General features: G+C 63.6%; 111 protein-coding genes, 1 tRNA gene and 1 pseudogene (2 of these 113 only partly in view). 58 read left to right on the forward strand and 55 right to left on the reverse strand.

What is annotated here, in order from left to right:
- From ASD12_RS24915 to ASD12_RS24940, 6 genes are all read left to right on the forward strand, one after another.
- On the forward strand, positions 1 to 295 hold the 3' portion of the coding sequence (locus ASD12_RS24915; protein WP_056592660.1) for an N-acetylmuramic acid 6-phosphate etherase. It extends 656 nt beyond the left edge of the window; 295 of the gene's 951 nt are visible here — the last part of the coding sequence; its start codon lies off the left edge, out of view; its stop codon occupies positions 293 to 295.
- 118 nt (positions 296 to 413) lie between these two features.
- Complete coding sequence (locus ASD12_RS24920; protein ID WP_056592663.1) at positions 414 to 1673, forward strand: ABC transporter substrate-binding protein; 1260 nt, start codon at positions 414 to 416, stop codon at positions 1671 to 1673.
- Positions 1674 to 1927: 254 nt separating this feature from the next.
- Positions 1928 to 2857 (forward strand): sugar ABC transporter permease, encoded by a 930-nt coding sequence (locus ASD12_RS24925; RefSeq protein WP_056592666.1) that lies wholly within the window; start codon positions 1928 to 1930, stop codon positions 2855 to 2857.
- Positions 2858 to 2867: 10 nt separating this feature from the next.
- Positions 2868 to 3707: a carbohydrate ABC transporter permease gene (locus ASD12_RS24930; RefSeq protein WP_056592669.1), complete on the forward strand. Its 840-nt coding sequence runs from the start codon at positions 2868 to 2870 to the stop codon at positions 3705 to 3707.
- A complete protein-coding gene (locus tag ASD12_RS24935) occupies positions 3704 to 4765 on the forward strand; it encodes a Gfo/Idh/MocA family oxidoreductase (protein WP_056592672.1) in 1062 nt (353 codons plus the stop codon). Before ASD12_RS24930 ends, ASD12_RS24935 begins: the two co-directional genes overlap by 4 nt.
- 15 nt (positions 4766 to 4780) lie before the next feature.
- The gene (locus ASD12_RS24940; RefSeq protein WP_056592675.1) at positions 4781 to 5779 is read left to right on the forward strand and encodes an ABC transporter ATP-binding protein; all 999 of its coding nucleotides are present in this window, start codon (positions 4781 to 4783) and stop codon (positions 5777 to 5779) included.
- 57 nt (positions 5780 to 5836) lie between these two features.
- Here the strand turns inward: ASD12_RS24940 and ASD12_RS24945 are convergent, their stop codons facing one another.
- The 5 genes from ASD12_RS24945 to ASD12_RS24965 form a co-directional block, all read right to left on the reverse strand.
- Positions 5837 to 6682, reverse strand: coding sequence for a fumarylacetoacetate hydrolase family protein (locus ASD12_RS24945; RefSeq protein WP_056592678.1), 846 nt, complete (start codon positions 6680 to 6682; stop codon positions 5837 to 5839).
- A gap of 26 nt (positions 6683 to 6708) precedes the next feature.
- Entirely contained in the window at positions 6709 to 7440 is a 732-nt protein-coding gene (locus tag ASD12_RS24950) for an SDR family oxidoreductase (protein WP_056592681.1), read from the reverse strand.
- A 278-nt stretch (positions 7441 to 7718) separates the two neighbouring features.
- The gene (locus ASD12_RS24955; protein ID WP_056592684.1) at positions 7719 to 10091 is read right to left on the reverse strand and encodes an aldehyde dehydrogenase family protein; all 2373 of its coding nucleotides are present in this window, start codon (positions 10089 to 10091) and stop codon (positions 7719 to 7721) included.
- 64 nt (positions 10092 to 10155) lie between these two features.
- Complete coding sequence (gene deoC, locus ASD12_RS24960; protein ID WP_056593384.1) at positions 10156 to 11205, reverse strand: deoxyribose-phosphate aldolase; 1050 nt, start codon at positions 11203 to 11205, stop codon at positions 10156 to 10158.
- 213 nt (positions 11206 to 11418) lie between these two features.
- Positions 11419 to 12246, reverse strand: a complete 828-nt coding sequence (locus ASD12_RS24965; RefSeq protein WP_056593386.1) for a ferredoxin--NADP reductase — start codon at positions 12244 to 12246, stop codon at positions 11419 to 11421.
- A 219-nt stretch (positions 12247 to 12465) separates the two neighbouring features.
- Here ASD12_RS24965 and ASD12_RS24970 point away from each other — a divergent pair, with 219 nt between their 5' ends.
- The 4 genes and pseudogenes from ASD12_RS24970 to ASD12_RS24985 form a co-directional block, all read left to right on the forward strand.
- A complete protein-coding gene (locus ASD12_RS24970; RefSeq protein ID WP_056592687.1) occupies positions 12466 to 14550 on the forward strand; it encodes a hydantoinase/oxoprolinase family protein in 2085 nt (694 codons plus the stop codon).
- Between the two features lies 1 nt (position 14551).
- Entirely contained in the window at positions 14552 to 16234 is a 1683-nt protein-coding gene (locus tag ASD12_RS24975) for a hydantoinase B/oxoprolinase family protein (RefSeq protein ID WP_056592691.1), read from the forward strand.
- A complete protein-coding gene (locus ASD12_RS24980; protein ID WP_056592694.1) occupies positions 16231 to 16602 on the forward strand; it encodes a hypothetical protein in 372 nt (123 codons plus the stop codon). The genes ASD12_RS24975 and ASD12_RS24980 overlap by 4 nt, the downstream gene beginning before the upstream one ends.
- A 99-nt stretch (positions 16603 to 16701) precedes the next feature.
- A pseudogene (locus tag ASD12_RS24985) lies at positions 16702 to 17106 on the forward strand (transporter substrate-binding domain-containing protein); the annotation flags it as partial.
- Positions 17107 to 17345: 239 nt separating this feature from the next.
- Here the strand turns inward: ASD12_RS24985 and ASD12_RS24990 are convergent.
- The 3 genes from ASD12_RS24990 to ASD12_RS25000 all read right to left on the reverse strand — a co-directional run bounded on the left by ASD12_RS24990 (position 17346) and on the right by ASD12_RS25000 (position 20035).
- Positions 17346 to 18005, reverse strand: a complete 660-nt coding sequence (locus tag ASD12_RS24990) for a methionine ABC transporter permease (protein WP_056592697.1) — start codon at positions 18003 to 18005, stop codon at positions 17346 to 17348.
- Positions 17986 to 19083 (reverse strand): methionine ABC transporter ATP-binding protein, encoded by a 1098-nt coding sequence (locus tag ASD12_RS24995; protein ID WP_056592701.1) that lies wholly within the window; start codon positions 19081 to 19083, stop codon positions 17986 to 17988. The genes ASD12_RS24990 and ASD12_RS24995 overlap by 20 nt, the downstream gene beginning before the upstream one ends.
- A gap of 97 nt (positions 19084 to 19180) precedes the next feature.
- On the reverse strand, positions 19181 to 20035 hold the full coding sequence (locus tag ASD12_RS25000; RefSeq protein ID WP_056592705.1) for a MetQ/NlpA family lipoprotein: 855 nt from the start codon (positions 20033 to 20035) through the stop codon (positions 19181 to 19183).
- A gap of 481 nt (positions 20036 to 20516) precedes the next feature.
- On the opposite strand from ASD12_RS25000, the gene hpaR reads away from it, so the two are divergent.
- The 8 genes from hpaR to ASD12_RS25040 all read left to right on the forward strand — a co-directional run bounded on the left by hpaR (position 20517) and on the right by ASD12_RS25040 (position 29013).
- Entirely contained in the window at positions 20517 to 20939 is a 423-nt protein-coding gene (gene hpaR / locus ASD12_RS25005; RefSeq protein WP_244482982.1) for a homoprotocatechuate degradation operon regulator HpaR, read from the forward strand.
- 119 nt (positions 20940 to 21058) lie between these two features.
- Positions 21059 to 22153 carry a transporter substrate-binding protein gene (locus ASD12_RS25010; protein ID WP_056592711.1) on the forward strand — a complete coding sequence of 365 codons (1095 nt, stop codon included), beginning with the start codon at positions 21059 to 21061 and terminating at the stop codon, positions 22151 to 22153.
- Positions 22150 to 22767, forward strand: a complete 618-nt coding sequence (locus ASD12_RS25015; RefSeq protein ID WP_056592714.1) for an ANTAR domain-containing protein — start codon at positions 22150 to 22152, stop codon at positions 22765 to 22767. Before ASD12_RS25010 ends, ASD12_RS25015 begins: the two co-directional genes overlap by 4 nt.
- A 19-nt stretch (positions 22768 to 22786) precedes the next feature.
- On the forward strand, positions 22787 to 23653 hold the full coding sequence (locus ASD12_RS25020) for an ABC transporter permease (protein ID WP_200950961.1): 867 nt from the start codon (positions 22787 to 22789) through the stop codon (positions 23651 to 23653).
- Positions 23650 to 24570 (forward strand): ABC transporter permease, encoded by a 921-nt coding sequence (locus ASD12_RS25025; protein ID WP_056592721.1) that lies wholly within the window; start codon positions 23650 to 23652, stop codon positions 24568 to 24570. Before ASD12_RS25020 ends, ASD12_RS25025 begins: the two co-directional genes overlap by 4 nt.
- A gap of 66 nt (positions 24571 to 24636) precedes the next feature.
- Positions 24637 to 26280, forward strand: coding sequence for an ABC transporter substrate-binding protein (locus ASD12_RS25030; protein ID WP_056592724.1), 1644 nt, complete (start codon positions 24637 to 24639; stop codon positions 26278 to 26280).
- Entirely contained in the window at positions 26270 to 27214 is a 945-nt protein-coding gene (locus ASD12_RS25035) for an acetamidase/formamidase family protein (protein ID WP_056592727.1), read from the forward strand. Before ASD12_RS25030 ends, ASD12_RS25035 begins: the two co-directional genes overlap by 11 nt.
- Positions 27211 to 29013, forward strand: coding sequence for an ABC transporter ATP-binding protein (locus ASD12_RS25040; protein ID WP_082525670.1), 1803 nt, complete (start codon positions 27211 to 27213; stop codon positions 29011 to 29013). The genes ASD12_RS25035 and ASD12_RS25040 overlap by 4 nt, the downstream gene beginning before the upstream one ends.
- A gap of 28 nt (positions 29014 to 29041) precedes the next feature.
- On the opposite strand, the gene ASD12_RS25045 is transcribed toward ASD12_RS25040, so the two are convergent.
- Positions 29042 to 29800 (reverse strand): response regulator transcription factor, encoded by a 759-nt coding sequence (locus ASD12_RS25045; RefSeq protein ID WP_056592730.1) that lies wholly within the window; start codon positions 29798 to 29800, stop codon positions 29042 to 29044.
- 427 nt (positions 29801 to 30227) lie between these two features.
- Here ASD12_RS25045 and ASD12_RS25050 point away from each other — a divergent pair, with 427 nt between their 5' ends.
- From ASD12_RS25050 to ASD12_RS25075, 6 genes are all read left to right on the forward strand, one after another.
- A complete protein-coding gene (locus ASD12_RS25050) occupies positions 30228 to 31436 on the forward strand; it encodes an ABC transporter substrate-binding protein (RefSeq protein WP_056592733.1) in 1209 nt (402 codons plus the stop codon).
- A 12-nt stretch (positions 31437 to 31448) separates the two neighbouring features.
- Positions 31449 to 32228, forward strand: a complete 780-nt coding sequence (locus ASD12_RS25055; RefSeq protein WP_056592736.1) for an ABC transporter ATP-binding protein — start codon at positions 31449 to 31451, stop codon at positions 32226 to 32228.
- On the forward strand, positions 32221 to 32931 hold the full coding sequence (locus ASD12_RS25060; protein WP_056592739.1) for an ABC transporter ATP-binding protein: 711 nt from the start codon (positions 32221 to 32223) through the stop codon (positions 32929 to 32931). The genes ASD12_RS25055 and ASD12_RS25060 overlap by 8 nt, the downstream gene beginning before the upstream one ends.
- A gap of 7 nt (positions 32932 to 32938) precedes the next feature.
- Positions 32939 to 33826 (forward strand): branched-chain amino acid ABC transporter permease, encoded by an 888-nt coding sequence (locus tag ASD12_RS25065; RefSeq protein WP_056593393.1) that lies wholly within the window; start codon positions 32939 to 32941, stop codon positions 33824 to 33826.
- A gap of 22 nt (positions 33827 to 33848) precedes the next feature.
- Complete coding sequence (locus ASD12_RS25070; RefSeq protein WP_056592742.1) at positions 33849 to 34820, forward strand: branched-chain amino acid ABC transporter permease; 972 nt, start codon at positions 33849 to 33851, stop codon at positions 34818 to 34820.
- A gap of 168 nt (positions 34821 to 34988) precedes the next feature.
- Positions 34989 to 36047, forward strand: coding sequence for an aminopeptidase (locus ASD12_RS25075; protein ID WP_056592744.1), 1059 nt, complete (start codon positions 34989 to 34991; stop codon positions 36045 to 36047).
- A gap of 56 nt (positions 36048 to 36103) precedes the next feature.
- Here the strand turns inward: ASD12_RS25075 and ASD12_RS25080 are convergent, their stop codons facing one another.
- The 10 genes from ASD12_RS25080 to ASD12_RS25125 all read right to left on the reverse strand — a co-directional run bounded on the left by ASD12_RS25080 (position 36104) and on the right by ASD12_RS25125 (position 45495).
- Positions 36104 to 37090, reverse strand: a complete 987-nt coding sequence (locus tag ASD12_RS25080) for a methyltransferase (protein WP_056592747.1) — start codon at positions 37088 to 37090, stop codon at positions 36104 to 36106.
- A 215-nt stretch (positions 37091 to 37305) separates the two neighbouring features.
- Entirely contained in the window at positions 37306 to 37539 is a 234-nt protein-coding gene (locus ASD12_RS25085; RefSeq protein ID WP_056592750.1) for a hypothetical protein, read from the reverse strand.
- Between the two features lie 99 nt (positions 37540 to 37638).
- Positions 37639 to 38022, reverse strand: coding sequence for a VOC family protein (locus ASD12_RS25090; protein WP_082525692.1), 384 nt, complete (start codon positions 38020 to 38022; stop codon positions 37639 to 37641).
- A 77-nt stretch (positions 38023 to 38099) separates the two neighbouring features.
- Positions 38100 to 39080, reverse strand: a complete 981-nt coding sequence (locus tag ASD12_RS25095) for a 2-dehydropantoate 2-reductase (protein ID WP_056592752.1) — start codon at positions 39078 to 39080, stop codon at positions 38100 to 38102.
- A 2-nt stretch (positions 39081 to 39082) separates the two neighbouring features.
- Entirely contained in the window at positions 39083 to 40609 is a 1527-nt protein-coding gene (locus ASD12_RS25100) for an acyl--CoA ligase (protein WP_056592754.1), read from the reverse strand.
- Positions 40610 to 40716: 107 nt separating this feature from the next.
- A complete protein-coding gene (ggt, locus tag ASD12_RS25105) occupies positions 40717 to 42303 on the reverse strand; it encodes a gamma-glutamyltransferase (protein ID WP_056592757.1) in 1587 nt (528 codons plus the stop codon).
- 130 nt (positions 42304 to 42433) lie between these two features.
- On the reverse strand, positions 42434 to 43126 hold the full coding sequence (locus tag ASD12_RS25110; RefSeq protein WP_056592760.1) for an ABC transporter permease: 693 nt from the start codon (positions 43124 to 43126) through the stop codon (positions 42434 to 42436).
- Positions 43123 to 43836, reverse strand: coding sequence for an ABC transporter permease subunit (locus ASD12_RS25115; protein ID WP_056592763.1), 714 nt, complete (start codon positions 43834 to 43836; stop codon positions 43123 to 43125). Before ASD12_RS25115 ends, ASD12_RS25110 begins: the two co-directional genes overlap by 4 nt.
- Positions 43837 to 43911: 75 nt before the next feature.
- Positions 43912 to 44763 (reverse strand): transporter substrate-binding domain-containing protein, encoded by an 852-nt coding sequence (locus ASD12_RS25120; protein WP_056592765.1) that lies wholly within the window; start codon positions 44761 to 44763, stop codon positions 43912 to 43914.
- A gap of 90 nt (positions 44764 to 44853) precedes the next feature.
- The gene (locus ASD12_RS25125; RefSeq protein ID WP_244482967.1) at positions 44854 to 45495 is read right to left on the reverse strand and encodes a GntR family transcriptional regulator; all 642 of its coding nucleotides are present in this window, start codon (positions 45493 to 45495) and stop codon (positions 44854 to 44856) included.
- Positions 45496 to 45716: 221 nt separating this feature from the next.
- On the opposite strand from ASD12_RS25125, the gene ASD12_RS25130 reads away from it, so the two are divergent.
- Positions 45717 to 46463 carry a GntR family transcriptional regulator gene (locus ASD12_RS25130; RefSeq protein WP_056592770.1) on the forward strand — a complete coding sequence of 249 codons (747 nt, stop codon included), beginning with the start codon at positions 45717 to 45719 and terminating at the stop codon, positions 46461 to 46463.
- Between the two features lie 64 nt (positions 46464 to 46527).
- On the opposite strand, the gene ASD12_RS25135 is transcribed toward ASD12_RS25130, so the two are convergent.
- Positions 46528 to 47292, reverse strand: a complete 765-nt coding sequence (locus tag ASD12_RS25135) for an SDR family NAD(P)-dependent oxidoreductase (RefSeq protein ID WP_244482969.1) — start codon at positions 47290 to 47292, stop codon at positions 46528 to 46530.
- A 620-nt stretch (positions 47293 to 47912) separates the two neighbouring features.
- Here ASD12_RS25135 and ASD12_RS25140 point away from each other — a divergent pair.
- Positions 47913 to 49658: an adenylate/guanylate cyclase domain-containing protein gene (locus tag ASD12_RS25140; protein WP_056593402.1), complete on the forward strand. Its 1746-nt coding sequence runs from the start codon at positions 47913 to 47915 to the stop codon at positions 49656 to 49658.
- Between the two features lie 322 nt (positions 49659 to 49980).
- Here ASD12_RS25140 and ASD12_RS25145 read toward each other — a convergent pair.
- Both ASD12_RS25145 and ASD12_RS25150 read right to left on the reverse strand, forming a co-directional pair.
- A tRNA-Arg gene (locus ASD12_RS25145) sits at positions 49981 to 50057 on the reverse strand.
- A 278-nt stretch (positions 50058 to 50335) separates the two neighbouring features.
- Positions 50336 to 51826, reverse strand: coding sequence for a HAMP domain-containing sensor histidine kinase (locus ASD12_RS25150; protein WP_056592773.1), 1491 nt, complete (start codon positions 51824 to 51826; stop codon positions 50336 to 50338).
- Positions 51827 to 52104: 278 nt separating this feature from the next.
- Between ASD12_RS25150 and rpmH the strand changes: the two genes are divergently transcribed.
- The 4 genes from rpmH (at position 52105) to ASD12_RS25165 (ending at position 55179) form a co-directional block, all read left to right on the forward strand.
- Complete coding sequence (gene rpmH, locus ASD12_RS33625) at positions 52105 to 52239, forward strand: 50S ribosomal protein L34 (protein ID WP_008833937.1); 135 nt, start codon at positions 52105 to 52107, stop codon at positions 52237 to 52239.
- 16 nt (positions 52240 to 52255) lie between these two features.
- Positions 52256 to 52609, forward strand: coding sequence for a ribonuclease P protein component (gene rnpA, locus ASD12_RS25155; RefSeq protein WP_056592775.1), 354 nt, complete (start codon positions 52256 to 52258; stop codon positions 52607 to 52609).
- A gap of 14 nt (positions 52610 to 52623) precedes the next feature.
- Entirely contained in the window at positions 52624 to 54438 is a 1815-nt protein-coding gene (gene yidC / locus ASD12_RS25160; protein WP_056592777.1) for a membrane protein insertase YidC, read from the forward strand.
- A 180-nt stretch (positions 54439 to 54618) separates the two neighbouring features.
- Positions 54619 to 55179 (forward strand): fasciclin domain-containing protein, encoded by a 561-nt coding sequence (locus ASD12_RS25165; protein WP_056592780.1) that lies wholly within the window; start codon positions 54619 to 54621, stop codon positions 55177 to 55179.
- Positions 55180 to 55386: 207 nt separating this feature from the next.
- On the opposite strand, the gene ASD12_RS25170 is transcribed toward ASD12_RS25165, so the two are convergent.
- Genes ASD12_RS25170 through ASD12_RS25180 form a run of 3 tightly spaced genes read right to left on the reverse strand, consistent with a single transcriptional unit; the run spans position 55387 to position 58674 of the window.
- Positions 55387 to 56928 carry a DHA2 family efflux MFS transporter permease subunit gene (locus tag ASD12_RS25170; RefSeq protein WP_056592783.1) on the reverse strand — a complete coding sequence of 514 codons (1542 nt, stop codon included), beginning with the start codon at positions 56926 to 56928 and terminating at the stop codon, positions 55387 to 55389.
- Positions 56925 to 58217, reverse strand: coding sequence for an HlyD family secretion protein (locus ASD12_RS25175; RefSeq protein ID WP_082525671.1), 1293 nt, complete (start codon positions 58215 to 58217; stop codon positions 56925 to 56927). The genes ASD12_RS25170 and ASD12_RS25175 overlap by 4 nt, the downstream gene beginning before the upstream one ends.
- Complete coding sequence (locus ASD12_RS25180) at positions 58210 to 58674, reverse strand: MarR family transcriptional regulator (protein WP_056592785.1); 465 nt, start codon at positions 58672 to 58674, stop codon at positions 58210 to 58212. The genes ASD12_RS25175 and ASD12_RS25180 overlap by 8 nt, the downstream gene beginning before the upstream one ends.
- 179 nt (positions 58675 to 58853) lie before the next feature.
- On the opposite strand from ASD12_RS25180, the gene ASD12_RS25185 reads away from it, so the two are divergent.
- From ASD12_RS25185 to yihA, 3 genes are all read left to right on the forward strand, one after another.
- The gene (locus ASD12_RS25185) at positions 58854 to 59168 is read left to right on the forward strand and encodes a hypothetical protein (protein WP_056593408.1); all 315 of its coding nucleotides are present in this window, start codon (positions 58854 to 58856) and stop codon (positions 59166 to 59168) included.
- A 141-nt stretch (positions 59169 to 59309) separates the two neighbouring features.
- A complete protein-coding gene (locus tag ASD12_RS25190) occupies positions 59310 to 59948 on the forward strand; it encodes a CatB-related O-acetyltransferase (RefSeq protein WP_056593411.1) in 639 nt (212 codons plus the stop codon).
- Positions 59945 to 60604 (forward strand): ribosome biogenesis GTP-binding protein YihA/YsxC, encoded by a 660-nt coding sequence (yihA, locus tag ASD12_RS25195; RefSeq protein ID WP_056592788.1) that lies wholly within the window; start codon positions 59945 to 59947, stop codon positions 60602 to 60604. The genes ASD12_RS25190 and yihA overlap by 4 nt, the downstream gene beginning before the upstream one ends.
- A 23-nt stretch (positions 60605 to 60627) precedes the next feature.
- Here yihA and ASD12_RS25200 read toward each other — a convergent pair whose 3' ends face one another.
- Complete coding sequence (locus ASD12_RS25200; protein WP_056592791.1) at positions 60628 to 61362, reverse strand: TetR/AcrR family transcriptional regulator; 735 nt, start codon at positions 61360 to 61362, stop codon at positions 60628 to 60630.
- Positions 61363 to 61494: 132 nt separating this feature from the next.
- On the opposite strand from ASD12_RS25200, the gene ASD12_RS25205 reads away from it, so the two are divergent.
- Together ASD12_RS25205 and ASD12_RS25210 are read left to right on the forward strand one after the other, a co-directional pair.
- Positions 61495 to 62697 (forward strand): HlyD family secretion protein, encoded by a 1203-nt coding sequence (locus ASD12_RS25205; RefSeq protein WP_056592794.1) that lies wholly within the window; start codon positions 61495 to 61497, stop codon positions 62695 to 62697.
- 22 nt (positions 62698 to 62719) lie between these two features.
- Positions 62720 to 64312, forward strand: coding sequence for a DHA2 family efflux MFS transporter permease subunit (locus tag ASD12_RS25210; protein ID WP_056592797.1), 1593 nt, complete (start codon positions 62720 to 62722; stop codon positions 64310 to 64312).
- Positions 64313 to 64488: 176 nt separating this feature from the next.
- Here the strand turns inward: ASD12_RS25210 and msrB are convergent, their stop codons facing one another.
- The 4 genes from msrB to ASD12_RS25230 form a co-directional block, all read right to left on the reverse strand.
- Positions 64489 to 64992, reverse strand: coding sequence for a peptide-methionine (R)-S-oxide reductase MsrB (gene msrB / locus ASD12_RS25215; protein ID WP_056592801.1), 504 nt, complete (start codon positions 64990 to 64992; stop codon positions 64489 to 64491).
- A gap of 231 nt (positions 64993 to 65223) precedes the next feature.
- Complete coding sequence (locus ASD12_RS25220) at positions 65224 to 65781, reverse strand: fasciclin domain-containing protein (protein ID WP_056592803.1); 558 nt, start codon at positions 65779 to 65781, stop codon at positions 65224 to 65226.
- Positions 65782 to 66005: 224 nt separating this feature from the next.
- Complete coding sequence (locus ASD12_RS25225; RefSeq protein WP_082525672.1) at positions 66006 to 66731, reverse strand: anti-sigma factor; 726 nt, start codon at positions 66729 to 66731, stop codon at positions 66006 to 66008.
- On the reverse strand, positions 66728 to 67267 hold the full coding sequence (locus ASD12_RS25230; protein ID WP_056592812.1) for a sigma-70 family RNA polymerase sigma factor: 540 nt from the start codon (positions 67265 to 67267) through the stop codon (positions 66728 to 66730). The genes ASD12_RS25225 and ASD12_RS25230 overlap by 4 nt, the downstream gene beginning before the upstream one ends.
- 154 nt (positions 67268 to 67421) lie before the next feature.
- Here ASD12_RS25230 and ASD12_RS25235 point away from each other — a divergent pair, with 154 nt between their 5' ends.
- Positions 67422 to 68918, forward strand: coding sequence for an amidase (locus tag ASD12_RS25235; protein WP_056592815.1), 1497 nt, complete (start codon positions 67422 to 67424; stop codon positions 68916 to 68918).
- Positions 68919 to 69024: 106 nt separating this feature from the next.
- On the forward strand, positions 69025 to 69918 hold the full coding sequence (argB, locus tag ASD12_RS25240) for an acetylglutamate kinase (RefSeq protein WP_013528489.1): 894 nt from the start codon (positions 69025 to 69027) through the stop codon (positions 69916 to 69918).
- A gap of 8 nt (positions 69919 to 69926) precedes the next feature.
- Here argB and bchE read toward each other — a convergent pair whose 3' ends face one another.
- A complete protein-coding gene (gene bchE / locus ASD12_RS25245; RefSeq protein ID WP_056592819.1) occupies positions 69927 to 71495 on the reverse strand; it encodes a magnesium-protoporphyrin IX monomethyl ester anaerobic oxidative cyclase in 1569 nt (522 codons plus the stop codon).
- Positions 71496 to 71610: 115 nt separating this feature from the next.
- Complete coding sequence (locus ASD12_RS25250) at positions 71611 to 72087, reverse strand: Lrp/AsnC family transcriptional regulator (RefSeq protein WP_056592822.1); 477 nt, start codon at positions 72085 to 72087, stop codon at positions 71611 to 71613.
- A gap of 140 nt (positions 72088 to 72227) precedes the next feature.
- Between ASD12_RS25250 and phhA the strand changes: the two genes are divergently transcribed.
- Positions 72228 to 73064 (forward strand): phenylalanine 4-monooxygenase, encoded by an 837-nt coding sequence (phhA, locus tag ASD12_RS25255; RefSeq protein ID WP_056592825.1) that lies wholly within the window; start codon positions 72228 to 72230, stop codon positions 73062 to 73064.
- A gap of 58 nt (positions 73065 to 73122) precedes the next feature.
- Here phhA and ASD12_RS25260 read toward each other — a convergent pair whose 3' ends face one another.
- Positions 73123 to 73458: a MarR family transcriptional regulator gene (locus tag ASD12_RS25260; RefSeq protein ID WP_082525673.1), complete on the reverse strand. Its 336-nt coding sequence runs from the start codon at positions 73456 to 73458 to the stop codon at positions 73123 to 73125.
- A gap of 30 nt (positions 73459 to 73488) precedes the next feature.
- On the opposite strand from ASD12_RS25260, the gene ASD12_RS34945 reads away from it, so the two are divergent.
- Positions 73489 to 73656, forward strand: a complete 168-nt coding sequence (locus tag ASD12_RS34945; protein ID WP_164482266.1) for a hypothetical protein — start codon at positions 73489 to 73491, stop codon at positions 73654 to 73656.
- Positions 73657 to 73740: 84 nt separating this feature from the next.
- Here ASD12_RS34945 and ASD12_RS25265 read toward each other — a convergent pair whose 3' ends face one another.
- The 3 genes from ASD12_RS25265 to ASD12_RS25275 all read right to left on the reverse strand — a co-directional run bounded on the left by ASD12_RS25265 (position 73741) and on the right by ASD12_RS25275 (position 76326).
- The gene (locus ASD12_RS25265) at positions 73741 to 75180 is read right to left on the reverse strand and encodes a GMC family oxidoreductase (RefSeq protein ID WP_056592828.1); all 1440 of its coding nucleotides are present in this window, start codon (positions 75178 to 75180) and stop codon (positions 73741 to 73743) included.
- Positions 75177 to 75371 (reverse strand): hypothetical protein, encoded by a 195-nt coding sequence (locus ASD12_RS25270; RefSeq protein ID WP_056592832.1) that lies wholly within the window; start codon positions 75369 to 75371, stop codon positions 75177 to 75179. The genes ASD12_RS25265 and ASD12_RS25270 overlap by 4 nt, the downstream gene beginning before the upstream one ends.
- A 193-nt stretch (positions 75372 to 75564) precedes the next feature.
- Positions 75565 to 76326, reverse strand: coding sequence for a GGDEF domain-containing protein (locus tag ASD12_RS25275; RefSeq protein ID WP_056592837.1), 762 nt, complete (start codon positions 76324 to 76326; stop codon positions 75565 to 75567).
- A gap of 161 nt (positions 76327 to 76487) precedes the next feature.
- On the opposite strand from ASD12_RS25275, the gene ASD12_RS25280 reads away from it, so the two are divergent.
- Complete coding sequence (locus ASD12_RS25280) at positions 76488 to 77192, forward strand: pyrimidine 5'-nucleotidase (RefSeq protein ID WP_056592840.1); 705 nt, start codon at positions 76488 to 76490, stop codon at positions 77190 to 77192.
- A gap of 76 nt (positions 77193 to 77268) precedes the next feature.
- On the opposite strand, the gene ASD12_RS25285 is transcribed toward ASD12_RS25280, so the two are convergent.
- On the reverse strand, positions 77269 to 78114 hold the full coding sequence (locus ASD12_RS25285; protein WP_082525674.1) for an LOG family protein: 846 nt from the start codon (positions 78112 to 78114) through the stop codon (positions 77269 to 77271).
- A gap of 212 nt (positions 78115 to 78326) precedes the next feature.
- On the opposite strand from ASD12_RS25285, the gene dapD reads away from it, so the two are divergent.
- The 4 genes from dapD (at position 78327) to ASD12_RS25305 (ending at position 80777) form a co-directional block, all read left to right on the forward strand.
- Positions 78327 to 79181 carry a 2,3,4,5-tetrahydropyridine-2,6-dicarboxylate N-succinyltransferase gene (gene dapD / locus ASD12_RS25290; RefSeq protein ID WP_056592846.1) on the forward strand — a complete coding sequence of 285 codons (855 nt, stop codon included), beginning with the start codon at positions 78327 to 78329 and terminating at the stop codon, positions 79179 to 79181.
- Between the two features lie 73 nt (positions 79182 to 79254).
- The gene (locus ASD12_RS25295; protein ID WP_056592849.1) at positions 79255 to 79617 is read left to right on the forward strand and encodes a DUF805 domain-containing protein; all 363 of its coding nucleotides are present in this window, start codon (positions 79255 to 79257) and stop codon (positions 79615 to 79617) included.
- Positions 79610 to 79987, forward strand: coding sequence for a DUF805 domain-containing protein (locus tag ASD12_RS25300; protein ID WP_056593418.1), 378 nt, complete (start codon positions 79610 to 79612; stop codon positions 79985 to 79987). The genes ASD12_RS25295 and ASD12_RS25300 overlap by 8 nt, the downstream gene beginning before the upstream one ends.
- A 13-nt stretch (positions 79988 to 80000) precedes the next feature.
- Complete coding sequence (locus ASD12_RS25305; RefSeq protein ID WP_056592853.1) at positions 80001 to 80777, forward strand: hypothetical protein; 777 nt, start codon at positions 80001 to 80003, stop codon at positions 80775 to 80777.
- On the opposite strand, the gene ASD12_RS25310 is transcribed toward ASD12_RS25305, so the two are convergent.
- The gene (locus tag ASD12_RS25310; RefSeq protein ID WP_056593421.1) at positions 80677 to 81720 is read right to left on the reverse strand and encodes a 2-dehydropantoate 2-reductase; all 1044 of its coding nucleotides are present in this window, start codon (positions 81718 to 81720) and stop codon (positions 80677 to 80679) included. The two genes, ASD12_RS25305 and ASD12_RS25310, sit on opposite strands and share 101 nt — an antisense overlap.
- Positions 81721 to 81848: 128 nt before the next feature.
- Here ASD12_RS25310 and dapE point away from each other — a divergent pair, with 128 nt between their 5' ends.
- Together dapE and ASD12_RS25320 are read left to right on the forward strand one after the other, a co-directional pair.
- Positions 81849 to 83042: a succinyl-diaminopimelate desuccinylase gene (dapE, locus tag ASD12_RS25315; RefSeq protein ID WP_056592855.1), complete on the forward strand. Its 1194-nt coding sequence runs from the start codon at positions 81849 to 81851 to the stop codon at positions 83040 to 83042.
- 5 nt (positions 83043 to 83047) lie between these two features.
- Positions 83048 to 83680, forward strand: a complete 633-nt coding sequence (locus ASD12_RS25320) for a hypothetical protein (RefSeq protein ID WP_056592859.1) — start codon at positions 83048 to 83050, stop codon at positions 83678 to 83680.
- 48 nt (positions 83681 to 83728) lie between these two features.
- Here ASD12_RS25320 and truA read toward each other — a convergent pair whose 3' ends face one another.
- The 4 genes from truA to def are packed head-to-tail and all read right to left on the reverse strand — an operon-like array spanning position 83729 to position 86515.
- Entirely contained in the window at positions 83729 to 84499 is a 771-nt protein-coding gene (gene truA / locus ASD12_RS25325) for a tRNA pseudouridine(38-40) synthase TruA (RefSeq protein ID WP_056592863.1), read from the reverse strand.
- 23 nt (positions 84500 to 84522) lie between these two features.
- On the reverse strand, positions 84523 to 85029 hold the full coding sequence (locus ASD12_RS25330; RefSeq protein WP_056592866.1) for an N-acetyltransferase: 507 nt from the start codon (positions 85027 to 85029) through the stop codon (positions 84523 to 84525).
- Complete coding sequence (fmt, locus tag ASD12_RS25335; RefSeq protein WP_056592869.1) at positions 85026 to 85979, reverse strand: methionyl-tRNA formyltransferase; 954 nt, start codon at positions 85977 to 85979, stop codon at positions 85026 to 85028. Before fmt ends, ASD12_RS25330 begins: the two co-directional genes overlap by 4 nt.
- A gap of 5 nt (positions 85980 to 85984) precedes the next feature.
- Positions 85985 to 86515 (reverse strand): peptide deformylase, encoded by a 531-nt coding sequence (gene def, locus ASD12_RS25340; RefSeq protein WP_056592872.1) that lies wholly within the window; start codon positions 86513 to 86515, stop codon positions 85985 to 85987.
- 103 nt (positions 86516 to 86618) lie between these two features.
- On the opposite strand from def, the gene ASD12_RS25345 reads away from it, so the two are divergent.
- A complete protein-coding gene (locus tag ASD12_RS25345; RefSeq protein ID WP_056592875.1) occupies positions 86619 to 87890 on the forward strand; it encodes a DNA recombination protein RmuC in 1272 nt (423 codons plus the stop codon).
- Between the two features lie 6 nt (positions 87891 to 87896).
- Here the strand turns inward: ASD12_RS25345 and ASD12_RS25350 are convergent, their stop codons facing one another.
- The 3 genes from ASD12_RS25350 to ASD12_RS25360 all read right to left on the reverse strand — a co-directional run bounded on the left by ASD12_RS25350 (position 87897) and on the right by ASD12_RS25360 (position 90283).
- Positions 87897 to 88301, reverse strand: coding sequence for a GFA family protein (locus tag ASD12_RS25350; RefSeq protein WP_056592879.1), 405 nt, complete (start codon positions 88299 to 88301; stop codon positions 87897 to 87899).
- Positions 88302 to 88367: 66 nt separating this feature from the next.
- Positions 88368 to 89333 (reverse strand): cation diffusion facilitator family transporter, encoded by a 966-nt coding sequence (locus tag ASD12_RS25355; protein ID WP_056592882.1) that lies wholly within the window; start codon positions 89331 to 89333, stop codon positions 88368 to 88370.
- Between the two features lie 140 nt (positions 89334 to 89473).
- Entirely contained in the window at positions 89474 to 90283 is an 810-nt protein-coding gene (locus ASD12_RS25360) for a transglutaminase family protein (RefSeq protein WP_056592885.1), read from the reverse strand.
- Positions 90284 to 90494: 211 nt separating this feature from the next.
- On the opposite strand from ASD12_RS25360, the gene ASD12_RS35810 reads away from it, so the two are divergent.
- Both ASD12_RS35810 and sugE read left to right on the forward strand, forming a co-directional pair.
- Positions 90495 to 90620: a hypothetical protein gene (locus tag ASD12_RS35810; protein ID WP_082525676.1), complete on the forward strand. Its 126-nt coding sequence runs from the start codon at positions 90495 to 90497 to the stop codon at positions 90618 to 90620.
- A gap of 208 nt (positions 90621 to 90828) precedes the next feature.
- Positions 90829 to 91143 carry a quaternary ammonium compound efflux SMR transporter SugE gene (gene sugE / locus ASD12_RS25365; protein ID WP_056593424.1) on the forward strand — a complete coding sequence of 105 codons (315 nt, stop codon included), beginning with the start codon at positions 90829 to 90831 and terminating at the stop codon, positions 91141 to 91143.
- Positions 91144 to 91223: 80 nt separating this feature from the next.
- Here the strand turns inward: sugE and ASD12_RS25370 are convergent, their stop codons facing one another.
- Positions 91224 to 91652: a DUF6481 family protein gene (locus ASD12_RS25370; protein WP_023761392.1), complete on the reverse strand. Its 429-nt coding sequence runs from the start codon at positions 91650 to 91652 to the stop codon at positions 91224 to 91226.
- A 220-nt stretch (positions 91653 to 91872) separates the two neighbouring features.
- Here ASD12_RS25370 and ASD12_RS25375 point away from each other — a divergent pair, with 220 nt between their 5' ends.
- The 4 genes from ASD12_RS25375 to ASD12_RS25390 all read left to right on the forward strand — a co-directional run bounded on the left by ASD12_RS25375 (position 91873) and on the right by ASD12_RS25390 (position 96172).
- On the forward strand, positions 91873 to 92934 hold the full coding sequence (locus tag ASD12_RS25375) for an LLM class flavin-dependent oxidoreductase (protein ID WP_056592888.1): 1062 nt from the start codon (positions 91873 to 91875) through the stop codon (positions 92932 to 92934).
- 115 nt (positions 92935 to 93049) lie between these two features.
- Complete coding sequence (locus ASD12_RS25380) at positions 93050 to 94219, forward strand: AI-2E family transporter (protein WP_056593427.1); 1170 nt, start codon at positions 93050 to 93052, stop codon at positions 94217 to 94219.
- 68 nt (positions 94220 to 94287) lie between these two features.
- Complete coding sequence (locus ASD12_RS25385; protein WP_056592891.1) at positions 94288 to 95289, forward strand: LLM class flavin-dependent oxidoreductase; 1002 nt, start codon at positions 94288 to 94290, stop codon at positions 95287 to 95289.
- 88 nt (positions 95290 to 95377) lie between these two features.
- Positions 95378 to 96172, forward strand: coding sequence for an inositol monophosphatase family protein (locus ASD12_RS25390; RefSeq protein WP_056592895.1), 795 nt, complete (start codon positions 95378 to 95380; stop codon positions 96170 to 96172).
- Between the two features lie 11 nt (positions 96173 to 96183).
- Here ASD12_RS25390 and ASD12_RS25395 read toward each other — a convergent pair whose 3' ends face one another.
- On the reverse strand, positions 96184 to 97203 hold the full coding sequence (locus ASD12_RS25395) for a LacI family DNA-binding transcriptional regulator (protein ID WP_056592899.1): 1020 nt from the start codon (positions 97201 to 97203) through the stop codon (positions 96184 to 96186).
- Between the two features lie 220 nt (positions 97204 to 97423).
- On the opposite strand from ASD12_RS25395, the gene ASD12_RS25400 reads away from it, so the two are divergent.
- Genes ASD12_RS25400 through ASD12_RS25410 form a run of 3 tightly spaced genes read left to right on the forward strand, consistent with a single transcriptional unit; the run spans position 97424 to position 101284 of the window.
- The gene (locus tag ASD12_RS25400; protein ID WP_056592902.1) at positions 97424 to 99007 is read left to right on the forward strand and encodes a sugar ABC transporter ATP-binding protein; all 1584 of its coding nucleotides are present in this window, start codon (positions 97424 to 97426) and stop codon (positions 99005 to 99007) included.
- On the forward strand, positions 99004 to 100329 hold the full coding sequence (locus ASD12_RS25405) for an ABC transporter permease (protein ID WP_056592906.1): 1326 nt from the start codon (positions 99004 to 99006) through the stop codon (positions 100327 to 100329). The genes ASD12_RS25400 and ASD12_RS25405 overlap by 4 nt, the downstream gene beginning before the upstream one ends.
- Positions 100316 to 101284, forward strand: coding sequence for a substrate-binding domain-containing protein (locus ASD12_RS25410; RefSeq protein WP_056592910.1), 969 nt, complete (start codon positions 100316 to 100318; stop codon positions 101282 to 101284). Before ASD12_RS25405 ends, ASD12_RS25410 begins: the two co-directional genes overlap by 14 nt.
- A gap of 45 nt (positions 101285 to 101329) precedes the next feature.
- Here ASD12_RS25410 and ASD12_RS25415 read toward each other — a convergent pair whose 3' ends face one another.
- The 6 genes from ASD12_RS25415 to ASD12_RS25440 are packed head-to-tail and all read right to left on the reverse strand — an operon-like array spanning position 101330 to position 108457.
- Positions 101330 to 101791, reverse strand: coding sequence for a MarR family transcriptional regulator (locus ASD12_RS25415; protein WP_056592912.1), 462 nt, complete (start codon positions 101789 to 101791; stop codon positions 101330 to 101332).
- Complete coding sequence (locus tag ASD12_RS25420) at positions 101788 to 102372, reverse strand: amino acid synthesis family protein (protein ID WP_056592915.1); 585 nt, start codon at positions 102370 to 102372, stop codon at positions 101788 to 101790. The genes ASD12_RS25415 and ASD12_RS25420 overlap by 4 nt, the downstream gene beginning before the upstream one ends.
- Complete coding sequence (locus ASD12_RS25425; RefSeq protein WP_056592917.1) at positions 102365 to 103249, reverse strand: thiamine biosynthesis protein ApbE; 885 nt, start codon at positions 103247 to 103249, stop codon at positions 102365 to 102367. Before ASD12_RS25425 ends, ASD12_RS25420 begins: the two co-directional genes overlap by 8 nt.
- Entirely contained in the window at positions 103249 to 104790 is a 1542-nt protein-coding gene (locus tag ASD12_RS25430; RefSeq protein ID WP_056592920.1) for a hypothetical protein, read from the reverse strand. Before ASD12_RS25430 ends, ASD12_RS25425 begins: the two co-directional genes overlap by 1 nt.
- Positions 104787 to 107582 carry a molybdopterin-dependent oxidoreductase gene (locus ASD12_RS25435; protein WP_056592922.1) on the reverse strand — a complete coding sequence of 932 codons (2796 nt, stop codon included), beginning with the start codon at positions 107580 to 107582 and terminating at the stop codon, positions 104787 to 104789. Before ASD12_RS25435 ends, ASD12_RS25430 begins: the two co-directional genes overlap by 4 nt.
- Positions 107583 to 107599: 17 nt before the next feature.
- Complete coding sequence (locus tag ASD12_RS25440) at positions 107600 to 108457, reverse strand: xanthine dehydrogenase family protein subunit M (protein ID WP_056592926.1); 858 nt, start codon at positions 108455 to 108457, stop codon at positions 107600 to 107602.
- A 264-nt stretch (positions 108458 to 108721) separates the two neighbouring features.
- Here ASD12_RS25440 and pncA point away from each other — a divergent pair, with 264 nt between their 5' ends.
- Positions 108722 to 109336, forward strand: a complete 615-nt coding sequence (pncA, locus tag ASD12_RS25445) for a bifunctional nicotinamidase/pyrazinamidase (protein WP_056592929.1) — start codon at positions 108722 to 108724, stop codon at positions 109334 to 109336.
- 76 nt (positions 109337 to 109412) lie between these two features.
- On the forward strand, positions 109413 to 110795 hold the full coding sequence (locus ASD12_RS25450) for a sodium:proton antiporter (protein ID WP_082525677.1): 1383 nt from the start codon (positions 109413 to 109415) through the stop codon (positions 110793 to 110795).
- Here the strand turns inward: ASD12_RS25450 and ASD12_RS25455 are convergent, their stop codons facing one another.
- Both ASD12_RS25455 and ASD12_RS25460 read right to left on the reverse strand, forming a co-directional pair.
- Positions 110796 to 111515 (reverse strand): ABC transporter ATP-binding protein, encoded by a 720-nt coding sequence (locus ASD12_RS25455; RefSeq protein ID WP_056592932.1) that lies wholly within the window; start codon positions 111513 to 111515, stop codon positions 110796 to 110798.
- Positions 111512 to 112131 carry the 3' portion of an ABC transporter ATP-binding protein gene (locus tag ASD12_RS25460; RefSeq protein ID WP_056593433.1) on the reverse strand. The gene runs 106 nt beyond the window's last position, so 620 of the gene's 726 nt are visible here — the last part of the coding sequence; its start codon lies beyond the right edge, outside the window — the gene reads right to left on this strand; the stop codon is at positions 111512 to 111514. The genes ASD12_RS25455 and ASD12_RS25460 overlap by 4 nt, the downstream gene beginning before the upstream one ends.

Consider the following 112131-nt stretch of genomic DNA (forward strand, 5'->3'; position numbering starts at 1 on the left):
CGGCTACATGGTCAATTTGATGGCCGACAACATCAAGCTGCGCGACCGCGCGGCGCGCATCGTCGCCGCCGTCAGCGGGCGCGGCACGGACGAAGCCGCCCGCCTGCTCGAAAAGAGCGGCGGCGCGGTCAAGACCGCCATTCTGCTTGCCGCCGGCGCCGACAGCGCCGACGCGGCGCAGAAGATACTGGAAGAGGCCGGCCAGAAGCTGCGGCCGGCCCTTTCCGCGCTGGGGCATGATCCCGAAAAGTGGAAACCGGTTTTTGGGAAAGATCATGCCCGAACAAAGAAATAGAGCCATGTTTCATCCCGATTTCCATCGGGGGAAACAGGGCTTGCGAGGGGAGCAAGGCGTCAAAAGCCTCTGTTCTCATCAAAACCGAACCTGAAAAAGGTCAACAGGGAGACTGAGCATGACAACGAAACTACTGACGGCACTGCTTCTGGGCACCAGCATTCTCGGCTCGGCCGGGGTTGCCTATGCCGCAGACGTAACGCTCAACATCGAAAGCTGGCGCGGTGACGACCTTGCCATCTGGAAGGACAAGCTGATCCCGGCTTTCGAAGCCAAGAACCCGGGCATCAAGGTGGTGTTCGCGCCGTCGGCTCCAACTGAATATGACGCGGCGCTGGGCGCCAAGCTCGCCGCCGGCTCGGCGGGCGACCTGATCACCTGCCGCCCGTTCGACAAGTCGCTTGAACTGTTCAAGAAGGGCAACCTTGCCGACCTCTCGGCGCTGCCCGGCATGGAAAATTTCTCGCCGGTGGCCAAGTCCGCCTGGCAGACCGACGACGGCAAGTCGAGCTTCTGCGTGCCGATGGCCTCGGTCATCCACGGCTTCATCTACAACAAGGACGCCTTCGACAAGCTCGGCATCAAGGTGCCGGAGACCCGCGACGAGTTCTTCGCCGCGCTCGATAAGATCAAGGCTGACGGCACCTACATCCCGATGGCGATGGGCACCAAGGATCTCTGGGAAGCCGCGACCATGGGCTACCAGAACATCGGCCCCAACTACTGGAAGGGCGAGGACGGCCGCGCGGCGCTGATCAAGGGCGATCAGAAGCTGACCGACAAGGACTGGGTCGCGCCGTATGAGGAACTGGCCAAGTGGAAGCCTTATCTTGGCGACGGCTTCGAGGCCCAGACCTATCCGGACAGCCAGAACCTGTTCACGCTCGGTCGCGCCGCCATCTACCCGGCCGGATCGTGGGAAATCGGCCTGTTCAACACCCAGGCCCAGTTCAAGATGGGCGCGTTCCCGCCGCCGGTCGAGAAGGCCGGCGACACCTGCTACATCTCCGACCATACCGATATCGGCATGGGCCTGAATGCGGCTTCGAAGAACGCCGACGCGGCCAAGACCTTCCTGTCCTGGGTGGCCTCGCCGGATTTCGCCACCATCTACGCCAACGCGCTGCCGGGCTTCTTCAGCCTGAACTCCGCGCCGGTGAAGATGGAAGACCCGCTTGCGCAGGAATTCGTCTCCTGGCGCGGCAAGTGCAAGTCGACGATCCGCTCGACCTATCAGATCCTGTCGCGTGGCACGCCGAACCTCGAGAACGAGACGTGGGTTGAATCGGCCAACGTAATAAACGGCACCGACACCCCGGAAGCTGCGGCCAAGAAGCTGCAGACCGGTCTCGACAGCTGGTACAAGCCGGCCAAGTAAGGGCTCAGGCAACGGGACCGGCCGGGCGCATGCCTGGCCGGTTTCGGACCAGCCTGATCATTCAGAGTGCGTCCATTCAGAATGCGATTGTTGGCACCGCCTCTCGGCCTTACCCTCCCTTTGTGGGGAAAGGCTAGCTGATCAGTCGCAGGCCTTTGTTCTTGCCGCATCGGGCAAGAATGTTCGGGCCGTGCATCGAGGCATCAACTAGCATCGATACCCTTTGGAACCGAGAGACGGCGGGGACCGAACTCATGGCCGCAGATATCAGACCGAAAAGACCGTTCCGCTGGCACATCGGCATCTTCCTGGCGCCGGCCGTGCTTGTCTACACGGCGATCATGATCCTGCCTTTGGCCGGTACGCTGCAGCTCTCGCTGTTCCGCAACATCGAGCAGCACCAGGTCTTCGTCGGGCTGCAAAACTTCCGCATGCTGTTCGGCGATCCCAACTGGTCGGTGGGTTTCTGGAACGCGCTCAGGAACAACACCTGGTTCTTCATCATCCACATGGTCGTGCAGAATCCGATCGGCGTCATGCTGGCGGCCCTGCTGTCCAGCCCAAGACTGAGATTTGCGGCCTTCTACCGCACGGCGATCTTCGTGCCGACCATCCTGTCCTTCGTCATCGTCGGCTTCGCCTGGAAGCTGATCCTGTCGCCGCTATGGGGCGTGGCGCCGCATCTGATGGATCTTGTCGGGCTGAAAAGCCTGTTCACGCCATGGCTGGGCAAGGAACAATATGCGCTGACCGCGCTCAGCCTGATCTCGGTGTGGCAGTTCGTCGGCATTCCGATGATGCTGATCTACGCCGCCCTGCTGTCGATTCCCGAAGAGGTGATCGAGGCGGCTGAATGCGACGGCATCACCGGCCTGTCGCAGTTCTGGAAGATCAAGCTGCCGCTGATCCTGCCGTCGATCGGCATCATCTCGATCCTGACCTTCGTCGGCAATTTCAACGCCTTCGACCTGATCTACACCGCGCAAGGGGCGCTGGCCGGACCGAACTATTCCACCGACATTCTCGGCACCTTCCTCTACCGCGCCTTCTTCGGCTTCCAGCTGCAAACCGGCGACCCCAACATGGGTGCGGCGATCGCCACGATGATGTTCCTGATCATCCTTGGCGGCGTCTGCGTCTACCTCTTCCTCGTGCAGACGCGCCTGCGTCGCTACCAGTTCTGAGGGGCAAGAGATGAGCACCGCCACCCGTTCGCTGCCCCGCACCATCGGCGCCCACGCGATCCTGTTGACCTACACGGTGATCGCGCTGTTTCCGGTGATCCTCGTCATCATGAACTCGTTCAAGTCGCGTGCCGGCATCTTTGGCGCGCCGCTGACGCCGCCGACGCCAAAGACCTTCGACCTGATCGGCTACACCACCGTTATCGGCCAGGGCGACTTCATCCACTATTTCCAGAACAGCCTCGTTGTCACCGTCGCATCGCTGTTCTTCGTGCTTCTGTTCGGCGCCATGGCTGCGTTTGCGCTGTCGGAATACCGCTTTCGCGGCAATTCGCTGATGGGCCTCTATCTGGCGCTCGGCATCATGATCCCGATCCGCCTCGGCACTGTCGCCATCCTGCAATTGATGGTGGCGAGCGGACTGGTCAACACGCTGACGGCGCTGATCCTGGTCTACACCGCGCAAGGCCTGCCGCTCGCCGTCTTCATCCTGTCGGAATTCATGAAGCAGGTGTCCGACGATCTGAAGAATGCCGGCCGCATCGACGGCCTGTCCGAATACACCATCTTCTTCCGGCTGGTGCTGCCACTGGTCAGACCGTCGATGGCGACGGTCGCCGTCTTCACCATGATCCCGATCTGGAACGATCTGTGGTTCCCGCTGATCCTGGCGCCGTCGGAAGAAACCAAGACGGTGACGCTCGGCGCGCAGCTCTTCCTCGGCCAGTTCGTCACCAACTGGAACGCCATCCTGGCCGCGCTGTCGCTGGCGATCATGCCGGTGCTGATCCTCTACGTCATCTTCTCGCGGCAGCTGATCCGCGGCATTACCTCCGGAGCCGTCAAGTGAGTTCGCAAACACCCCTGCGCGTCGTTGTCGCCGGCCTCGGCAATATGGGCCGCAGCCATGCGCTGGCCTTTCACACCAATCCTGGCTTCCAGATCGCCGCACTGATCAACCGCTCCGACGTGCCGCTGCCGGAAGGACTGTCGGGCTATGGCATCAGGCGCTCCTTCGACGAGGCGCTGCGCGAGGAAAAGCCGGATGTCGCCTGCATCGCCACCTATTCCGACAGCCATGCCGACTATGCGGTGAAGGCCTTCGAGGCCGGCTGCCATGTCTTCGTCGAAAAGCCGCTGGCAACGACCGTGGCCGATGCCAAGCGTGTCGTCGCGGCGGCCAAGGCCAACGGCAGAAAACTGGTGATCGGCTACATCCTGCGCCATCACCCGTCCTGGATCAGGCTGATCGCCGAGGCGCGCAAGCTCGGCGGCCCCTACGTCTTCCGCATGAACCTCAACCAGCAATCCTCGGGCCATACCTGGGAGACGCACAAGCAGTTGATGCAGACGACGTCGCCGATCGTCGACTGCGGCGTGCACTATCTCGACGTCATGCTGCAGATCACCGATGCGAAGCCGATCGAGGTGCGCGGCATGGGGGTGCGGCTGACCGAGGAGGTGGCGCCCTCGATGTACAATTATGGCCACCTGCAGGTCCTGTTCGATGACGGTTCCGTCGGCTGGTATGAAGCCGGCTGGGGGCCGATGATCTCGGAAACGGCGTTCTTCGTGAAGGACGTCATTTCGCCGAATGGCTGCGTGTCGATCGTCATGAAGGAGGGCGTCAAGTCCGATGACATCGACACCCACACTAAGACCTCGACCATCCGCCTGCACAGTTCCGCGACCGGCGCGGACGGCAGATTCGTCAAAGCCGACGAAATGCTGTCGATGGAAGGCGAACCCGGCCACCAGGACCTCTGCGACCTCGAACAGGCCTTCGTGCTGAAGGCGATCCGCGAGGATCTCGATCTCACCAAACACATGGACGACGCGGTCAAATCGCTCGCCGTCTGCCTTGCCGCCGACGAGAGCGTGCGCAGCGGCGCCGCCGTGAAACTCTAGAACAGGGACGAAGCCGTGGGCTCGCTGAACATCGAGAACGTGAAGAAGGCCTTCGGGCCGGTCGAGGTGCTGAAGGGCATCAACCTCGAAGTGAATGATGGCGAATTCGTCGTCTTCGTCGGCCCGTCCGGCTGCGGCAAGTCGACCTTGCTCAGGGTCATTGCCGGACTGGAGGATTCGACCTCGGGCCGCGTCGTCATCGACGGCGAGGATGTCTCGGCCACGCCGCCGGCCAAGCGCGGCATCGCCATGGTGTTCCAGACCTATGCGCTCTACCCGCATCTGACGGTGAAGAACAATATGGGCCTCGGCCTCAAGCAGGCCGGCACGCCCGCGGCCGAGATCGAGCGCCGCATCGGCATCGCCTCGTCGATGCTGTCCCTGGAACCCTATCTAGAGCGGCGGCCGGCCGAACTCTCCGGCGGCCAGCGCCAGCGCGTCGCCATCGGCCGCGCCGTGGTGCGCGAGCCCAAGCTTTTTCTGTTCGACGAACCGTTGTCGAACCTCGACGCGGCGCTGCGCGTCAACACGCGTCTGGAAATCGCGCAGTTGCACCGCCGGTTGAAGGCAACGATGATCTACGTCACCCACGACCAGGTCGAGGCGATGACGCTGGCCGACAAGATCGTCGTGCTCAATGCCGGCCGTATCGAGCAGATCGGCGGCCCAATGGAACTCTACAATTCGCCGGCAAATGAGTTCGTCGCCGGCTTCATCGGCTCACCGAAGATGAATTTCGTGGACGGCGCTCGCCTCGGCGAAACGGCCAAGACCATCGGCGTGCGGCCGGAACACCTGACCGTCGATCCGACATCCGGCGCCTGGAAGGGAACGGTGGTGCACGCCGAGCACCTCGGCGCCGACACCAATCTCTATCTCGACTGCGAGAAGGCCGGGCTGATCACCGTGCGCATTTTCGGCGTCTACGATGCCGAACCGGGCGCGACGCTGTACGCGACGCCGGATCCGGCGAAGACCTATCGGTTTGGAGCGGATGGGAAGGTGTTGAAGTAATCTGGTGCGCCGACGCTTCTTCCCTTCTCCCACAAGGAGAGAAGGGAAGAGCTGCGCCTACACGTCAGCCTTGAACGTCTGCTTCTGCTGGCCGAGTCCTTCAATGCCCAGCTCCACCACATCACCCGCCTTCAAGAACACCGGAGGCTTCATGCCGAGGCCAACGCCGGGCGGCGTGCCGGTGGAGATGATGTCGCCGGGGTGCAGCGACATGAACTGGCTGAGATAGGACACCAGATACTTGACGCCATAGACCATGGTCTTGGTCGAGCCGTTCTGCATCGTCTTGCCGTTGACCGTCAGCCACATCTTGATGTTCTGCGGATCGGCGACCTCGTCCTTGGTCACCAGCCACGGGCCGGTCGGACCGAACGTGTCGCAGCTCTTGCCTTTGGTCCATTGGCCTTGCCGCTCGGCCTGGAAGGCGCGTTCGGAGACATCGTGGGCAACGCAGTAGCCGGCGACGTAGTCGAGCGCGTCGGCTTCGTTGACATATTTCGCCGTCTTGCCGATGACCACGGCCAGTTCGACTTCCCAGTCGGTCTTCACCGACCCGCGCGGGATCAGCACGTCGTCATTCGGCCCGACAATGGCCGAACTTGCCTTCATGAAGATGATCGGCTCCGGCGGCACGGTGGCGCCGGTTTCGGCGGCATGGTCGGAATAGTTGAGGCCGATGCAGATGAACTTGCCGGTGCCCGCAACGCAGGCGCCGAGGCGCGGGCTGCCGGAAACCGCCGGCAGCGATTTCGGATCGAGCTTGGCCAATGCCGCCAGCGATGCCGGATCGAGTGCCTTGCCACCGATGTCGGCGACGTGGCCAGTGAGATCGCGGATCGTTCCATCCGCATCGAGCAGGCCGGGGCGTTCGCTCCCGACCTCGCCATAGCGCAGCAGCTTCATGTCATGCTCTCCTCAGTCAGATTGGTTCAGATCGACCAGCCGCCGTCGATATTGTAGGCCTGTCCGGACGTATAGGTGGCGCCGGCCAGGTAGACGGCGAGATCGGCGATTTCCTCCGGCGTGCCGAGCCGGCCCATTGGCTGGCGGGCGATGAAGGCAGCGCGGGCGGCATCGTAGTCGCCTTGCGCGTGCATGCGGTCCTGCAGCGACGGGCTCTCGACCGTGCCGGGGCAGATGGCGTTGCAGCGTATGCCCTTGCCGACATAGTCGGCGGCAATGGCCTTGGTCAGGCCGATGACGGCCGCCTTGGTGACGCCATAGGCGAAGCGGTTCGGCACGCCCTTGCCGGCGCCGGCAACCGACGACATGTTGATGATCGACCCGTCGCCGCGTTCCAGCATGCCGGGCAGCACCGCCCGCACCGTGCGGATCATGGCGCGGACATTGAGGTTGAAGGCGAAATCGAGATCGGCGTCCTTCATCTCGAGGATCGAGCCGGAATGGACGAAGCCGGCGCAGTTGAACAGCACGTCGACGACACCGATCTCGGCAAACGCGGCGTTGACCGCCTCGTCGTTGAGCACGTCCAGCTTGCGGGTCTTGATCCCTGGCGTCTTGGCGAACTCCGCCAGCAGCGCCTCGTTGATGTCGGTGGCGTAGACGGTGGCGCCAGCTTTTGCGAAGGCCAGCGCGCTCGCCTTGCCGATGCCTTGCGCCGCCGCCGTGACGACAACGATCTTGCCTGCCAGATCCGCCATGCTGTTCTCCTTCTGGGATCGTCCGGGTCTATCGGCAGTCGGCCACGGCGTCATGGGCCAGTCGGACGCCACTATGCGGCCTGCGCGCCTGTCAGCCCACAGATAAAGATGTTTTTTCTGGTTAAAGAACATGCGTCCGGGCGTCAAGCCCGAACGCGTGACCTTCGCGACGGCAGATGTAATGCACATCGCCAGTCCTGATGCAACGGCTTGTATGACAACCGGGCAACTTGTTGCGCTGCCTTGGTTCGTCCAATCGCAACGCGCCTTAGCGACGTTCAGTCGCCGTAAGGCACCCAGACGTTCTTGACCTCGACGGCACGGCGCAGCAGGGCATCGCCGGCAACCTCGTCGGATGCCCAGTCGAGGCTGCGGCCATTGCCGGTCCAGACGCGCTTGAGATTGCCGACGGAGTCGGCCTCCGCCTTGGCGCAGGTGTCGGCATCGGCAAACAGCCAGAGCCCGTCGACATCGTCGTGCTTGGCCAGAACGCCTGCAAGTTCCGCGGTGCGGCCGGTGACGATGTTGATGGCGCCGGCCGGAACGTCGGAATACTCGATGACCTGATAGAGATCGGTGGCCAGCAGCGGATAGCGCTCGGACGGCACGGCGACCACCGTGTTGCCCATCGCGAGTGCGGGTGCGATCAGCGAGATCAGGCCAAGCAGCGGCGAGCTATCCGGCGCGACGATGCCGACGACCCCGACCGGTTCATGCAGGGCCAGCGTCACGGCTCGCGCCGGCGGCTGGTGCACGCGGCCCTCGAACTTGTCGGCAAGGCCGGCATAGAGGAACAGCCGCTCGATAGTTTGGTCAACTTCTTCCCGCGCGGCCTTGGGCGTAGCGCCGGTTAGCTCGATGAGGCGAGCGGCAAACTCGCCGGCGCGGCCGGAAAGGTTCTCGGCAAGATAGTAAAGCACCTGGGACCTGTTATAGGCGGTCGCCTCGGGCCAGCTCTTGCAGGCGCGGGCTGCGGAGACGGCATCGCGGATATCCTTGCGGCTGCCGAGCCCGACCTCGCCGGCAAGCTTGCCTTTGGCGGTGGCGATGGTCAGCGAATAATTGCCGTCCGGCCGCACCTGTTTGCCGCCGATGAACAGCTTTGCCGTGCGGTCGATCGTGTCGCCGTCCGGCTGCTCGGCAGGCTTCGCCGAGATCGTCGCCGGCTTGATGACCGGGCCGAGCGGCAGTTTCGCCGTGAGATATTCGAACATGCCTTCACGCCCGCCTTCGCGGCCGAATCCGCTTTCACGGTAACCGCCGAAGCCGCAGGCGGCGTCGAACATGTTGGTACCGTTGACCCAGACGACGCCGGCCTTCAGCTGCGGCGCGACATGCAGGGCAAGGTTGACGTTCTCGCTCCACACCGAGGCGGCGAGCCCGTAGCGCGTGTTGTTGGCAAGCTCGATCGCTTCCTCGGTGTTGCGGAAGGTCATGGTGGCCAGAACCGGGCCGAACACCTCTTCCTGCGCCAAGATATTAGCCGGCGAAACACTAGTGGCGAGCGTCGGCAGATGGTAGTAACCGGAGGCAGGCAGCGCCGCATCCGGCTGCCAGCAGACAGCGCCTTGCCTGGCGCCTTCGGCGACCAGACCCTTGACGCGGTCGAGTTGTGTCAAGTCCACCAGCGGGCCGATGTCGGTGTTCTTGTCCAGCGGGCTGCCGACGCGCAGCCGGCTCATTCGTGTCTTGACCTTGGCGATCAAAGCGTCGGCGATGCCTTCCTGCACCAGAAGCCGCGAGCCGGCGCAGCAGACCTGGCCCTGGTTGAACCAGATGCCGTCGACCAGTCCCTCGACGGCGCTGTCGAGATCGGCGTCTTCGAAGACGGTGAAGGCAGATTTGCCGCCGAGTTCCAGCGACAACTTTTTCCCTGACCCGGCGGTGGCCTTGCGGATGATCTTGCCGACCTCGGAAGAGCCGGTGAAGGCGATCTTCTGGATGCCGGGATGGTTGACGATGGCCACGCCCGCCTCAGGCCCGCCCTGGACGATGTTGACGACGCCTTTCGGCACGCCTGCTCGCTCGCATATCTCGGCGAACAGAATGGCGGTCAGCGGTGTGAATTCGGCTGGCTTCAGCACCACGGTGCAGCCAGCGGCGAGCGCCGGCGCGATCTTCCATGCCAGCATCAACAGCGGAAAATTCCACGGGATGATCTGGCCGACGACACCGACGCCTTTGTGGCCGGGAAAATCCCTGTCCAGCGCCTGCGCCCAGCCGGCATGGTGGATGAAATGGCGGATCGCCAGCGGCACGTCGATGTCGCGGCTTTCGCGGATCGGTTTGCCATTGTCGATGGTCTCCAGCACCGCGAACAGGCGCTGGTGCCGCTGCATGGCGCGGCCGATGGCATAAAGTACCTTGGCGCGCTGATAGCCTGAGGCTGCCGACCACTTCGGCAGCGCCTTGGTGGCGGCCGCAACCGCCGCATCGATATCGGCGGCACTGGCGTCGGACACTTTCGCCAGCAGCTTGCCGGATGACGGCTCGCTGGTCTCGAAAGTCTTGCCGCCGGAAGCGGCTTTCCAGTCGCCGCCGATGAACAGCGCCTTGGAAAAGTCGCGTGCGGCAAGCCATGCGTCGGCCTCGTTGCGGGCTTCCGGCGCCGGGCCGTACTCCATGGCGTGATAGCGATCGAGGATATTCATCAGGTGCCTCCTTCACCCTCCCGCCTGGGAGGGTCGATCGGCAAAGCCGATCGGGGTGGTGCGTTCAAGCCATCGCGTGGCGATGATTGGCCGAATAGTGTCCGGTCAGATGGTGCTCGAGCTGGCGCTCGATGTCGGTCAGCAGGCTCGAGGCGCCGAAGCGGAACAGCTCGGGCTCCAGCCATGGCCGGCCGAGTTCTTCCTTCATCAGCACCAGCCAGTCGAGCGAGGCCTTTGCCGTCGAAATGCCGCCGGCCGGCTTGAAGCCGATGAGATAGCCGGTTTCCTCGAAATAGGCCCTGATGGCGCGCACCATGGCGAGGCCGACGGGCAGCGTCGCGTTGATGCTTTCCTTGCCGGTCGACGTCTTGATGAAGTCGGCGCCGGCCATCATCGCCACCATCGAGGCCAGCATGACATTGCGCAGCGTGGCGAGGTCGCCGGTGCCGAGGATAACCTTCAGATGCGCGTCACCACAGGCGGCGCGCATCGAGACGATCTCGTTGTAAAGCTCCCGCCACTTGGCGCCGAACACCAGGCCGCGCGGAATGACGACGTCGATCTCGTCGGCACCGTCGCGAACCGAGGCCTCGATTTCCTGCAGGCGGGTCGACAGCGGCGCAAGGCCATGCGGGAAGGCGGTGGAGACGGCGGCGACATGAATGCCGGTGCCGCGCACGGCATCGACGGCGGTGGCGACGAAGGGATGGTAGACGCAGACCGCGGCCGGGCGGATGGTTTCGCCCGATATGCCGAGGCCCTCGACAATGTCGCGGCGGAACGGATTGATCGCCTTGGCGCAGAGCCGGCGCACGCGCTCCTCGGTGTCGTTGGAATTCAGCGTCGTCAGATCCATGCAGGCGACGGCGCGCAGCAGCCAGGCCGCCTGGTTGTCGGCCTTGATCGAGCGCCGCTTGGTCAGGCTGGCGACGCGCCGTTCCAGCGCCGAGCGATTGACGCTGCGCACCGATTCCATGAAGCCGAGGTCGAGCTTCATGCCTGGATTGCGCGCGATACGATGGTCGTGCGGAACAGCTGTGTTGGCGGCGGCACGCGCGGGCAGCGGCGTCACCTTGGACGAGCCGACATCGGCTTCGCGGATTGTGCTGCTCATCTCCTGCCCTTTCATTCAGCGACGTGCGCCTATGTCTTGGTGCGCATCGTCTTCCCAAAACCGCTCGACACTTTTGGGCGACACGCACGAAGATAGACCGTGAATTAACGCTTCACGAGTCCTTAGGGCGCTCATAGCTGAAAAAGGCTGCGAAAGCAGCTAGTTTTTGACCGAAAGGTCAAAATGCGGATATGAGAGTGTTGACGCCCGGCTCTAGCCGACGAAGGCGCGCTCGACCACGAAAGTCGCCGGATGGCTCAGCGAGCCTTCCACGAAACCGAGGCTTTCGGCCAGTTCCTTGACGTCCTTCAGCATATGCATCGAGCCGCAGATCATGATGCGGTCGGTTTCCGGGTTGAGCTTGTCGATGCCGAGATCGCTGTAGAACTTGCCGGAGCCGATCAGCGCGGTGATGCGGCCCATGCAGGCCGACTCTTCGCGGGTCGTCGAATTGTAGAGCGTGACGCGGCCGGCGGTCAGTTCGCCGATCAGCGGGTCGCTTTCCAGCGCCGCCACCAGTTCCTGGCCGTAGGTCAACTCGGCATTGTCGCGGCAGGTATGGGTCAGGATCAGCTGATCGAATTTTTCGTAGGTGTCGGGGTCGCGCAACAGGCTGGCGAAGGGCGCGATGCCGGTGCCGGTCGAGATCATAAACAGCCGCTTGGCCGGCGTCAGCGCGTCGACCACCAGGGTGCCGGTAGACTTCTGGCGCATGATGACCGTGTCGCCGACCTGAATCTTCTGCAGCTCCGAGGTCAGCGGGCCATCCGGCACCTTGATCGAGAAGAATTCCAGCTCCGCGTCCCAGGCCGGGCTCGCCACCGAATAGGCGCGGTACACCGGCTTCTCGGCATTGGGCAGGCCGATCATGACGAACTCGCCGGAGCGGAAGCGCAGCGACTGCGGACGGGTGATGCGGAACGAGAACAGCCGGTCGGTATAGTGCTTCACCGAGACGACGGTCTCGGCATAGACGTTGGCCGGAATCGGGAATTGCAGCGGGCGGGCGCCGGCGGTGTTGAGAGCGGATGTGGTGTTCATCAAATCCAACCTTCTGGGCCAACTGCGGACGCGGGCGCCAAACCTTCACCTGCACGACCGAACCATTCAGGTTCCGGCGTGCTGTTCGCACACTCCAAAGCGGTAGCTCTTGTGTAGGGAATTTATTAGTATACAAACGATATTTGCGTCAAGGTGCTGCCGTAAAACACCTTTCCAAACTGACACATATCCGTAGTCCGGGCATTTCGGGTTTCGACGATGAAAGAGAATATTTCGGCGCAAGCGCGCGATTCCCGGGGAAATGTCGTCGCCGGTATCGATGTCGGCGGCACCTTCACCGACCTGCTGCTGATCGACGGACGCGACGGCGGCAGGGTGCATATCGCCAAGACTCCGACCACGGTCGACAACCAGGCTTTCGGCGTCGTTTCGGCACTTGGTGCGACCGGATTTCCGATCGACGGCATCGACCTGATCGTGCATGGCACGACCACCACCACCAATGCGGTGCTCGAACGGCGGCTGGCGAAAACCGGCATGATCACCACGCGCGGCTTTCGCGACGTGATCGAGCTTGGCCGGCGCACGCGGCCGCAGGCCTATGGCATGACCGGCAGCTTCGTGCCGATCATCCCGCGCAATCTGAGGCTCGAAGTGTCGGAGCGCGTCGAGGCGTCGGGCGCGATACGCACGCCGCTCGATGAAGCCGAAATGCGCGAGGCGGTGAAGACGCTGATCGCGGCCGGTTGCGAATCCCTCGTCATCCATTTCCTGCATTCCTACGCCAACCCGGCGCATGAGCGGCGCGCCGCCGAAATCGCCGCCGAGTTCTGGCCGAACGGCTACGTCACGGCAGGCCACGCACTGCTGTCGGAAGCGCGCGAGTTCGAGCGCGGCGTCACCGCTTCGGTCAATGCCTCCGTGCAGCCGATCCTCGAGCGCTATGTCGAGCGGCTGCGCAAGGAGCTGGCTGCAAAAGGCTATGCCCGCGACTTTCTGATCATGAACGGCAATGGCGGCATGATCTCGGCCCGCTTCGTCACACGTGAATCGGCCAAGACTGTCATGTCCGGTCCGGCCTCGGGCGTCATCGCCGCCGCCTACACCGGAAAGCGCGCAGGCTTTGAAAACCTCGTCACCTACGACATGGGCGGCACCTCGACCGACGTGGCGCTGATCCGCAATGCCGAGCCGGCTGTTTCGAACGAGATCGAGATCGAATATGCCATGCCGATCCATGTGCCGATGGTGGCGGTGCACACGGTCGGCGCCGGCGGCGGCTCGATCGCGCGTGTCGATGCGGCCGGCCTGATCCAGATCGGCCCGGAAAGTGCCGGCGCCAATCCCGGTCCGATCTGCTACGGGCGCGGCGGCGTGGAGCCGACCATCACCGACGCCAATCTGGTGCTTGGCCGGCTGGCGCCGAAGAAGCTGCTGGCGGTCGAAAACCCGGTCACATCAGAGCGCGTCACCGGCATCTTCGAGGAGAAGATCGGCAAGGCGACCGGCCTGTCCGGCGTCGAGGCGGCCGGGGCCGTGCTGCGGCTGGGCAACATGAAGATGGCGGGCGCGATCCGCATGGTCTCGGTGTCGCGCGGCCATGATCCGCGCGATTTCGCGCTGTTTGCCTTTGGCGGCGCCGGGCCGCTGCATGCGACCGCGCTGGCGCGCGAACTCGGCCTGCCCCGGGTGCTGGTGCCGGCGCGTCCAGGCATCACCAACGCGCTCGGCTGCGTCGTCGCCGATCTGCGCCACGACTTCGTCAACACCATCAACCAGCCAGTGGCGGTGCTCGACGAAACGCAGCTCCACGCTGTATTGGAACGGCACCGAAACGAAGGTGAAGAGCTGATCGGCAAGGAAGCGGTGAAGCCGGAGACGATCCGCGTCACCCACTCCGCCGACATGCAGTTCGTCGGCCAGACCCACATCATCAACGTGGCGTTGCCGTCGTCGTCGGTGACGCGGGCAACGCTGCAGCAGCTTTTCGAAAAAGCCTATTTCGCCCGCTTCAAGGTCCAGCTGCCGGAAATCCGCGCCAACCTCGTCAATCTCAACACCTCGGTCACCGGCGTGCGTCCCGCGATCGATCTTTCCCGATTGATCGACCCGGCGGGGCGCGCAACAACACTCGACGAGGCGAGGCGCGAAATTCGGCCGGTCTGGTACAGCGGACGCTGGCACGACACGCCAGTATACGCACGCGAAAAACTGCCGCTCGACGCCGTCATCGAAGGGCCGGCGATCCTCGAACAGATGGATGCCACCGCCGTGCTCGAACCCGGCGACCGCGCACGCTGCGACGCCGACGGCAACATCATCATCGACATTGGCGAGGCCTGATATGAAGCTCGACGCCATCACCCTCTCGGTCCTCCAGGCGGCGTTGCAGCAGGTCTGCGACGAGATGGACCTGACTTTTTCGCGCGCCGCCTTCTCGCCTGTGATCGCCGAGGCCAACGACCGCTCCGACGGCATCTATTCGGCGCTCGACGGTTCGCTGATCGCGCAAGGCAGCCAGGGCCTGCCAGTGTTCGTCGGCGTCATGCAGTATTCGACCAGAACGGTGATCGAGATGATCGCCGATGGCCGCTGCTTGGCCCCAGAGCCGGGCGACATCTACATCGTCAACGATCCCTATCTCGGCGGCACCCATCTGATGGATGTGCGCTTTGCCATGCCGGTCTACCGGGACGGCAGGATTTTCTGCTGGCTGTCCAACACCGGCCACTGGCCCGACATTGGCGGTTCGGTGCCTGGCGGTTTTTCAGCCTCGGCGACTGCCGTCGAGCAGGAAGGCCTGCGGCTGCCTCCGGTCAAACTGTTCAAGAAGGGCGTGCTCGATCCAGAGATCTACGCCATCATCTGCTCCAACATCCGCGTCGCCGACCAGCGCATCGGCGACATCAGGGCCCAGGCCGCCGCATTGCTGATCGGACAGGACAGGCTCATTGGAATCCTGGATCGTTACGGTGACGAAACTGTTGTCGAGGCAATCGCCGAACTGCGCCGCCGCGCCGCCGAGCAGATGCGCGCCAACATAGCGGCCATCCCCAACGGCACTTACCATTCCAAGGCCTTTGTTGATTCCGACGGAGTGGTCAACGAGCCGCTGACCATCGCGCTCGCCGTCGAGAAACAGGGCGACACGCTGACCTTCGATTTCACCGGCTCGTCGAAGCCTTGCGCCGGGCCGATGAACAGCGTGCTGGCGACCACCTTGTCCTCGGTCTATCTCGCCATGCGCCACATCTTCCCCGACGTGCCGATCAGCGCCGGCGCGTTCGAGCCATTGATCATCAAGCGGCCGGAAGGCACCTTCCTCGACGCCAAATATCCGCGCCCCGTATCGGGCTGCGCCGCCGAAGTGTCGCAGCGCATCGCCGAGGCGGTGTTCGCGGCGATGGTGCAGGCATTGCCGGAGAAGGTGACGGCGGCGCCCGCAGGCTCCAGCGGCAATTTCGCGCTCGGAGGCAACGATCCGGCGCGCGACCGCGATTACGTCATGTACCAGATCTCCGGCGGCGGCTACGGCGGCAACTCAGGCCATGACGGGCTGACCAATGGCTGCTCGACCATCGGTATCTCCAAATCGCCGCCGGTCGAGATCATGGAACAGGCATTCCCGGTGCTCTATCGCCACTATGCCTTGCGCGAAGGCTCGGGCGGCGCCGGCAAGCATCGTGGCGGTTTCGGGCTCGCTTATGAGGTCGAGATCCTGCGCGGCGACGCCCGTGCCTCCTTCGTCATGGATCACGGCCGTTTCGGTCCGCAGGGCGCGCTTGGCGGCAAGGACGGCGCGGTCAACACGGTGACCGTCTTCCGCAACGGTGAGGAGCATGTACCGCCGCACCTGTCCAAGGAGCAGGATATCGCGCTCAAGGCCGGCGACCGCGTCAGGGTCGGCACGCCCGGCGGCGGCGGCTATGGCGATCCGCGTGAGCGCGATCCAAAACTGGTCGCTCGGGACGTCAGTCTTGGCTACTATACGGCAGAGCAAGCCAAGGACCTGTTCGGGGTCGCATGAACTCAGAAGACAAATTCAAATGTCGTGTCTGTGGCCTTGATCAGTCCCCGGACATGCCGTGGGGCGAGAGCGGCCGAGAGCCCAGCCATGACATTTGCTCGTGCTGTGGTGTCGAGTTCGGTTACGAAGACGACAGTCTTGAAAACTGCCTGTCGATCCGCCGGAACTGGGCGCAAGTTGAACGATGCAAATGGTTCTCTCCGAAGGACCGGCCACTCGGCTGGGATATGGCCGCTCAGATCAGGGGCATTCCGCTACCGTACAAGGGCGCTGAAGACGAGCAACTGATCCAGGCGTTTCTCCAAGCCGGCGAGCCGCCTGCACAAGGTTTGGCCGCTTTGAGCGCGGTGGAGAAGCCGAGCCGTTAGCACGCTATAGCGCCGTGATCGCCGCAGCGCATGTCGCTTCCGTCTCCGCCGGGGACACGAAAGCCCGTAGACTTCTCGCGCTCAACGGAGATCTCGAACATGCGTCTTTTCGGTCGTTTCGTGCTTGCCGCTTCCGTCGCCCTTACCCTTGCCGCCGGCGCTGCGTCCGCCCAGGACAAGAAGCTCAGGATCGGCACCGAAGGCGCCTATCCGCCCTTCAACTACGCCAGTGCCGACGGCACGCTGGGCGGCTTCGACATCGACCTCGGCAAGGCGCTGTGCGCTGGGATGAAGGCCGAGTGCGAGTTCAGCGTGCAGGATTTCGATGGTTCCATACCGGCGCTGCAGGCCGGCAAGTTCGACGCGATCATCAACATCACCATCACGCCCGAGCGGGCCGAGAAGGTCGAGTTCACCCACAAATACTACCAGACGCCGCCGCCCATCGCGGTGCCGAAGGATTCGACCATATCAGGCACTTCGCCGGACGATCTGAGGGGCAAGGCGTAGCGGAAACGCCCACCGCTTCGTCATCCACGGGCGGAGCCAGGAGCGAAGCGACGCAGTGCAGACCCGAGGATCCATTCCGCGACTCCAACGCGTCACGACGGTGCCGAATTCTGCTCCGCTGCACGCCACGACTAAGGTCGCGGCATCGATCCTCGGGTCTCCGCGACGCCGCATCGCGGCCCGTGGATGACGAAGTTGAGGAAACCTCGGCCAATTCCAAATGTTCAGCCGGCTTATCGCCCCCTTCGATCCAGCCTCGCCACCAGCCTGTCTCCTGCCCACTGGATACCGCAGACCAGGATGATCAGCACGATGACCACCGCGATCATCACGGATGTCTCAAAACGCTGATAGCCATAGCGGATGGCGAGGTCGCCGAGTCCGCCGGCACCGATCGCGCCGGCCATGGCCGAGGCGCCGATCAGCGTCACCAGCGTCACGGTGAAGCCGGCAACGATGCCGGGCAAGGCTTCGGGCACCAGGACCTCGCGGATGATCGTCCAGCGGTTGCCGCCCATGGCTCGCGCCGCCTCGATCAGCCCGTGGTCGACCTCGCGCAGCGACACTTCGGCGATGCGCGCATAGTAGGGTGTGGCAGCGATCGACAGCGGCACGATGGCTGCCCATGTGCCGATCGAGGTGCCGACGATCAGCCGCGTCACCGGAATCAGCGCCACCAAAAGGATGATGAAAGGCACCGAGCGGAAGCCGTTGATGACGGCGCCGAGCACCCGGTTCACCCACAGGCTCTCGGCAATGCCGCCGCGTTCGGTGGCGATCAAGGCCAGACCGAGCGGCAGGCCGAACACCAGCGAGATGAGGCCGGAGGCGGCCGTCATCAGCACCGTTTCCCAGATCGAACGCAGCAGAAGTTCAAACAGGATGGGCGACATGGCCAAGCACCTCCACCCGCGCCTGGCGGGCCTTCAGGAATGTGATGATGTGAGCGAGATGATTTGCATCGCTGCCCGGGACAGACAGGAACAGCGTGCCGACGGGCTGCTGCTGGATATGGTCGATGCCGCCATGGACAAGGCGGAAGGCGCCCGGAACAGCAATGGCAAGGTCGGACAGCAGCGGGCTGCTTGCCGCCTCGCCGGCCACATCCACGCGCAGGATCGTCTCCGCTCCGGCCGCCGGCAGCAGCCGGGCTGCCAGTTCGGCTGGCAGCTGCGGCCGGATGGCGCCGAGCAGGCTACGTGTGATCTCGGAGCGCGGGTTGGCAAACACCGACCACACCGGTCCTTGCTCGACGATGCGTCCGGCATCGATCACCGCAACGCGGTCGGCGATCGAGCGGATCACCTCCATTTCATGGGTGATCAGCAGGATGGTCAGCCCAAGCTGCCGGTTGATGTCTTTCAGTAGGGCAAGGATCGACCGCGTCGTTTCCGGATCGAGCGCCGAAGTGGCTTCGTCCGACAAAAGCAGCGCCGGCCGTGCTGCCAGCGCCCGGGCGATGCCGACGCGCTGCTTCTGGCCGCCCGACAATGACACGGGATAGGCTTTTGCTTTTTCCGAGAGCCCGACGAGATCGAGCAGTTCGGCGGCGCGTTGCAAGCGCTCGGCTTTCGGGCGCCTCTCGATCTTGAGCGGCAGCGCCACATTGTCCTCGACGGTCTTGGCCGACAGCAGGTTGAAATGCTGGAAGATCATGCCGATGCGTCGCCGCAACGGCTGCAGGTCGCGCTCGCCGAGCCGGCCGATCTCGCGGCCCTCGATGAACACCTCGCCCGAATCGGGCCGCTCCAGCCCGTTCAGGCAGCGGATCAGCGTCGATTTGCCGGCGCCGCTGCGACCGATGATGCCGAGGATCTCACCCTTGCGCACCGTCAGCGAGATGCCATCGAGCGCCGCCGTGACGCCGAAGCGGCGCTTCAGGTCGACAAGGCGCACGACGTCCTGAGGCGCGTCGGGCCGGGCGTGGGTCGGATCGGCGGCGTCCCCGGGTGCCGAGATATGCTGGTTCATGAATGTTCCTGTTCTCGTATCCGAAAACGCAATCGCGGCCCGCGACTGAGCGCGGACCGCTGTTGCTCTCGAACCGGGCTTCCGGCCGAGGATCGGATCAATAGGCGCTGAGGCCGGTGCCCTTGTAGACCTTGTCGAACTCGGCCTTTACCGCCTCGTTCTGATAGGAGGCGACCAGCGTCTTCACCCAGGCCTCATTCTCGTTGCCGGCCTTCACGGCGATGAAGTTGCGGTACGGGTTGTCGGCGATCGGCTCCTGCGCGATACGGTTTTCCGGCGTCAGGCCGCTTTTCAGCGCCCAGTCGGTGTTGACCACGGCTGCGTCGAGATCCTCGACCGAGCGGCCGACAATGCCGGCGTCGAGCTCCTTGATCACCACCTTCTTCGCATTCTCGGCGATGTCTGCGGTGGTGGCCAGAATGCCGGTGCCGTCCTTCAGTTTGATCACGCCCTCGTTCTGCAGCACGCGCAGCGCCCGGCCTTCGTTGGAAGGGTCGTTCGGCACGCCGATGACCGCGCCCTCGGGCAGGTCGGCAACCTTCGTGTACTTCTTCGAGTAGAGGCCGATCGGCCAGACGCCGGTATAGCCGACGCGCACGATATGGTAGCCTTGAGTCTTGATCTGGTTGTCGAGATAGGGCTGGTGCTGGAAGGCGTTGGCGTCGATTTCGCCGCGCTCCAGCGCCTCGTTGGGCTGGGTGTAGTCGTTGAACACCACGGTCTCGATGGCGAGGCCCTTTTCGGCCGCCTGGGCGACGACGACCCGCCAGACATCCTCGTCCTCGCCGCTGATGATACCGACCTTGATCGCCTTCTTGTCTTCGGCGAACGACGCGCTGGGGGCCATCAGGCTGCCGATCGCGACGGCCGATGCGAACAGCAGAGCAAGGCCACTGCGCCGGTTGACGGTTGACGAAAGGGAAGATGGCAAAGTGTTTTTGAAGTCGGACATGATTGATCTCTGCGGTTGTGAAGTCATGGCAGCCAGGCGGATTGCCCAGCCTTGGCCACATCCTCAGAAATTCTATCGATTATATCAAAGAACGCGTTTCGCCGTTGTCGTCAAAACCGGGAATATTCTCTCAAAATTGTCATTCAAGAGAGAACAGGACGACGGCGGTCGACCGCAGCGAGGCTGAGCGGCGATCCCGCGCGCCTCGGGAGGGAGGTCAGATTTGTTGGCACCGAGGTCTGCCGAGGACTCACGGGAAAGGCAATTTCGCGGCTCGTTCGCAACTATTGTCTTAGTTTAGTTAACGAGTTAATTTAGCAATGACGTCGATTCTGGCATTGAACCCGGCCCGACGACACCGGGGTATCAAGAACAGATTTCGGCAAGCAGGTCAGGCCGAGGTCAAAGCCTGTTTTCGATCGCAAGCGAGCGTTGGAGGACCTCTCACGTGCTGCCTGAAAACACCCGTCGTTCCCTGCCAATGGCGCTGCTTCATGCCCGCGAGGCCGTGATGGTGCGGTTTCGCCCCATGCTCGCCGCGCATGACGTAACCGAGCAGCAATGGCGCGTGCTGCGTGTGCTCAGCGAAGCCGGCCCGGTCGAAGCGACGGAGCTTGCCGGTCGCGCCTCGGTGCTGCCGCCCAGCCTGACGCGCATCATCAAGGCGCTCGAGAGACGCAAATTCATCACCCGCAACAAGGCGAAAGGCGACGGCCGCCGCGTCGTGCTGACCCTCGCCCCGGCCGGCTCCGCTTTGATCGATGCGCTTTCGCCAGAGCGTCGCGTCATTTATGACGACATCGAACAGCGCCTTGGCCACGAGAAGCTTCAGCAGTTGCTCGATCTCCTGGAGAGCTTGAAAGCAGTTGCAGCAAGGTTGAGCTGCACTTTCCCGCTTGACTGACCCGCCGGACCGAATACGCTAGCGCAAAATACCGGCTCTGATCGCCGGGCGGCAAGAATGCCTCGTATGCCTCGCCTCTCCGGCGCTGGCTGCGGGGCATTGTCATTTTGGAGATCTGTTTGAAACGGCGCATCGAGATCGGCATCCTGTATTCCCGCTCGGGGAGCTATCAGCTCGTGTCCGATGCGTGCCGCATGGGCGCCATGCGCGCGATCGCCGACATCAACGCCGACCGCAGCTCAGGCATCGAGCTGGTGCCGGTCGAGCGCGATCCGCAAAGCAATGCGGACCGCTACGCGACGCTTTGCGAGGACATCTTCAAGACCAGCAGCGCGCGCCATGTCGTCGGCTGCGTCACCTCCTGGAGCCGCAAGGAGACGATCCCGGTTTTGGAGAAAGCCGGCGGCATGCTCTGGTACGCCTGCCCCTATGAGGGCTTCGAGGCCAACGAGCACGTCGTCTACATGCACGCTTGCCCCAACCAGCATCTGGTGCCGCTGATGGCCCATGTCGTGCCGCGCTTCGGTGCCAACGGCTTCCTGCTCGGCTCGAACTACATCTGGGGCTGGGAGATGAACCGCGTCGCCCGCGACCTGATCGCCGATGCCGGCGGCAAGGTTCTGGGCGAACGCTATCTACGCATCGGCGAAACCGACGTGTCGCGTCTGATCGGGGAGATCCGGGCCACGCGGCCGAACTTCATCCTCAACAATCTGATCGGCACCTCGTCCTACGCCTTCCTGGCGGCCTATCGCGACTTGGGCGACGAGGATCCGGCCTTCAGCCCTGAAATCTGTCCCGTCATCTCCTGCAACCTCACCGAGGGCGAGTTGCCGGCGATCGGTGAATCCGGGAAAGGGCATTTGTCGGTGGGGCCGTATTTCGCACCGCGCCCGGCCGCCTTCGCCTCGTCCTTCGAGGCCTCCGCTTATGCCTCCGTGCAAGTGATGGCCGACGTGCTCTCGCGCGATGCCGACGCCGGTCCGGCGGAATTTTCCAAAGCCTTCGCCGAGCGGCGCTTCTCCACCCGGCTCGGGCCGATCGCCATCGACGCCCGCTCCCAGCACGCGACGCTGCCGGTGATCATCGGGCGCATCGCGGACGGTTTCTTCGAGGTCGTCAGCCGCGAGGACGAGGTCGCGCCGGACCCGTATCTGTCGCGCTATGACCCTGCAAAAGCATTCGGCCGGCCGCGCCTGAGGGTGGTGTCGTGACCAGAACACCGCGCATCCCAAACCTCGGTGGCGCCAAGGCCTTCATCCTGCATCGGCCGCATCCGACGGTGCAGGCGATCACCAGGCAATTGTCGGCGATCGGCCTGATCACCCTAGACTGCTGGCCCGAACTGCCGCCCGAGGCGCTGGCGGCCGATTTCGTCTTCTTCGACGCCGATCTCGGCTTTGACGAGCAGTTCCCCTGGGAGCCGGGCGAAGCGCCGATGCCGCTGGTGGCGCTGATCGGTTCGGAGGCGCCGGGCCGCATTGAATGGGCGCTGTCGCACAAGGCCGACGCGCAGCTGCTGAAGCCGGTCGGCAATGCCGGCGTCTACAGCGCGCTGCTGATCGCGCGGCAGAGTTTCGAGGCACGCAAACACCTGGCCAGCGAGATCGCCTCGCTTCGTCAGCGCGTCGCCGAGCGCCAGACCATCGTGCGTGCGGTGGCGGCATTGTCGAAGGGCACTGACGACGACCGCGCCTATGCGCAGCTGCGCTCGCTGGCGATGAGCTGGCAGATCAGCGTCGAGGATGCCGCACGCCGGATCGTGGCGATGACAAGCGAGGAAGTAACGGGGGAAGAAGGCGGCGATGACCAGTCCCATCACGCCTGATCTCACCGCGCCAGGGCGTATGCCGGTCAAGCCGCGCGCCGGCGTCTGGCGCCGGCTGATCAAGCGCCGTCTGGCATTGCTCGGCCTGGTGATCGTCGCCATTGTCGTTGCCGGCGCTGTATTGGCGCCATGGCTGACCGGCTACGACCCCAACGAGCAGATGTTCGACGGCCTGACCATCGAGGGCTCGCCCTTGCCGCCGGATGCAAAATTCTGGCTGGGCACCGACCTGCTTGGCCGTGATCTGTTGACCCGCATCCTCTACGGCGCCCGCACCTCGCTGATCATTGGCATCGTCGCCAATGGCGTGGCCCTTTTGATCGGCACGCTGGTTGGCGTTGTTGCCGGCTATTTCCGCGGCTGGGTCGGAAGCGCGTTGATGCGCTTCACCGACCTGATGATGGCGTTTCCGGCATTGCTGCTCGCCATTTGCCTGGCGGCGGTATTCGAGCCCAGCCTGTGGATCGTTGCCATGGTCATCGCGCTGGTCAACTGGGTGCAGACCGCGCGCGTCATCTACACCGAGACCAGCTCATTGGCCGAACGCGAGTTCATCGATGCCGAGCGCACCATTGGCGCCAGCGCACCGCGCATCCTGTTTCGCCACATCCTGCCGCATCTGCTGCCGACCATCATCGTCTGGGGCACGCTCGGCATTTCCACCACCGTGCTGCTCGAGGCGACGCTCTCCTTCCTCGGCATCGGCGTGCAGCCGCCGACGGCGTCCTGGGGCAACATCATCTTCGAGAACCAGACCTACTTCCAGGCCGCACCCTGGCTGGTGTTCTTCCCCGGTGCGGCGATCCTGGCGCTGGCACTGGCCTTCAACCTGATCGGCGACGCGTTGCGCGACATCCTCGATCCGACGCAAAGAGGCCGCGCATGATCGCCTATCTCGGCCGCCGCCTCATCCAGTCGCTGCTGATCCTGCTCGGCGTCTCGCTGATCACCTTCGCGCTGCTCTATCTCTTGCCGGCCGACCCGGTGCGCCAGATCGCTGGCCGCAGCGCCACGCCGCAGACGGTCGAGAACATCCGCCAGCAGCTCGGCCTCGACCAGCCCTTCGCCGTCCAGTACTGGCGCTATCTGGTGAAGCTCATCAGCGGCGATCTCGGCCGCTCCTACATCCAGCGCTCCGAGGTCACCGAGCTGATCGTCTCGCGGTTGCCCGCCAGCCTGCTTTTGATGGTCGGCGCCATCCTGTGCGAGCTGTTGCTCGGCCTCAGCATGGGCCTGATCGCCGCGGTCAGGCGCGGCACGGCCACCGACCAGACATTGATGGTCGCCTCCTTCGTCGGCGTCTCGGCACCGCAATTCGTCGTCGGCCTGCTGCTGCTCTACGTCTTTGCCGTGCGGCTCGGCTGGTTTCCGATCGGCGGCTACGGCACCTGGCGCCATCTCGTGCTGCCGTCGCTGACCATGGGCATCCTCGGCGCAGGCTGGTACGCCCGCATGATGCGCTCGTCGATGATCGACGTGCTGCGCCAGGATTACGTGCGCACCGCCCGTGCCAAAGGCCTGGCACGCCGCGCCATCATCTTCCGCCATGCCTTGCCCAACGCCATCCTGCCGGTCATCGCCATGATCGGCATCGACATCGGCATCTTCATGGGCGGCATCGTCGTCGTCGAAAGCGTGTTCGGCTGGCCCGGCATCGGCCAGCTCGCCTGGCAGGCCATCCAGCGCGTCGACATTCCGATCATCATGGGGGTCACGCTGGTGTCGGCCTTCGCCATCGTGCTGGGCAATCTGCTTGCCGACATCATCGCGCCCTTCATCGACCCCCGCATCAAGCTCAGATGACAACCCAGACCTGAGCGAAGAACAACGTGACATGACTGAAACCAAACAGAGAAAGGGAACATAAAAATGAAAAAGTTTCTCACATCCACGGTGGCGGCATCGGCGCTGGCGCTGATGCTCGGCATGACAAGCGTTCGCGCCGAGGAGGCCGTCGATCCGAACGCCAAGCAGGGCGGCGCCATCACCATCACCTACAAGGACGATGTCGCCACCCTCGATCCGGCGATCGGCTATGACTGGCAGAACTGGTCGATGATCAAGAGCCTGTTCGACGGGCTGATGGACTACGAGCCGGGCACCACAAACCTGAAGCCCGACCTCGCCGAAAGCTACGAAATCTCGCCCGACGGCAAGACCTTCACGTTCAAGCTGCGCCATGGCGTGAAATTCCACAATGGCCGCGAGATGACCGCCGACGACGTGAAATATTCGCTCGACCGCGTCACCAATCCGAAGACCCAAAGTCCCGGCGCCGGCTTCTTCGGTTCGATCAAGGGCTATGACGATGTCGCCGCCGGCAAGGCGGAAAGCCTCTCCGGCGTCACCGTCGTCGATCCCTACACCGTCAAGTTCGAGTTGACCCGGCCCGACGCCACCTTCCTGCATGTCATGGCCATCAACTTCTCGCATGTCGTGCCGAAGGAAGAGGTCGAGAAATACGGCGCCGATTTCGGCAAGCATCCGGTCGGCACCGGCGCCTTCAAGCTCACTGAGTGGACGCTCGGCCAGCGCATCGTCTTCGAGCGCAACCCGGACTACTGGCACAAGGGCCTGCCGCATTTGGACAAGATCACCTTCGAGATCGGCCAGGAGCCGATCGTGGCGCTGTTGCGCCTGCAGAAGGGTGAGATTGATGTGCCCGGCGACGGCATCCCGCCGGCAAAATTCCAGGAGGTGATGGCCGATCCCGAGCAGAAGGCGCGCGTCGTCGAAGGCGGCCAGCTGCACACCGGCTACGTCACCATGAACACCACCATGGCGCCCTTCGACAATGTGAAGGTCAGGCAAGCCGTCAACATGGCGATCAACAAGGCGCGCATCATCCAGATCATCAACGGCCGCGCCGTGCCGGCCAACCAGCCGCTGCCGCCATCGATGCCGGGCTATGACAAGGAATACAAGGGCTACCCCTATGACGTCGCCAAGGCCAAGGCGCTGCTCGCCGAGGCCGGCCATCCCGATGGCTTCGACACGCAATTGTTCGCCATGAACACCGATCCCAACCCGCGCATCGCCCAGGCGATCCAGCAGGATCTGGCGGCGATCGGCATCAAGGCCGGCATCCAGTCGCTCGCCCAGGCCAATGTCATCGCCGCCGGCGGCGACAAGGCCGGCGCACCGATGATCTGGTCCGGGGGCATGGCCTGGATCGCCGATTTCCCCGATCCGTCGAACTTCTACGGCCCGATCCTCGGCTGCGCCGGAGCGGTGCCGGGCGGCTGGAACTGGTCGTGGTATTGCAACAAGGATCTCGACGCCAAGGCGGCCGAGGCAGACTCGGTGGTCGATCCGGCCAAGGCAGGCGAACGCAACAAGATGTGGAGCGCTATCTACGACAAGGTGATGGAAGACGCGCCCTGGGCGCCGGTCTTCAACGAGCAGCGTTTCACCATGAAATCGGCGCGCATGGGCGGCGCCGACAACCTCTATGTCGACCCGGTCCATATCCCGATCAACTATGACAATGTGTACGTAAAAGATGTGCAATAACTGCGACTACACCATCCACGGCCGCCATCATCATTTCGGCTGGGACAATTCGTTTGCCCCGGCCGAGCGGGTGGCGCCCGGCTCGACCATCGAGTTCCAGTGCCTCGATGCCGGCGGCGGCCAGTTGAAGCCCGACAGCACCGTTGCTGACATCGCCAAGCTCGATTTCGGCCAGATCAACCCGGTGACCGGGCCGATCTTCGTCGAGGGTGCGGAGCCGGGCGACGCGCTGAAGGTGACGATCGAGATGTTCAAACCGTCCGGCTTCGGCTGGACGGCGAACATTCCGGGTTTCGGCCTGCTCGCCGACGACTTCAAGGAGCCGGCGCTGAACATCTGGAAATACGACGCCGCCTCGCTCGAGCCGGCGCTGTTTGGCAAGAACGCCCGCGTGCCGCTAAAGCCGTTTGCCGGCACCATCGGCAATGCGCCGGCGGAGAAAGGTCACCATTCGGTGGTGCCGCCACGGCGGGTCGGCGGCAACCTCGACATCCGCGATCTCGCCGCCGGCACCACGCTCTATCTGCCGGTGGAAGTGGCCGGCGCGCTGTTTTCGATCGGCGACACCCATGCCGCGCAAGGTGACGGCGAGGTCTGCGGCACGGCGATCGAAAGCCCGATGGATGTCGTGCTCAAGCTCGACCTGGTCAAGGATGCCAGGCTGAAGACGCCGCGTTTCACCACGTCGGGCCCCGTGACGCGCCATCTCGACGCCAAGGGCTATGAGGTGACGACCGGCATCGGTCCGGACCTGATGGCCGGCGCTAGGGTAGCGGTCGCCCAGATGGTCGACCTGCTCGCCGGCCGTTACAAGATCGATCCGGTCGAGGCCTATATGCTGGCCTCGGTGTGCGGCGATCTCCGCATCAGCGAGATCGTCGACATGCCGAACTGGGTGGTGTCGTTCTACTTCCCGCGCTGCGTGTTTGAATGAACGCACGTCCGGGCAAAAAGCGGGCCGGGGCTGCCGCTCCGGTGACGACGGGACCGGTGCTCGAGATCGCCGGCCTGTCGGTCAGCGTGCGCGGCGAGGACGGTGAGCGCGAGGTCGTCTCTAACCTATCGTTGACGCTTTCGCGTGGCGAAACGCTCTGCATCGCCGGCGAATCCGGCTCCGGCAAGTCGATGACGGCGCTGGCCATCATGCAATTGCTGCCGCAGCCGGCGGCGCGCATATCCGCTGGCAAAATTCGTCTCGGCGATACTGATCTGGCTGGTCTCGACGAGCGCCGGATGCGCCGCATTCGCGGCGACCGCATCGCCATGATCTTCCAGGAGCCGATGACCTCGCTCAACCCGGTGCTGTCGATCGGCCGGCAGCTGACCGAATCCATCGAGGCGCATACCAGCCTGTCACAGGGCGAGGCCCGCCAGCGCGCCATCGAAGCGTTGAAGGCGGTGCGCATTTCCGAAGCTGAAAGCCGGCTAAAACAGTTTCCGCACGAGCTGTCCGGCGGCATGCGCCAGCGGGTCATGATCGCCATGGCGTTGGCGCTCGAGCCCGACGTGCTGATTGCCGACGAGCCGACGACGGCGCTCGACGTCACCGTGCAAGGCGAGGTGCTGGAGTTGCTGCGCGACCTGCAGCGCCAGCATGGTACCAGCGTCATCCTCATCACGCACGATATGGGCGTCGTCGCCGAAATGGCCGACCGCGTCATCATCATGCGGCACGGCCGCATGGTCGAAGAGGGGAGAACATCAGACATTTTTGCCGCGCCCCAAGCGGACTACACGCGCGAGCTGCTTGCCGCGGTGCCGCGCATCGGCAGCGGTGTCGGCCGCCAGAAATCCAGGGATGCCGAGACGGCAACGCCGGCCAATGTCGCCGAGGTCAAAGACCTGCATGTCCGCTTCGACCTGCATGGCGGCTTCTTCGGTCGGGTCACCCGTCGTGTTCACGCCGTCGAAGGCGTCAGCTTCTCGATCGCACCCAACGAGACGCTGGCGCTGGTCGGCGAGTCCGGCTGCGGCAAGTCGACCACCGCCAAGGCGCTCGCCGGGCTGGTGCCCTACAGCGGCGACATCGTCATTGGCGGACGCAATCTGTCCGGCCTCGGCCGCGACGAGCGCAAGGCGGTGCGCCGCGACGTGCAGATGATTTTTCAGGACCCCTTCGCCTCGCTCGATCCACGCATGCGCGTCGGCGATCTCGTCGCCGAGCCGCTCGTCATCCACGGCATCGCCTCGAAGGAAGAGCGCAGCGAGCGTGTGGCCGCACTGTTCGAGCGCGTCGGCCTGTCGGCCGACCAGATGGAGCTCTATCCGCATGAATTCTCGGGCGGCCAGCGCCAGCGCGTCTGCATCGCGCGCGCTCTTGCGCTGCGGCCGAAGCTGATCATCGCCGACGAAAGCGTCTCGGCGCTCGATGTCTCGGTTCAGGCGCGCGTGCTCGATCTGTTGAAGGAGTTGCAGCGCGAATTCGGCGTCGCCTATCTCTTCATCTCGCACGACATGGCCGTGGTCGAGAACATCTCCGACCGCGTGGCCGTCATGTATCTCGGCCAGATCGTCGAGATGGGCACCCGCGACCAGGTCTTTTCCAACCCGCGCCACCCCTACACCAAACGGCTGATCGAAGCCGTTCCGGTGCCCGATCCGGGCAAGCGAAGAAGCCGCTTCGCCCGCCTCGACCAGGAGATCCCAAGCGCCACCCGCAGGATCGGCGAGGCGCCGTTGAAACTGGCGCTGAGCGACGTCGGTGGCGGACATCTTGTTGCTGGTGGAGGCTGAGATCGGTGAGGGAAGCGGCTGTCGTCGATCAATTCCTGATGAGTCCCTCATACGGCGGTGTATTCAAGATGTAAGCCACCTCGGTCCGATTCCGGGCGCGAAGTTTTTTCATGATATTGCGAACATGCACCTTGACCGTGCTCTCACACATATTGAGCTCGTAGGCGATGATCTTGTTCGCTTTTCCTCGACGCAGCGCTTCGATGACCGAGATCTGGCGTGACGTAAAAACATTGTCGTCCTGCACCTTAATCGTTTGATGGCCGTCCTTGGCGTTTTGCGCTGATTGGAAAAGGATACTCGGTGGGATGAAAATTCCCCCTGCCGCGACGAGATGAATGGCCTTGGCTGCAACTTGCAAGCTGACGCTCGTCGGAACATAACCGCGTGCGCCGTTTTCGATCGCCTTGTGAACATCGTCAAAATTTTCGATATCGGCCAGGATGATGGCACTCACCCAAGGTTTGGTCGCTTTGAGATGGGCGATCCGGGCGAGATGGTGGTCTGCATCGGCGTTTGACCACATAGCGCACATCAAGACAGTCGAGATATTTTGCGTCTCCTCCAGATCTGCCGCGTCGAAGGCTTCGATGCTCGAGAAATGCTGGAGACGAAATGCTGGCTCGATGACCGCGAGACCTCTTGCCAGGCAGTCGCACATCAGTGATCGATCATCGATAATCGCGATCTCAATATCCGCCGCCATGAACGCGGGGGGACTATCAGGGTCGATATCAAAAGCGCACAGGTTTTGCTGGGCCGCCTCAAATGGTTGAATCGCTGTCATAGCTCTTCCCTCCTACCGCATCTCGAACGCATTTGAGACATGGCCACCACTCCACTGTTTCTAGCTCATCCTTAGTAAGCCGAGGATTCGAGGCAGATGTATGTGAAACAAAGCACACGACGGGGAGAAGTCGATGTCCGCAACGGCCATCTCGTCGCCGCCGAGGGTTGAGGCGTTTATTGACCCGGCGGAGAGCACACCGCAGCCGCGCCGGGACTCCGGCAGCTCAAGACGACCGCCGTGCCGCCGGAGCGGTTCACATGTTTGTGTTCCATCAGGGCGGGCGCTATGCCGCCAAAGCGCGTCGCTTCGAATATGAATCCGTAATGGCCTCTTGCCGTTCATCCTCATCTTCCGCATGTTCGTCTTGCCGATGATCGATCGTGGAGGGCCGGTCGGCTTCATCGTGATGGGAGGAAGTTAGACAATGAAGCTATCTTATTTCGTTTCGGCCGCTTTTCTTGCCGCGGCTGCAGTTCCCGCCTCAGCCGCAGAAATTTCCGATGGCAAGGTCAAGATCGGCATCCTCAATGATCAGTCGGGCGTCTATGCCGATTTCGGCGGCAAGTGGTCGGTCGAGGCGGCCAAGATGGCGGTCGAGGATTTCGGCGGCAAGGTGCAGGGAGCGCCGATCGAGGTCATCAGCGCCGACCACCAGAACAAGCCGGACATTGCCTCCAACATTGCCCGGCAGTGGTACGACACCGAACAGGTCGATGCCATCATGGAGCTGACCACCTCTTCGGTGGCGCTCGCCGTCCAGGGGATTTCCAAGGAAAAGAAGAAGATCGATATCGTTACCGGTGCGGCGACCACGGAGCTGACCGGCAAACAGTGCTCGCCCTATGGCTTCCACTGGGCCTATGACACCCACTCGCAGGCGGTGGGAACCGGCGGCTCTCTCGTGCAGCAGGGCGGTGACAGCTGGTTCTTTGTCACCGTCGACTATGCATTCGGCTATTCGCTGAAGGAGCAGACCGCCAAGTTCGTCGAGAGCCACGGTGGCAAGGTACTGGGCGAAGTGCGTTATCCCTTGGGAGCGACCGATTATTCGTCCTTCCTGCTGCAGGCGCAATCGTCCGGCGCCAAGGTCATCGGCCTGGCGAATGCCGGCCTCGATACCTCCAACTCCATCAAACAGGCGGCCGAATTCGGCATTGTCCAGGGCGGCCAGCGTCTTGCAGCGCTTCTCTTCACGCTGGCCGAGGTGCATGGACTGGGCCTTCAGGCGGCGCAGGGCGTCGTGCTGACCGAGGGCTTTTACTGGGATCGCGATGACAAGAGCCGCGAATTCGGCCAGCGCTTCTTCAAGCGCACCAACCGCATGCCGAACATGATCCAGGTCGCCACCTACTCGGCGGTCACGCAATACCTGAAAGCGATCGACAAGGCTGGCACCGACGAGACCGAAGCCGTCGCCAAGCAATTGCATTCGATGCCGGTGAACGACGTCTTTACGGCCAACGGCAAGGTGCAGGCGGACGGCAACATGGTCCACGACATGTATCTTTATCAGGTCAAATCGCCAGCCGAGAGCACCAAGGAGTGGGACTACTACAAATACCTCGCCACCATTCCCGGCAACGAGGCATTCCTCAGCGAGAAGGAAAGCGGCTGTCCGACGGCCGGCCAGTGATCGGCGCGGCCGATGGCGCCTACTGACCTGGACAAGAACGAGCCGCGGGTGGTGCTTTCCGCTCGCGGGTTGCGGCGCGACTTTGCCGGCTTCGTCGCCGTCAAAAGTGTCGATCTCGATGTCAGCCATGGCAACATCCACGCCCTGATCGGACCCAACGGCGCCGGCAAGACGACCGTCTTCAATCTGCTCACCAAGTTCCTGGCGCCGACCAGCGGCAGGATCGAGCTGCTTGGCCACGACATCACCCGAACGTCGCCGGCCAGGGTCGCGCGGATGGGTCTGGTGCGCTCGTTCCAGATATCGGCGATTTTTCCGCACCTCAGCGTGCTCGACAATGTGCGCGTCGCGCTGCAGCGGCCGAGTGGTCTTGCCGTTCAATTCTGGCGTTCCCTGGCGGCGCTCGATCGGCTGACGCCGCGCGCCGAGGAACTGCTGCGGTCGGTCGGTCTCGACGATGCCAGGAACAGGCTTGCCGGCGATCTTTCCTATGGCAGGAAACGCGTGCTCGAGATCGCCACGACCCTGGCGCTCGATCCGAAAGTGCTGCTGCTGGACGAGCCGATGGCCGGCATGGGGCACGAGGATGTGGCCACCGTTTCCGACCTCATCCGCTCGGTGGCCAAGGATCGCGCCGTGCTGATGGTCGAGCACAATCTGACGGTCGTGGCCGATCTTTGCGACTGGATAACGGTCATGCAGCGCGGCGAGGTCCTTGCCGCCGGCGACTACGCCACGGTCAGCCGCGACGAACGCGTGAAGGTCGCCTACATGGGCACCGCCGATGAGTAGTGCCGCACCTCTCCTTGCGGTCGGTGGTCTCAACGCCTGGTATGGCGAGAGCCATGCGCTGCACGGCGTCGATCTGGAGGTGTTTGCCGGCGAGACGGTCACGCTGCTGGGCCGCAACGGCGTCGGCAAGACCACGACGCTGCGCTCCATCATGGGGCTTATCCGCAAGCGAACCGGCCGGATCGCTTTCGACGGCCAGGACCTGATGCGGCTGCCGCTACACCGCACCGCCCATCAAGGCATCGGCTTCGTGCCGGAGGAACGCGGCATCTTCGCGACGCTGACCGTCGACGAGAATCTGGTGCTGCCACCGGTCGTGGCGGAAGGCGGCATGAGCGTCGAGGAAATATTCGATCTCTTCCCCAATCTGAAGGAGCGGCGCAACAGTCCCGGCACGAGGCTGTCGGGCGGCGAACAGCAGATGCTGGCGATCGCACGCATGTTGAGAACCGGCGTGAAAATGCTGCTCCTCGACGAGCCGACGGAGGGTCTCGCTCCCGTCATCGTGCAGCGCATCGGCGAGTTGCTGGCGACGTTGAAGAAGCGCGGCATGACGATCCTGCTGGTCGAGCAGAATTTCCGCTTCGCCAGTCGTGTCGCCGATCGTTTCTATCTGATGGAGCACGGCAAGGTGGTGGCAGGGTTTCCGGTCGGCGAACTGCCGGACCGCATGACGCTGCTGCACGAAGTCCTGGGTGTATGATGGCGTCATGACGATGATCTTCGGAATCCCCGTTCAGGCTTTCCTCGGCCAGTTGCTGGTCGGCCTGATCAACGGATCTTTCTACGCCATGCTGAGCCTGGGCCTGGCCGTCATATTCGGCCTGCTGCGCGTCATCAATTTCGCCCATGGCGCCCAGTATATGCTCGGCGCCTTCGTCGGTTATCTGCTTCTCACATATCTCGGCATCGGCTACTGGCCCGCTTTGATCCTCGCGCCGCTGATCGTCGGTGTCTTCGGCATCGTTGTCGAGCGCCTGGCGCTGTCGAGACTGTACGATCTCGATCCGCTCTACGGCCTGCTCTTCACCTTCGGCCTCGCGCTCGTGCTCGAAGGCATCTTCCGCTATTATTACGGCGTCTCGGGAAACCCTTACGCCGTGCCGCCGCTGCTTGCCGGCGGCACCAATCTCGGCTTCATGTTTCTGCCCAACTATCGCGGCTGGGTGGTGGTCGCCTCGCTGATCGTCTGCTTCGGGACCTGGGCGCTGATCGAGAAGACCAGGCTGGGGTCCTATCTGCGCGCGGCAACCGAAAACCCCCATCTCGTACAGGCTTTCGGCGTCAACGTGCCGTTGCTGCTCACCCTGACCTACGGTCTCGGCTCCGCCCTTGCGGGGCTTGCCGGAATTCTGGCCGCGCCGATCTATCAGGTGAGTCCGCTGATGGGATCGGATCTCATCATCGTTGTCTTCGCGGTCGTCGTGGTCGGGGGCATGGGATCGATCCTTGGCGCGATCGTCACCGGCTACACGCTTGGCCTTGCCGAAGGCCTGACCAAGGTCTTCTACCCCGAGGCTTCCAACCTGGTGGTCTTCGTCATCATGGCCATCGTGCTTTTGGTCCGGCCGGCCGGCCTGTTCGGGAGGGACGCCTGACATGTCGGAAGGGACATCTGACATGGTCGAACTGACGCTTCGCGAGACGCAAGCCAAGACCTCGGCACGGCTTGAATGGACGCTGGTCGGGCTCGGCATCCTGGCGCTGCTGGTGGCGCCCTTCCTGGTCTATCCGATCTTCCTGATGAAGATGCTGTGTTTCGCGCTGTTTGCCTGCGCGTTCAATCTTCTGCTTGGCTATACTGGGCTATTGTCGTTCGGCCATGCCACCTTCTTTGGCGGCGCCGCCTATTTCACCGCGCATGCCGTCAAGGTCTGGGGCTGGCCGCCGGAAGCCGGCATCCTGCTCGGAGTGGCGGGTGCGGCCCTGCTCGGCCTTGTCATGGGCTTTTTCGCCATTCGCCGGCAAGGCATCTATTTCGCCATGATCACACTGGCGCTGTCGCAGATGTTCTTCTTCTTCTGCGTGCAGTCGCCCTTCACCGAAGGCGAGGATGGCATTCAGGGCGTGCCGCGCGGCATGCTGGTTGGCGTCCTCGACCTGAACCGGTCGCTGAACATGTATTATTTCGTGCTGGCGGTGTTCCTGATCGGCGTCTTCGCCATCTGGCGCATCGTCAATTCGCCGTTCGGCATGATCCTGCGCTCGATTCGGGAAAACGAGAACCGCGCCATTTCGCTCGGCTATTCCGTCGCCAACTACAAGCTGGGCGCCTTCGTCATGTCGGCGGCGCTGGCCGGGCTGGCGGGCTCGCTCAAGGCGATCGTGTTCCAGTTCGCCACGCTCACCGACGTCACCTGGCAGATGTCGGGCGAGGTGATCCTGATGACGCTTCTCGGCGGCATCGGCACCATGGTCGGGCCGATCATCGGCGCCAGCCTGGTCATCGGACTGGAAAACACGCTTGCCACCTCCGGCTTTCCGGTGTCCATCGCCACCGGGCTGATCTTCATGGTGTGCGTGCTGATCTTCCGGCGCGGCATTGTCGGCGAATTTTATGCACGGCTTCTCAAGCGGGTGGGGAAGGATTGAGCAGCTCCAGATCGACCGGACGCGGTTTGTGCTAAGGAGTCCGAATATTCTGTCCGGATTCTTTAGAAAGCTATAGATCTCGATCAATTAATGCGACTGCTAGAGACTGGGGGCAATCGCGACGATCACCCTATCTGAACGGGCGAGCACTGCTTTGGGCAAATCGTGATGCGCGCATTCTTTCGATTGGTTGCCGTTGTAATCGCGGTGTCCGGCGTGACCGGTTGCACCGGTATTTCCTACTACGCGCAATCCGTGAAGGGTCATCTGCAGATCATGACGGCGCGTCAGGATGTCGAGAAACTGATCGAGGATCCTGCGACGCCGAAAGTATTGCGCGCCCGAATGGCATCGGCGAGCGCCATACGGCAGTTTGCAACAGATGAACTGGCGCTGCCCGACAACAACAGCTACCGCAGCTATGTCGATATCGGTCGGGATGCGGTGACATGGGCCGTCTTCGCCGCGCCAGAATTCTCGCTGACGCCACGAACATGGTGTTTTCCCGTTTTCGGCTGCGTGCCCTATCGGGGATATTTCTCCAGGAAGTCTGCGACTGAAACCGCTGTCGAACTACAAAGACAGGGCATGGACGTCTATGTGACGGGCATCACTGCATATTCCACGCTTGGCTGGTCAAGTGACCCGCTGCTGAGCACCATGCTCAGCCAGGATGAAACCTATCTTGCAGGGCTGGTTTTCCATGAACTGGCCCACCAGCGCGTCTACGTGCACGACGATACCGCGTTCAACGAGTCGTTCGCTGTCGCCGTTGAGACGACCGGCGTGAGAAAATGGCTGCGCGCGGCTGGCGATACCGCCGCATTGCGCCGTTACGAAGCCGCCCGGAGGCGCAAAGCTGAATTTCTGGCGCTGGTGTCGCAGACCCGAGACGAATTAACGCAGGTCTACTCCAACTCCGGCACCTCGGAGCAGAAGCTGGCCGCAAAGACGGCTGCGATTGAACGGCTGCGGATGCGCTACCGACACATGCGCGAGAGGCGCTGGGGCCGATATCGGGGATACGATGCCTGGTTCGCTTCCCCAATCAACAACGCAAAGCTCGCCGCGACTTCGGTTTATAGCGACCGGGTGACCGCGTTTCTCCGCCTGTTCGACTTGTGTTCGGGCGACTATGTCAGGTTCTATGCGTCGGTTCGACGGATTGGCGCACTGGACAAAGCTCACCGTCCCGAAGCACTTGCGGCGGCAGATAGCTGTTATTGAGCCGGTCAAATGTGAAGGCCGAAGCACCCGCGTCCGAAACCACCATTCAGCCGTGATCACCCCGTGAGGCGCGCACGAAACAAGGTGCAGCCGTCCGCCAGGCGCGACCTGGAGATATCCCGGAATCCAGCCTCGGTCATCCACGCGCGATACTGACCTTCAGTGTACGATTCGCCGTGGCGATAGAGGTTCAGGAAGGTGAGATTCAAAAAGACACCTTCAGGCGGGCCGAGGCGGTCGTCATCGACGACACCCCATCCAGCAATTGCGATCTCGCCTCCTTGTGTGAGGCAACGCGCCGAGTTCAGGATCGCATTGCGCGCCTGGTCCGGCGGAAGCACTTGGACGACGGCCTTCAGGATAGCCAGATCGTGCCGGCCGGTCGATGGCGCGACCGTTATGTCCCCCTCTTCGACAACCACGTCGTCGGCACCGTATTCCGACAGGATAGCTGGCGCGACCGCCGCGACCGTTGGCAGTTCCATCAACGTGGCCGTCATCCGTGGCCACCGCTCGCGAAGTCCCACGAGTATGGTCCCGGCGCCCCCGCCGATGTCGATCACCGAACCGGTCGCCGAGAGGTCCATCTCCCGGGCCAGATTCCGGCCGAAAATCACCCCACCCGGTGCGAGCATGCGGCTGAAGGCCGCCGCCGACTCAGGTCCCGCTTCGGAAAAGTCATGCAGCGCAGCCGGCCGGTTCTGTCGCAGCGACTCCGCGGTCAAAAGGTCAGCTCCCCACAGCTCGCGCAGGAGCGCATGATCGCCGCCGCGATAGCTCGGCTTCGACGCGTCGAGGAACTCCGACGCTTCGGCTCCGTTGCGAAATTGACCATCCTCGACTTCGAGGAGACCGATGCTGGCGAGTGCGTAGAGGAGCCGCGACAGACGATCGGGCTCGACTTGGAGCGCGGCCCCAAGGCTGTCAGCAGTCGCAGCATCGCCACCGAGCCGGGTGAAGATGCCAAGGTCCAACCCGGCGCGAAGCGCCAAGGCGGGGGGCACCGCTGCGATCAGCTTGTCGATCCGATCAGAATCCACCATGTCACGTCCCCTCCGCGATCCAGGACAAGTCATTATTTCGAGCGACCGACACGATGACGTAACGGATATTCCTGGCAAAGCTGAACGAACGTCGGCTTCTGAGAATGTCTACCGCCGCCTCGAACGTCCGACATGCGGCGCAGTCCCGACGTTCAGATGGTGACGGACCGGCCGAGAACTCCCAATGGCGCGGTTGAGATTGCCCGCGCGCGGTTCTATTGGTCCGAAAACCTCACGCTCACGCCGCGCTGCCGAAAATAAGCCTGCATCAACTTGCGTCCCGAGCGGTTGCTCTGCGCCAACTTGGTCGGATCGAACACCGCCTGTTCTATCCCCTCTCGTGCCAGCGCTGCCTTGAGCGTCGCGATATGTGCGTCGATGTCGGCATTGTCCGCCCGGAGCGAGGTATAGATGCTTTCAGTTGCCTGGGCCACGGTCAGTTCGCTCATTGGTATCGTCCTTTGGTTGGTTGTGCGGCGCTTAGCACAGATTCGCGGCTCCGCCGATACCGTCAGTGCACAGCGCCCGTCGCGAAAGCGAACCGTTCCTTATGGGGCTTCGTAGAGTTCCAGCGGCAATCCATCTGGGTCTCTGAAAAAGGTAAATCGTTGGTCTGTATATGGGTCGATCCGGATTGGCTCAACGGCAACGCCTGCGGCTTCCAGGCGTATAATTACGGGATCAAGATTCGCCACGGCAAATGCCAGATGTCTTAGGCCCGTCGCCTCTGGATGGGACGGCCGCATCGCTGGTGCAGGGAAGGAGAACAATTCCAGTTGGACCGACCCGATTCGCAGATCCGCCTTCCATGACTGCCGCTCCTCCCGATAGACCTCCTGGATCAGATCGAGGCCGAGCAGTTCGACGTAGAACCGTCGCGACCGGTCGTAGTCGGTGCAGATGAGCGCGACGTGGTGAATGGCGTTCAGCATGCTGCTAATTCCAGCCAAGCTGGGATTTGAGGCCAAGGTGCTCATGCCACGGCTCTGATTTACCCCGTTGCTCAACTTCACCCATAACACCCGCGTTCCACCGCCAGCCGTCGCACCAGCGCCAGCACGGCATCGATGGTCGGCGTCGGCTTGTTCGTCAGGCGGCCGAGTTCCTGGACCGCGCTCACCAGCGCGTCGATCTCCATCGGCCGGCCGCGCTCTAGGTCCTGCAGCATCGAGGTCTTGTGCTCGCCGACATCGCCGGCGCCCTTGATGCGGCGGTCGACGGCTATCGGGAATCGCACGCCGAGGCTTTCGCCGATCGCCTGCGCCTCCAGCATCATGGTGCGGGCAAGCGTGCGGGTGCCCTCGTCGGCGACGATTCCCGCCAGCGTGCTGCCGGTCAGTGCAGAGATCGGGTTGAAGGAGAGATTGCCCCACAGTTTTACCCAGATCTCGCTGCGGATGTCGTCGCGCACCGGCACCTGCAAGCCGGCCTTGACCATCTCCTCGGCCAGAACCGTGACCCGTTCGCTGCGCTCGCCCGAGGGTTCGCCGAGCGAGAAGCGCTTGCCCTCGACATGGCGGATGAGGCCGGGCGCATCGACCTCGACGGCGGGATAGACGACCGAGCCGATGACGCGCTCCGGGCCGATCCGCTGCCAGATGGCGCCGCCGGGATCGACCGCGCTCAGCCTTGTGCCTTCGAGCGGTCCGCCAACGCCATGGAAATACCACCACGGCACGCCGTTCTGCATGGTGACGACTGATGTGTGAGCCCCAAGCAGCGGCGCGATCTGGTCAAGGGCCGGGGTGAGGGAATGGGCCTTCAGCGCCAGCACGACATAGTCCTGGACGCCAAGCTCCTCGGCCTTTGCAGCGGCCCGGACGGGGACCGAAACTTCCTGGCCGTCCTCGATCAGGCGCAGGCCATTTGCCCTGATCTGGTCCAGATGCGCGCCGCGCGCGACGATCGAAAGATCGGTCCGCCCAGTGATCGCCAGCTTGGCGGCGAGATAGCCGCCGATCGCGCCGGCGCCGAAGATGGCGATCTTCATCGTCAAAGCCCAAGTTTGGCGGCAAGACCGATGCGTTGCAATTTGCCGGTCGCGCCCTTGGGGATCTCGTCCAGGATCAGGATCTTGCGCGGCACCTTGAAGTCGGCAAGCCGCGTCGCTGCATAGAGGCGGATGTCGCCCTCGGTGGCGCTGATGCCTTCGCGCAGCACAACCGCCGCCGCCACCTCCTCGCCAAGCTTGTCATGCGGCATGGCAAAGGTGACGACCTGCGCCACCGCCGGATGATCCATCAGCACATCGTCGACCTCGAGCGGCGATATCTTTTCGCCGCCGCGGTTGATGATCTCCTTGAGTCGTCCGGTGACCCTGAGATAGCCGTCCTCGTCCAGCACGCCCTGGTCGCCGGTGTGGAACCAGCCATGCGCGAAAGCCGTGGCGTTGGCATCCGGGTTCTTCTCGTAGCCCACCGTGACGTTGGGTCCGCGAATGACGATCTCGCCGGTCTCGCCGGCTGCGAGCAGCCGCCCGTCGGGCGCCATCACAGCCAAGTCCGGCCCGGCGGAGGCACCGACGCTGCCCGGCTTGCGCTGACCCGGCGGCAGCCGGTTCGATGCCATCTGGTGCGCCGCCTCGGTCATCCCGTAGGATTCGATCACCGGGCAGCCGAAGGTCGCTTCCAGTTCAGCCATCACTTGCGCCGGCAGCGACGCCGAAGACGAGCGGATGAAGCGCAGGCGCGCCGCCGCCAGCGCCTCGGTGTTGCGCGCCGCCCTGGGCAGGATCGCCTGATGCATGGTCGGCACCGCGGTGTACCAGCTTGGCCGTGCCTCGCTCAGCCATTGGAAGAAGCGCAGCGCGTTGAAGCCGGGCGTGCAGTAGATGCTGCCGCCTGATGCCAGCGACGACAGCACGGCCGCGATCAGGCCGTGAATGTGGAACAGCGGCATGATGTTGAGGCAGCGGTCATCGGCCGTCAGGCCGAGCGTCGCGCCGATATGGGCGGCCGACGCGGCGAGATTGGCATGGCTGAGCGGCACCAGTTTTGGCCGCGATGTCGTGCCGGAGGTGTGCAGCAACAGCGCGATGTCACCGTCCCGCGCCATGTCGGGGGCTGCCGGCGCACCGACCGCCGCGCCTTCGATCGTGAAGCTGCCGGCGGGTGTGTCCCGCTGCACGACAAGCCTGAGCACGCCGATGCCGAGGCGCTCGGCCACCGTCACCGCTGGTCCGGTCTCGCCCTCCGCGACAAGGATCGCCTTGGCGCCGATGTCGGTCAGGTAGAAATCGAGCTCGTCGGCCCGGTAGGCGGGATTGAGCGGCGCCGTCGAGGCGGCGGCCGCCACGGCGACAAAAGCGGTGGCCATCTCGGGTCCGTTCGGAAGCACGATCGCCACCCTGTCGCCCCGACCGATGCCGCGCGCATGCAAAGCGGCAGCCGTGGCGGCGATCAGGCTGCGCAATCCGCCATGGGTGAGCGTCGCCCTGTCGGGCGCCAGGATGGCAGGCGCGTTGTCGGCGCCGGCGGCGAGACGGCGGGAGAGGTCTGCGTGGGTTTCAGTTTGGGTCATGGTCACCGGCTATGTTCAAGTGCAGAAGTCTAGCATGGGGTTTCGGTCCCAAGGTAATCGCTTCAGGCCAATTGTCGACCTTGGCGCCGCCCCTGCGGCCGGTCACCTCAATACCCAAGCGCCAAACCATCCTTGCGCGGATCGGAGGCGCCGGTCAGCGTTCCCTTCTCCCAGTCGATCAGCACTGCCTGCCCGCCGCCCAGCGGATGATGCGGCTCGGCTGTGCGATGGCCGCGCCGTCGCAAGCCCTCGATCGCCTCGGCGGGAATGCCACGCTCGGCCTCCACGGCGTCGTCATTGTAAAACACCCTGGGTGCATCCAGCGCCTGCTGCGGATCCATGCCGAAGTCGATCATGTTGGTGAGCAGATGGACATGCCCGAACGGCTGGTAGCCGCCACCCATGACGCCGAAGGGCATAACGACGCGGCCGTTCCTGGTTGCCATGCCCGGCATGATCGTGTGCATCGGCCGCTTGCCGGGTGCGATCGCGTTCGGGTGCGCCGGGTCGAGGCGGAAGCTGGAGCCGCGGTTCTGGAGCACGACGCCGGTCTTGGGGCCGACCACGCCGCTGCCGAACGAATAATAGGTCGAGTTGATGAAAGAGACCGCGTTGCGGTCGCGGTCGACGATGGAGATGTAGACCGTATCGCTGCCGGGCAGGTCCACGCGCGGCAGATGCGTCATGGCGTGGTCGCGGTCGATCTCGGCGCGCAGCCGGTCGGCATAGGCGCCGGACAGGAGCTGCTTGACCGGCACCCGAACATGATCCTGGTCGGCGACATAGCGGTCGCGGTCGCTGTAAGCCAGCCGCCCGGCCTCGATCTCCAGATGCAGGCGCTCGGCGCCATTCGGGTCGAGCCCGCCAAGCTTGAAGCCCGACAGCACGTTCAGCATCAAAAGCGCCGTCAGGCCCTGATTGTTCGGCGGCATCTGATGGATCTCATGGCCGCCATAGGCGGTGCTGACCGGCGCCACATAGTCGCCTTTGGTCGCGGCAAAATCCTCGGCCGAATGAAGCCCACCCAGTTCGTTGAGCCGGCTAATGATATCGTCGGCGACAGCGCCTTCGTAGAATCCAGCCCTGCCTTGTTTAGCGATGATCCGCAAGGTGGCGGCGAGTTCCGGCTGACGGTGGAGGTCACCGGCCATCGGCGCCTTGCCGCCGGGCAGGAAGATGCGCGCGGCATGCTCGTCGGCCGACAGGTCGGTTTCCGGTTCGGCCCAGTCGAAGGCGACGCGGTCATGCACGACATAACCGTTTTCGGCATAATGGATGGCCGGCGCCAGCGCCTCGGCAAGGCCCTTGCGGCCATGGTCTTCGAGCAGTCGGCTCCAGGCGTCGACGGCACCCGGCACGGTGACCGCATGCGGGCCCTGCAGCGGGATGCGGTCGAAGCCTTTTTCCAGATACCAGTCGACCGTCGCCCTGGCCGGCGCCCGCCCCGAGCCGTTGAATGCCAGCACATTGCCTTGTCCTGCCGGGCTGTAGAGCACGAAGCAGTCGCCGCCGATGCCGGTCGATTGCGGTTCGACCACGCCCTGCACGGCGGCGGCGCAGACCGCTGCATCCATGGCGTTGCCGCCTGAGCGCAGCATCTCGATGGCGGCAAGGGTTGCAAGCGGATGCGATGTGGCTGCCATCGCTTCCGTGGCACGAACCGGCGAGCGGCCGGGAAACTGGAAATCACGCATTCTGTCTTTGTATCCCTTGGTCTGATGGATGCGACATTGCCGCCATGGCGTAACACGACACTGCAACGGATCGCTTCGACTTCTCGACACTGCGCATTTTGCCAATTCTACTCGTTATGCCAGACGCGTATCAGGCTCGGACCCGATAGGGCGTTAGCCAGGTTTCCAGCGTGTTCAGTGCCGAGATGATCGTGAAATTGATTGTGAGATAGATCGCGCCCGCGGCCACGAAAACCTCTACGGCGCGATAGGTCTGCGAAATGAGCCCCTGGGCGATGCCCGTCACTTCCATCAGGGTGACGATCGATGCAAGCGACGTGCCCTTTACCATGAGGATGATCTCGTTGCTGTAGCTCGGTATGGCTTGGCGCAGCGCCAAAGGCAGAACGACGAGGCGCAGGGTCTGGAGCCGTGTCATGCCGAAGGCAGAGGCCGCCTCGACAAGGCCGCGCGGCACACCCTGTATCGCACCCCGCAGGATTTCGCTGCCATAGGCGGCGGTATTGAGACTGAGCGCGATGATGGCGCACCAATAGGGCTCGCGAAACAGCCACCAGAGCCCAACTGCCTGAAGTGTGGGGCGGAACTGGCCGAGGCCGTAATAGATGAGGAATATCTGGACGAGCAATGGCGTGCCGCGAAAGACGGCAACGAAGGAGCGTATGGGCCAGACCAGCATCCGATGGTTTCCCTGCTGCGCCAGTGCGAGCAACAGGGCCAAGGCAAAGCCTATTCCGATCGACAACCCCGCAAGTTGCAAGGTTAACGGCAAGCCGGAGAGAAGGGTGGGAATGATCTCTACAAAGAAGGCGAAGTCGATCATGCGTGGACCATGCCTCGCCACGCCCGTGCCTCGCCGTAGCGGAAGACCGATCCGGTCACGGTAGCGATGAGGAAATACAGCGTCGCGGCTGCTATATAGAAGACGAAGGGCTCCCGCATCGATCCCGCGCCGATCTGAGATTGCCGCATCAATTCCACCAAGCCGATCACGGAGATCAAGGCCGAGTCCTTGAGCACAAGCTGCCAGACATTTCCGAGACCCGGCAGCGCGTGCCGCATCAGTTGAGGCACGATGACGAGGCGCAGCGATTGGAACCGGGACAAGCCGAGCGCCTTGCTAGCCTCAAACTGGCCGAGATCGACGGCGAGATACGCTCCGCGATAGACCTCGGCTTGATAGGCGCCCGAAATGATGCCGATCGCCAGGACGCCAGTCGCAAATGTCGGCAGCCCGACGAAGCCTGCGCTGCCGAAGAATTTGCCGATCTCAGTCAATGCTATGCTGCCGCCGTAGTAAAGCAGGTAGATCGTCAACAGATCGGGCACACCCCTGAACACCGTGCCATAGCCCTTGGCGACCCATGACGGCAAAGCTCTCGTGGAGAGCCGGCCTCCTGCTGCAACCGCGCCGAAGAGAGCGCCGAGCAGGAAGCCGAGGACTGACAGCGCAAATGTCACGCCAGCTGCCAGCAGCAGGGCTCCGCCCCAGCCACCCTTGCCCACGGAAAGGATATGGAGTGTGTCCGTCATGTGAAACCTGATCTTTCAGCACGGCACCCGGCCGATCGGTTGATACCAACCGGCCCGACAGAACACACAACATGGCTACTTGACCGGTGTCACGTCCGTTTTCACCCATTTTTCCGAGATGCGTTTAATGGTCCCGTCGGCAATGGCGGCGCTGATCGCGTCGTTCAGCATTTCCTTGAGCTTGGCGTCTTCCTTCCTGAGTCCCGCACCCGTTCCGGCGCCGAACAAGCCGCCGACAAAGCCCGGACCTGCAACCGTGAAGCCCGAGAATTCGGGTTTTGCGAGCGTCGCGGCGAGCGCTGTCTTCTGAGCGAATATTGCATCGATGCGGCCTGCGGCCAGATCGAGATCGTGCTGCTCGGTCGTCTTGTATTCGCGAATCTCCACCGTGTCGCCGAAGTATTTCTTGAGGAATTCGAGCATGGCCGTGGCCGCCTGGACACCGACTACCTTGCCCTTCAGCAAGGGCTTCAACTTGTCGACCGCGGCCTTGGAAGCAGCCTCATCGTCCAGTTTGAATTTCTCGGTCGAAGCGCCGAGCTTCCCCAGATCGCTATCCTTGGCGGCTGCGAACCCGCCCGGGTCGATCGCATAAGGCTGGGTGAAGTCGATGGTCTCGAGGCGTTTCGGCGTGATGAACATGCTGGCCATGATCACATCGAACTTGCCTACCTTCAGCGAAGGAATAAGTCCGTCCCAGTCCTGAGCGATGATGGTGCATTTGACCTTCATCCGCTCGCAAAGATTGTTGGCGAGTTCGATCTCCAGTCCGTCGAGCTTGCCGTCTGCATTGGTGAAGTTCCACGGAGCGTAGGCGCCCTCCGTGGCGATGGTTATGGCCTTGGGCGCGTCCTCGGCCAATGCGGTGTGCATGAAGCCGAACATGCTGAGTGCGGCCGCAACTGCGGCCAAACGACAAACTTTCATGTGGTTCCCCTTTTTTGATAGGCTGATCGATCTGTTCCTACGTCCGGCCGCATTGTCGGTTCGAGGCCATTCTTGTCCGGCCGGCGTTCGTCACCGGCTCGGACTCACGAACTCGGCCAGCATCGGTGCTGTGCTGAGAATATGATCCTGCATCACCTTTTCCGCGTGAAGTTCGTCGCCTGAACGCAAGGCCGCGATCACGGCGGCATGCTCCTCGCGCGCAGAATGCGGCTTGTCACAGTCGTCGAACCAGATGCGCATGTAGGGCTCTATCACCACATGCAGCGCCGATATCTGGTGAATAAGCTTGGGCCTCCGGCTTAGCGCACAGATACGGCCATGGAATTCCTGGTGGCGGACCACCCAGTCGCTGCTGCCGCTCTGGCCCGCGCGTTCCATGCGCTCGAGCAGGCGCTCGAGGTCCTCGAACTCCTCCTCATCGGTCCGGGGCATCGCGAGCCTTACGGCCAGTCCCTCCAGAACCGAGCGAATTTCGAAAATCTCGTAAAGCTCATCGACCGTCAGGCCTGCGACCACGCATCCACGATTGGGCCGCAGAACCACCAGCCCGTCGGAGGCCAGGCGCCGAAAGGCTTCCCGCACCGGCATGCGACTCATGCCGATCTCGGCGGCAATCTCCTCCGGAATAAGCCTGTCGCCCGGTTTGTAGCGGCCGAGGCGAAGGGCTCTCTGAACGTGCCTGTACGCTTCTTCCTCAGCAGTGGCGGACATCTGTGGCTCTGCCGGAAAGGCCGCTGACATGGGGCACCTAAAAGTATTTTTGTATCCACGTATTATCAAATCCGCATTTTATTTCATCGTCAATACCCCGGGGACACGTTCTGAAGCCGATACCGGTGCAGTGCACCGCCGGCACGATCTATTTCGGGCCGGGCGAGTCTTTGGGATGGTGCCGCCCTGGGCGTGGCAAATCAGACGGGCTACGACTACAAATGGGACGACAACTGGCTAAGCGCGAACCTGGAAACCAATCTGGGGCCAAGCAAACCAAAAATGCGCTGCGCGACTCGGTCTACTCCGCGCTCAAGGCGATGACGATTGTGACCGGCCAGATTCCGCCGGGCTCGCGCGTCACCGAAAACGACATCGCCGCGAAGCTGACTGTCAGCCGCACTCCGGTGCGCGAGGCCTTCAACCGCCTCGAGCGCGACGGCCTGGTCACCGGCCGGCCGCGCCAGGGCTATGTCGTCACCGAGTTCGACATCAACATGTTCCGCGAGGCCTTCGAGATCCGCGAGCTGCTCGACGGCCATGCGACGGAACTGGTGGCAGCGGCGGCGACGGACCAGGACAAGGCACGGCTGCGCGCCATGCTGGCCGAATGCGAGCGGCTGGCCGCCATTCCGGAGCGTACCGCCAGGGAAAAATTCCAGGAGCTGGAAGTCGGCATCGACCTGCACCGCGTCATCGCTGAGATCAGCGGCAATGTCATGCTGCATGGCATGCAGTGCGGCATCCTCGACAAGTGCCAGCATTATGTGTGGACCGAGCTGCTCTGGCTGGACGAATGGAAGATCGCCCGCGACGAGCATGCCGAAATCGTCGACGCCATCTGTGCCGGCGATGCCAGCCGTGCCGGCACGCTGGCGCGTGCCCATGTGCGGGGATCGCGTGACAATGTTTTGCGCCTGCTGCAGGCCAAGTCGGACTATCGGAATTTCCTCGCCAACGCGTCCTGAGGGGCGAGGAGTTTGGGCGAGGCGTGCCCGCCGACTGAACCGACGACAAACGCCAACTGAGCCTTCAGCCCTTGCGCTCCTGAAGGCTGTTGCCGCCGTCGACCACCAGCAGGGCGCCGTTGACATAGCTGGCGCCTTCCGAGACCAGGAACACCACCGCCGCGGCCACCTCGTCCGGCCGCCCGGCCCGCGCCGGCGGCGTATGCAGGGCGGCCTGCCGCTCCATCTCGCTCGTCGCCCCCGTTTCGATCCAGCCGGGGGCCACGGCGTTGGCCGTGATGCCGCTTTTCGCCACTTCGAGCGCCAGCGTGCGCGTCAGGCCGACCATGCCGGCCTTGGCGGCGGAATAGGCTGATGTGCCTTCGAAGGACACCAGCGGTCCGGTGACCGACGCCACATTGACGATGCGCCCGTAGCCCGCTTCGATCATCGCCGGCAGAAACGCCTTCGTAACGAGGAATGCCGTCTTCAGGCTGACGTCGATCCCCCGATCCCAGTCGGCCTCGGTCATGGCGAGGAACGCCTTGTCGACCGATGGCGATGCCAGCGAGCCCATGCCGGCATTGTTGACCAGTATATCGACCGCGCCGACATCCGCCCGCAGCCGCGCGACAGCAGCTGCGATGGTGAGATTGGCGACCACGGCTTTGGCATCGATGCCTTCGGCACAAAGCTCAACGGCGCGATCGAGTACACGCGCGCTGGCACCGGTGAGGAAGACGGCATGGCCGGCGTGGCCAAGCTGCCGGGCAATGGCAAAGCCGATGCCGTCTGCCGCACCGGCCCCGGTGATGAGTGCGCGGCGGATGCTGGTAGGGGATATGGTCAAACTAGGCTCCGCTGGTTTCCGCCTGTCCGGCGAGTGGACAGCAGCGGCCGCAATCAACGAACCATAGCCTATGGATGGTTCTGGCGCGCCCGACAGGATGAACTGGGCACTCGTATGTCATCGTTTACGCTATCTAATTTCTGTAGCCGCGGTCCGCTTTGGATGGAAACTTGCCATTTCCTTCGTCAATATCAAGGGGCAAGGAGCTCCAGTTTCCGACCTCAGCACCTCTAAGCGTGAACGTCTGGTGTGATGCCCGATGCGCGCGTTCGTAGTGTATCTCGCTGTTACATCGCGGCGACAAAAGCACCGCCACGGTGGCGTCAACCGGTTACCAACGGCAGCAAATATCTCCGGCCTTCTGGGACTGGCGTGTCAGCGTTCCCAGAGGCTGCGTGGGCGTGTCGCCGGTTGGCTGTTAGCGCGACGACTGGATCGCTCCACGCCTCGCAAGCGGGATAGCGAAATCTCGTGAAGACAAGGTCAAGCTGCGTTCTCCGTTCTGAATCGGCGACGGGCGGCAGCTGGGAGAGATGGATGCCATGCATGTTGGGCGTCTGGAAGTTGGCGGGGCATGGGCGCGAGGCAGTCCGCGTGCACGCGCCTGGCAGGGCGGTGCAATGACCGCGCAGCGCCGCCTCGCAGCGATCCTGGCTTGCGACGTGGTCGGCTATTCGCGCCTGATGGAGCGCGACGAGCGCGGCACGCTCGAGCGGCTCAAGACATACCGCAAGGACCTCCTCGAACCGCTGGTCTCCGAGCATCAGGGCCGGATCGTCAAGCTCACCGGCGACGGCATGCTGTGCGAGTTCGCGAGCGTCGTCAACGCGGTGACCTCGGCGATGGCGATCCAGCAGGCTTTGGCAGAACACGAGGCGGAGACGCCCGAGGAGGAGCGGATTCGCTTCCGCATCGGCGTCAATCTCGGCGACGTGGTCTGCGAGGAGGACGGCGACATCTACGGCGACGGTGTCAACATCGCCGCCCGCCTCGAAAACATCGCCGATCCCGGGGCCGTGGTCGTCTCGGGCACCGCCTACGACCACCTTCAGGGCAAGCTCGACTGCGGCTTCACGCCGCTCGGCGAACTGCGCCTCAAGAACATCGAGCGGCCTGTGCGCGCCTATCGCGTCGAGACCGACGCCACAGCCTCGGTGGCTGCACCGCCTCCCCTGCCTGCGAAACCCTCGATCGCGGTTCTGCCTTTCACCAACATGAGCGGCGACCCCGACCAGGAATACTTCGCCGACGGACTGGTGGAGGACATCATCACGGGATTGAGCCGGGTGAACTCCTTCTTCGTGATCGCCCGCAACTCGTCCTTCACCTACAAGGGCCGAGCGGTGGACCTGCGCCAGGTCGGGCGCGAGCTGGGCGTCCGCTACGTGCTCGAAGGGAGCATCCGCAGAGCAGGATCGCGGGTGCGTATCAGCGGGCAGCTGGTGGACGCGATCAGTGGGCACCATGTCTGGACCGACCGCTTCGAGGGCGACGTGAGCGACATCTTCGACCTGCAGGACAAGGTGACCGAGAGCGTCGTCGGTGCGGTCGAGCCGAGCATCCGGCTGGAGGAGATCAAGCAGGCGCGCATGAAGCCTACCGACTACATCGGTGCCTACGACCTCTACCTTCGTGCGCTGCCGCGCTTCTACAGCATGACGCGCGAAGGCTTCGCCGACGTGCGCCGGCTCACCAACGAGGCGCTCAGCATCGACCCAGGCTTCACCCTGGCGAAGGCACTCGGTGCCTATATCCGCAGCCTGTCCGTGAGTCAGTGCTGGCACGAGCCCGACGATATCCGCGTCGCCGTGCGCATGGCCCGCGAGGTATTGGCGGACGCGCGAGACGACCCGACAAGCTTGCGTTTTGCCGCGCAGGTGATCGCCTACAGCGCCAAGGATTACGAGACGGCGCTGCACACGATCGAACGGTCCCTGCTCCTCAACCCCAATTCGGCGCAGGGCTATACGGGCAGCGGCTGGGTGAACGCCCATTCCGGCCGCTCCCTCGTCGCGATCGAGCACTTCCACAGGGCAATGCGGCTGAGCCCGGTCGACCCCGAGAAGGGCATCGCGCTCTCCGGCATCGGGATGAGCTACCTGATGCTCGAACGCTACGAGGAAGCGCTGGCTTGGGGAGAACGAGCGCTGCGCGAGATGCCGAATTACGGCTCCTCGCACCGGGTGGTGATCATGGCGCTGGTCAAACTCAATCGGCCGGACGAAGCGCAGGCGGCGGCGCGGCGGCTGATGGAGGCGTTCCCGACCTACACGCTCGGCCTGCAGACGCAGATCAACCCGTGGCGGGACAAGGTGTTCGCCGAGCGCTACGTCGAGGCGCTGGGTATTGCCGGCGTGCCGGCGTGATCGTCGCGTTTGCAAAGACGCCCTCTCCTGCGCATCACGTCCGGCCAGGCGACGCCCCTTGATCCCGCGTCGCTTCTGGAAGGATAGTTCTCTGGCCGGCTTTGTCCGAGGACTGAGCGCGTAGAGCAGCTGTGAACAGCCGGCGAGCTCTCTGTTGGGTTTGCGTCGACTTCCGGTTTCCACCCTGACGAGACCTACCGACGGTCCAGACAAATGTCGCCTTCGGGTCATTGTCGCAAGTTCAGCCGAGGACGGGCGAGTTTCTGCTTGGAATCGGAACGCCGACCCCAGTACCCGGTTTTGTTCTGGAATGGCGGAAATTTGGCGCGCCCGAAGAGATTCGAACTCCTGACCCCCAGATTCGTAGTCTGGTGCTCTATCCAGCTGAGCTACGGGCGCGCAACAGGCCATGCTTTCCATGACCCCGCGATCCGATCGTGAACGACCGGCCGCGACGAGACGTGTTCCCTAGCGACTGAATTTCCGAAAAGCAAGCCGATCCGGCAAAAGTTTTGTCACAAGTGCCCAGGCCGGCGACTGCGGGCCGGATTCCGGTGCTTCGAGACGACCAGGAAGTCGGCCCTGTTCGGGGGGAGGGAAAGCGCCGGGCCTGGAAAGCAGCGGAAGAATACGGAACCTTGGAGGCAAGAGCGTCGGGCAATACAGCGCCCGAACCATCATGCCGGGCGGCGCAGGCCGTTGCGGGCCTGGTCGAGCCGGACCGGCTGGTCGGGGATGGTAACGGCGAATGTGGTGCGCCCGCCAATGCTCTCGACCAGTTCGACCGTGCCGCCATGCGCGCGGATCAATTCGTGCGCGATCGCCAGCCCAAGGCCGGTGCCGCCGCTGCGGGCCGAGCCGCGAAAGGCCGCGAACAGGTTTTCGCGCGCTTTCGGCGGCAGGCCGGGACCGGTGTCGCTGACGGCAATGCGGCTGACGCTGCCCAGGCGCACGGCCGACACCGCCAGGCGGCGCACCAAGGCGCTTTCACTGTCGGCCGCCATCGCCTGCACCGAGTTGCGGCACAGATTGGTCAGCACGCGGAACAGCTGATCGGAATCGGCCTCCACCTCGAAGGCCGGCTCGACGGAATTGACGAACTCGATGCCCTGCTCGATGTCGAGCAGGCCGTGCACGTCCTCGACCAGCTGGCGCAGCCTCAAGCGTCGGCGCGCCGGTGGCGGCTCCTGGGTGCGGCCATAGGCCAGCACGCCTTCGGAATAGGACACGGCACGGTCGAGCGCGCGCAGCAGTTTCGGCGCGAAGGCTTGCACGGTCGGGTCCTTCACCTGGCGCAAGCGGTCCGACATCAGCTGCGCCGAGGCCAGGATGTTGCGCATGTCATGGTTGATCTTGGAGACCGCAAGGCCGAGATCGGCAAGGTGCTTCTGCTCGGACAGCATCTTCTGCAGCCGCTCCTGCATCTGCGACAGCTCGCGCTCGGCGACGCCGATCTCGTCGGCGCGGGCGGCCGGATGGATGATGCGCCCGGGATCGTCGGGCGCTTCAGAGAAGGACAGCATCGAGCGCGTCATCGTCCGGATCGGCCCGATCATGATCAGGTCGATCGCGGCATAGACCAGCATGGCGGTGAACAGCGAGATCAGCAGTGAAACAAAGGCGACATTGCGGGAATATCGCAGCATCGCGTTGCGCAGGCTGTTGTCGGGCATGATCAGTTCGAACTCCTTGTCCGAGTCGCCGACCGGGCCGAAAACGCGCAGCATTCGGTCGCCGCCGAAAAACAGCGTGTCAAGCGCGCCGGTCATGCCCTTGATCATGCCGATCGAGGCGATATCGATGTGTTCGTCGACCTTCGGCGGCATTTCGGCCACCACCAGCAGCCGCGAGACGCCGCCGTCGCGCACCGCGATCGCCTTGGCGCCTATTGCCATCAGCACGTCGTTCTGGGCCGTACGTGACAGCGAGGTGGGTTCCCCTTGCACCAGCACGATCGACACCGCCGCTGCCGTGCTCAGCCGCTCCTTCAGCCAGTTCAGCCGGTAGCTGGCGATCCAGGGCAGGAAGATGAGCACTTCGGCCAGCAGCACGAAAACAATGGTGAGCAGCAGCAGCTTGGTCGACAGGCCGCGCGACAGCGGCACCGTGCGCACGATGGCTGGCGCTGCCGTGCCGATCCCTTCCTGCGCTTGTATGGTTTCGCTCATACGGTCCATGTCTTCACAATCACTTGATCAACGCAGATTAGGCGATTACGGCTTTTTTGCCAATTTCGTCCTTGGTCGGAAACATAAACGGCCTGAACGGCGCCGGGCTTGCGCCCGACGACTCCGGATTGACTTCCAAAAGCCTTCTTTCTATAAGCCCGCACACGCTCGGGCCATTCGTCCCGGCGCGGTTTCGATCGCGCCAAAGCCGGCCCGGCAAAGCTCCTGTTACACAGTGACAGAATCAAGAAGGGCCGCACCCCGCGGTATTAAAACAAATGAAGCGTACCTACCAACCGTCTAAACTCGTCCGCAAACGTCGGCACGGCTTTCGTGCCCGCATGGCCACCAAGGGTGGTCGCGGCGTCGTCGCGGCTCGCCGCAACCGCGGTCGCAAACGGCTCAGCGCCTGAACGGAAGACGAGATCGTTGCCCGCATCCGGCAAGCCAGTGGGACCAAATCCCAAGCGGCTCCTGAAGCGCGCGGAATTCCTGGCCGTCCGTCGTGGTGAAAAGCGACGCGGGCGGCTTTTTCTCGTTGAAGTTCTCGACCGCGGCGACGGCCTGTCGCCGCGCGTCGGCTACACCGTCACCAAGAAGGTCGGCAATGCGGTTGTCCGCAACCGCGTCCGGCGGCGGCTGCGGGAGGCTGTCCGTACGCATGCGGCAAGTGACATGGCGCCTGGCAATGACTATGTCATCGTCGGGCGTGAAGACGTGCTTACCATTCCGTTCGGCCAGTTGAAGGCCGAACTCTCCCGCCGAATGCGCGGAACACGATAGGCCAAGGGCTTTCGATGGAAAACAACCGGAACTTCTTCATCACCATCGCGCTGTCGGTGCTGATCCTGGCGGTATGGCAATATTTTTATGTGTTGCCGCGCAGTGAGCAGCAGCGCGAGGCGGCCCGCGTCGAACAGCAGCGCGTCGAGGAGCAGAAGAAGGCCGCCGACGCCGCCAATCCCGGCGCCGATACCGCAACGCCCGCCGCACCTGGCGCGATTCCGAATGCACCCGGCAGCAACGCGATTGCGGCGGTCGACCGCAACCAGGCGCTGGCGGCGACGAAGCGCGTCAAGATCGATACACCAAGCCTCGAGGGTTCGATCAACCTGACCGGCGCCCGTCTCGACGACCTCAAGCTCAAGCACTACACCGAGACGGTCGACAAGAATTCGCCCGAGATCAGCCTGCTCAACCCGGCGGCACTGCCCAATGGCTACTATGCCGAGATCGGCTTCGTCGGCAACGACAAGACCGGCGCGGTGCCCGGTCCGGAGACCGTGTGGGCCGTCGACGGCAATGCGACGCTGACGCCGACAACCCCGGTCACGCTGACCTATTCGAACGACAAGGGCCTGACCTTCAAGCGCACCTTTTCCGTCGACACCAACTACATGTTCACGGTCTCCGACACGGTCCAGAATTCGGGCACCACTGCCGTCTCGCTGTCCAATTACGGCCGCGTCACCCGTTTCGACAAGCCGGCCGTTGCCAGCACCTATGTGCTGCATGAGGGCCTGATCGGCTTCACCGGCACCGAAGGCCTGCAGGAACACAAATACGCGTCCATCGAGAAGGACAAGCAGTTCACGCCGGGCAAGTCGACCGACGGCTGGCTTGGCATCACCGACAAATACTGGGCGGTGACGCTGGTGCCGACCGAGAAGCAGCCGTTCCAGCCGCGCTACGCTTATTTCGAGGACGGCCGCCCTCGCTACCAGTCCGACTTCCTGACCGACCCGATCACCGTCGCTGCCGGTCAGTCGGCGACGGTGGAGAGCGAAATCTTCGCCGGCGCCAAGGAGGTCGGCAAGATCAACGCCTATGCGGAAGACCGCCACATCAAGCGCTTCGACCTGTTGATCGACTGGGGCTGGTTCCACTTCATCACCAAGCCGATGTTCTGGCTGATCGACACGCTCTACAAATTCTTCGGCAATTTCGGCCTGGCGATCCTCGCCACCACCGTCATCGTCAAGGCCATCTTCTTCCCGCTCGCCAACAAGTCCTACGCGTCGATGGCGAACATGAAGAAGGTGCAGCCGAAAATGCTCGAGATTCGCGAGAAATACGCGGACGACAAGATGAAGCAGCAGCAGGCGATGATGGAGCTGTACAAGACCGAGAAGATCAATCCGCTTGCCGGCTGCTGGCCGGTGGCGCTGCAGATCCCGGTCTTCTTCTCGCTCTACAAGGTGCTCTACATCACCATCGAGATGCGGCATGCGCCGTTCTTCGGCTGGATCCAGGATCTGGCGGCACCCGATCCGACGTCGATCTTCAATCTGTTCGGCCTCGTTCCGGTCACCTTGCCGCACATGCTGATGATCGGTGTCTGGCCGCTGATCATGGGCGTCACCATGTTCCTGCAGATGCGCATGAACCCGACGCCGCCGGATCCGACGCAGGCCGCGATCTTCACCTGGATGCCTGTCATCTTCACCTTCATGATGGCCGGTTTCCCGGCCGGCTTGGTTATCTACTGGGCCTGGAACAACACGCTGTCGATCCTCCAGCAAGGCGTGATCATGAAGCGCCAGGGCGCCAAGATCGAGCTGTGGGACAATCTGGTCGCACTGTTCCGAAAGAAACCGTCACCGGCGGAATAGAAGGCGCCGAGCTTTCTCCAGCATTCAAAAGAGCCCCGCTTCGCGCGGGGCTTTTTTCTTGAATGGAGCCGACATCACGTTCCCGTGACCAGCGAAACTAACGCCCCGCGAGCGGCGTGACTGCGTGTGCGTTTCCAAAGGCTATCAATTCCGATCAGCCCTCACCCGGAGGACGAACACATGCGCTTGCCGTCATTCAGGACCATCGCCATTTCCGCTCTTGTCGCCAGCGTGGCGATTGCCGCTCCCGCCTATGCCAAGAACCCGAATGTCGGCGGCGCGCCGATGTACACCACCAAGAACATCGTCGAGAACGCCGTCAACTCGAAGGACCACACCACGCTGGTCGCCGCGGTCAAGGCCGCCGGCCTGGTCGATACGCTGCAGGGCGCCGGCCCATTTACGGTCTTTGCGCCGACGAACAAGGCGTTTGCGGCCCTGCCCAAGGGCACTGTCGACACGCTGCTGAAGCCGGAGAACAAGGGCCAGCTCACCAAGGTGCTGACCGCGCATGTCGTGGCCGGCAAGATCTCCGGCGCCGATATGATGAAAAAGGCCAAGGCGATGGGCGGCAAATATGAGATGAAGACCGTTTCCGGCGACACGCTGACCGCCGAAGTCAAGAACGGCAAGCTCTACATCATGGACGAGTCAGGCGGCGAAGCCAAAGTGACGATCGCCGACGTCAACCAGTCGAACGGCGTCATCCATGTCGTCAACAAGGTGCTGTTGCCGAAGTAACGGCTTCCGGCGAAGGGGATCAAGGCAGGTCCGTTGGGGCTTTCTCGGACCTGCCTCCCCGCCCCATGACGAGGTGCCATGTTTCTGGGGAAGCCGTACCGGCCGGGGTCCTGTAGTCCCTCACAGGACCCCGGTTCTTTTTGATTTACGCTTGACCAGGCAGGCTGTGTCTTACCCTGGCGTATCGGCCGGCCGGTTTGCGCCGCGTCATTCCATGACGGCGCTGTGGTCGATCTTGGCCGGTGTCGCCGGCTTGCGCAGCAAGAGGACCAGCGGAATGGCGGCAAGCGACAGGATCATCATCAGCTTGAAGTCGTTCATATAGCTGATGATCGTGGCCTGCAGCGTCACCACGCCGTCGAGCGCGGCGCGGCCGGCGGCGCTGTAGGGGTTCATCGCCTGGAAGATCGCCGGATTGCCGAATGCCTGGTTGTAGGGCGTCACATAGGTGGCGATGTTGGCGTGGTTGATCTGCACGTTCTGCGTCAGCAGCGCGGTGACCACCGAGATGCCGACGCTTGAGCCGATATTTCGCGACAGGTTGTACAGGCCAGTGCCTTCCGCGCGCCGCTCCGGCGCCAGCGTGGCGAAGGTGATGGTGGTCAGCGGAACGAACAGGAAACCGAGCCCCGCGCCCTGGATGAAGCCGGTGCTGATGATCGTCCATTGCGAGACATCAGGGGTCCAGCCGGTCATGTCGTACATCGCCCAGGCCGTGACCAGCAGGCCGGTCAACAGCAGCCAACGCGTGTCCACCTTGCCGATCAGCCTGCCGACCAGGAACATGCACGCCATGGTGCCGAGACCGCGCGGCCCCATGACGATGCCGGCCGTCACCACCGGATAGCCCATCAGCGTTTGCAGATAGGGCGTCATCAGGGCCAGCGAAGCCAGATAGGTGATGCCGATGATGAAGATGAAGATCATCCCGACGGCGAAGTTCCGGTCGAGGAAGAGCCTCGGATTCACGAACGTGTTGCGGGCGGTGAAGGTGTGGACGAGGAAGATGTAGAAGGCCGACGCGCAGATCAGCGCCTCGACGATGATCTCGGACGACGAGAACCAGTTGAGCTGCTCGCCACGATCGAGGAACATCTGCAGCGATGCGATGGTGACGCTGAGCATGCCAAAGCCCAGCCAGTCCAGCCTCGCCTTGAGGTCCGTCCTGGTTTCCTGGACGAACATCGACACGCCGGCGAAAGCCAGCGCGCCGATCGGGACGTTGATGTAGAACACCCAGCGCCAGCTGACATTCTCGGTCAGCCAGCCGCCGATGACCGGCCCGAGCACCGGCCCGACCATCACCGAAACGCCGAACAGCGCCATCGCCGAGCCGCGCTCTTCGACGCTGTAGATGTCGAGCAGGATGCTCTGCGCCAGCGGCACCAGGGCGGCGCCGAACAGGCCTTGCAGCAGGCGGAAGCCGACGATCTGCGGCAGCGACTGAGCGAAGCCGCACAGCACCGACGCGACAACGAAGCCGGTGATGGAGATCAGCAGGATGCGCTTGCGGCCGAAACGATTGGCAAGATAGCCCGAAGGCGGCGTCATGACGGCCGCCGCGACGATATAGGACGTCAGCACCCAGTTGATCTGGTCGGCGCTCGCCGAAACGCTGCCCTGGATATAAGGAAGCGCCACATTGGCGATGGTCGTGTCCAGCGCCTGCATGATCACCGCCAGGATCACGCAGGCGGTGATGGCGCCGCGATTGGCGACCACGCCACCTGTCGCGGACGCGCCGGTCATGACTCTTGCCCGAACCGGTTGATGAGATCGGTGACGAAGTCGGGCAGGCCGCGCGCATGGCCGGTATCGATGCCGACCACGGCGCTCATTCCGCCGCGCAGTGGCGGCTTGCCCTGGAGATCATCGACCGTCACGCGCAGCGGAATGCGCTGGACGACCTTGACCCAGTTGCCGGTGGTGTTCTGCGCGGGAAGCAGCGAGAAGCTCGACGACGACGCCGGGCTGATCGAGGCGACCGTCCCGTGCCAGACGGCACCCGGGTAGGCGTCGACACTGATCGTCGCCGTCTGTCCCGGCCGCACATACGTCAGTTCGGTTTCCTTCGGCTCCGCCGCGATCCACAGGTCGGTCGCCGAGACCAGGCTGAACGCCGGCTGCGAAGCCGGCAGATACCTGCCGACCTGAAGCGCGTCGACATTGGTGACGATGCCGTCGAACGGCGCCTTGACGACGGAATCGGCAAGATTGCGCTGGGCGTCGTCGACCGCCGACTGGGCCTGAAGGTAGAACGGGTTCTTCTCCACGGGCTGGCTGGCGTCGCCGCCAAGCTGGGCAAGCGTCGCCTGCGCCTGCGCCTCGGCAACGGACACTTTCTGGCGGGCGGCAACGAGATCGTGCTGGGCGCTGTCGAAGGTCGCCTTGGAGGAGGTCGAGGTCTTGAGCAGATCCTGCTGGCGCTGGAAAGCGGCCTCGTAATAGGGAATATCGGCCTGCGCCTGCTCGATCAGCGCTTGCGACTGCCGGTAGCTCGCCAGCAAGGTCAGCACCTGGTTGCGCACCGTCCCGAGTTGGGCCTGGGCGGCGGCGAGAGCGGTTTCGAAAGAGGCCGGCCGCAACCGGAAAAGCACCTGATCCTTCTTCACCGCCTCGTTCTCGTGCACGTCGATCTCAGACACTGTGCCGGAGACATCGGTGGAGACGCCGAGCGACTGCGCCTGGATGTAGGCATTGTCGGTGGTCATCACCTGGCCGCCGATGACGTAGTAATAGCCGCCGACGACCAGCGCGACCGGAAGCAGGGCAAACAGGATCGGCCGCGTCAGGCTGCGCTTCGGCTTTGCCGGCGCCGGCGGCGCTACAGCGACCGTGGCTTGCCGCGGCTCTTTGGACGGAGCCTCGAGTGCCGCCGGCTCCAGGGCGACCAGTGCATCCAGCTCGTCATCGCCGATGACGGTGTTGGCTCGCCTTTGTTCGCGTTCGCTGTCCAGCCGGATGATCTGGTCGCTCGTCCGGTTGGCGGAAGGCCCGTCTTCTTCGACAGGCTTCTTGGGTGAGTTTGATTCAGCCATGCATTCTCTCCCGGTCGACGGCAGGCTGGGTGCAAGCCTCGAGCAGATTGGATTTGATGAGGGACAGGGTTTGCAGCAGATGCAGTTGGGCATCCGCGGAAAGTCCGGTAAAGGCCTCGCCACGCGTCTTCTGGCCATTGCTGCGCATGATTTCGAGCAGCGGATGGGCTTCCGGCGTCAGGTAAAGCAGCCATGCTCTGCGATCGGCAGGATTGGGCCGGCGCTCGATGAAACCGCGGGCTTCCATCTTGTCGAGCAGCCGGGCGAGCGTGATCGGCATGATCTCGATCAGATCGGCGAGCTTGTTCTGGTGGATGCCTTCATGCAGGGACAGATAGGCCAGCACCTGCCACTGGGCGCGGGTCAGCCCCGACGCCCGCGACCGCTGCTCGAACCGCTTTCGAAGCAGGCGCGCGACATCGTGCAGCACGAAGCTGATGTTGGGTGACGACGGCATGGGAGGTACTGGGGTTTTTCGGCGCGACTTTTAGTGAGCATGCTTATTATCATCATGCACATAATCCCGCTGGACGCGGTACGCAAGACGGACTAAGCCCGCCTGGAAAAAATGCCGCATGGACTGCGACGCAACAAAGAAAGGCCCTGTGACAGGCGTTGCCGGGCGAGGATATGACGATGAATTGGCTGAAGATCGCGACCGTGGCGGCCCTCGCGGGATGGCCTGGCATTGCGCTCGCAAAGGAGGCCGTCAGCTGCGGCGGCGCCGCCATGCTGGGTGGCGCGCAGTTGAACTGCAGCCACGTCGAACCCCATGCGCCGCCTCAGTTTTGCACCTATAGCTGGGCTCTGCACACGCCCGCCGGCGACCAGAAAATCGTCGAAGGCACCTTCATGTTGCCGCCCGGCGCCTCGAATGTCACGGTCTATCAGGGCAGCGGTTTCGACCGTGCGCTGTCAGACCCGATCGTGATCTGCCGCGGCGGTAAATGATTAAAGCCGCCAAGGAAAGCTCGCTCGTCTGCCGATTGGTGCTATAGGGCGGATCACGCTATTTTGAACAGGCGCATGCGGGTTCCGGATGCGCCTGGCGGCCATTTCCTTGACGGACCCCAATTCTTAACGGACATCGACATGGACGGCCCCAACCCCAATATCAAGCACCCGATCCCGATGCATACCCGCGTCGGCTTCCTCAAGGGACTGGTGAGCGCGCCGAACATCGAGATCGGCGACTTCACCTACTATGACGATCCCGACGGGCCGGACAAATTCGCCGAAAAATGCGTCCTGCACCATTATCCCTTCATAGGCGACAAGCTCATCATCGGCAGGTTCTGCGCCATCGCCGAGGGCGCGCGCTTCATCATGAACGGTGCCAACCACGCAATGTCCGGCTTTTCGACCTATCCGTTCAATATTTTCGGTCATGGCTGGGAAAAGGGTTTTGACCCGGCGACATGGTCGAAGGAGGTTCGAGGCGACACAATCGTCGGCAACGACGTCTGGATCGGCATGGAGGCGGTGATCATGCCCGGCGTGACGATCGGCCATGGCGCCATCGTCGGTGCGAAATCACTGGTGACGCACGACGTGCCGCCCTATGCGATCGTCGCCGGCAACGCGGCCAAGGTGGTAAGGATGCGTTTCGACTACCGGACGGTCAGGCGGCTGCTGGCGGTGGCGTGGTGGAACTGGCCCGTGGACAAGGTCAGCCGCAACCTCGATGCTATCCGGGGTGCCAATATTTCTCTTCTGGAGGCAGCAGCTTGAACGCTCTGAACAGCAGCATAATCGGCACCGAACTGTTTACGCGCGGGTGGATCTTCATCCGCGGCGTGCCGGCCATGAAGTTCCTGCCGCCGGAAGGACCGCCGGAAATCGCCTTTGCCGGCCGCTCGAATGTCGGCAAGTCGTCGCTGATCAACGCGCTGGTCAACCAGAAGGGGCTGGCGCGCACCTCCAACACGCCGGGGCGCACGCAAGAGCTCAACTATTTCGTGCCGGACGGATTTTCGGGTGAGGGCGCCGACCTGCCGCCCTTGGCGCTGGTCGACATGCCTGGCTACGGCTACGCCACCGCGCCGAAGGAGAAGGTCGACGAGTGGACCAAGCTGGTCTTCGACTATCTCAAGGGCCGCGTCACACTGAAGCGGGTTTATGTGCTGATTGACGCCCGCCATGGCATCAAGGCCAAGGACGAAGAAGTGCTGTCGCTGCTCGACAAGGCGGCGGTGTCCTACCAGATCGTGCTGACCAAGACCGACAAGATCAAGGCTGCCGGCGTGCCGCGGCTGATCGAGGAGACCCTGGCAAAGATCAAGAAGCGGCCGGCGGCTTTCCCATTCGTTCTGGCGACGTCTTCGGAAAAGGCCGAGGGCCTCCAGGAATTGCAGGCTGCGATCGTGCTCGCCGCCAATGGCGGCTAAGCATCTGCACCTTAGGGCGTGGCCTAGGGCTTGGCTTCGATAGCAATCGTCTGATGGCCTTCTTCCTCCGCAAGCCTTTCGGTGCCGTAGGCTTTCATGAACATCGAGACGCCTGACCTGACGATGTGGTCGATCTCGTCCTGGGTCGGGGCTTTGGTGCGGTAGGCGAAGATGCACTGGCGGAACAGGCCTGCCAGGCACAGCTCGGTGAGCTGATAGGCGGCGAGATCGACATCGTCGATCCGCAGCAGGTCGCGCTTGATGGCGGCATCGAGAAACGCCGCGACCTTGTCGTGACCACGCTTGGGACCGCGTTCGTAAAACCTTGCGCCCATGTCGGGTATCCGGTCGGACGCGCCGATCACCGTGCGCTGCGCCTGGATCACCCTGGCCGACGTGATCTTGAGGGCCAGCACCTTGCCGAACTTCACCAGCGTCTCGCGCAGGTCGTCGGCGTTGTCCAGCACGTCATACATGTTCTTGAAGATCGTGCCGCGCTCTTCCTCGATCAGCGCTTCGAACAGCTCTTCCTTGTTGGCGAAATAGACATAGATCGTGCCCTTGGAGACACCGGCCTCACGGGTGATGTCATTCATCGAGGCGGCTTCGAACCCCTTGTCGATAAAGACACGACGGGCGCCATCGATGATCTGGCTGCGCTTGACCGGATCCTGCCCGGCCGCCGGGCGGCCACGGCGCAAGCTGTCCAGCAAGTCGCCACACGGGTCGGTTTCGACGCTGGGCGGTGTCTCGGTCATGAAAGTCACACCTCGAAAATAATTCGAACCAACCGGTTCGATTGCCCTTGATATGGTCCTCTTCACGCGCTATGTCAACGCCCGGATCGAACCGAACGGTTCAGTATCATATTATAATTTTAGAGAGATGTCATGTCCTCGAACGCGCCGACCACAGCCGAAGTCCGTCCTTTTCCCAACGCCAAGGTTGCGCCAGCGACGGAAGCACCGGGAGTGCCTGTCCAGCCCGCCGTATCATCGCCGCCGACAGAGGCTCCGGTCAAGAAGAAGCGCTCGGTGCGCTCCTTTCTGCTGCCGATCATCGGCGTTGCCTTGCTGAGTGCCGGCGCCTGGTACGGTTACGATTACTGGACCACGGGCCGCTTCATGATCTCGACGGACGACGCCTATGTCCAGGCCGACATGGCGTTCATCTCGCCCAAGATTTCCGGCTATGTCGATCAGGTCAAGGTGAGCGAGAACCAGTCGGTCAAGGCTGGTGACCCGCTGCTCGTCGTCGATGACGGCGACTACAGAATAGCCGTCGCCCAGGCCGAGGCGCAGATCGCCACCTTGAGCAAGACGCTCGACCGTATCGACGCCCAGACCGAAGCGGCACGCGCCGCGCTGCAGCAGGCACAGGCGCAGAAGGTCGCCGACCAGGCCGCGGCCGACAATGCGGGCAAGGTCGCGGCGCGCGCCTCGCAGCTGCTCAAGACGCATGTTGGCACGCAGGCCCAGCTGGACGACGCCCAGACGGCGGTGCAGCAGGCCAACGCCGCGCTTGTCGGTGCCGATGCGCAGATCGCCGCGGCGCAGGCCAATATCGGCGTGCTGCAGGCGCAGCGCGCCGAATCGGCAAGCACGCTGGCGTCCTTGCAGCTTAGCCGGGACAAGGCCCTGCGGGATCTTTCCTTCACCGTGCTCAAGGCGCCTTATGACGGCGTCGTCGGCAACCGTTCCGTCGAGCAGGGCGATCTCGTCAGCCCCGGCCAGAAGCTCGCCGTCATCGTGCCGATGGACAAGCTCTACATCGTCGCCAACTTCAAGGAGACGCAGCTGGCCCGGCTGGTTCCCGGCGAGAAGGTCAAGATCTCGGTCGATGCGACCGACGGCCGGGACTTCGAGGGAACCGTCTCGTCGCTGGCGCCGGCTTCCGGTGCCGTGTTCTCGCTGCTGCCGCCCGAAAACGCCACCGGCAACTTCACCAAGGTGGTGCAGCGCGTTCCGGTCCGCATCGACGTTCCCGCCGATGTGCTGAAGAGCGGCAAGCTGCGCGCCGGCCTGAGCGTCGTCGTCGCCGTCGACAGCCGCACCGCCCCATCCGGGTCGGCATCAGCGGCCGCGTCGAACTGAGCGGCCGCCGGGGAGCAATGCTATGGCAACCGCAACCCTGACAGCAGGAGCGCCGCCGGCCAGGCCGGCTGTGCCTGACACCATTTCGACGCGGCGCGTCATCGCCTTCCTGGCGATGGTGTTCGGCATGTTCATGGCCATCCTGGACATCCAGATCGTCTCCGCCTCGCTGGCCGAGATCCAAGCCGGCCTGAGCGCAAGCTCGGACGAGATCCCGTGGGTGCAGACCGCCTATCTGATCGCCGAGGTGGTGATGATCCCACTGTCGGGTTTCCTCAGCCGGATGCTGTCGACACGCGTGCTGTTCACGATCTCGGCGGCAGGCTTCACCGCGGCCAGTGCGTTGGCGGCGACCGCCACCAACATCGACCAGATGATCGTCTACCGCGCCGTCCAGGGCTTCATCGGCGGCGGCATGATCCCGAGCGTCTTTGCTGCCGCCTTCACCATCTTCCCACCGTCGCGCCGCGCCGTGGTGTCGCCGATGATCGGCCTGGTGGCGACTCTGGCGCCGACCATCGGCCCGACCGTCGGCGGCTATATCAGCCATGCCATGTCCTGGCATTGGCTGTTCCTGGTCAATGTCGTGCCCGGCATCCTGGTGACGACGGCGGCCTGGACGCTGATCGACTTCGACAAGCCCAACCTCAAGCTGTTCAGCAAGTTCGACTGGTGGGGCCTCGCCGGCATGGCAGCCTTCCTTGGCTGCATGGAATATGTGCTCGAGGAAGGTCCCAACAATGACTGGCTGCAGGACCAGGGCGTGTTCATCTGCGCCATTGTCATGACCATCGGCGGGGTGCTGTTCTTCTGGCGCGTGTTCACCGCCGAGGAGCCGATCGTCGACCTGAAGGCGTTCACCAACATCAACTTCGCCTTCGGTTCGCTGTTTTCCTTCGTCATAGGCATCGGCCTCTACGGCCTGACCTATCTCTACCCGGTGTTCCTCGGGCGCATCCGCGGCTACGATTCGATGATGATCGGCGAGGCGCTGTTCGTCAGCGGCCTGGCGATGTTCTTCACCGCTCCGATCTCGGGCGTCCTGTCGAACAAGATGGACCCGCGCCTGATGATGATGGTCGGCTTCTTCGGCTTCGCCACCGGAACGTGGTGGATGACGCATCTGACCGCCGACTGGGATTTTTATGAGCTGCTCATCCCGCAGATCCTGCGTGGCTGTTCGATGATGCTGTGCATGGTGCCGATCAACAACATCGCGCTCGGCACCTTGCCACCCGAGCGGCTCAAGAATGCGTCGGGCCTGTTCAACCTCACCCGCAACCTTGGCGGTGCCGTCGGCCTTGCCCTGATCAACACGGTGCTGATCGACCGCAATGCCTTCCACTACGCAAGGCTCTCCGAGCATGTGCAATGGGGCAGTGAAGCCGCGCAGACCAAGCTGCGGAACATGACGCTCAATTTCGAGCAGACCCCCGGCCTGGACGCGACAAGTGCGGCGATCTCCAAGCTGTCGGGCATGGTCCAGCAGCAGGCGGCGTTGCTGTCCTTCATGGACGTGTTCTTCATGCTGACGGTACTGTTTGCGACGCTTGGCCTGTTCACCATGCTGATCCGCAAGCCGGCCGCGGCCGGTGGTGGCGGTGGCGGGCACTGACACCAGAGCAATTCCAGGAAAAGTGTGAAGCGGTTTTCCGTCAGGAATTGCGACAAAACAAAGATACGTGGGCAGCGGTTTCGGGAAGCTCCTCCAGTCCACGCCCGAAAAGCTCTGACCGCGCAAAAAACTCCGGGCCGCAAGCCCGGAGTTTCTTGTATCCGGTTTGGAGTTTGTCAGGCCGTGGCGGGCTTGAAGGTCAGCGCGACGCCGTTGATGCAGTGGCGCAGGCCGGTCGGCGCCGGGCCGTCGTCGAAGACATGGCCAAGATGGCCGCCGCAACGGCGGCAATGCACCTCGGTGCGGGTCATGCCGAGCGACCGGTCCACGGTCTTGCCGATGCCATTGGCGATCTCCTGCCAAAAGCTCGGCCAGCCGGTGCCGGACTCGAACTTCGTCTCCGACGGGTAGACCGGCAGGTCGCAGCCGGCACAGGCAAAGATGCCCTTGCGGTGTTCGTTGAGCAGCGGGCTGGTGCCGGGATACTCCGTGCCTTCCTTGCGCAGCACGTCGAAGGCAGCCGGCGACAGGATGGCTTTCCACTCGGCGTCGGTCTTGGTGACCTCGAATTTCTCGGCGGCCTGCGCGGCCTGCGGGTTGCTCATGCGCAGCACTGTTGCCGCGGCGCCGACAACGCCGATGGCGGCGACGCCGCTCAAAAGAAAGTCGCGACGATTCATGACCAATTCCTCCTGTTGTCTCTTAGCCCAACTATACCGCCGCACGGAAATCAAAAGCCGGTGACGGTGGTCCTCGAACGAACACTCCGCGCCGTCCCACATCTGAACGTGGACGACGCGGAGTGCGCGGGTCAATTGCGGATCACGGGAGCGAGACCATGCAATCGACGGAGGGTCCTTGCTGCAAGTTCGCCGGCAGCAAGCCCCCTGTTACATCTTGGGCAAAAGAAGTTACATCTTGGGCAAAAGAACCTTGTCGATGACGTGGATGACGCCGTTGGACTGCTCGACATCGGCAATCGTCACATTGGCGACATTGCCGTTCTCGTCGGTGACGGTGACCTTGCCGCCGTCGGCCTTGAGCGACAGCTCGCAGCCGCCAACGGTCTTGACCTTGTGGGTGCCGCCATCAGCCTTGGCCATCGCGGCCACGTCCGCCCCCATCGCCTTGGCGCCGATGACATGGCAGGTCAGGATCTTGGTGAGCTTGTCCTTGTTCTCGGGCTTGAGCAGCGTCTCGACCGTGCCGGCCGGAAGTGCCGCGAAGGCGTCATTGGTCGGTGCGAACACGGTGAACGGGCCGGCGCCCTGCAGCGTTTCGACCAGGCCGGCAGCCTTCACGGCGGCGACCAGCGTCGTGTGGTCCTTCGAGTTCACGGCGTTTTCGACGATGTTCTTGTTGGCGTACATGGCGGCGCCGCCAACCATCGGGTTTTCGGCATAGGCGGCGGTGGTAAGGGCGGAAACGGCGATCGTGCCGGCGAGCAAAAGGGTGACATATCTACGCATGATGCAAACTCCTCGGGTTTTTCTCTTCCCATCTTCGGGGACGCGAGGAGATACGGAACAAAAATCCGGAAGTTTCAGAAATATTTTGATTTTTTATTTTATCAGGCGTGCCGCAGAGATTTTCCAGCGCAACCGCTTGCCGGCTAACATGCTGTCTATTGGCATGCTCAGCGAAGGATAGACTTGGGATAGGCTATTTTGAAGTTGCAGGCGCGCGAAGCCGCTCAGATGCTTTTCAGATCGCCCGCTGCGACCACCGGTCCGGTCGGCTGGCCGGTCGGCGAACCGCCCGAGGGCTCGAGGCTGACAGCAAGCACCGCGCCTTGGGCAAGCTTCTGCTGGGCCGCGGGCGAGACTACGATATGCACCGTAGCACCTGCCGGAATGACGCCCATCGAGACCGGCGGGTTCTTGCCCTCGATCATCCACAGTTCGAAGTCCTTGCCGGCGGCACGCTCGCCGGAGACATGCGACAGGCCGACCTCGTGATGCGAGGCATCATAGACGGCGAGATATTTGACATCGCTGCCCTCGGCGGCCAGCGAAGCGACGAGGCGCGGCTGCGGCTGCTCGACCGGTGGGTTGAGAATGGGCACGGCGATGTAGATCGCCAGTGCTGCAACCGCCGCCGCGGCAAGGCCACGCCAGAAGGCCAGGCTGGACCATAGGCCGCGCGATTCAGCGGGAGTCGCCACGGAAGCGGCGGACGCGAACAGGCGGCGATCGATCGCAGGCTTGACCGAAGCCGGCGGCTCGATTTCCGGATAGGCGGCGGCCAGCGCCGAAAAATTGACCTCCCAGCCGTCCACCAAGCGGGCGAAATCCGTCTCGCCGTCGATGCGGCGGGAGGCGATCTGGCGTTCGTCGGCATCCAGCACGCCGAGAACGTATTCGGCGGCGAGCAGGTCGTCGCCTCCACGTTCCGGGCCTGTGTCTTCTGCCAGCGTCATCTTTCCAGACATTCTCTGAGTTTCAACAGGCTGCGGCGCAGCCAGGTACGCATCGTGTTCAACGGCACGCCGTGGCGCTCCGCCAGTTCGGCATAGCTTTCACCCTTGAGATAGGCGCCCCGAACGGCCGCCGCCCGGTCCTTTTCCAACTCATCGAGACAATGATGGATGCGTTCGGACTCGTCGCCCGCCACCACCATCGCTTCAGGTCCCGGCGCTGGATCGGCCACGTCGAGCGCGGCATCGATATCGGCGGCAGGCTTGCGTCGCGCTCGTATGCGATCGATCGCATGATTGCGCGCTATCGCCACCAGCCAGGAGATCGGGCTCAGATCGGAGACGGCAAAACGATCCGCCTTCATCCATATCTTGACGAAGACTTCCTGTAGCGCTTCTTCAGCATCTCCCCGGTCGTTCAATACACGAAGACAGACGCCAAAAAGTTTCGCGCTGGTCTGCCGGTAGAGCAGATCGAACGCAGCCCGATCCTTCATCGAAGTCCGGACGATCAGCTTGGTGATGTCCTGCGGCGTCATCTCAGGCAAATTAGGCGATTGCAATGTATTTGCAACGACGGAAATAGTCTTGTGCACGCCCAGGTTTTGCGTGCCGCCAGCCCCGGATCGGTCCGTCGATTGCCAATGAAATCGCCACTGGCTAGCTTGCTTACCTACAGTGACGGGGGAACGCATGTCGGTTGAACGGATCCTTTGGGAAGAAGACGCAACCGGCCTCGCCGACCTGCTCCGCAAGGGCGACATTTCAGCCGTCGAACTGACCGAAGCCGCGATCGCGCGTGCCGATGCCACCCGTCCCGACATCAACGCCACGGCCGAGCCGCTCTATGATGCCGCCCGAGCTCGGGCGAAGACCGTCGACCGCTCGCTGCCGCTGGCCGGCGTTCCCTTCGCCATCAAGGATCTCGGCATCGCCATCAAGGGCGTGCCGACGCATGGCGGCAGCCGCATTCCGGCATGGCTGGCCGATGTCAATTCTGTACTCACCGACCGCTTTCTCACCGCCGGGCTCATTCCGATCGTCACCTCGACGTCGCCGGAACACGGGCTGCGGCTGATGACCGAATCCAGGGCCTTCGGCATCACCCGCAATCCCTGGAACACCGGCCACACCAGCGGCGGCTCGTCGGGTGGTGCGGCGGCACTGGTCGCCGCCGGCGTCGTGCCGGTGGCGCATGCCTCGGATGGCGGCGGCTCGATCCGCGTGCCCGCCGCCTGCACAGGCCTTGTCGGCCTGAAGACGTCGCGCGGCCGCACACCGCTGACGCCCCTGGTGAGCGAAAGCTGGTACGGCATGGTGGTCGACCATGCGCTCACCCGTTCGGTGCGCGATTGTGCGCTGCTGCTCGACCTCACCCACGGTCCCGACCTTTTGTCGCCCTATGGCGCGCCACCGCCGAAAGGCACGTTCGCGGCTGCCGCCGCGCGTGATCCCGGCAAGCTCAGGCTGGCCGTGTATCACAAATCGCCGCTCGGCCTGCCGATCTCGGATGAGACGCTCAAAGCGCTCGACACGGCGGTGGCGCTTGCCCGCGAAGGCGGTCATACCGTCGAGGAGATCGATCTGCCCTTTATCGGGCGCGATTTCTTCGCCGACTTCTGCAGGACGGTCGCCTCTGCCGTCGCCGGCACGATGCGTGCGGAAGCGCTGCGTGTCGGCCGTTCCGTTACGGGCGACATCGAGCGGGCGACGCGCGTGCTCGCCCGCTTCGGCGAAATTGTGTCGGCCGGCGAGACCTATGCCGACCTGCAGCGGCTGCATGCCGCCTCGCGGCAGCTGATCGCGGAGACCGCGCAGTATGACGCCGTGCTGATGCCAATCATTGCCCACCCGCCGCTCGCCTGCGGCGGCATGGATCCGAAAGGCGCCGACGAGCTCATCGAGAACCTGCTCGACAAGCTTCATCTGACGCCCTTGCTGAAGCTGAAGCCATTCTTCGGCCAGTTGATGGACAAGAGCCTCTGGTTTACCCATTGGCCGGCGATCCAGAATGTCAGCGGCCAGCCGTCGATCGCGCTGCCGGTTCATGTCACCGACGCCGGCCTGCCGATCGGCATCCAGGCAGCGGGCCGTCCGGGCGACGAGGAGACGCTGCTGTCGCTTGCCGCGCAGTTGGAGAAGATCTCGGGTTGGCTGGTCCGCAGGGCGCCACTGATGGTGCCGTCATGATGACGAGGTCGTGTGGCGCTCGAATATGACAGCAAAGCCATTTGCGGGCGGCGCCAATTCCCGCTAAGACGCCGCCGTCCTTACCGATCTTCAGGGAAACAAGCCGATGACGGAAATAACCGCCACCGCCGAAATGCAGGCCGCCCTGCTGTCGCGGGCGCTGCCCTACATGCAGCGCTACGAACACAAGACGGTCGTGGTGAAATATGGCGGCCACGCCATGGGCGATATCGAGCTCGGCAAGGCGTTCGCGCGCGATATCGCGCTCCTGAAGCAATCCGGCGTCAACCCGATCGTCGTCCATGGCGGCGGTCCGCAGATCGGCGCCATGCTGGCCAAGATGGGCATCGAATCCAAGTTCGAGGGCGGCCTGCGCGTCACCGACCAGAAAACGGTCGAGATCGTCGAAATGGTGCTGGCCGGTTCGATCAACAAGGAGATCGTGGCGCTGATCAACGCCGAGGGCGAATGGGCGATCGGCCTGTGCGGCAAGGACGGCAACATGGTGTTCGCCGAAAAGGCCCGCAAGACCATGATCGATCCGGACTCCAACATCGAACGCGTGCTCGATCTCGGCTTCGTCGGCGAGCCGGTCGAGGTCGACCGCACCTTGCTCGACCTTCTGGCACGCTCCGAAATGATCCCGGTGCTGGCGCCGGTGGCGCCCGGCCGCGACGGCCACACCTACAACATCAACGCCGACACCTTCGCCGGCGCCATTGCCGGCGCTTGCCAGGCGACACGCCTGCTGTTCCTCACCGATGTGCCGGGCGTCCTTGACAAGAACAAGAAGCTGATCGACGAACTGACGGTGGCCGAGGCCAAGGCGCTGATCAAGGACGGGACAGTCTCGGGCGGCATGATCCCCAAGGTCGAGACCTGCATCGAAGCGATCGAGCGCGGCGTCGAAGGCGTCGTCATCCTCAACGGCAAGACGCCGCATGCGGTGCTGCTGGAACTGTTCACCGAACACGGCGCCGGCACGCTGATCGTGCCCTGAGCGGCTTGTCAGCCGGCTAACTTTTTCGCTCCGGGATCTGCAGGATTGCCGATGGTGGGGATGGCCGGCTTTCTGGCCGGGCGTGAAACCGTCATCGATTCCTCCTCGGCGTCCTGCGGCGTCCCCCAGAATTCGGCAAGCGTCGGGCCGTCTTTCACCCTGATGTCGCGGGCCAGAAATCCCCATACCTCGCGGAACCAGACGCGGCGGCCCATCTGCGTGTACCAGCGCATCGAATGGCGTTGCTCGGGATCCTTGTGGAACAGGATACGGGCCAGCGCCTTCGGCCGCGATTGCACCGCCAGTTCGATCAGCTTGACGCCGGAGAACAGCATCCACGGCTTCAGCCGCGTCATCTGCAGCACCTGGTGCTTGTAGTCCCAAAGGCGGGCATCCCGCTGGATCACCTTGCGATCCCGCGCGATGCGGAAGAACGGCGTCCAGCGATGCGGTGTCACGTAGAGCGCCTGGATCTGGTCCGGATCGTAAGCGATCAGCTGTCGAAAGCCGCGCCAGAGGTCGCGAAAGCCTTCGTCCTCGAAGCCGGCCACCCAGGTCGCCATCGATAGGATGCCGTGCAGGCGCAGCAGCCTTATCGCCTCGCGGTCGGATGAGGTGCTGCCGCCCTTGCGGATCAAATGAAGCGTCTGCTCGTCGGTGTTTTCCATGCCGAGCAGCCAGCGGATGACACCGGCCTTGCGGTAGAGATGCAGGATGTCGGCATCGCGCACGATGTCGTCGGCGCGGGTCGAGCCGACGATCAGCACCGCCACATTCTCGGCGATCAGGGTGTCGAGAAAGGCGCGCCAGGCTTTCTTCGAAACCGTCGGATTCTCGTCGGCTAGATTGATCAGCTCGACGCCGTGTTCGCGGTACAGCCAGGCGATTTCTTGCGCGAATTTCACGGGATCGCGATGCCGCCAGCGGGTCCAGAAGCCGCGCTGGCCGCAATAGTTGCACAGATGCGGGCAGCCGCGCGAAAACTGCATGACCACGGCCCGCTTGCCGCCCCAGTAGCTGTACCTATCATGGTCGATCAGCTCCCAGCCGACGCGGTAGACGTCGAGATCGGCTATGGTCATCGCCGGCTGCGTGGCGAAGGGCCGGCGCAGATCGTCGCGATAGGCAATGCCGGCCACGCTCGTCGGCGGCTGGTGCATCTCCAGCGCCTCTACCAGCGCCACGACGGTCGCTTCGCCCTCGCCACGCACGATGAAGTCGAAGGCATCGGTAGCGGCCAGGATGTCGCGCCAGTGATAGGTCGGAAAGACGCCGCCATAGATGATGATGGTTGCCGGCTCGCGCTCCTTGATCATCTTGGCGATCAGCAAGGCGGTCGGATGCGCCGAGGTCGAGCCGGAATGGCCGATCAGGATGAAGTCGGGGCGATCGGCGAGCGCGTTGCACACCACCTTGTCGAGTGACATCGGCCCGAATTCGGCGTCGACAAGCCGCACCTCATGGCCGGCATCGATCAGCGGGCCGCCCAGCGCCAGCAGGCCAAGCGGCGGCAGGTGATCGTCGGGCACGCGGCTACCGATGGCCGTATGCGGCGGATTGATCAGGACGATTTTCATGGCGGACCTCTGGGCAGTTGGTCCGCGCAAGCTGGCCGGCGATGTGGACACGCGCTTGGCCCGTTTCAGCAGTTTGCGTGCAGCTTTTCGCCAAGGAGTGCGAAGGCAGGCATCGTCACCGCCTGAGGTGAGCGAGCGGCACGTGGCCCGGTCCCTTGATGTTCTGCAGCACGAGCTGGGTGTGGACGTCGCGCACGCCGTCGAGCCGCATCAGCCGGTGCATGACGAAGTTGTTGAGTTCGTCGACCGACGGCACCATGACATGCAGCAGGAAATCATGGTCGCCGGTCATCGTCCAGCACGAGGACACCTCGTCCATGCGCTGCACTGCGGCGATGAAGCTTTCGGGCGAACCGTCGCTGTGGCTGACAAGGCGGACCTGGATGAACACCTCGACCATCAGCCCGACCGCGCGGCGGCTGATCACAGCGGCAAAACCCTTGATGATGCCGGCCTCCTGCAGCGCTTCGAAGCGCCGCGCGCACGGCGTCGTCGACAGGCCGATCTCTTGCGCCAGTTCGGATACCGGCTTGCGCCCGTCGCGCTGCAGGACATCGAGCATCTTGATCTCGAAATCATCGAATTGAGGCATTTTCACTCCTTGGAGATACTTTCTGAGTGAATATTATCCCGATTCCTGCATCCGAGCCATCATCAAAGCCAATTTGCCTCGGCAAATCCGGTTAGCCTTCCGGCACCATTCGCCATTCATGATTTGCGAGGAGAAAAACCATGACGACGATGAGCGTTGCCGAATATGCCCGCGACTGCGCGGCGCAAGGGTTCCGCGGCGACTACTCGGTCTGCCGTTCCGATTTCACCGTGGCGCAGGGTGACGATTACAGCGCCGAGGAGCAGGCAGTGTGGCGCACGCTGTGCGACCGCCAGACCAAGCTGACGCGCAAGCTCGCCCACCACTCCTATCTCGACGGTGTCGAAAAACTTGGCCTGCTCGACCGCATCCCCGATTTCGAGGAGGTCAGCGCCAAGCTGCGCAAACTGACCGGCTGGGAGATCGTCGCCGTGCCGGGTCTCATTCCCGCTGCCCCGTTCTTCGACCATCTCGCCAACCGCCGCTTCCCGGTCACCAACTGGCTGCGGACCCGGCAGGAGCTCGACTACATCGTCGAGCCCGACATGTTCCACGATTTCTTTGGTCATGTGCCGGTGCTGTCGCAGCCGGTGTTCGCCGATTTCATGCAGATGTATGGCCGCAAAGCCGGCGACATCATTGCGCTGGGCGGCGACGAGATGATCACCCGGCTCTACTGGTACACGGCCGAATATGGCCTGATGCAGGAGGCCGGCCAGCCGCTGAAGGCCTTTGGCGCCGGCCTGATGTCGTCGTTTACCGAACTGCAGTTCGCGATCGACAGCAAGGACGCCCACCACGTGCCTTTCGACCTGGAAACGGTGATGCGGACCGGCTACGAGATCGACAAGTTCCAGCGCGCCTATTTCGTGCTGCCGTCGTTCGAGGTCTTGCGCGATGCCTTCCAGACCGCCGACTTCGAAGCGATCGTCGCCCGCCGCAAGGGCCAGCCGGCGCTCGACCCGGCGACGGTCTAGCCTTCCGCAAAGCGTGTCGCGAACTCCCGCCTCGATGGGGCGGGAGCCATCGGCACTCCTATCGCCCGTTTGGAGTGTCGGACCCCTCGGCCTTCAGCCGCGCCAGCTGGTCGCGCTGCAGGCCGAGTGCGGCGTTGACGAAGCGCGATATGGTGGCGAGCTCCGCATCGCCGAAGCTGGCGATCACTGTTTCACCTTCTCGCGCGATGGCGCCGTAGTAGCGCGCCGACAGCTCCCGCGTGGCCTCGGTCGCCTCTATGACCACCTTGCGCCTGTCCTCGAGACTGCGCGTGCGCGTCAGCAGGCCGCGCGCCTCCAGCCGGTCGATCAGCGCGGTCACCGCGGCCGTTGTCAGCCCGGTCGCGGCGGCGACCGGCCGATTGCGGGCCGCCATGGAGAGCCGGCCGCCGACAAGAAGTGAAAAATGAGTTTGATTCAACAGCGCGCGCCCCTCTCGCACGAAGAGGAGTTCAAATACGCCAAGCTGGCAATGGAATGGTATGGCTGGGGCTCCCCCATCGGCCTCGGCATTCAACTCGTGTGGCTGGCCGCAGCCGCCGTCTTCGTACGCATCGCGGTCTACGGCTTTTAGGCCATGCCGCGTATCTGCCGGCGCCGTCACAGGCGCCGGCATTGTCGGCATGCCCTCGAAATTCAGGACGTTGCCGTGTGACCGTCAGACGGTGATCACCTTGCTCAAATGATCGCCCAGCCGGCAGGACAGTGCGGTGATCGTCGTCGTCGGGTTGCATTGGCCCGATGTGCAGAACACCGAGGAGCCGCCGACATAGAGATTGTCCATGCCGTGCACCTTGCAGTTGGCGTCGACCACGCTCTTGCCGATGTCGGTACCCATGCGCGTGCCGCCCATATGGTGGTGGCCCGCCGTCTCGTCGTTGGTCGGATAGTCCTGACCATTGCTGATCCAGTCGGCAATGCGCACCCGGCCGAGATTCTTCTCGATCAGCGTCGTGCCGAACAGTCTGAGTCCTTCGAGCAGGGTGCGGCGTTCCAGCTCCGACTTCTTCCAGTGCAGCTCGATGCGCGGCACGCCGGTATGGTCGACATCGGTCTTCGACAGCTCGATCTGGTTGGAGGCCAGCGGCGCCTGTTCCCAGGCGACGTAGAGCTGGGCGGCGCAGCGCAGTCTCTGACTGAGCTTGGAAGACATCCATTCGGCTATGTCGGGCGCCGTGCAGGCGAGATCGGCGATGAGGCTCTTGACACCGGGATACGGCGTCTCGATCAGCCGGATGCCGAAATTCATGATCTGCAGTCGCTCCATCGCGGCAAGCGTCGGCGAGAAGAAGGCCTCGTTGACGGCGTCGACCTCGAACGCGTTGTAGTCGGCTAGGATGGCATTGCCGCCCTCGAAGGTCGGATGCTCCATCCAGTAGCGGCCAAGCGCTGTCGCATTCGGCACGACGCCGCCGTTCGAGCGCTGGTTCGACCACAGAAGCAGCCGCGAATTCTCCAGCCCGCCGGTGCAGACGATGAAATAGTCCGCGCTGATGGAGCCGGCATCCTGCCCGTTCGACCACAGTCTGGCGCCCGTCACGCGTTTGCCGTCGCCGGCGAGTTCAGTGACGCATGTGTTGAGCACGACCGCGATGTTCCTGGCTTTGTCGAGTTCGTCGCCGAATTTCTCGGCGAAGCGCACAGCCGGGCTCTTGATCAGCTGCACCCAGCGAATGTGGTCCGAGATCGGCATGTCCGGCCGGAAGGCCGGAAGGTCGAGAATATCGCGCACTTCCGGCAGATAGGGCTCGATGTCGGTGCGGCGGATCGGCCAGCCCGTATCGGGCACCCAGGCCTTCGGCTCGAAATCCTCTTTGTCGAGCACGCGGCACCAGCCGGCCCAGTGGTTGGAACTGCCGCCCATGAACCGCAGCCGGGTGATGTCGAGGTCGAAATAGAAATCGCCGACCGTGGTGCCACGGTAGAAATCCTGCGACTCGTCGCTGAACTCACGCGAGCCGGCCTCCAGCACCACGACCGGAATGCCGGCGGCGCCAAGCTTGCGGGCAATGGTGGTGCCGGCCGGGCCGGAGCCGAGGATGCAGACCTTTGGGGTGAAGCTCGCTGCGCGATACGCCTCGTAGCTGTCGAAGATCATGCCAGGTCACTCCGCTTCAGAATCCAGCCATTGACCTCGACGATCTCGTTCGGGTCGGCCCGGGATTGATCGGGATGGGAGGCATAGGAAGCATCGGCATCAGGCAGCTTGCGAAACAGCGACAAAGCAGGCAGTGCGATCAGCGCCTGCACGATCGCGCGGCGTGACATTTTTTTTATGAAGAAACTCATGAGGTCTCTCAGTTGAGGGCTTCGACAATGCGTGGCATTCCTGGAACGGCAGTTCCCGGAACGACACATGCATCGCCGCAGAAGCCAGTATCGTGCCAAGTCTGGCCGCAAAGCGGTGAATACCCGGCTAAACGGTGCAACCGAGTGCAAACAGCGTTAGAATTTCCTTAACGAGCTGGTTGTGGCGATCGGATCACGCCGCCGCGGAGATGTCCGTATCGAGGATCGTCAGGTTTCTGCCCTGATGCTTGGCCTGGTAGAGGCGCCGGTCGGCGGCGCGCATCAGGTCCGATACGCTGACATCGTCGCCACAGACCGTGCCGCCGATGCTGACCGTGAGCGGAATGGTCCGCTCGTCGACGGGCCGGAAGCGGATCAGCTCGACTTCGCGGCGAATGCGCTCGGCGACCCGCTTGGCCTCCTGCTCGGTGGCGCCGATCAGGAAGGCGCCGAACTCCTCGCCGCCGATGCGGCCCAGCACATCGCCGCCGCGCACGCCGCGCTGGATCGCGCTGGCGATCAAAAGCAGCGCGTCATCACCGGTCAGGTGGCCAAAATTATCGTTGATCTTCTTGAAATGGTCGGCGTCGATGATCAGCAGCGCGCCGCGATCGGACTTGCGGCGCGAACTGTCGAGCGCGGCAAAGAAGCTTTCCCGGTTGAGCATGCCGGTCATGTCGTCGCGGCTCGCCTTTTCCGCCAGGCGGCGATGCGCGGCGGCGAGCTGGGCATGGGCCCGGGCAAGCTCGCGATGCGCATTTTTCAGCCTGTCGCTTTGCCAGAACGTGCTTGCGCTGGCGACCCATGCCAGCACCAGCGGACAGAGCGTGGAGGTCAGCCAGATCGTACGGTTGACCGGAAATCCCATCGCCGGAACGATGATCAGCGTCAGCAGGAGAGAAGCTGCGACGGAGGCGAAAGCAATGGCGGCGGATTTCAAGATTATGCTGTTCATCGCTTGCTCCCACAGGATTTGTCTCTGTGCCAGCAAGCCCTGAAGGCCACCTTTCCCGGATGCATAAAATTTGAATCGTGAGGCGATTTGTGCAACCTCAACGAGCAGAAGTTGTGGATAAAGTCTCTTTCAGGACGCTTGTTTCATGCCATAAGGAGCGCATGACCACGCTCCCCGATCCCGCGCGCTTCGCCCATGTCACAGACTGGGTGTTCGATCTCGACAACACGCTCTATCCGCACCATACGAATCTGTTCTCGCAGATCGACGTCAAGATGACCGCCTATGTCGGCGAACTGCTGGCGCTGCCGCGCGACGAAGCGCGCAAGCTGCAGAAGGAACTCTACCGCGAATATGGCACGACGCTCAACGGGCTGATGACGCGCCACGGCATCGACCCCGACGATTTCCTCGAGAAGGTGCATGACATCGATTATTCATGGCTGGTGCCCGATCCCGTTCTCGGCTCCGCCATCCGCCAGCTTCCGGGCCGCAAGTTCATCTTCACCAACGGCGACCGCAGGCACGCCGAACGCACTGCGCGGCAGCTCGGCATTCTCGACCATTTCGACGACATCTTCGATATCGTCGCGGCCGGGCTCAATCCCAAACCGGCGCGCCAGACCTACGAGAAGTTCGCCGAGCTCCACGCCGTCACCGGCCACAATGCGGTGATGTTCGAAGACCTTGCCCGCAATCTTTCGGTGCCGAAGTCGCTCGGCATGACCACGGTGCTTGTCGTGCCACGCAATTTCGAGCCGACCTTTTCCGAGATATGGGAGCGCGACCCGGCCAACGAGGATGACGTCGATTTCGTCACCGACGATCTGGCCGGCTTTCTGACGGCGATAGTCGCAAGGCAGTAGGGAATGGGCAGTAGGCAGTAGGAGAATAAGGCGCCTGCGGTCTCCGCCTTGCAGATCGTTCCTTACTGCCTATTCCCTACTCCCCTAACTTGTAAAACCGGCTGATGATCCCCCAGGCCTCGTCGGCGGTGTCGACGAAGTCGATGATGTTCTGGTCGCCGGGGCTGATCGTGCCTTGTTCGGCAAGGAAGTCGAGATCGATCGCCCGTTTCCAGAAGGATTTGCCAAACAGGATCACCGGCACGCGCTCCATGCGTCCGGTCTGGATCAGGGTCAGCGTCTCGAAGAACTCGTCCATCGTGCCGAAGCCGCCTGGAAACACCGCCACGGCCTTGGCGCGCATGACGAAATGCATCTTGCGGATGGCGAAATAATGGAAGTTGAAGCACAGCTCCGGCGTCACATAGATGTTCGGCGCCTGCTCATGCGGCAGGACGATGTTGAGGCCGATCGACGGCGCGCCGACATCGTCGGCGCCGCGGTTTCCCGCTTCCATCACACCGGGTCCACCGCCGGTCACCACGACATATTCGCGGTAGTATGAAGCCGCCGACTGCCGCGAGCAGAGGCGGGCGAATTTGCGCGCCTCCTCATAGTATTTGCTGTTTTCCTCGAGATTCTTCTTCTGCGTCTCGTTCTTGGCCGCCCAGGCCTCGCCGCCGGGTTCCGGCAGGCGTGCGCCGCCGAACAGGATCACCGTCGAACGGATGCCGCGTTCGGCCAGGATCATCTCGGGCTTCAAGAGTTCGAGCTGCAACCTGACCGCGCGCAATTCGCGCCGCGTCATGAAGTCGGGATCGTTCCAGGCGAGCCGGTATGTTTCGGCACGCGTCTGCGGCGTGTCCGGCACGCTCTTCGACCGCTCCAGATCCTCGTCCGAATGCGGCAGCGGGGTCCACCCCGCCTTTTCCATAGGAGTCATAATTGCCTTACCCGTCCAAATTCTTCACTTGCGCCGTCCCATGGCGCAGCCGCGATTGACCCCCATTGAGCCTTAACATAAGCAGGTTCCGCAAAAGTGTCCGGCGGTTTTGCGACAAGAACCTGCTACATGCAAAGCCCGCCAGGGGTCCGCGCGACTTTCAAAACAGGTTAAGGCGCAGCCCCTTAACAGCTTGGTAATGGAGCGAATTCATGTCGAAGCCCGATCTGGCGAGCCTCGAAAAGACCATTGAGAAGGCCTTCGAGGAACGCGACGCGATTTCGACGGCAACGCGTGGCGAAACGCGTGACGCCATCCAGTCGGCGCTCGACCTGCTCGATCGCGGCGCCGCCCGTGTCGCCGAGCGGCAGGCCGACGGCAAGTGGCATGTCAACCAGTGGCTCAAGAAGGCCGTGCTGCTATCCTTCCGTCTCAATCCGATGGAGATCATCAAGGGCGGCCCCGGCCAGGCCGTGTGGTGGGACAAGGTGCCGTCGAAGTTCGACGGCTGGAGCGCCGTCGACTTCGAGAAGGCGGGCTTCCGCGCCGTGCCGTCGTCGATCGTGCGCCGGTCGGCCTATGTCGCGCCGGGCGCCGTGCTGATGCCGTCCTTCGTCAATGTCGGCGCCTATGTCGATAGTGGCACCATGGTCGACACCTGGGCCTCGGTCGGCTCCTGCGCCCAGATCGGCAAGAACGTCCATCTGTCCGGCGGCGTCGGCATCGGCGGTGTGCTGGAGCCGATGCAGGCCGGTCCCACCATCATTGAGGACAATTGCTTCATCGGCGCGCGCTCGGAGGTCGTCGAGGGCTGCATCGTGCGCGAAGGCTCGGTGCTCGGCATGGGCGTCTTCATCGGCCAGTCGACCAAGATCGTCGACCGCGCCACCGGCGAAATCTTTTATGGCGAAGTGCCGCCGAACTCCGTCGTCGTCGCCGGTTCGCTGCCGGGCAAGCCTTTTCCGAACAACGAGCCTGGCCCGAGCCTCTACTGCGCCGTCATCGTCAAGCGCGTCGACGCCAGGACCCGGTCCAAGACCTCGATCAACGAATTGCTGCGCGATTGATCTTTCCGCAAAGCGAGCGCACCTTCCGCCGGCGCGACAATCGGTCGCGCTGGTTCAATATGGAGGGGGTGACATGGACTGGAAATATCTGCTCACAAGCTTTGATGGTCGCATCAACCGTGGCAAGTTCTGGGCCGCGATCGGAGTTTTCGTCGTCATTGGCATCGTTGGCTTTATTCTCGATGCGATCCTCGGCACACGCATCACCACTGCCAGCGGCGCCCAGATCGGCCTCATCGGCATTCTCGTCGCTCTCGCCTCGATCTATTTCGCACTCGCAGTCTATGCCAAGCGCTGGCATGATCGCGGCAAGTCGGGCTGGTGGAGCCTGATCATGCTGGTGCCTTTCATCGGCCCGATCTGGTTTCTGGTGGAATGCGGCATTCTCGAAGGCGCCAGGGGCGCCAATCAATATGGACCGGACCCGCTTGCCTGACAGATCAGATCTCACCTGGCTTTTCTTCAAAACCTCGGGCCGCGTCAGTCGCGCGGCCTATTTTCTTGGCGGGTTGCTCGTCGCCATTATCCAGGCTTTTCCGCTCTACCGCTTCACGCTGGTACCGGAAGGCTCGGCCGAGAGCAACATGTGGTCGTTCATCTTCTTTGTCGCCTTCATCGCCTCGCTGTGGTCGAATATCGCACTGGCGGTGAAGCGGCTGCACGACTTGGACAAACCGGGCATTGCCGCGCTGATCCTGTTCGTGCCGGTGGTCTCGATCGTCGCCTTCCTTGTGTTGTGCCTGTTTCCAGGGCAGCCTGGACCCAACCGCTATGGCCGGCGTACCAATGAGCCGGCACAATCCTGAGGGCTGATCGGACATGCGCTACCGCACGCTTGATCCGAAACTGATCGTCGAAACCGCCGAGCGGCTGGAAGAGCGGATCGCCGATCGTTTCCCCGAAGCGGGATTGCGTGGCGTCGCCGCCGAACTGGTCTCGCTGTCGCGCGATCTGGCCAAGACGGCCAAGACGCTCGAAGCACCGATCTGGTGGCTGCGGGGGCTCATTGTCGCCGCCTTCGTCGCTGGTGTGTTGGTGTTCCTGTTCGTCGGTACCATCTTGCCGATCGACCGCATTTCGGGAACCCACGATGCCCTGCAGTCGGTGCAAGGCATAGAAGCTTCGATCAACACCGTCATACTCGCTGTGTTGGGCTTACTTGCTCTGATCCGCACCGAGGAGCGCATCAAGCGCAAAAGGGTGTTTCGCCAGTTGCACGGCCTGCGCTCGCTGATCCATGTCATCGACATGCACCAGCTGACCAAGGATCCGGCGGCCCTTTCGGCGAGCTTCAAACCGACGGCGCACTCGCCGGCCCGCATCACCAATGCCGCCGACCTGGCGCGCTACCTCGACTATTGCTCCGAAATGCTGTCGATCACCGGCAAGATCGCGGCGCTGTTCGCGCAGTCGGTCAATGACGACGTGGTCATCGACGGCGTCAACGACATCGAAAACCTGGCGTCCAACCTGTCGCGGAAAATCTGGCAGAAGATCACGTTGATCGACGGCCGGCCGGCGGCGCGGCAATCTGCTCCGGCGCCAGGCCCGGCGAGCCAAGCCGCTCCGCCTCCGCCGCGCGCACCAAGGCGGTGATCCGCTGGACCATCGGCGCCGGCGTGCCGGCCTTTTCCGCCAGCCGCAGGATGGCGCCTTGCAAGTCATCGATCTCCGTCGGCCGGCCGCGCTGCAAATCGTCCCACATCGATGAGCGTGCCTGCGGGTCGATCACCAGCATGCGCCGCGCCAGCAGTTTGAACAGCCAGTCCGGCAGCCTGAGCACTCTCGGCAGCAGCGCCGGGCGAAGGCCGGCGATCCGCGCCGGCACGATGCCGGAAGCCTTCATCGCCTGGAGCGCCTCGTCGATCTGACCGGCCAGGATCAGCCGCCAGCCACGGTTGGCCAATTCGGTCGCCAGCGGCAGGTCCGACAGCGCCACCAGCGCGTTGTTCAAATTCATCAGCAGCTTGCCCCACAGCACGGCCATCATCTCGCCATGGGCTTCGACCGCAAACCCTTCGACGCCGAGCAGGTTGACCAGGCCGGCGTCGCCATCCTCGACCATCACCGTGCCGTCGCTGGCGCGGTGCACGCGCAGCGGCAGTTCGCCATCCGGCGACTGCACTACGTTGAACGGCACCATGCCGGCCAGCACCGTGCGCCCAGCAAGTCCGGCGCGCAGCCTGTCGGCATTGTCGACGCCGTTCTGCAGACTGACCACCACAGCATCGGGGCGGGCATGGGCCTTGATGAGGGCTGCCATGTCCTGCGTCGCGCCGCTCTTGACCGTGACCAGGATCACATCCGCCTGCGGCAGGGCGGCGGCCGGATCGGTGGTGACGACAAGCGACTCCGGCTTGATGGGGCGATCGCGGCCTTCGAGGTCTCTGACCCGCAACCCACCCTGCCGCAACGCCGCCTCGATACGCGGCCGGGCCAGGAGAATCACCTCGCGCCCGGCGAGCGCCAAGCAGCCGCCGGCATAGCAGCCGATGCTGCCGGCGCCGGCAATGACGATCCTTCTGTCCTCGTTTGCCATCCTGTCGCCCGCATCCGGCCCGCAACTATACGACATGAAAACCATAATGTCGGCGGTATCGCCAGCCATGGGGCTGGTCCCTATGTCTGGCCGTGACAGGCCCTGCGCTTTCGACTATCGCTTTTTCCATGACGCTGCCGACCGATCCCGCCGAAAACCTTGCCGCCCTTATCCGTTGTGCTTCGGTGACGCCCACCGAGGGCGGTGCGCTGAGCGTACTGGAGACGATGCTGAAACCGCTCGGCTTCCTGGTCGATCGGCCGGTGTTTTCCGAAGACGGCACGCCCGACATCGAAAACCTCTATGCAAGGCGTTCCGGCAACGGCCCGCATCTGATGTTCGCCGGTCACACCGACGTGGTGCCGGTCGGCGACGAAGCCGCCTGGACGCATCCGCCCTTCGCCGCCGAGATCGCCAATGGCGAGATGTATGGCCGTGGCGCGGTCGACATGAAGGGCGGCATCGCCTGTTTCATCGCCGCCGTGGCGCGCCATGTCGAGCAGAATGGTGGTCCGAAAGGGTCGGTCTCGCTGCTGATCACCGGCGACGAGGAAGGTCCGGCCGTCAACGGCACGGTCAAGCTGCTCGAATGGGCGGCTTCCAGGGGCGAGAAATGGGATGCCTCTATCGTCGGCGAGCCGACCAACCCGGACGCGCTCGGCGATATGATCAAGATCGGCCGCCGCGGCTCGATGTCCGGCGCCGTCACCGTCAATGGCCGTCAGGGCCACGTCGCCTACCCGCAGCTTGCCGACAATCCGGTGCGCGGGCTGATGAGCCTGGTCGACGCCTTGCTGCATCCCGTCTTCGACAAGGGAACCAGGGATTTCCAGCCGACCAACCTGGAGATCACCTCCATCGATGTCGGCAACCCGGCCACCAATGTCATTCCGGCCAAGGCGACCGCGACCTTCAACATCCGCTTCAACGACACCTGGACTGATGAGACCCTGCAGGCCGAGATCCACAACCGGCTCGACCAGGCGGCCAGGCGCAAGAAGTACCGGCAGGGCAAGAAGACGCCGGTCGACTATGAACTCGTCTGGCGCGACCGGCCAAGCCATGTCTTTCTGACTCGCGACGACAGACTGATCGAAACGCTCCGCGGCTCGATCAAGTCGGCGGTCGGCAAGGAGCCGACCCTGTCGACCTCCGGAGGCACCTCCGACGCGCGTTTCATCAAGGACTATTGCCCGGTGGTCGAGTTCGGGCTGGTCGGCAAGACGATGCACATGGTCGACGAGCGCGTCGCCATTGCCGATCTCGAAACGCTGACGCAAATCTACCAGCGCTTCATCGAAGACTGGTTCGGACAGGGCTGAGCAGCATGCTTTCGGCGGACGAAACCCAAGCTTCGCTGACGGGCGCCTGGCGATTGATGCTCGGCAAGGCCGATGGATTGCGCCTGCTCGACCTGTCGGCCGACGGCTTCTGGAATTCCTTTTTCGCCATTGTCGTTGCAGCACCGGCGCTGATCGTCGGATGGGTCGGCATCGCCAACGAGATCGGCGATCCCGATGCCTTCGTGGGTCGCTTCAGCATGCTGGTGCGCCTGGCGACGGTCGATATCGGCTCCTGGGTGCTGCCGCTGATTGCGCTCGCTTTGATCGCGCCGCGCGCCGGCATCGGCGGCCGCTTCGTCCATTACGTCGTCGCCAGCAACTGGGCTTCGGCCATCACTGCCTGGCTGATGCTGCCTTCGGCGCTGATCCGGCTTTTCCTGTCGTCCGCGAGCCAGGTTTCAAGCCTTGTGTCGCTGTTGTTGTTTGCCCTGTCGATGGTGCTGACCTGGCGCATGACCAACGCCACCATCGGCAAGGGCGCAGCAGTCGGCACCGCCGTTTTCGTCGGCATGTTCATCGCGTCGCTGTTGGTGCTGTTCGGCCTGCAGACGCTGCTCGGCATTACCGTGCCGGATGATGTCGGGGCTCAGAGCCTTTCCGGGTTCGTCTCCGGGTAGAGCCTTCCGGCCTCTATCCTGGGTAGAGCCTTCGGGCCTCTATCCAGGTTAGTCGACCTCAGGATAATCGACGCTCGAATAGTCGACGCCAACGAGAAACAGCCCGTCTGGCGGCGCCACTTGGCCGCAGGCGGCGCGGTCATGCGCCTCGAGCGCCGCTTTCAGGTCGGCTTCGGTCCAGCCGCCGTCGCCGACACGCTTGAGCGAGCCGACCATCGAACGCACCTGATTGTGCAGGAAGGAGCGCGCAGAGGCCCTTACCTCGATCAGGTCACCTTGCCTCATCACATCGAGCCGCTCCAGCGTCCTGATCGGGCTGTTGGCCTGGCACTGGGTCGAGCGGAAGGTGGTGAAGTCATGTCGTCCGAGCAGGACCTTCGCCGCTTCATGCATGGCGCCGGTGTCGAGCCGCTTCGGCACCCACCACACCTTTCCCTTGTCGAGCGCGGCCGGCGCGCGGCGGTTGAGGATGCGGTAGAGATAGTGGCGGCCGGTGGCCGAGAAGCGAGCGTCGAAACCGTCCGAGACGACCGTCGCTTTCAGGATGGCGATGCGTGCGCCGGCCGCCTGCAGATGGGCATTGATGGCATCGCGCACCTTGTCGCCTGGCCACGCCTTGGCGAGGTCGACATGCGCCACCTGGGCGGTCGCATGCACGCCGGCATCGGTGCGGCCGGCGGCTCGCAACCTGACCTCTTCGCCGCAGAATTTTTCGATCGCTTGCTCGATCGCCTGCTGCACCGAAGGCTGATCCGCCTGGTGCTGCCAGCCGGCAAACAGGCTGCCGTCATATTCGATGTCGAGGCGAAAACGCGGCATGCCGGGCGGCTATACGCTCTCGCCTAGGCGGCGAGAGCGGTGAAGGCGGAGGCGTAGACCAGCCTGCCTGCCTCAGGTGCGTCGCCCCAGGCCAGCGCCTGTAGCGCCTCGCCCTGGTACTCGCTTTCGAAGTTCTCGGCACGCGCGTGGCTATAGCCGAAACGCCCGTAATAGGTGGGGTCGCCCAGCACCACGGCCAGCGTTTCGCCACCATCCCTGAGGCGGATATGCGCCTCGCGGATCAGCGCCCCGCCAATGCCGCTGCCATGGAACGAAGGCTCCACCGCCAGCGGCGCGAGCGCCACGGCCGCAAAATTCTTGCCGCCATTCTGGACGAACAGCCGCGAAAACAGGATGTGGCCGACCACCTGGCCGTCTTCTTCCGCCACCAGTTCGGCAACGGCGTCGCCACCGGTCACCAGCGCGTCGACCAGCCCGGCCTCCGCCTGCTGGCCGAAAGCGTGTTCCTCGACGAGGCGAATGGCCTCGCGATCCCGCGGCGTCGCCGCGCGTATCGACATCATGCTCATGAGAATTTCATTCCTTTTTCGATCTTCGCCCCGCGCAGGAATTCCGATGCGGCAGCGGGCCTTCCGCCCGCCCGTTGAACTTCGACCAGTCTGATCGCGCCTACTCCACAAGCGACCGTCAGCCGGTCATCGAGAATTCCTCCCGACTCGCCCAAATCTTCCGAAGGCGACAGGCCTTGCGATAGCGTCGAGCGAAGCAGTTTCAGCCGCTCCGGGCGGCCGCCAATTCCTATCTCGGACCAAGCGCCGGGAAAGGGCGACAGGCCACGAATGGTATTGTGAACCTCGCTCGCCGAGCGAGTCCAGTCCACGCGCGTCTCGGATTTATCGATTTTTTTGGCGTAGGTCACCCCTTCCACCGCCTGGTCGGCAAATGTCAGGGTGTTCCTTTCCAGTCCCGCCAGCGCTTCCACCATCAGGGTCGCACCGACACTCATCAACCGATCATGCAGATCGCCGGCTGTCATATCGGGTTCGATGGCGCATTTTTCAACCAGTCCGACCGGACCGGTGTCCAGACCCTCTTCCATGCGCATCACCATCATGCCGCTTTCCAGGTCACCGGCCATGATGGCGCGCTGGATGGGCGCGGCACCACGCCAGCGCGGCAGAAGCGATGCATGGCCGTTGATGCAGCCAAGCCGGGTTGCCTCCAGAACCGCCTTCGGCAGCAGCAGGCCATAGGCGACGACCACGGCGACATCAGCCTGCAGGCCACGGAACGCGGCCTGCTCCGCCTTGCCTTTGAGCGATACCGGGGTCCGCGTTTCGATGCCCAACCGCTCCGCCTCGCGCTGCACCGGTGACGGTGTCAGCTCCAGCCCGCGCCGTCCGGCGGCGCGCGGCGGCTGCGTATAGACGGCGGCGATGTCGTGTCCGGCCTCGGCAATCGCGCGCAACGTCGGCACCGAAAACTTCGGCGTGCCCATGAAGATGACGCGAAGGGGCATGTCCCCTATCCCGCCAGCTTGCCCGGCGCCTTGTCCCTGGCGAGCTTCTTGAATTTCTTCACCACCATGTCGCGCTTCAGTTTCGAGATGTGGTCGATGAACAAGACACCATTGAGGTGGTCGATCTCATGCTGCAGGCAGGTCGCCATCAGGCCCTCGGCCTCCAGTTCCAGCAACTTGCCGTCGCGGTCGAGATACTTGACCCGCACGGAGGCCGGGCGTTCGACCTCGGCGTAATAGTCCGGGATCGACAGGCAGCCTTCCTCATAGACGGAGCGCGCATCGGCGCTCTCCAGGATTTCCGGGTTGATGAAGACCTGCGGCGCCGGCGTCTCGTCTTCCTTGGCCAGATCGATCACCAGCATGCGCAGCGGCTCGCCGACCTGGATTGCCGCCAGCCCGATGCCTGGTGCGTCATACATCGTCGCCAGCATGTCGTCGGCTAATTTGCGCAGGGGCGCGTCGACACGCTCCACCGGATTGGAAACCTGGCGCAGGATGGGGTCGGGAAGGATGATGAGCGGCTTGATCGGCATGGCGTTCCACCTAAGACCTCCAGCGAAAAGCGTCAACCGTTGGGCTTGAGGCTCGTTCACGTTTTGATCTGTGCTATCAGGGCGAATCGTCTATGCTGTCCACATGAATGATCTGAGCACTATCCTTTCGGAGCCCGTCGCCCGGCTTGGCGCCACCACGATCACGCTCGGCCATGCGCTGGCCTTCGGCGCTTTGCTGTTTCTTGGCCTGTTCGTGGCGCTCGTGATCGCGCTGTGGCGGTCGGCCAAGGCGCGCGCTGTGGCGGCCGCGGAAGCCGCCGATCATGCCCGCGACGCCGAGGCACGGATGGCCGGCATTTTGCAATCGCAGGCCGAGATGCAGGGCCGCATGGGTGCCATCGCCGAGGTGTTCGGGGCGCGGCAGGCCGAGCTGACGCAGTCGATCGGCCAGCGCCTCGACGCCATGACCGGTCGTCTCGGCCAGACCATGACCGAGCAGACGAAATCGACGCATGAGAGCCTGGCCAAATTGCAGGAGCGGCTGGCGATCATCGATGTCGCACAGGGCAACATCCAGTCGCTCGCCGGCCAAGTCGTGCAGCTGCAGGCGATCCTCTCCAACAAGCAGACGCGCGGCGCCTTCGGCCAGTCGCGCATGGAGGCGATTGTTGCCGACGGCCTGCCGCACGGCGCCTATGAATTTCAGGCGACGTTGTCGAACGGCAGCCGGCCCGATTGCCTGGTGAAGATGCCGAACGGAGCGCCGTCACTTGCTATCGACGCAAAATTCCCGCTGGAAGCCTGGAACGCCATTCGCGCCGCCGATGGCGCCGATCTGCAGAAGGTCGCCTCGCAGGCCTTCCGCCGCGACATCGAGATCCATGTCCGCGATATCTCGGAAAAATACCTGATCCAGGGCGAGACGCAGGACACCGCCTTCATGTTCGTGCCGTCGGAATCAGTGTTCGCCGAGATCCACGAGAATTTCGAGGCGATCGTCCACAAGGCGCATCGCGCCCGCGTCGTCATCGTCTCGCCATCGCTGCTGATGCTGTCGATCCAGGTCATCCAGGCGATCCTCAAGGACGCCCGCATGCGCGAACAGGCGCATCTGATCCAGGGCGAGGTCATCCGGCTGATGGAGGACGTTGCGCGTGTCGACGAGCGGGTGCGCAAACTGCAGGTCCATTTCGGCCAGTCGGCCAAGGACATCGATGACATCCTGGTCTCGACCTCGAAGGTCACCAAGCGCGGCCAGAAGATCGAGGCACTGGAGTTCGGCGCGCAGCCCGACGGCGACGCCGCCGCGGACGCAGCGTCGCGGGCTCCGGCGGCGCAGGTCGAGCCCGGCCCGCGCGTTGCCGATTCGAAAACCGGACAGCTCAGGCTGAGGGTCGTCGAAGGCGATGATTGAGCCGCGCTACTGCTCCTCTACGGTGGTCATGCCCTGAAATTCAGGCAGCCAGTGCAGCGCCGAGCGGTGCCATTTCTGTTGTGTCGGGATCAAATCCTCGCGTTGCCGCGCGGTACCCGCTCGAATTCCATAGACCTTGGGACCATCTCCGACCGACGTGGCGTAAAGGTGCGAACCGCACTCGGCGCAAAAGGCCTGGGCGCGCTTGGCGCCAGTGGATCCTGTCTTGATATAGACCTTCGGCGTGCCCTTGGTGATCCGGTAATGATCCTCGGGCGCCGGAACCGTCACGCGAAAAGCCGTACCGGTCAGTTGCTGGCAATCCGTGCAGTGGCAGACATTCGTCTTTTCGGGATCGACCTCCGCCTCGTAGGTGATGGCGCCACAATGGCAGCCGCCGTCGATTTTCATCTTCGCTCCTCCAAAGGCTCTTTAATCAATCTTAGCGGGGCAAGACTGTGAGACAATGGCGCAGCGCTAGTCCAGAGCCGGATCGGATGCGGTGTCGATCAGCTTGCGCCGCTTCTCCCAGGTGCCTGATGTCTGCGGCTTGACGAACAGCCGCGTGATCTGCGGCATCTCCTTTTTCAACTTAGCCTCCAGGCGCTCGACGCAGGCTTCGATCTCGGGCGCCGTCAGACGATCCTCGAACTCGATGCTCAGGCCGGCGACGATCTCTGTCGGCCCCATATGGACGGTCAGGACGCCGTTCGCCCGCTGCACCGCCGGATCCTGCTGGGCGATCGCCAGGACCTGTCTCTGCACCTCGAGCGATGCCGGCTCGCCGATCAGCAGGCCCTTGCTTTCGCGTGCCAGGAAGATCGCCGTTGCGCCAAGGATCAGCCCAATGCCGATCGAGGCGGCGCCGTCGAGCTCGGGTATCTCCAGCAGCTCCGCCGCCAGTATGCCGGCGAAAGCGACGATCAGGCCGAGCAGGGCCGCACTGTCCTCGAACAGTACGGTGTAGACGCTCGGATCCTTGCTCGATTGCACGGCTTGCAGCCAGCCCTCCTTGCCCTTCTGCTGGCGAAACGCCTTCAGCGCCACCCACCACGAACTGCCTTCGAACAGGAAGGAAAGACCCAGAACGATGTAGGTCACCTCAGCGTTGGCGACCGGCTCCGGCGCCATGATATGGACCACGCCTTCGTAGAACGACACGCCCGCCCCAAGCGCGAAGACGAGGAGTGCGACGATGAAACTCCAGAAATACAGCTCGCGGGCGTGCCCGAGCGGATGCGTGCGGTCTGCCGGGCGGGCGGCGCGGTGCATGCCGTAGAGCAGAAGGCCGCCATTGCCGGTATCGACCAGCGAGTGCACGCCTTCCGACAGCATTGCCGAACTGCCGGTGAAGAAGGCGGCGCCGAACTTGGTCAGCGCGATGGCGAGATTGCCGGCGAGTGCGGCGTAGATGACTTTCTTTGAGCCGCCATGCCCGGCCATCGTATAGTCCCCGTTCGAGGCACCCAGTCTAACGACCAGACCGCCGAAGCTCCACAAACAACGCGCGAGTAGCCCGATCGTTCAAGACGGCGGCTGCCAAAGAGGTCGCCGGCCAAAGACCGGCGGGCAGGAGACGGCGACTATTCGACGATCTCTTCAGTCCACACCTTGAAGCCGGCGAGCGTGCCCGGCCCGAAAATATGGGTCAGCGGCACGTCGGCGGCGTCGCGGCCGGAGGCGATCAGGATGCGGCCGATGCGCGGCGCGTTGTTGCGCGGGTCGAAGACATGCCAGCGGCCGCCGAGATAGACCTCCATCCAGGCGCAGAAATCCATGCTCGCCCACGGCTTCGGCATGCCGATGTCGCTGATGTAGCCGGTGCAGTAGCGCGTCGGGATGTTGAGTGCCCGGCAGAAGGTGACTGCGAGATGCGCGTAGTCGCGGCAAACACCGCTCTGTTCGCGATAGGCTTCCGCCGCAGTGCGCGTCGGCCGCGCATTGCCGTAATTGAAGACGATATGGTTGTGGACGAAGTCGCAGACCGCCTGCACGCGTGGAATTCCGAGCGGCGTATGCCCAAATAGCCGCCACGCTTCGCTGGCCAGAAGATCGCTCTCGCAGAAACGACTGGGCAGCAGGAACAGCAGCGTGTCCGCCGGCAGGTCACGCACCTCGTGCTGCCAGGCCATCAGGTCGCCCATCTCGAAGGTGCCGGGATCGCGGATCACTGCATCAGTGCCGAAGGTGAAACGCCCGGGCGGCGCGACGAACCGGTTGCACCAGTTGCCGAAACTGTCGCGATAGCTTTCGATCGGCACCGGCGGGTTGGAGGTCAGGAAATCCGGCCGCTCGAGATCGGAGGCACGCGAATAGTGCACATTCAGCATCGCGATGAGCGGCGTTTCCTGAGGAAAGTCGAAGCTCATCTCGCAGCCGATGTGGATTCGCATTGTCGTCCTGACGGCCTGCCTGACGATCACCCGGCGAAGGCACGGGTTGATGCCGCAGTGCGAAGACAACCATGGCACGGACCGCCATGGTTTACGAGCAAATTAGAAACCGGTTGAAAGCGAGCCGCTGACGGCGGCAGCAGTCGCTAACCCCTTGCAGTCGGGCGGTTCTCTTGTTTCACTTCGCTTCCCACATTAGGAGGAACGAATCATGGCTAAAGGTGCGATGAAGGCAGGCAAGGAAGCCCGCAAGCCGAAGAAGGATGCCAAGAAGCCGGTCCCGGCTCCGGCCCTGAAGGCCCCGCCGGTCAAGGCGATGAAGCTCAAGGACAAGTAAGTCCGGTCCATCCGCTTCGGAATAGAACAGCGACCGGCAACGGTGTTGCCGGTCGCTGTTGATCGAGCGCCCGAAATTCCTATGTTGGCGTGGCGGGGACGATCTCGCGCCTCCCCAAAAATCCGGACGGGACGACCCGCCATTGTTTGATTGATCGTCGGACTCCGAAAATCACTTTTCGGTCCGGTGCTCTGATGGAGCGTTGTCGATGTCGTGGATTCTTCTCTTTTTTGCCGGCCTGTTCGAGATCGGCTGGGCAATCGGCCTCAAATACACCGATGGCTTCTCGAAGCTGGTGCCGACCGTGCTGACCGTTGCCTCGATGGTCGTCAGCCTTGCTCTGCTTGGCCTGGCGCTGAAGGCGCTGCCGGTCGGCACCGCCTATGCGGTGTGGACCGGCATCGGTACCGTCGGGACGGCACTGCTCGGCATCTGGCTGCTCGGCGAGCCAGCCACCGCGATCAGGCTGGCCTGCATCGCGCTCATCGTCTGCGGCATCATGGGGCTGAAGTTCGCCGCCTGAGCATAGCGGCGGGCAAACACGTTCAGGGCCGCTGTGAGGCGACCCTGATTCTCGAAGCAGATTGCTTCGTAGCCTTGAGGCTAGCGGGCGGAGAAGCCCGGAGGCGTCCTGCCGGTGCGCTGCTTGCGCGCTGCATAACGCGCATCGCGCTTGGCCTTGCGTTCGGCTTCGTCGGCCAGAAAACGGGCGATGCGCTCGTTCTCTTCGGATTCCCGAATCTTGGCCTCAGCCTGTGCAGCTTCCTCGGCGGCGATACGTGCCGCCTCGGCTGCCGCCTCGCGCTCGGCCTTCTCAACCGCTTCGCGTGCCAGCTTTTCCTGCTTCAGCCGGGCCTTTTCGGCCTCGCGGATTTCGCGAGCCGCGAGGATCGCCTTGCGTTCGGCCTGCCGCGCCAGCACTGCGGGATCATCCGCCGCCGGCTTTGCCTTGAAGCGCTCGAGGAGCGCCTTCTTTGCCTCGTTTGCGGCGTTGCGCCGCTCGAAAACGTCTTTTTCCCTATAGATAGCCAAGTCCACTTCCCTGAAGTCAATTCGCGACGCTTACATACGCGCGAAAATCGAGAGTTCAAGCGCCAAAACGGCATGGCAGCCATGAAATTGTTGGCTGTTGCAGCCGGGAGACGCCTTTTCGGCGAAAACCGACATGCACTGTTCACCGTCCGCCCCTCTGGCGGCGCGGCTGGCGGATGGCTACCTCTAGCCGCAAAACCCAACATCAGGATGACATCAAATGGAACTCGGTCTCTACACCTTCGCCGACGTCAGCCCGCAGCCGGGCCCCGGCGCCATCGGCCCGCATGAGCGGCTGCGCAACCTGATCGAGGAGATCGAACTGGCCGACCAGGTCGGCCTTGACGTCTTCGGCCTTGGCGAGCACCACCGGCCCGATTATGCCGCCTCGGCACCGGTCGTGGCCCTGGCTGCGGCCGCCGAGCGCTCGAAGCGCATCAAGCTGACCAGCGCGGTCACCGTTCTGTCCTCCGACGACCCGGTGCGTGTGTTCCAGCAATTTGCCACGCTCGACCTTCTGTCGGGCGGCCGTGCCGAGATCATGGCCGGGCGTGGCTCGTTCATCGAATCCTTTCCGCTGTTCGGCTACAACCTCGAGGACTATGACGAGCTGTTCGCCGAAAAGCTCGATCTGCTGCTTGCCATCCGCGATAGCGTGAAGGTCACCTGGTCCGGCAATCTGCGTGCGCCGATCAACGATCGCGGCGTGTATCCCCGGCCCTTCCAGGACAGGCTACCGGTCTGGATCGCCATAGGTGGTACGCCGCAATCCGCCGCCCGCGCGGGCGCGCTCGGCCTGCCGCTGGCGCTCGCCATCATCGGCGGCGAGCCGGCGCGCTTCGCGCCGCTGTTCGATCTCTATCGTGAGGCCGCCCAGCGCGCCGGCAACGATCCGGCTGATCTCGCCACCAGCATCAACGTGCACGGCTTCGTCGCCGAGACGACCGAGCAGGCGGCCGACGATTTCTACGGCCCGCAGGCGGAAGTGATGAACCGCATCGGCCGCGAGCGCGGCTGGGGTCCGACATCGCGGGCGCATTTCGATCAATCGTGTGGCTCCAATGGCGCCTTGTTCGTCGGCAGTCCCGAGCTGGTGGCCGAGAAGATCGTCGCCCAGCACAAGATCTTCGGCAATGACCGCTTCCTGCTGCAGATGGCGATCGGCATCATGCCGCATGCCAAGATCATGAAGGCGATCGAACTCTACGGCACCAGGGTGGCGCCGATCGTGCGCAAGGAAACGGCCAAGGCCGCGCCGGCGCTGGCAGCGTCCGTCGCCTGAGCCAACGGCAAGGCCTGCGGGCGCGGGGCCTTGCCAGCTAACGGAACCTTGAAGCCACGCCAGCGTTTTCGGTCGACGGATTGCACCAATTGCGGTGCGCCGTTGAGGGACCATGATGAAGGCCGACCCCGCCGCTTTGGGCGCAGACGTTGCCGAGGTTGAAGACGCGCGCGTCGCGGCTCGCGCCGACACGCATCTGATGCGTTCACTGCTCATCGGCATCTTCCTGTTCATGGCCATCTACGCGCTCTACTTTGCCCGCGCTTTCTTCATGCCGGTCATCCTGGCTTTCCTGCTGGCTCTGACGCTGACGCCCATCGTTCGGCTGCTGCGCAAGCACGGCATCCCCGAAGTGATTTCGGCGACCCTTCTCGTGCTGTTGTCGATCTGCATCCTTGCCAGCGCCGGCTACCTGCTCAGCGGCCCGATCATCGAGCTCATCAACAACACCTCGTCGATCGGCCAGCAGCTCACTGAACGGCTGGCGCAATTGCGGCGACCTTTCGAGAAGATCATGCAGATCTCGCACCAGGTCGAGCAGCTGACCCAGACGTCGCAGGAGCCGGGCATCCAGAAGGTGGCGGTGGCGCAGTCCGGCATGATGTCGGCGGCGGCCAGCAACATCCTGTCGGGGGGAACAAGCCTCACCATCATCTTCGTGTTGTCGCTATTCCTGCTCGCGTCCGGCACGATGTTCTATGAAAAGATCATCCAGTCCTTCGCCCGTCTCAGCGATAAGAAGCGGGCGCTGCGCGTCGTCTATGACGTGGAACGCGAAATCTCGCACTATCTGCTCACCGTCACCATCATCAATGCCGGTCTCGGCGCCGTCATTGGCCTCGGCCTGTGGGCACTCGGCATGCCCAACCCGATGGTCTGGGGCGTCGCTGCCGCCCTGCTCAATTTCCTGCCCTATGTCGGGGCGCTGTTGACCATCGTGCTTGTCGCGGTCATGGCGCTGATCAGCTTCGACACAATCTCCTACGCGCTCTTGGCGCCGGCCTTCGTGCTGTTGTGCGACATCGTCGAAGGCCAGTTCGTCACACCGATGGTGGTCGGTAGGCGCCTCGAGATCAACGCCGTGGCGATCTTCATCGCCATCGCCTTCTGGTCATGGCTGTGGGGCTTCGTCGGCGCGCTGATGGCGGTGCCTCTGCTGGTTGTCATCAAGGTGTTCTGCGATCACTTCGATGGGCTGCGCCACGTCGGCAATTTTCTCGCCGCGCAGCAGACGACCGTCGTCGAGGAGGACGACAGCGCCGACACCGAACCCGCGAAAGGCTGATCAATATTTTTGAATTTGCGGCGTCGCCGGGCGCGTCCTACATGCGATCCTGACACAGGATACCCCTCATGACCGAACTTTCCGTTCTCGACCTGTCGCCGATCATCGAAGGCAGCAATGCCTCGCAGTCGCTGGCCAACTCACTCGATCTTGCCCGCCATGCCGAGCGGCTGGGCTACAAGCGCTTCTGGCTGGCCGAGCATCACAACATGCCGGGGATCGCCAGTGCGGCAACCGCGGTCGTCATTGCCCATGTTGCCGGCGGCACGAAGACCATTCGTGTCGGTGCCGGCGGCATCATGCTGCCCAACCATGCGCCGCTGGTCATTGCCGAGCAGTTCGGCACGCTGGCCGCCTTGCATCCGGGCCGCATCGATCTCGGCATCGGCCGGGCGCCCGGCACCGACATGGGCACGGCCCGCGCCTTGCGTCGCAACCTTGAGGCAGGCGTCGACAATTTCCCGCAGGATGTCGTCGAGCTGATGGGCTATTTCCAGCCGGCCGAGGAAGGCCAGCGCATTCGCGCCGTACCCGGCGAAGGCCAGAACGTGCCAGTCTGGATCCTCGGCTCCAGCCTCTACGGCGCGCAGCTCGCCGCCATGCTCGGCCTGCCCTACGCCTTCGCCTCGCATTTCGCGCCGGCGGAGCTGGATCACGCGCTGGACGTCTACCGCTCGCGCTTCCAGCCGTCGGAACAGCTCGACAAGCCGCATGTCATGCTCGGCCTCAACGTCTTTGCCGCGCCAACCGATGCCGAGGCACGTTTGTTGTTCACCTCGTTGCAGCAGGCTTTCGTCAATCTGCGCACCGGCCGGGCCGGCCGGCTGCCGCCGCCTGTCGAGAACTATGACCGCGATCTCGATCCGATGGCCAAGACCATGCTCGGCCAGGCATTGTCCTGCGCCGTCGTCGGCTCCCCGGAAACGGTCCGGCAAGGCATCGATGCCTTCGTGCGTCGTACCGGTGCCGACGAGCTGATGGTCACCGCGCAGATGTTCGATCATGCGGCGCGGGTGCGGTCGTTCGAGATCCTCGCCGAGGCCCATAAATCATTGTCGCAAGCGGCCTGACAGTCCCGGTGCGAAATACTCCTGGCTTGGAAGGTGGGGTCCGCCTCTGCTAAAGGCAGGCCACCCTACCGCTAGATCGAGTACCGCCGTGAACAATGACCATGACGCCCGCATGCAATTTGCCATCGATCTGGCGCGTCGGGCAGGCGACCTCGGCCTGAGATATTTTCGCGATCTGGAAAACCTGACCATCGAGAGCAAGGGTCATCAGGACCTGGTCTCGGACGGTGACCGCGAGGTCGAGCTGTTCATCCGCGCGGCAATCGCCGCTGACTATCCGCAAGACGGCATCGTCGGCGAGGAACACGCGTCTGTTGTCGGCTCGACAGGCTATGTCTGGGTCATCGACCCCATCGACGGCACCGCCAATTTCGTGCGCGGCATTCCGGCCTGGTGCGTGGTGATCGCCTGCGCCAGGGACGGGGAGGCCGTGGTTGGCGTCATCCATGAGCCGTCGACCGGCGAGACGTTTCACGGCAGGCTGGGCGGCGGCGCCTTCGTCAACGGCCGGCCGATCAGGACCAGTGCGGCCACCAGCATCGAGGAAGGTTCTGTCGGGACCGGATTTTCGAACCGCGCCGACACCGAAAATGTCGCCGTGCTGATCCGCAAGCTGTTGGCCGATGGCGGCGTCTTCTTCCGCAATGCGTCCGGCGCGCTGATGCTCGCCTATGTCGCCGCCGGCCGGCTGCTTGGCTATGTCGAAGAGCACATGAACGCCTGGGATTGCCTGGCTGGCATGCTTCTGGTCGAGGAAGCCGGCGGCACGGTGGTGAAACCAGATCCGAAGTCGGTGCTGCAGGACGGAACCCTGGTCATCACGGGCGGCAAGGGCGTCTTCCCGAAGCTGCACGCGCTTTGTTCGGAAGCGTTCAAGCTCTGAGATACGACGCGTCAGGCGCTCACGCTCTGCGCCATCGCCCCGAGCGGGCGGCATGAATTGCGGATCATCAGCCGGCCCTTGAGCACCAGTTTGCGCGGCGGCGCGTCCCTGTTGCCGGCGAGACGGTCGAGAAGCAGATTGGCCGCCTGTTCGCCGATCGCCTGCACAGGCTGGGCCACCGTGGTCAGTTGCGGCTGGAACACATCGGACCATGGAAAGTCGTCGAAGCAGGCAACCGAAATGTCTTCCGGGCAGGACAGGCCGATATCGCGGATCGCCTTCATGGTGCCGATCACCATAGGGTTGTTGGCGGAAAATATCGCGCTCGGCCGATCGTGCGAGGAAAGCATCTGCATGGTGGCGTTATAGCCGTCGATCTCGTGGAAATTTCCGAAGCGGATCAGCTCCTCCGCGATCGGCAGGCCGGCAACGTGAAGCGCCTCGCGGTATCCCGCCATGCGGTCATGCATCGGCGAAATGTCCGACGTGCCGGTGATGTAACCGATGCGTCGATGGCCAAGGTCGATCAGATAGGTGATGGCGTCGAACACCGCGCGCTGGTTGTCGAGGACCACGGCATCTGTGTCGACGCCCTCGCAGATGCGGTCGAGCAGCACGACCGGCACATTGGCGTCGTCGACGATCCCCTTGAGGATCGCGCCGTCGCCGACGCGCGCCACGATCAGTCCGTCGACCATACGGTCGAGCAGCAGCCTGATCTGGTCGTCCTGGGTGTTCAGGTCCTCGTCCGTGCAGCACAGCATGACGGCATAGCCGGCCCGGTCGAAGGCCTGCTGGATGACCGAGACGACGTCGGTGAAGAACGGGTTGGTGATGTGCGGCACGGTCAGCCCGATGGTGCGGGTCGTGCCCATCTTAAGGCTGCGGGCGATCGCATTGCGCTTGTAGCCGATATCGCGGATCGCCTGTTCGATGCGCTGGCTGAGTTCCGGGCTGACCGTCGCCGTGCCGTTGATCAACGCCGACACGGTGGCGACCGAGACACGCGCCGCCTCAGCCACGTGAAGCATTGTGGGTGCGGTGGATCTGCGCTGTTTTTTTCGCCCTGACGCTGTCATTTTCGAAACGTTTCGTCACCCATTGCTGCCAATACCTACGGAATGCCGCCTTTTTTAGCAAGAATCGAAATGCGTCAAACTTCCGTCACTGGATATCGGCTTGACACGATCGAAACGTTTAGATTAGCGTTTGCGGGAAATTGACGACGACGGAAGGGAGGCCGCCATTGTCATGGAACACGCGAGTTCCCTTTCCCCGGAGCACGATGCGGCGGATCGGTCGGACACCGTTCTGAGAGCCGAGCGTATCTCCAAGAGCTTCGGCGGCATCGCCGCCCTGGTCGATGTCGGCTTCGAGCTGCGACGCGGCGAGGTTCATGCCTTGATGGGCGAGAACGGCGCCGGCAAGTCGACGCTGATGAAGATCCTCTCCGGCGTCTACACCGGCTATGAAGGTACGGTCTGTGTCGATGGCCGCCCCGTCAGCTTCGCCGGCGTGCGCGACGCCGAGGATGCCGGCATCGCCATCATCCACCAGGAGCTCAACCTGGTGCCCGAACTCAGCGTTGCCGACAACATCTTCCTCGGCCGCGAGAAGCTCATCGCCGGGCTGATCGTCGACCGCAAGGCGAGCAGCCGCGCGGCGGCTGCCTTGTTGCAGCGGCTCGGCATCGAACTCGATCCGCAAGCCCGCGTCGGCGCCCTCCGTGTCGGCGAACAGCAACTGGTCGAGATCGCCAAGGCGCTGTCGATGTCGGCACGCATCCTGATCATGGATGAGCCGACCTCGGCGCTATCGCCGGCCGAATGCCAGCGGCTGTTCCGCATCATCCGCCAGCTTGCCGAGAGCGGCGTCGCCATCGTCTACATCTCGCACCGCATCGACGAGGTCATGCATCTGGCCGGCCGCGTCACCGTGTTTCGCGACGGGCGCCATGTGCTGACCGAGCCGATGGCCAGGCTCGACGAAGACGCGATCATTTCGGCGATGGTCGGACGAAACCTGCTCGCTTCCTCCCAGGAAGAGCGCCACTCCGGCGGCAAGATCGTGCTTTCGGTCGAAAACCTCTCGCTGTCGAAGCCCGATGCGCATGGCTGGCGCATGGTGATCGACGGCGTCGGCTTCGATCTTGCCGCCGGAGAAATCCTCGGTATTGGCGGGCTTCTGGGTTCGGGCCGCACCGAGATCCTGGAAGCGATCTTCGGCTCGAGCGATGGCCGCACCGGTGGCGAAATCCAGGTCGACGGCCGGCCGGTGGATATCCGTTCGCCTCGCGATGCAAGGCGGCTCGGCATTGCGCTGGTCACCGAGGATCGCAAGACGCAAGGCCTGCATCTGCAGGCGTCGATCACGGACAATGTCGCGCTGCCGCTGGTCGGATCGCTGGCGCGCTTCGGGTTCCGTTCGCTGGCCGGCGAGCAGGGATTGGCGCGGCAGGCGGTCAAGGCGCTCGGCATCCGCTGCCAGGACATCGACCAGCCCGCGGGCACGCTGTCGGGCGGCAACCAGCAGAAGGTCGTCATCGGCAAGTGGCTGGCGACCAGGCCGAGGGTTCTGTTGCTGGACGAGCCGACACGCGGCATCGATGTCGGCGCCAAGCGCGAGATCTACGACCTGATCTTCAAGCTGGCGCGAGATGGTCTCGCTATTGCCGTCATCAGCTCGGAACTGCCGGAGCTGCTGCATCTCTCCGACCGCATCCTGGTGATGGCCGATGGCCGCCAGACAGGCATTCTTTCCCGCGACGCGGTCAGCGAGGAGGCCATCATGCGTCTCGCCGCCCCGCGCCGGACCATATCGAGACCAGCCGCATGACTGCCCTGAAGCTCCTGTCCCGGACCAAGCTCTATTGGGGCCTGATCGCCATCTTCCTCATCGGCGTGCTGGGCTCGCCGATGAGTTCGAAGGGCAACAACATCTTCCTCTCCTACGGCAATCTGCTCGACGTGCTGCGCCAGGTGTCGACCACCGGGCTGATCGCCACCGGCATGACGGCGGTGATCATCACCGGCGGCATCGATCTCTCCGTCGGCTCGCTGATGGCCATCTGCTCGGTGGTCTGCGCCATGCTGCTGACGGTTCCCGGCGTGACGCCGGGCGTCGTGCTGGGCGTGCCGACCGTCGCACTGGTGGCGCTTTGCCTCGGCTTCGTCGTCACCCGCTTCATCTTCCAGAACCTCGCAAAATCCCGTGCCGGCGCCGATCTCGTCCGCGAGATCAGGCTTGACGGCATTCGCGGCCTGGTTACGCCCGCCGTCGTCGGCGTGGTCCTGTGCTGTCTGTCCCTGTGGTACCTGCTGCCGCAGATCGGGTCGAAATTCGGCGTGCTCGGCGTGCTTTTGGTGGCGCCGTGCGTCGGCTTGCTGTTTGGTGCGCTCAACGGCTTCATCATCGTTGCCGGGCGGTTGCAGCCCTTCATCGTCACCCTGGCGATGATGGTGACGGCGCTCGGCATCGCCCGGCTGACCGCCGGCCAGAACAATGCGGTGCTGCCGGTCTATACCGGCTCGAACGCCACCGCCGATTTCGAGATCCTGCGCTCGCTGGTGTTCGGCGTCATCCCGATGCCGGGGCTGTTCTTCCTCGGTGCGATTGTGATCTACGGCGCGGTGCTGCGCTTCACGCCGTTCGGCCGCTATGTCTACGCCATCGGCGGCAATGAGGAGGCGGCGCGGCTTTCGGGTATCGCCGCCGGCCGCGTCAAGATCGCCACCTATGCCATCTCCGGGTTGCTCGCCGGCATCGCCGCCGTGCTCTATGTCGCGCAGTACCGGCAAGGCAAGCCGGATGCCGGCGCCGGCTTGGAGCTCGACGCCATTGCCGCCGTCGTCATCGGCGGCACCAGCCTGATGGGCGGGCGCGGCAGCCTCACCGGCACGTTCTGCGGCGTGCTGATCTTCGGCCTGCTCTCCAACATCCTGCAGCTCCACAACATCAATTCGAACCTTCAGCTGGTGCTGAAGGGGATGATCATCATCGGCACCGTGCTCGTGCAGGAGCGCAATGCCGGTGATCTCCTGGCCTATCTGCGCCTGCCCGGCGGGCAAGCGGCGCACAAGGAAACGGCCGCGGCAAAGCGGCCGTCGCAAGAGACCCCGTCTCTCAATCTCGGAGGAAACAAAAATGAAACGACGTGACATGCTGAAGCTTGCCGCCATGACCGCGGCCCTGCTGACCACCACCGCGCTGACGACCACCGGCAATGCCTTCGCCCAGGACAAGAAGTGGAAGATCGGCTTCTCGCAGGTGACGACCATCGAGCCCTGGCGCGCGCAGTTCAACAAGGACATCCTGGCCGAAGCCGCCAAGCATCCCGAGGTCGAGCTGATCATCACCGACGGTGAAGACAAGACCGAAAAGCAGGTCGCCGATGTCGAGAACCTGATCCGTCAGGAGGTCGACGCGCTGCTGGTGTCGCCGAAGGAATCCGCCGGCCTGACCGGCGTCGTGCAGCAGGCGATCGATGCCAAGATCCCGGTCTTCGTGCTCGACCGCAATGTCGACACCAAGGACTACACGCAGTTCGTCGGCGGCGACAACGCGCTGATCGGCCGCGCGGCCGGCGAATATGCCGTCGAGCTGCTGGGCGGCAAGGGCAAGGCGGCGGGCAACGTCGTCGAGATCTGGGGAGGCATGGGCACCCAGCCGGCGCATGACCGTCATGACGGTTTCCACGAGTTCACCGACAAGGAGCCGGGCATCAAATATCTGCTCGATCAGCAGTCAGGCGACTGGAAGCAGGACCAGGCCTATAATCTGATGGCCAACGCGCTGAAGAGCAACGAGAAGATCGATCTCGTCTACGGCCACAACGACCCGATGGCCTATGGCGCCTATCTTGCCGCCAAGGACGTCGGCCGCGAGAAGGACATCAAGTTCATCGGCATCGACGGCCTGCCCAATGAAGGCGTGCAGATGGTCAACAAGGGCGAGCTGACGGCGACCTTCACCTATGTTACCCCCGGCGCCGAAGGCTTGCGCCAAGCGATCAAGTTCCTCAACGGTGAGAAGGTCGAAAAGACCATCACTCTGCCGACCGAGAAGATCACCAAGGAAAACGCCGCCCAGGTGCTGAAGGACAACGGCCTCTGAGCCAAAACGTCCTGCCGGGTGCTTTTTAGCGCCCGGCAGATCGACCTACGCCAGCTTCGCCAGCAGTTTCATGAAGGTGGCGATCTCCTTGGCCGAGAGCGGCGCCAGCGTTTCCTGGGTGATCTCGCGCGCCAGCGGGATCAGGCGCTCGATGGCGTCGCGGCCTGCCGCGGTCAGATTGACCAGCAGCCGCCTTTTGTCGACCTCGTGCTTGGAAAGCTCGACTAGGCCGCGCGCCTTCAGCCGGTCGATGACGCCCTTCACCGTCGCCGCGTCCATGGCGATCAGCGTGCCGAGCTGGTTCTGCGAGGTCTCGCCGACATCGCGCAGCTTGGCCAGCGCCGCGAATTGCGGCGGCGTCAGATCACCGATACGCGCGGCAAAGATCGAGACATGGCGCTGATGCGCCTTGCGCAGGATGAAGCCGACCTGCTCCTGCAAGAGGTAATCCTGGTCGTCAGGCTCTTCGGCCTCGACCGGCTTCAGCAGATTGTCCTCGGCGCTCACCGCAGCCCGTCCCAGGCCTTGATATCCCCAGCGGCCAGGCCGCCCATGCGGTCGTGCACGCGCGGACCGCAGGTCATGGCGAGGCAGAACAGGATTTCGTCGGGGCGTGGGCCATCGCTGATGCCGACTTCCATGGCGTCGAAATGGCTGCGCACATAGGCGGCGTTGATGTGGCCGAGCGGCACGTCGAGTTTTGAACCGAAAGCGCCGACCTTCTTCGCCGACGGCACGATCGCCTTGGCGTCGCCGAGCCGTTCGCGCATGGCGTAGCCGCCGGGCACATGCCAGAGCGCACCGTGCTCCAGCTCACCCGCTGTGCCGACGATGGCGCCCTTGCCGTAGCCGTCGATCTGCTTGACGTCGCCGCCGAGGGCCGCAATCAGCCGGTCGGCGAGCAACAGGCCCAGCGGCTTCAGATCGTCCATGGCGCTCTGCAAGTCCTCGACATAACGCCCGGCGAACGGGTTCTTGACCAGCGCCATGGCGGCGGCGCGGCGGCGCGGCATCTTGGCCAGCGGCCCGCCTTCGTGAAAGATCTCTTCGGTCAGCACCGCGATCTTGCGGATTGGAAACTCAGGCATGGGCAACTTCCTTCCCGGGACTTTTGTTGGGCGCAGCAAGCGCAACCGAGCCACTGATGCGGATCTCACCGCCAAGAAACAGCGCCGATCCGGCAATCAGGCCGCGCCGGCGAAAATCTTCGGCGACGGCAAGGCCATTGTCCAGCGCCCGCGCCACTTCGCCAAGTGCAAGCGTGCCGACGCCATGTGTCACCAAGCGCGCGCCGAGATCGCTGTCGGGCGACAGTTCGTGTGCGGGAATGCGCTTGATGGCCGGATTGCCGGGCAGGTCTACCGCGTTGGCAATGAGCGTCGCCGCCGCATCGGCCTCGGCGCCAGTCCGCGCGAGCACGGTGACGGCGTCGGCAATGCCAAGTGAGAAGGAGCGGCCGCGCCAACCGCTGGTGGCGACGCCGCGAACGCCATCTTCCGCGCGGATCGTGATCCGGTCCGCCATGTGGTTGCCGGTGCCGGCAATCGCCAAGCCCATCGACCGGCCCTTGCCGATATGAATTGCACAGTCGCCGCCATTGTTGACATAGGCGCGCTCGAGCTTGCGATCGGCAAGCAACGCGGCGAGCATTTCGTCGGCTACCGATCCCGCGACTGCGGCCATCGGTGTTATGAAACATTCCGCCAGGGGTATGACGGCTGCTTCCATACGGCGCGCCGTCGGGCCGTCAAAGGTGCGCGGCGCCAGGAAAAACGCCGGGAGCCGCAATTCGGGGAGCTCCTCGACCAACTCGATCAGGATCGTCTGAAAGCGCGCGACGGCTTGAGTGTAGGCAGCACGACACTCATCCGCCTCGCCAAAGGCCTCGACGATCAGGTCGATCGGCCCGTGGTTGAGATGCAGCCGCTTGCCGTCCTGCAGCCAATGCGTTTGCGGGCCGTCCATCATCCGGTCTCGTTCGACGCAGCGCGGCGCAGTTGCGCCAGTGGTGGCCATGGATTGCTGGCTGCGGCACCGGTGCCGCGGCGCGGATTGAAATATTCGCCACCCTTGGCAACGATATCCTCGACGCTGCGGATCTCTGCCTCGTAGCCCCCGAGCCTGATATAGTCGTCGCGGCGGAGCGTGAATTCGATCGGCGCCACCAGTGCGGGGGTCGGCACATAGCCGAAGGCGCCCTCCGGCACCCTGGTGACATCGACCATCAGCGTGATGCCGCCGCCCGGCCAGACATAGACCGGCGCGCCGCCGACCGTGACATAGGTGGTCAGGCCCTGCACGGAACGGGTGAGATTGACCGGGTTTTCAGTGACGCCGGCACGCAGTGAACCGCCGGCACCGCCGACGAACAGCACGGTGCACAGCGCAGGCTCGCAATTGTCCTCGATCAGCCCGACGGACTTTTGCAATCGCTCGGGAAACGGCTTCTGCACCGGTTTCAATTCGTCGTCGAGTTCGTAATAAGCGAACTGCTCGCCGGTGGTCGAAACCATCAGCAGCGACAGCCCTGGCCGCGCGCCCTTCTTGGCGTTCCATTCGCCGAGGATCGACAGCGGGTCGGAAATGCTGGTGCCGCCCCAGCCCAGCCCGGGTTCGGAGACCTTGAAATAGCGGCCCGGCGTCGAGCGGCGGCCGATTATTTTTATCCCGGTATCCTGCCAGCCGAGTACCTTCCCAGCCTGATGCTCGGAGACGACACCGGTGATGTGGTCGTCGACCACCACCACCTCGTCGACCAGGCCGCGCCATTGCGTGGCGAACATGCCGATGGTGGCCGAACCGCAGCCGACACGCATGCGGTGTTCCTGCTTGCCGTCGATGACAGGCGGTTTGCCGGCTTCGACTATTAGGGTGGCGCCGCCGTCGATGGCCAGTTCCACCGGCTTGCGGTTGCACAGATTGAGCAGCGCGTCGCAGGTCGCGCGGCCTTCGGCCTTGGAGCCGCCGGTCAGATGATGCACACCGCCCAGCGACAGCATCTGCGAGCCATACTCGCCCGTCGTGACATGGCCGATCGCCTCACCTTGCGATCGCACAACAGCCGTTTCGGGTCCGATATGGCGGTCGGTGTCGATCTTCACCTTGACGCCACAGTAGGAGAAGATGCCCTCGGTGACGACAGTGACGAGATCGACGCCTTCGACTTCCTGGCTGACGATGAAGGGGGCCGGTTTGTAGTCGGGATAGGTGGTGCCGGCGCCGATGGCGGTGACAAAACGGCGGCCGGTGTTGACCAGTTCGCCGTCCCACGCCTCGCCCTCGGCGATGAACGGCACGATAGCCGCGCCGGTCTCCGCCGCATGGTCGAGGATGGTCAGCGGGTCCATCCGCACGATCCTGCCGCCGACATTGCCGTAGCGGTCGCAGGCACCGGTGCGGCCATCGGCGATGTAGCACATCACCGGACAGGCATCGCAGCGGATCTTCTCCGCCACCTGCTTCTCGCCGGGATCATGCGTCTCGAAGCGCTCGGCAAGCTCGCTCATCGGCGTGCCTCCTTTTCGCGAATGGCGGCGCGGATACGCGTCGGCGTCGCCGGAACCTTGGTGACCAGGACGCCGGTGGCATGGCGGATGGCATTGAGGATCGCCGGCGCCGTCGGGATCAGCACATGCTCTCCCAAACCCTTGGCACCAAAGGGTCCTTCCGGGTCCGAAACCTCTATCAGGATGGTTTCGATCGGCGGCACGTCGCCAATCGTCGGGATGAGATAGTCGTGCAAATTCTCGGTGCGGCCGGGGATGTACTCCTCCATCAGCGCCATGCCGATGCCTTGCGCGATGCCGCCTTCGATCTGGCCTTCGACCAGCAGCGGGTTGATCGCCTTGCCGACATCGTGCGCCGCGGTGATCTTGATCAGCTTCACGGTGCCGAGCTTGAGGTCGACCTCCAGTTCGGCGATCTGCGCGCCATAGCCGTAGACGGCGTAGGGTTTGCCCTGTCCCTTGGCATCGAGCGGCAGCGTCGGCGGATCGTAGGTCTCCTCGGCGCGGAAGACGAAGCCTTCGGCATCCACGTCCAATGTCTCGAGGTCGATGCGGCGGGTGGCTTCGCCTTCGCGGATGACGATAGCCGGGCCGTCGAGTTGCAGGGTTGCGTTTTCGGAAACATTGGCAAAGCGCAGGATCTTTTCGCGCAAGGCGCGGCCGGCCTTCTCGGCCGCCTTGCCGGTGACGAAGGTCTGGCGCGAGGCTGATGTCTTGCCGGCGTCGGGAGTGATGGCCGTATCGGCGCTCTTCAGCCGGAATCTTTCTAGCGGCAGGCCGAGCGCGTCGGCGCAGATCTGGGTGATGACCGTGTTCGAACCCTGGCCGATATCGACGGCGCCCTGGTGCAGGATGACCGTGCCGTCAGCCGCGATGCCGACCCGGATTGTCGACGGGTTGGGAAGCGAGGTGTTGCCGCAGCCATACCAGCACGACGCGACGCCAACGCCGCGCTTTCTATCCCGATTGGCACTGTTGAATGCCTCCGTATCAGCCGTCGCGCGCGCCCAGTACGGCCGCAGCGATTCGAGGCACTCGGCTATGCCGACGCCGGAGTCCAGAAGCTGCCCGGTAACCGTTTCGGAACCGTTACGAAGGCAGTTCTTCAAGCGAAAATCGAGCCGGTCCATGCCGAGCTTGCCGGCCAGCTCGTCATAGAGCGTCTCCTGCATGATCGTCGCCTGCGGCACGCCGAAGCCGCGGAAAGCGCCTGAGATCGGCCCATTTGTGTGGATGGCGCGGCCCTCGGCACGGTAGTTCGGCGTCGCATAGGGGCCGGAGGCATGCACCGGCACGCGGTTGGCGACCGTCGGCCCCCAGCTGGCATAGGCGCCGGTGTTGAAATCGCCTGAGAAGATCATGCCGGTGACAAGGCCATCGGCATCGGCGCAGATGGTCGCTCGCATCACGGCTGGATGGCGCTTGGTGGTCGAAGTCATCGATTCGGTGCGGGTGTAGGCGAGTGCCGCCGGCCGCCCCGTCTTCAGCGCCACAAGGCCGATCAGCGGCTGCAGCGAAACGTCGAGTTTCGAGCCAAAGCCGCCGCCGGTCGCGGTCGGCACGATGCGCACCTTCTCGACGGCAAGGCCGAGCACCTTCGCCGTCTCGTCGCGGTCCATATAGGGCGCCTGGGTGCAGGCGACGACGACCAGTGTGTCGCCGTCCAGATAAGCATAGCCGGCTTCCGGTTCGATATAGGCGTGCTCGACATAGGAGGTGTCGATGGCGCCGGAGACGGTAAACGCGGCACTGGCAAGCGCCGCTTCCGGGTCGCCACGCTCGACGAAGCCGGAGGTCAGCAGGTTCGCCGGGCGGTTTTCGTGGATCAGCCTGGCACCGCTGGCCTGCGCTTCGGCCGACTGCAGAAAATGCGGTAGTTCGCTCCAGCGAACCGGAAAGTCCGACAGGTCGAGATCGACGATGGCCTCACGCTCACCGGCGACCAGCGCCACCGCCTCGCCGCGTAGGCGCGCAAACCCTTCGGCCAGCGCCGGCTGGTCGGCGAACGGGCCGATGACGCCGAAACAGTTTTTCCCTGGAATGTCGGCGGCCGTGAAGACACCGGCGATACCGGGATGCGCCTTCGCCCATCCGTCGAGGTCGCCGAAGGCGAAGCTGGCGTGATAGTGCGGCGAGCGGACCACCAGCACGGCCAGCGCATCGGCCGGGAAGGAATCGCCACCGAATTTTTCACCGCCGGTGACCTTCGGCACGCCGTCGAGCCTGACGGGTGAGGAGCCGATCGCATGGCCGGACTGAGGCAAGCGGTAATCGAGGCTTGCCGCCTGCAGGGAGGCATCCATCACCGCCGCGATGATCTTCCGGTAGCCGGTGCAGCGGCACAGAATGCCGCCCAGCGCATCCTGCACTTCGGTCTCGGTCGGACTGGGCTGCTTGTCGAGTAGCGCGGTTGCGGCGACCAGCAGCGCCGGCGTGCAGATGCCGCATTGCGCCGCGCCATGGTCGAGGAACGAGGCCTGCAGCGCCGACAGCCGACCATTGGCGAGGCCTTCGACTGTCGTCACCGAGGTACCAGCGGCGGAAGCCGCCGACATCAGGCAGGCGCAAACGGGATCGCCGTCGACCAGCACCGTGCAGGCGCCGCAGTCACCGGCATCGCAGCCGACCTTGGTGCCGGTCAGCCCCAATTCGTCGCGCAGCACCAGGGAGAGCCGGCGCAGCGGAGGCACATTGACCGAAATGGCGGTGCCATTGACCTCAAAGGCGATGTGGGCGCGCGCAGCGCCGAAGCCAGGCTGGACGTTGCCGAGATCGGGCAGGGCTTTACGCATATCAGGCTGAACTTGGCTCATGCCGCCGCCACCTCGCCGCCAGTCGTCCGCCACCCAGCCGCAAGCACGGCACGGGCAACGATCTCGCGCACCGCATCGAGCCTATACTCGGCGCTGCCGCGCACATCGGCGATCGGCGATAGCTCTTCCATCGGCGCCGCCAGGGCCGCACCGGCGAGTCCGCCGTCCGCAGCCAACCCACGCAGAGCAGTCTCGACGCCAACAAGCCGCTTGGCCACAACCGAGCAGGATCCGGCGGCGACCGCTGCCTCCACAACGATGTCGTTCTTCACGACCAGACGTGCCGCCACCATGGCAATGGAAATGACGAGATAGCGCCGCGCGCCAAGCTTGACGAAAGCCGACGTGCCGATGGCTCTCGGCACGCGGATGGCCGTGACCATCTCACCGGGCAGCAGAGCCGTGCGGCGGTTGCCGAGAATGAAGTCCTGCAAGGGCAGATGCCGGGTCGCCCTCGCTGAACGCAGCTCGACCTCGGCATCGAGGATGAGCAGGCCCGGCACGCCGTCGGCGGCAGGCGACGCGTTGCAGAGATTGCCGGCGACCGAGGCGACGTTCTGGATCTGCGCCGAGCCAACCTCACGCGCCGCCTGTTTCAGTGCGTCGAAGGCTGGCGGCAAGGGATGGCGGATAATGTCGGTCCAAGTCGTGCGCGCACCGATGACGAAGTGGTCGTCCGTCTCCGCAATGCCGCGCAGCGCCGCCAGGCCGTTGATGTCGAGAACATTGTCTCGGAAGGGTTTGCTGCCTTGCGCCGGATAGAAATCGGTGCCGCCGGCAAGGATGCGCCAGGCGCCCTCGCCAAGCAAAGCGAGCGCTTCGTCGACCGAGGTGGGTTTCGCGTAACGGATCACGCTTTGCCTTCCAGAAATGAGGTCTTCCAGAAACCGGTGTTTCGAAAGACTCTGCCGGGCAGCCGGGAAAATTCATTCGTATGCAAATGATATCAAGCCAGCAGGAATTGTCAAAGCCGGAGATTGCGACGGCTTGATCGGCACGCATTTGTTATGTCCCAGAGGTTGACGCAGCCGGCCATCTGGTCAAGTTTCTGCCTCCGGTCGCGACAGCGGCATTTTTTCACTGGAGCAAGCTCCCAAGACAACCCACAAGGAAGCCCCATGGCCGACGAAGCGCTTGTTGTCATCGACCTGCAGAACGACTTTTGTCCGGGCGGCGCACTGGCGGTTGCCGGCGGCGACGAGATCGTGCCGCTGGTCAACGATCTGATCCGGCGAACCGACCATGTCGTGCTGACGCAGGACTGGCATCCGGCCGGTCATTCCAGCTTTGCCTCCAGCCATCCGGGTGCGCAGCCTTATACGATGATCGAGATGCCCTATGGCCAGCAGACGCTGTGGCCGGACCATTGCATCCAGGGCAGCCTGGGCTCGGATTTCCACTCCGGCCTCGCCTGGACCAAGGCCGAGCTCGTTATCCGCAAGGGATTTAGGCCTGATATCGACAGCTACTCGGCCTTCTTCGAGAACGACCGTACGACGCGGACCGGCCTTGCCGGCTATCTCCGGGAGCGCGGCATCGACACGCTGACCCTGGTCGGCCTGGCGACCGATTTCTGCGTTGGCTTTTCGGCGCTGGATGCCGTCAGCCAGGGTTTCAAAACCACCGTACGGCTCGATGCATGCCGCGGCATCGATCTCAACGGTTCGCTCGGGGCCATGCTGCAGCGCATGCGCGACGCCGGCGTGACGCTCGAAGACCATTTGTCGGACTGACCGGACAGTGGGGCGCAAGAGGGGCTTTTTGCCGACTGCAGCGGGTGTAATCGCGGGCTCTGCAATCGCCGTTGCGATGCTGTTTCCAACACTGGCACTGGCTGCGGAGGAACACGGCCTGCCCGGCGCTTCGATGTCGCTGTGGTGGGCGCTGCCCTTTGCCGGGCTGCTTTTGTCGATCGCTACCGGTCCCCTGCTCTTCCATCATGTCTGGGAGCACCACTACGGCAAGATCACGGCCCTTTGGGCGGCGCTGGTGATCGTGCCGCTGGCATTAGCCTTCGGTGTGCCCTCGGCGACCGAGGCGGTGCTGCATGCGCTGCTCACCGAATACATGTCCTTCATCATTCTGCTGTTTGCGCTGTTCACCATTTCGGGCGGCATTCTCATTGCCGGCAACATCCACGGTACGCCGCTGGTCAATGCCGGGCTGTTGCTGGTCGGCGCGCTGCTGGCCTCGGTGATCGGCACGACCGGCGCCTCGATGATCCTGATCCGGCCGATCCTGCGCGCCAACGATAACAGGCCGTTCAATGCCCATGTCGTCATCTTCTTCATCTTCCTGGTTTCCAATATCGGGGGCTCGCTGACGCCGCTCGGCGACCCGCCACTGTTCGTCGGCTTCCTGCGCGGCGTCGACTTCTTCTGGACCTTCGCCAACCTCTGGCGCGAGACGCTGTTCGTCGGCGTCGTCGTGCTGGCCGTCTTCCTAGGCATTGACATCGCCCTGCACCAGCGCGAGGCCGGAGCGCCGAAAATCAAGGATCCGACACCGGATACGAAGGTGCGCTTGCGCGGCCTGGCCAACCTTCCGCTGCTAGTGGGCGTGATCGGCGCCATCCTGCTGTCGGCGGCCTGGAGGCCGGGCGTGAGCTTTTCCGTGTTCGGCGTCAGTCTCGAACTGCAGAATCTGGTGCGCGATGCCATCATCCTGGCGCTGGCCCTGCTGTCGCTTCCGCTCTCCTACAAGAGCCACCGGGAAGCCAACGGCTTCAACTGGGGTCCGATATCGGAGGTGGCGAAATTGTTTGCCGGCATCTTCATCTGCATCGTGCCGGTCATCGCCATCCTAAGGGCAAGCCATGAGGGGGCACTGGCGCCACTGGTGTCGCTTGTCAGTTCGCCCTCGGGCGCGCCCAACGATCTCGCCTATTTCTGGCTGACAGGGGCGCTGTCATCCTTCCTCGACAATGCGCCGACCTATCTGGTGTTCTTCGAACTTGCCGGCGGCGACCCACGGCATCTGATGACGGAATTTGCCTCGACGCTGGCGGCGATCTCGGCCGGCGCGGTGTTCATGGGCGCCAACACCTATATCGGCAATGCGCCGAACTTCATGGTCTACGCCATCGCCCGACATCGCGGCGTGAAGATGCCGGGCTTTTTCGGCTATATGGCATGGTCGGGCCTGGTGCTGGTCCCGACATTCCTGATCGCGGGCTTTCTGTTCTTCGGCTGATCAGCCCACGCCGACATAACGGCGAACCGCCGACGGGTCGGCGCGCAATTCCTCGACATCGACCGTCTCGCGATTGCGGCCGTTTTCGATGAAGGCAACGCGGTCGGCGACCGAAAGCACCGCATCGACACGCTGCTCGACCAGGATGGTCGAAACGCCCATGTCTCGCAGCTTCGACACCGTCTCGCGAATCTTGGCGATCATCGACGGCATCAGCCCTTCGGTCGGCTCGTCGAGCAGCAGCACCTGCGGCTCGAGGCACAGCGCGCGCGCCATCGCCAGCATCTGCTGTTCGCCGCCGGACAGCGTGCCGGAGCGTTGCCTTAGCCGCTGGCGCAGCAGCGGAAAGAGGTCGAGCACGCTTTCGCGCGTCGCCTTGCCCTTGCCGCGCGCCATCAGGCCGATCTCGATGTTTTCGGCCACCGTCATCTCGGCGAACAGCCGCCTGCCTTGCGGCACATAGGCGACGCCGGCCTTGGGCACCTCATGCGCCGGCAGTCCTGTCAATTCCTTGCCATCGAGCCTGATCGAGCCGGCGCTTGAGGGAACCAGCCCCATGATGGCCTTCAGCGTCGTCGTCTTGCCGGCGCCATTGCGGCCGAACAAGCACAGCACCTCGCCCTTGTTCAGCACCAGATCGAGGCCATAGAGCACCTGGACCTCGCCATAGAAGCAGTCGAGCCCCGAGATTGCCAGCGCTTCGGACTTCGTCTTCGTCATGGGGCGGTCCCCAGATAGGCTTCCTGCACCGCCGCGTTCTCGCGGATCGCTTCGGGCGTGCCTTCGGCGAGAATCTTGCCGGCATTGAAAACGGTGATGCGGTCGGCCAGATGCATGACAACAGGCATGTTGTGCTCGATCAAAAGCACGGTGGCGTTTTTGGCGATCTCGCGCACCAGGGTGATGAAATTGTCGATCTCAGAGTCGGCCAGCCCTTGCGTCGGTTCGTCGAGGATCAGCAGGCGCGGCTTCAGCGCCAGGCCCATCGCCACTTCCAGCAGGCGCTGATGGCCGTAGGACAATTGCCCGGCCGGCATGTGGGCGCGATCGGCCAGGCCCGTGCGTTCGAGCGTCGCCATCACCCCGGCCCGCACCGCGCCCTTCGAACGGCCATCGCTCAAAGTCCGCTGCACCGGCAGCGCGACATTGTCGTAGGCGGAGAGATTGGCAAAGACGCTGGTGATCTGGAACGTGTAGGCGATGCCCTGGCGAACCCGGATATAGGCCGGCTGGCCGGTGATGTCGGTGCCGTCGAAGACGATCATGCCGGAAGATGGTGCGATGCGGCCGCTGACCAGGCTGACGAAGGTAGTCTTCCCGGCCCCGTTGGGTCCGA

The organism is Mesorhizobium sp. Root102 (assembly GCF_001425625.1).
In the GTDB taxonomy this organism is placed as follows: Bacteria; Pseudomonadota; Alphaproteobacteria; order Rhizobiales; family Rhizobiaceae; genus Mesorhizobium.

Coding starts and splice junctions, on each gene's coding strand:
- ASD12_RS25100 (WP_056592754.1), bottom strand. CDS start 40,609: ATGACCCAAACTGAAACCCACGCAGACCTCTCCCGCCGTCTCGCCGCC.
- ASD12_RS25085 (WP_056592750.1), bottom strand. CDS start 37,539: ATGAGCGAACTGACCGTGGCCCAGGCAACTGAAAGCATCTATACCTCG.
- fmt (WP_056592869.1), bottom strand. CDS start 85,979: ATGCCCCTTCGCGTCATCTTCATGGGCACGCCGAAGTTTTCGGTGCCG.
- dapE (WP_056592855.1), top strand. CDS start 81,849: ATGACGCTGCCGACCGATCCCGCCGAAAACCTTGCCGCCCTTATCCGT.
- ASD12_RS25070 (WP_056592742.1), top strand. CDS start 33,849: ATGGTCGAACTGACGCTTCGCGAGACGCAAGCCAAGACCTCGGCACGG.
- bchE (WP_056592819.1), bottom strand. CDS start 71,495: ATGAAAATCGTCCTGATCAATCCGCCGCATACGGCCATCGGTAGCCGC.
- ASD12_RS34945 (WP_164482266.1), top strand. CDS start 73,489: ATGAGTTTGATTCAACAGCGCGCGCCCCTCTCGCACGAAGAGGAGTTC.
- ASD12_RS25380 (WP_056593427.1), top strand. CDS start 93,050: ATGAAGGCCGACCCCGCCGCTTTGGGCGCAGACGTTGCCGAGGTTGAA.
- ASD12_RS25115 (WP_056592763.1), bottom strand. CDS start 43,836: ATGACGGACACACTCCATATCCTTTCCGTGGGCAAGGGTGGCTGGGGC.
- hpaR (WP_244482982.1), top strand. CDS start 20,517: ATGGCGCTGCTTCATGCCCGCGAGGCCGTGATGGTGCGGTTTCGCCCC.
- ASD12_RS25065 (WP_056593393.1), top strand. CDS start 32,939: ATGACGATGATCTTCGGAATCCCCGTTCAGGCTTTCCTCGGCCAGTTG.
- argB (WP_013528489.1), top strand. CDS start 69,025: ATGACGGAAATAACCGCCACCGCCGAAATGCAGGCCGCCCTGCTGTCG.
- ggt (WP_056592757.1), bottom strand. CDS start 42,303: ATGCGTGATTTCCAGTTTCCCGGCCGCTCGCCGGTTCGTGCCACGGAA.
- ASD12_RS25090 (WP_082525692.1), bottom strand. CDS start 38,022: ATGCTGAACGCCATTCACCACGTCGCGCTCATCTGCACCGACTACGAC.
- ASD12_RS25420 (WP_056592915.1), bottom strand. CDS start 102,372: ATGCCTGAGTTTCCAATCCGCAAGATCGCGGTGCTGACCGAAGAGATC.
- ASD12_RS24930 (WP_056592669.1), top strand. CDS start 2,868: ATGAGCACCGCCACCCGTTCGCTGCCCCGCACCATCGGCGCCCACGCG.
- ASD12_RS25220 (WP_056592803.1), bottom strand. CDS start 65,781: ATGCGTAGATATGTCACCCTTTTGCTCGCCGGCACGATCGCCGTTTCC.
- ASD12_RS25175 (WP_082525671.1), bottom strand. CDS start 58,217: ATGGCTGAATCAAACTCACCCAAGAAGCCTGTCGAAGAAGACGGGCCT.
- msrB (WP_056592801.1), bottom strand. CDS start 64,992: ATGAATCGTCGCGACTTTCTTTTGAGCGGCGTCGCCGCCATCGGCGTT.
- deoC (WP_056593384.1), bottom strand. CDS start 11,205: ATGAGCAGCACAATCCGCGAAGCCGATGTCGGCTCGTCCAAGGTGACG.
- ASD12_RS25050 (WP_056592733.1), top strand. CDS start 30,228: ATGAAGCTATCTTATTTCGTTTCGGCCGCTTTTCTTGCCGCGGCTGCA.
- ASD12_RS25000 (WP_056592705.1), bottom strand. CDS start 20,035: ATGTCCGACTTCAAAAACACTTTGCCATCTTCCCTTTCGTCAACCGTC.
- ASD12_RS24970 (WP_056592687.1), top strand. CDS start 12,466: ATGAAAGAGAATATTTCGGCGCAAGCGCGCGATTCCCGGGGAAATGTC.
- ASD12_RS24965 (WP_056593386.1), bottom strand. CDS start 12,246: ATGAACACCACATCCGCTCTCAACACCGCCGGCGCCCGCCCGCTGCAA.
- ASD12_RS25400 (WP_056592902.1), top strand. CDS start 97,424: ATGGAACACGCGAGTTCCCTTTCCCCGGAGCACGATGCGGCGGATCGG.
- truA (WP_056592863.1), bottom strand. CDS start 84,499: ATGCCGCGTTTTCGCCTCGACATCGAATATGACGGCAGCCTGTTTGCC.
- ASD12_RS25230 (WP_056592812.1), bottom strand. CDS start 67,267: ATGACGCCGCAGGACATCACCAAGCTGATCGTCCGGACTTCGATGAAG.
- ASD12_RS25355 (WP_056592882.1), bottom strand. CDS start 89,333: ATGGCCGGGCATGGCGGCTCAAAGAAAGTCATCTACGCCGCACTCGCC.
- ASD12_RS25020 (WP_200950961.1), top strand. CDS start 22,787: ATGCCGGTCAAGCCGCGCGCCGGCGTCTGGCGCCGGCTGATCAAGCGC.
- ASD12_RS25110 (WP_056592760.1), bottom strand. CDS start 43,126: ATGATCGACTTCGCCTTCTTTGTAGAGATCATTCCCACCCTTCTCTCC.
- ASD12_RS25170 (WP_056592783.1), bottom strand. CDS start 56,928: ATGACCGGCGCGTCCGCGACAGGTGGCGTGGTCGCCAATCGCGGCGCC.
- yidC (WP_056592777.1), top strand. CDS start 52,624: ATGGAAAACAACCGGAACTTCTTCATCACCATCGCGCTGTCGGTGCTG.
- ASD12_RS25210 (WP_056592797.1), top strand. CDS start 62,720: ATGGCAACCGCAACCCTGACAGCAGGAGCGCCGCCGGCCAGGCCGGCT.
- ASD12_RS25095 (WP_056592752.1), bottom strand. CDS start 39,080: ATGAAGATCGCCATCTTCGGCGCCGGCGCGATCGGCGGCTATCTCGCC.
- ASD12_RS25180 (WP_056592785.1), bottom strand. CDS start 58,674: ATGCCGTCGTCACCCAACATCAGCTTCGTGCTGCACGATGTCGCGCGC.
- ASD12_RS25405 (WP_056592906.1), top strand. CDS start 99,004: ATGACTGCCCTGAAGCTCCTGTCCCGGACCAAGCTCTATTGGGGCCTG.
- ASD12_RS25185 (WP_056593408.1), top strand. CDS start 58,854: ATGAATTGGCTGAAGATCGCGACCGTGGCGGCCCTCGCGGGATGGCCT.
- ASD12_RS24975 (WP_056592691.1), top strand. CDS start 14,552: ATGAAGCTCGACGCCATCACCCTCTCGGTCCTCCAGGCGGCGTTGCAG.
- ASD12_RS25275 (WP_056592837.1), bottom strand. CDS start 76,326: ATGAACAGCATAATCTTGAAATCCGCCGCCATTGCTTTCGCCTCCGTC.
- ASD12_RS24945 (WP_056592678.1), bottom strand. CDS start 6,682: ATGAAGCTGCTGCGCTATGGCGAGGTCGGGAGCGAACGCCCCGGCCTG.
- ASD12_RS35810 (WP_082525676.1), top strand. CDS start 90,495: ATGGCTAAAGGTGCGATGAAGGCAGGCAAGGAAGCCCGCAAGCCGAAG.
- ASD12_RS25060 (WP_056592739.1), top strand. CDS start 32,221: ATGAGTAGTGCCGCACCTCTCCTTGCGGTCGGTGGTCTCAACGCCTGG.
- pncA (WP_056592929.1), top strand. CDS start 108,722: ATGGCCGACGAAGCGCTTGTTGTCATCGACCTGCAGAACGACTTTTGT.
- ASD12_RS25150 (WP_056592773.1), bottom strand. CDS start 51,826: ATGAGCGAAACCATACAAGCGCAGGAAGGGATCGGCACGGCAGCGCCA.
- ASD12_RS25305 (WP_056592853.1), top strand. CDS start 80,001: ATGCGCTACCGCACGCTTGATCCGAAACTGATCGTCGAAACCGCCGAG.
- ASD12_RS25075 (WP_056592744.1), top strand. CDS start 34,989: ATGCGCGCATTCTTTCGATTGGTTGCCGTTGTAATCGCGGTGTCCGGC.
- ASD12_RS25250 (WP_056592822.1), bottom strand. CDS start 72,087: ATGCCTCAATTCGATGATTTCGAGATCAAGATGCTCGATGTCCTGCAG.
- ASD12_RS24995 (WP_056592701.1), bottom strand. CDS start 19,083: ATGAACCAGCATATCTCGGCACCCGGGGACGCCGCCGATCCGACCCAC.
- ASD12_RS24950 (WP_056592681.1), bottom strand. CDS start 7,440: ATGGCGGATCTGGCAGGCAAGATCGTTGTCGTCACGGCGGCGGCGCAA.
- ASD12_RS25080 (WP_056592747.1), bottom strand. CDS start 37,090: ATGGTGGATTCTGATCGGATCGACAAGCTGATCGCAGCGGTGCCCCCC.
- ASD12_RS24980 (WP_056592694.1), top strand. CDS start 16,231: ATGAACTCAGAAGACAAATTCAAATGTCGTGTCTGTGGCCTTGATCAG.
- ASD12_RS25350 (WP_056592879.1), bottom strand. CDS start 88,301: ATGAAAATCGACGGCGGCTGCCATTGTGGCGCCATCACCTACGAGGCG.
- ASD12_RS25395 (WP_056592899.1), bottom strand. CDS start 97,203: ATGCTTCACGTGGCTGAGGCGGCGCGTGTCTCGGTCGCCACCGTGTCG.
- ASD12_RS25235 (WP_056592815.1), top strand. CDS start 67,422: ATGTCGGTTGAACGGATCCTTTGGGAAGAAGACGCAACCGGCCTCGCC.
- ASD12_RS25225 (WP_082525672.1), bottom strand. CDS start 66,731: ATGACGCTGGCAGAAGACACAGGCCCGGAACGTGGAGGCGACGACCTG.
- ASD12_RS25130 (WP_056592770.1), top strand. CDS start 45,717: ATGGGACGACAACTGGCTAAGCGCGAACCTGGAAACCAATCTGGGGCC.
- ASD12_RS25385 (WP_056592891.1), top strand. CDS start 94,288: ATGACCGAACTTTCCGTTCTCGACCTGTCGCCGATCATCGAAGGCAGC.
- ASD12_RS25430 (WP_056592920.1), bottom strand. CDS start 104,790: ATGAGCGAGCTTGCCGAGCGCTTCGAGACGCATGATCCCGGCGAGAAG.
- ASD12_RS25295 (WP_056592849.1), top strand. CDS start 79,255: ATGGACTGGAAATATCTGCTCACAAGCTTTGATGGTCGCATCAACCGT.
- ASD12_RS25375 (WP_056592888.1), top strand. CDS start 91,873: ATGGAACTCGGTCTCTACACCTTCGCCGACGTCAGCCCGCAGCCGGGC.
- rpmH (WP_008833937.1), top strand. CDS start 52,105: ATGAAGCGTACCTACCAACCGTCTAAACTCGTCCGCAAACGTCGGCAC.
- ASD12_RS25055 (WP_056592736.1), top strand. CDS start 31,449: ATGGCGCCTACTGACCTGGACAAGAACGAGCCGCGGGTGGTGCTTTCC.
- ASD12_RS24990 (WP_056592697.1), bottom strand. CDS start 18,005: ATGTCGCCCATCCTGTTTGAACTTCTGCTGCGTTCGATCTGGGAAACG.
- ASD12_RS25360 (WP_056592885.1), bottom strand. CDS start 90,283: ATGCGAATCCACATCGGCTGCGAGATGAGCTTCGACTTTCCTCAGGAA.
- sugE (WP_056593424.1), top strand. CDS start 90,829: ATGTCGTGGATTCTTCTCTTTTTTGCCGGCCTGTTCGAGATCGGCTGG.
- ASD12_RS25025 (WP_056592721.1), top strand. CDS start 23,650: ATGATCGCCTATCTCGGCCGCCGCCTCATCCAGTCGCTGCTGATCCTG.
- ASD12_RS25205 (WP_056592794.1), top strand. CDS start 61,495: ATGTCCTCGAACGCGCCGACCACAGCCGAAGTCCGTCCTTTTCCCAAC.
- ASD12_RS25140 (WP_056593402.1), top strand. CDS start 47,913: ATGACCGCGCAGCGCCGCCTCGCAGCGATCCTGGCTTGCGACGTGGTC.
- ASD12_RS25330 (WP_056592866.1), bottom strand. CDS start 85,029: ATGAGCATGATGTCGATACGCGCGGCGACGCCGCGGGATCGCGAGGCC.
- ASD12_RS24925 (WP_056592666.1), top strand. CDS start 1,928: ATGGCCGCAGATATCAGACCGAAAAGACCGTTCCGCTGGCACATCGGC.
- ASD12_RS25280 (WP_056592840.1), top strand. CDS start 76,488: ATGACCACGCTCCCCGATCCCGCGCGCTTCGCCCATGTCACAGACTGG.
- ASD12_RS25035 (WP_056592727.1), top strand. CDS start 26,270: ATGTGCAATAACTGCGACTACACCATCCACGGCCGCCATCATCATTTC.
- ASD12_RS25270 (WP_056592832.1), bottom strand. CDS start 75,371: ATGAGTTTCTTCATAAAAAAAATGTCACGCCGCGCGATCGTGCAGGCG.
- dapD (WP_056592846.1), top strand. CDS start 78,327: ATGTCGAAGCCCGATCTGGCGAGCCTCGAAAAGACCATTGAGAAGGCC.
- ASD12_RS25345 (WP_056592875.1), top strand. CDS start 86,619: ATGAATGATCTGAGCACTATCCTTTCGGAGCCCGTCGCCCGGCTTGGC.
- ASD12_RS25125 (WP_244482967.1), bottom strand. CDS start 45,495: ATGTCCGCCACTGCTGAGGAAGAAGCGTACAGGCACGTTCAGAGAGCC.
- ASD12_RS25040 (WP_082525670.1), top strand. CDS start 27,211: ATGAACGCACGTCCGGGCAAAAAGCGGGCCGGGGCTGCCGCTCCGGTG.
- ASD12_RS25045 (WP_056592730.1), bottom strand. CDS start 29,800: ATGACAGCGATTCAACCATTTGAGGCGGCCCAGCAAAACCTGTGCGCT.
- ASD12_RS25120 (WP_056592765.1), bottom strand. CDS start 44,763: ATGAAAGTTTGTCGTTTGGCCGCAGTTGCGGCCGCACTCAGCATGTTC.
- ASD12_RS25435 (WP_056592922.1), bottom strand. CDS start 107,582: ATGCGTAAAGCCCTGCCCGATCTCGGCAACGTCCAGCCTGGCTTCGGC.
- ASD12_RS24920 (WP_056592663.1), top strand. CDS start 414: ATGACAACGAAACTACTGACGGCACTGCTTCTGGGCACCAGCATTCTC.
- ASD12_RS25285 (WP_082525674.1), bottom strand. CDS start 78,114: ATGACTCCTATGGAAAAGGCGGGGTGGACCCCGCTGCCGCATTCGGAC.
- ASD12_RS25200 (WP_056592791.1), bottom strand. CDS start 61,362: ATGACCGAGACACCGCCCAGCGTCGAAACCGACCCGTGTGGCGACTTG.
- ASD12_RS25450 (WP_082525677.1), top strand. CDS start 109,413: ATGCTGTTTCCAACACTGGCACTGGCTGCGGAGGAACACGGCCTGCCC.
- phhA (WP_056592825.1), top strand. CDS start 72,228: ATGACGACGATGAGCGTTGCCGAATATGCCCGCGACTGCGCGGCGCAA.
- ASD12_RS25425 (WP_056592917.1), bottom strand. CDS start 103,249: ATGGACGGCCCGCAAACGCATTGGCTGCAGGACGGCAAGCGGCTGCAT.
- ASD12_RS25030 (WP_056592724.1), top strand. CDS start 24,637: ATGAAAAAGTTTCTCACATCCACGGTGGCGGCATCGGCGCTGGCGCTG.
- ASD12_RS24955 (WP_056592684.1), bottom strand. CDS start 10,091: ATGAATATCCTCGATCGCTATCACGCCATGGAGTACGGCCCGGCGCCG.
- ASD12_RS25165 (WP_056592780.1), top strand. CDS start 54,619: ATGCGCTTGCCGTCATTCAGGACCATCGCCATTTCCGCTCTTGTCGCC.
- ASD12_RS25410 (WP_056592910.1), top strand. CDS start 100,316: ATGAAACGACGTGACATGCTGAAGCTTGCCGCCATGACCGCGGCCCTG.
- ASD12_RS25310 (WP_056593421.1), bottom strand. CDS start 81,720: ATGGCAAACGAGGACAGAAGGATCGTCATTGCCGGCGCCGGCAGCATC.
- def (WP_056592872.1), bottom strand. CDS start 86,515: ATGCCGATCAAGCCGCTCATCATCCTTCCCGACCCCATCCTGCGCCAG.
- ASD12_RS25320 (WP_056592859.1), top strand. CDS start 83,048: ATGCTTTCGGCGGACGAAACCCAAGCTTCGCTGACGGGCGCCTGGCGA.
- ASD12_RS25260 (WP_082525673.1), bottom strand. CDS start 73,458: ATGGCGGCCCGCAATCGGCCGGTCGCCGCCGCGACCGGGCTGACAACG.
- ASD12_RS25190 (WP_056593411.1), top strand. CDS start 59,310: ATGGACGGCCCCAACCCCAATATCAAGCACCCGATCCCGATGCATACC.
- ASD12_RS25265 (WP_056592828.1), bottom strand. CDS start 75,180: ATGATCTTCGACAGCTACGAGGCGTATCGCGCAGCGAGCTTCACCCCA.
- ASD12_RS25455 (WP_056592932.1), bottom strand. CDS start 111,515: ATGACGAAGACGAAGTCCGAAGCGCTGGCAATCTCGGGGCTCGACTGC.